This window comes from Bacillus sp. RC252 (genome assembly GCF_044909215.1).
Classification (GTDB): domain Bacteria; phylum Bacillota; class Bacilli; order Bacillales; family Bacillaceae_G; genus Bacillus_A; species Bacillus_A mycoides.
Genome location: NZ_JBIYDV010000024.1, coordinates 1 through 90,758 on the forward strand (window position 1 = coordinate 1; position 90,758 = coordinate 90,758).

Annotated in this window: 78 protein-coding genes, 10 pseudogenes and 1 riboswitch; of the genes and pseudogenes, 23 read left to right on the plus strand and 65 right to left on the minus strand. The window is 34.2% G+C overall.

What is annotated here, in order from left to right:
• Nucleotides 1–121: 121 nt before the first annotated feature.
• Together lepB and ABH960_RS25320 are read right to left on the minus strand one after the other, a co-directional pair.
• Nucleotides 122–673, minus strand: coding sequence for a signal peptidase I (gene lepB, locus ABH960_RS25315; protein WP_002084707.1), 552 nt, complete (start codon nucleotides 671–673; stop codon nucleotides 122–124).
• Nucleotides 674–696: 23 nt separating this feature from the next.
• A complete protein-coding gene (locus ABH960_RS25320) occupies nucleotides 697–1,374 on the minus strand; it encodes a copper homeostasis protein CutC (RefSeq protein ID WP_404449138.1) in 678 nt (225 codons plus the stop codon).
• A gap of 404 nt (nucleotides 1,375–1,778) precedes the next feature.
• Between ABH960_RS25320 and ABH960_RS25325 the strand changes: the two genes are divergently transcribed.
• Nucleotides 1,779–2,036, plus strand: coding sequence for a hypothetical protein (locus tag ABH960_RS25325; RefSeq protein ID WP_404449140.1), 258 nt, complete (start codon nucleotides 1,779–1,781; stop codon nucleotides 2,034–2,036).
• A gap of 139 nt (nucleotides 2,037–2,175) precedes the next feature.
• Here the strand turns inward: ABH960_RS25325 and ABH960_RS25330 are convergent, their stop codons facing one another.
• On the minus strand, nucleotides 2,176–2,883 hold the full coding sequence (locus tag ABH960_RS25330; RefSeq protein ID WP_404449142.1) for an ArsR/SmtB family transcription factor: 708 nt from the start codon (nucleotides 2,881–2,883) through the stop codon (nucleotides 2,176–2,178).
• A gap of 69 nt (nucleotides 2,884–2,952) precedes the next feature.
• Here ABH960_RS25330 and ABH960_RS25335 point away from each other — a divergent pair, with 69 nt between their 5' ends.
• Nucleotides 2,953–3,423, plus strand: coding sequence for a DinB family protein (locus tag ABH960_RS25335; RefSeq protein WP_404449144.1), 471 nt, complete (start codon nucleotides 2,953–2,955; stop codon nucleotides 3,421–3,423).
• A gap of 198 nt (nucleotides 3,424–3,621) precedes the next feature.
• Here the strand turns inward: ABH960_RS25335 and ABH960_RS25340 are convergent, their stop codons facing one another.
• The 12 genes from ABH960_RS25340 to ABH960_RS25395 all read right to left on the minus strand — a co-directional run bounded on the left by ABH960_RS25340 (nucleotide 3,622) and on the right by ABH960_RS25395 (nucleotide 14,223).
• On the minus strand, nucleotides 3,622–4,770 hold the full coding sequence (locus ABH960_RS25340; RefSeq protein ID WP_404449147.1) for an acyl-CoA dehydrogenase family protein: 1,149 nt from the start codon (nucleotides 4,768–4,770) through the stop codon (nucleotides 3,622–3,624).
• A gap of 154 nt (nucleotides 4,771–4,924) precedes the next feature.
• Nucleotides 4,925–5,557, minus strand: coding sequence for a YdcF family protein (locus tag ABH960_RS25345; protein ID WP_404449149.1), 633 nt, complete (start codon nucleotides 5,555–5,557; stop codon nucleotides 4,925–4,927).
• A 322-nt stretch (nucleotides 5,558–5,879) separates the two neighbouring features.
• Nucleotides 5,880–6,467, minus strand: coding sequence for a GNAT family N-acetyltransferase (locus tag ABH960_RS25350; RefSeq protein ID WP_404449151.1), 588 nt, complete (start codon nucleotides 6,465–6,467; stop codon nucleotides 5,880–5,882).
• A 159-nt stretch (nucleotides 6,468–6,626) separates the two neighbouring features.
• Nucleotides 6,627–7,007 (minus strand): VOC family protein, encoded by a 381-nt coding sequence (locus tag ABH960_RS25355; RefSeq protein ID WP_002013657.1) that lies wholly within the window; start codon nucleotides 7,005–7,007, stop codon nucleotides 6,627–6,629.
• Between the two features lie 90 nt (nucleotides 7,008–7,097).
• A complete protein-coding gene (locus ABH960_RS25360; protein WP_404449153.1) occupies nucleotides 7,098–7,613 on the minus strand; it encodes an SRPBCC family protein in 516 nt (171 codons plus the stop codon).
• Between the two features lie 29 nt (nucleotides 7,614–7,642).
• Nucleotides 7,643–7,987 carry an ArsR/SmtB family transcription factor gene (locus tag ABH960_RS25365; protein WP_404449155.1) on the minus strand — a complete coding sequence of 115 codons (345 nt, stop codon included), beginning with the start codon at nucleotides 7,985–7,987 and terminating at the stop codon, nucleotides 7,643–7,645.
• Nucleotides 7,988–8,852: 865 nt separating this feature from the next.
• Nucleotides 8,853–10,181, minus strand: a complete 1,329-nt coding sequence (locus ABH960_RS25370) for a YjiH family protein (protein WP_404449157.1) — start codon at nucleotides 10,179–10,181, stop codon at nucleotides 8,853–8,855.
• 124 nt (nucleotides 10,182–10,305) lie between these two features.
• The gene (locus ABH960_RS25375; RefSeq protein ID WP_404449159.1) at nucleotides 10,306–11,184 is read right to left on the minus strand and encodes an aminoglycoside phosphotransferase family protein; all 879 of its coding nucleotides are present in this window, start codon (nucleotides 11,182–11,184) and stop codon (nucleotides 10,306–10,308) included.
• Complete coding sequence (locus ABH960_RS25380; protein WP_404449161.1) at nucleotides 11,185–11,700, minus strand: GNAT family N-acetyltransferase; 516 nt, start codon at nucleotides 11,698–11,700, stop codon at nucleotides 11,185–11,187.
• Between the two features lie 23 nt (nucleotides 11,701–11,723).
• Entirely contained in the window at nucleotides 11,724–12,191 is a 468-nt protein-coding gene (locus ABH960_RS25385) for a DUF2691 family protein (RefSeq protein WP_404449163.1), read from the minus strand.
• 215 nt (nucleotides 12,192–12,406) lie between these two features.
• A complete protein-coding gene (locus tag ABH960_RS25390; RefSeq protein ID WP_002084692.1) occupies nucleotides 12,407–12,841 on the minus strand; it encodes a ferritin-like domain-containing protein in 435 nt (144 codons plus the stop codon).
• Between the two features lie 194 nt (nucleotides 12,842–13,035).
• A complete protein-coding gene (locus ABH960_RS25395; protein ID WP_404449165.1) occupies nucleotides 13,036–14,223 on the minus strand; it encodes a YhgE/Pip domain-containing protein in 1,188 nt (395 codons plus the stop codon).
• A gap of 170 nt (nucleotides 14,224–14,393) precedes the next feature.
• On the opposite strand from ABH960_RS25395, the gene ABH960_RS25400 reads away from it, so the two are divergent.
• Nucleotides 14,394–15,011, plus strand: coding sequence for a TetR/AcrR family transcriptional regulator (locus ABH960_RS25400; RefSeq protein WP_002084688.1), 618 nt, complete (start codon nucleotides 14,394–14,396; stop codon nucleotides 15,009–15,011).
• 55 nt (nucleotides 15,012–15,066) lie between these two features.
• Here ABH960_RS25400 and ppsA read toward each other — a convergent pair whose 3' ends face one another.
• The 5 genes and pseudogenes from ppsA to ABH960_RS25425 all read right to left on the minus strand — a co-directional run bounded on the left by ppsA (nucleotide 15,067) and on the right by ABH960_RS25425 (nucleotide 20,804).
• The gene (gene ppsA, locus ABH960_RS25405; protein ID WP_404449167.1) at nucleotides 15,067–17,673 is read right to left on the minus strand and encodes a phosphoenolpyruvate synthase; all 2,607 of its coding nucleotides are present in this window, start codon (nucleotides 17,671–17,673) and stop codon (nucleotides 15,067–15,069) included.
• Between the two features lie 132 nt (nucleotides 17,674–17,805).
• Nucleotides 17,806–18,087 carry a YolD-like family protein gene (locus tag ABH960_RS25410; protein WP_404449169.1) on the minus strand — a complete coding sequence of 94 codons (282 nt, stop codon included), beginning with the start codon at nucleotides 18,085–18,087 and terminating at the stop codon, nucleotides 17,806–17,808.
• 108 nt (nucleotides 18,088–18,195) lie between these two features.
• Nucleotides 18,196–18,756: a GNAT family N-acetyltransferase gene (locus tag ABH960_RS25415; protein WP_404449171.1), complete on the minus strand. Its 561-nt coding sequence runs from the start codon at nucleotides 18,754–18,756 to the stop codon at nucleotides 18,196–18,198.
• Nucleotides 18,757–18,947: 191 nt separating this feature from the next.
• Nucleotides 18,948–19,232: pseudogene (locus tag ABH960_RS25420) on the minus strand (DUF6262 family protein); the annotation flags it as partial.
• 537 nt (nucleotides 19,233–19,769) lie between these two features.
• Entirely contained in the window at nucleotides 19,770–20,804 is a 1,035-nt protein-coding gene (locus ABH960_RS25425) for an exosporium glycoprotein BclB-related protein (protein ID WP_483862334.1), read from the minus strand.
• A gap of 449 nt (nucleotides 20,805–21,253) precedes the next feature.
• Between ABH960_RS25425 and ABH960_RS25430 the strand changes: the two genes are divergently transcribed.
• Together ABH960_RS25430 and ABH960_RS25435 are read left to right on the plus strand one after the other, a co-directional pair.
• Nucleotides 21,254–22,027, plus strand: a complete 774-nt coding sequence (locus ABH960_RS25430; protein ID WP_404449175.1) for a sulfite exporter TauE/SafE family protein — start codon at nucleotides 21,254–21,256, stop codon at nucleotides 22,025–22,027.
• A gap of 41 nt (nucleotides 22,028–22,068) precedes the next feature.
• The gene (locus ABH960_RS25435; RefSeq protein WP_404449177.1) at nucleotides 22,069–22,866 is read left to right on the plus strand and encodes a sulfotransferase family 2 domain-containing protein; all 798 of its coding nucleotides are present in this window, start codon (nucleotides 22,069–22,071) and stop codon (nucleotides 22,864–22,866) included.
• Between the two features lie 160 nt (nucleotides 22,867–23,026).
• Here ABH960_RS25435 and ABH960_RS25440 read toward each other — a convergent pair.
• Nucleotides 23,027–23,505, minus strand: a pseudogene (locus tag ABH960_RS25440) (Y-family DNA polymerase); the annotation flags it as partial.
• 178 nt (nucleotides 23,506–23,683) lie between these two features.
• Between ABH960_RS25440 and ABH960_RS25445 the strand changes: the two are divergent.
• Nucleotides 23,684–24,058, plus strand: a complete 375-nt coding sequence (locus tag ABH960_RS25445) for a YxeA family protein (RefSeq protein WP_404449179.1) — start codon at nucleotides 23,684–23,686, stop codon at nucleotides 24,056–24,058.
• Between the two features lie 126 nt (nucleotides 24,059–24,184).
• Here the strand turns inward: ABH960_RS25445 and ABH960_RS25450 are convergent, their stop codons facing one another.
• The 6 genes from ABH960_RS25450 to menA form a co-directional block, all read right to left on the minus strand.
• The gene (locus ABH960_RS25450; protein ID WP_404449181.1) at nucleotides 24,185–24,895 is read right to left on the minus strand and encodes an alpha/beta hydrolase; all 711 of its coding nucleotides are present in this window, start codon (nucleotides 24,893–24,895) and stop codon (nucleotides 24,185–24,187) included.
• Nucleotides 24,896–25,170: 275 nt separating this feature from the next.
• Nucleotides 25,171–26,013, minus strand: a complete 843-nt coding sequence (locus ABH960_RS25455; protein ID WP_002013627.1) for a polysaccharide deacetylase family protein — start codon at nucleotides 26,011–26,013, stop codon at nucleotides 25,171–25,173.
• Between the two features lie 183 nt (nucleotides 26,014–26,196).
• Nucleotides 26,197–27,981, minus strand: coding sequence for a sensor histidine kinase (locus ABH960_RS25460; RefSeq protein ID WP_404449183.1), 1,785 nt, complete (start codon nucleotides 27,979–27,981; stop codon nucleotides 26,197–26,199).
• Complete coding sequence (locus ABH960_RS25465) at nucleotides 27,978–28,667, minus strand: response regulator transcription factor (RefSeq protein WP_404449185.1); 690 nt, start codon at nucleotides 28,665–28,667, stop codon at nucleotides 27,978–27,980. Before ABH960_RS25465 ends, ABH960_RS25460 begins: the two co-directional genes overlap by 4 nt.
• 313 nt (nucleotides 28,668–28,980) lie before the next feature.
• The gene (locus tag ABH960_RS25470) at nucleotides 28,981–29,307 is read right to left on the minus strand and encodes a hypothetical protein (protein ID WP_404449187.1); all 327 of its coding nucleotides are present in this window, start codon (nucleotides 29,305–29,307) and stop codon (nucleotides 28,981–28,983) included.
• A 287-nt stretch (nucleotides 29,308–29,594) separates the two neighbouring features.
• Nucleotides 29,595–30,506 carry a 1,4-dihydroxy-2-naphthoate polyprenyltransferase gene (gene menA, locus ABH960_RS25475; protein ID WP_404449189.1) on the minus strand — a complete coding sequence of 304 codons (912 nt, stop codon included), beginning with the start codon at nucleotides 30,504–30,506 and terminating at the stop codon, nucleotides 29,595–29,597.
• Between the two features lie 520 nt (nucleotides 30,507–31,026).
• Here menA and ABH960_RS25480 point away from each other — a divergent pair.
• Nucleotides 31,027–31,611, plus strand: coding sequence for a hypothetical protein (locus ABH960_RS25480; RefSeq protein WP_404449191.1), 585 nt, complete (start codon nucleotides 31,027–31,029; stop codon nucleotides 31,609–31,611).
• 110 nt (nucleotides 31,612–31,721) lie between these two features.
• On the opposite strand, the pseudogene ABH960_RS25490 reads toward ABH960_RS25480, so the two are convergent.
• The 4 genes and pseudogenes from ABH960_RS25490 to ABH960_RS25505 all read right to left on the minus strand — a co-directional run.
• Nucleotides 31,722–31,856: pseudogene (locus ABH960_RS25490) on the minus strand (IS3-like element ISBt2 family transposase); the annotation flags it as partial.
• A 129-nt stretch (nucleotides 31,857–31,985) separates the two neighbouring features.
• Nucleotides 31,986–32,585: a DJ-1/PfpI family protein gene (locus ABH960_RS25495; protein WP_000701587.1), complete on the minus strand. Its 600-nt coding sequence runs from the start codon at nucleotides 32,583–32,585 to the stop codon at nucleotides 31,986–31,988.
• Between the two features lie 63 nt (nucleotides 32,586–32,648).
• Entirely contained in the window at nucleotides 32,649–33,623 is a 975-nt protein-coding gene (locus ABH960_RS25500; protein WP_404449193.1) for a phosphotransferase enzyme family protein, read from the minus strand.
• A gap of 205 nt (nucleotides 33,624–33,828) precedes the next feature.
• Nucleotides 33,829–34,593, minus strand: coding sequence for an SDR family oxidoreductase (locus ABH960_RS25505; RefSeq protein WP_404449195.1), 765 nt, complete (start codon nucleotides 34,591–34,593; stop codon nucleotides 33,829–33,831).
• Nucleotides 34,594–34,759: 166 nt separating this feature from the next.
• Between ABH960_RS25505 and ABH960_RS25510 the strand changes: the two genes are divergently transcribed.
• The gene (locus tag ABH960_RS25510; RefSeq protein ID WP_404449198.1) at nucleotides 34,760–35,200 is read left to right on the plus strand and encodes an Lrp/AsnC family transcriptional regulator; all 441 of its coding nucleotides are present in this window, start codon (nucleotides 34,760–34,762) and stop codon (nucleotides 35,198–35,200) included.
• A gap of 134 nt (nucleotides 35,201–35,334) precedes the next feature.
• Entirely contained in the window at nucleotides 35,335–35,868 is a 534-nt protein-coding gene (locus tag ABH960_RS25515) for a DUF2199 domain-containing protein (protein WP_404449200.1), read from the plus strand.
• 105 nt (nucleotides 35,869–35,973) lie between these two features.
• Here the strand turns inward: ABH960_RS25515 and ABH960_RS25520 are convergent, their stop codons facing one another.
• Together ABH960_RS25520 and ABH960_RS25525 are read right to left on the minus strand one after the other, a co-directional pair.
• Complete coding sequence (locus tag ABH960_RS25520) at nucleotides 35,974–37,179, minus strand: M20 family metallopeptidase (protein ID WP_404449202.1); 1,206 nt, start codon at nucleotides 37,177–37,179, stop codon at nucleotides 35,974–35,976.
• Nucleotides 37,180–37,267: 88 nt separating this feature from the next.
• Nucleotides 37,268–37,369: riboswitch (SAM riboswitch) on the minus strand.
• Nucleotides 37,370–37,444: 75 nt separating this feature from the next.
• The gene (locus ABH960_RS25525; RefSeq protein ID WP_404449204.1) at nucleotides 37,445–39,754 is read right to left on the minus strand and encodes an AAA domain-containing protein; all 2,310 of its coding nucleotides are present in this window, start codon (nucleotides 39,752–39,754) and stop codon (nucleotides 37,445–37,447) included.
• Nucleotides 39,755–39,869: 115 nt separating this feature from the next.
• On the opposite strand from ABH960_RS25525, the gene ABH960_RS25530 reads away from it, so the two are divergent.
• Complete coding sequence (locus ABH960_RS25530; protein WP_404449206.1) at nucleotides 39,870–40,262, plus strand: VOC family protein; 393 nt, start codon at nucleotides 39,870–39,872, stop codon at nucleotides 40,260–40,262.
• A 145-nt stretch (nucleotides 40,263–40,407) separates the two neighbouring features.
• On the plus strand, nucleotides 40,408–40,731 hold the full coding sequence (locus ABH960_RS25535; RefSeq protein ID WP_404449208.1) for a hypothetical protein: 324 nt from the start codon (nucleotides 40,408–40,410) through the stop codon (nucleotides 40,729–40,731).
• Nucleotides 40,732–40,783: 52 nt separating this feature from the next.
• Here the strand turns inward: ABH960_RS25535 and ABH960_RS25540 are convergent, their stop codons facing one another.
• From ABH960_RS25540 to ABH960_RS25560, 5 genes are all read right to left on the minus strand, one after another.
• Nucleotides 40,784–41,116: a DUF1904 family protein gene (locus tag ABH960_RS25540; protein ID WP_002142404.1), complete on the minus strand. Its 333-nt coding sequence runs from the start codon at nucleotides 41,114–41,116 to the stop codon at nucleotides 40,784–40,786.
• 286 nt (nucleotides 41,117–41,402) lie between these two features.
• Complete coding sequence (locus tag ABH960_RS25545; protein ID WP_149190667.1) at nucleotides 41,403–41,708, minus strand: monooxygenase; 306 nt, start codon at nucleotides 41,706–41,708, stop codon at nucleotides 41,403–41,405.
• 181 nt (nucleotides 41,709–41,889) lie between these two features.
• A complete protein-coding gene (locus tag ABH960_RS25550; protein WP_404449210.1) occupies nucleotides 41,890–42,639 on the minus strand; it encodes a class I SAM-dependent methyltransferase in 750 nt (249 codons plus the stop codon).
• 286 nt (nucleotides 42,640–42,925) lie between these two features.
• On the minus strand, nucleotides 42,926–46,126 hold the full coding sequence (gene cypD, locus ABH960_RS25555; RefSeq protein ID WP_404449212.1) for a bifunctional P-450/NADPH--P450 reductase: 3,201 nt from the start codon (nucleotides 46,124–46,126) through the stop codon (nucleotides 42,926–42,928).
• Nucleotides 46,127–46,633: 507 nt separating this feature from the next.
• Complete coding sequence (locus ABH960_RS25560; protein ID WP_404449214.1) at nucleotides 46,634–48,112, minus strand: DHA2 family efflux MFS transporter permease subunit; 1,479 nt, start codon at nucleotides 48,110–48,112, stop codon at nucleotides 46,634–46,636.
• A gap of 528 nt (nucleotides 48,113–48,640) precedes the next feature.
• Here ABH960_RS25560 and ABH960_RS25565 point away from each other — a divergent pair.
• The gene (locus tag ABH960_RS25565) at nucleotides 48,641–49,237 is read left to right on the plus strand and encodes a hypothetical protein (RefSeq protein WP_404449216.1); all 597 of its coding nucleotides are present in this window, start codon (nucleotides 48,641–48,643) and stop codon (nucleotides 49,235–49,237) included.
• A 191-nt stretch (nucleotides 49,238–49,428) separates the two neighbouring features.
• On the opposite strand, the gene ABH960_RS25570 is transcribed toward ABH960_RS25565, so the two are convergent.
• Together ABH960_RS25570 and ABH960_RS25575 are read right to left on the minus strand one after the other, a co-directional pair.
• Nucleotides 49,429–49,782: a DUF1259 domain-containing protein gene (locus tag ABH960_RS25570; RefSeq protein ID WP_404449248.1), complete on the minus strand. Its 354-nt coding sequence runs from the start codon at nucleotides 49,780–49,782 to the stop codon at nucleotides 49,429–49,431.
• Nucleotides 49,783–50,156: 374 nt separating this feature from the next.
• Nucleotides 50,157–50,318, minus strand: a complete 162-nt coding sequence (locus ABH960_RS25575; protein WP_002190108.1) for a hypothetical protein — start codon at nucleotides 50,316–50,318, stop codon at nucleotides 50,157–50,159.
• A gap of 334 nt (nucleotides 50,319–50,652) precedes the next feature.
• On the opposite strand from ABH960_RS25575, the gene ABH960_RS25580 reads away from it, so the two are divergent.
• A complete protein-coding gene (locus ABH960_RS25580; RefSeq protein WP_061674497.1) occupies nucleotides 50,653–51,324 on the plus strand; it encodes a hypothetical protein in 672 nt (223 codons plus the stop codon).
• A 147-nt stretch (nucleotides 51,325–51,471) separates the two neighbouring features.
• Here the strand turns inward: ABH960_RS25580 and ABH960_RS25585 are convergent, their stop codons facing one another.
• Together ABH960_RS25585 and ABH960_RS25590 are read right to left on the minus strand one after the other, a co-directional pair.
• Nucleotides 51,472–51,795: a PepSY domain-containing protein gene (locus ABH960_RS25585; RefSeq protein ID WP_002161193.1), complete on the minus strand. Its 324-nt coding sequence runs from the start codon at nucleotides 51,793–51,795 to the stop codon at nucleotides 51,472–51,474.
• 20 nt (nucleotides 51,796–51,815) lie between these two features.
• Nucleotides 51,816–52,286 carry a hypothetical protein gene (locus ABH960_RS25590; protein WP_002128054.1) on the minus strand — a complete coding sequence of 157 codons (471 nt, stop codon included), beginning with the start codon at nucleotides 52,284–52,286 and terminating at the stop codon, nucleotides 51,816–51,818.
• Between the two features lie 176 nt (nucleotides 52,287–52,462).
• Between ABH960_RS25590 and ABH960_RS25595 the strand changes: the two genes are divergently transcribed.
• Both ABH960_RS25595 and ABH960_RS25600 read left to right on the plus strand, forming a co-directional pair.
• Nucleotides 52,463–53,137 carry a response regulator transcription factor gene (locus tag ABH960_RS25595; RefSeq protein ID WP_219303061.1) on the plus strand — a complete coding sequence of 225 codons (675 nt, stop codon included), beginning with the start codon at nucleotides 52,463–52,465 and terminating at the stop codon, nucleotides 53,135–53,137.
• The gene (locus ABH960_RS25600; RefSeq protein WP_404449219.1) at nucleotides 53,134–54,507 is read left to right on the plus strand and encodes a sensor histidine kinase; all 1,374 of its coding nucleotides are present in this window, start codon (nucleotides 53,134–53,136) and stop codon (nucleotides 54,505–54,507) included. Before ABH960_RS25595 ends, ABH960_RS25600 begins: the two co-directional genes overlap by 4 nt.
• Before the next feature lie 345 nt (nucleotides 54,508–54,852).
• On the opposite strand, the gene ABH960_RS25605 is transcribed toward ABH960_RS25600, so the two are convergent.
• From ABH960_RS25605 to ABH960_RS25615, 3 genes and pseudogenes are all read right to left on the minus strand, one after another.
• Nucleotides 54,853–55,068, minus strand: coding sequence for a hypothetical protein (locus tag ABH960_RS25605; protein WP_193665134.1), 216 nt, complete (start codon nucleotides 55,066–55,068; stop codon nucleotides 54,853–54,855).
• A gap of 349 nt (nucleotides 55,069–55,417) precedes the next feature.
• Nucleotides 55,418–56,863, minus strand: a complete 1,446-nt coding sequence (locus tag ABH960_RS25610; RefSeq protein ID WP_404449222.1) for a L,D-transpeptidase family protein — start codon at nucleotides 56,861–56,863, stop codon at nucleotides 55,418–55,420.
• 606 nt (nucleotides 56,864–57,469) lie between these two features.
• Nucleotides 57,470–59,001 (minus strand): annotated as a pseudogene (locus ABH960_RS25615) (alpha/beta hydrolase).
• 406 nt (nucleotides 59,002–59,407) lie between these two features.
• Here ABH960_RS25615 and ABH960_RS25620 point away from each other — a divergent pair.
• The 3 genes and pseudogenes from ABH960_RS25620 to ABH960_RS25630 all read left to right on the plus strand — a co-directional run.
• Nucleotides 59,408–59,749, plus strand: a complete 342-nt coding sequence (locus ABH960_RS25620) for a DMT family transporter (protein WP_002090534.1) — start codon at nucleotides 59,408–59,410, stop codon at nucleotides 59,747–59,749.
• Complete coding sequence (locus tag ABH960_RS25625) at nucleotides 59,749–60,063, plus strand: DMT family transporter (protein ID WP_002090532.1); 315 nt, start codon at nucleotides 59,749–59,751, stop codon at nucleotides 60,061–60,063. The genes ABH960_RS25620 and ABH960_RS25625 overlap by 1 nt, the downstream gene beginning before the upstream one ends.
• Before the next feature lie 521 nt (nucleotides 60,064–60,584).
• Nucleotides 60,585–61,033, plus strand: a pseudogene (locus ABH960_RS25630) (transposase); the annotation flags it as partial.
• A 112-nt stretch (nucleotides 61,034–61,145) separates the two neighbouring features.
• On the opposite strand, the gene ABH960_RS25635 reads toward ABH960_RS25630, so the two are convergent.
• Together ABH960_RS25635 and ABH960_RS25640 are read right to left on the minus strand one after the other, a co-directional pair.
• The gene (locus ABH960_RS25635) at nucleotides 61,146–61,415 is read right to left on the minus strand and encodes a GlsB/YeaQ/YmgE family stress response membrane protein (protein ID WP_002090528.1); all 270 of its coding nucleotides are present in this window, start codon (nucleotides 61,413–61,415) and stop codon (nucleotides 61,146–61,148) included.
• A gap of 68 nt (nucleotides 61,416–61,483) precedes the next feature.
• A pseudogene (locus ABH960_RS25640) lies at nucleotides 61,484–61,684 on the minus strand (general stress protein); the annotation flags it as partial.
• A gap of 111 nt (nucleotides 61,685–61,795) precedes the next feature.
• Between ABH960_RS25640 and ABH960_RS25645 the strand changes: the two are divergent.
• Nucleotides 61,796–61,947 (plus strand): annotated as a pseudogene (locus ABH960_RS25645) (acyl dehydratase).
• A 118-nt stretch (nucleotides 61,948–62,065) separates the two neighbouring features.
• Here the strand turns inward: ABH960_RS25645 and ABH960_RS25650 are convergent.
• Together ABH960_RS25650 and ABH960_RS25655 are read right to left on the minus strand one after the other, a co-directional pair.
• The gene (locus tag ABH960_RS25650; RefSeq protein ID WP_404449225.1) at nucleotides 62,066–62,359 is read right to left on the minus strand and encodes a hypothetical protein; all 294 of its coding nucleotides are present in this window, start codon (nucleotides 62,357–62,359) and stop codon (nucleotides 62,066–62,068) included.
• A gap of 150 nt (nucleotides 62,360–62,509) precedes the next feature.
• Nucleotides 62,510–62,933 (minus strand): annotated as a pseudogene (locus tag ABH960_RS25655) (serine hydrolase); the annotation flags it as partial.
• 757 nt (nucleotides 62,934–63,690) lie between these two features.
• On the opposite strand from ABH960_RS25655, the gene ABH960_RS25660 reads away from it, so the two are divergent.
• From ABH960_RS25660 to ABH960_RS25670, 3 genes are read left to right on the plus strand one after another with little or no spacing between them, the layout of a single operon-like run.
• Nucleotides 63,691–65,220, plus strand: coding sequence for a spore germination protein (locus tag ABH960_RS25660; RefSeq protein WP_404449227.1), 1,530 nt, complete (start codon nucleotides 63,691–63,693; stop codon nucleotides 65,218–65,220).
• Nucleotides 65,221–65,230: 10 nt separating this feature from the next.
• Entirely contained in the window at nucleotides 65,231–66,331 is a 1,101-nt protein-coding gene (locus ABH960_RS25665) for a GerAB/ArcD/ProY family transporter (protein ID WP_404449229.1), read from the plus strand.
• The gene (locus ABH960_RS25670) at nucleotides 66,328–67,431 is read left to right on the plus strand and encodes a Ger(x)C family spore germination protein (RefSeq protein ID WP_404449231.1); all 1,104 of its coding nucleotides are present in this window, start codon (nucleotides 66,328–66,330) and stop codon (nucleotides 67,429–67,431) included. Before ABH960_RS25665 ends, ABH960_RS25670 begins: the two co-directional genes overlap by 4 nt.
• 376 nt (nucleotides 67,432–67,807) lie before the next feature.
• On the opposite strand, the gene ABH960_RS25675 is transcribed toward ABH960_RS25670, so the two are convergent.
• From ABH960_RS25675 to ABH960_RS25750, 16 genes and pseudogenes are all read right to left on the minus strand, one after another.
• Complete coding sequence (locus tag ABH960_RS25675; RefSeq protein WP_404449233.1) at nucleotides 67,808–69,127, minus strand: aromatic amino acid transport family protein; 1,320 nt, start codon at nucleotides 69,125–69,127, stop codon at nucleotides 67,808–67,810.
• 293 nt (nucleotides 69,128–69,420) lie between these two features.
• On the minus strand, nucleotides 69,421–70,311 hold the full coding sequence (gene sdaAA / locus ABH960_RS25680; protein ID WP_002128063.1) for an L-serine ammonia-lyase, iron-sulfur-dependent, subunit alpha: 891 nt from the start codon (nucleotides 70,309–70,311) through the stop codon (nucleotides 69,421–69,423).
• Nucleotides 70,312–70,333: 22 nt separating this feature from the next.
• A complete protein-coding gene (gene sdaAB / locus ABH960_RS25685; RefSeq protein ID WP_404449235.1) occupies nucleotides 70,334–71,032 on the minus strand; it encodes an L-serine ammonia-lyase, iron-sulfur-dependent subunit beta in 699 nt (232 codons plus the stop codon).
• Nucleotides 71,033–72,155: 1,123 nt separating this feature from the next.
• Complete coding sequence (locus ABH960_RS25690) at nucleotides 72,156–72,653, minus strand: DM13 domain-containing protein (RefSeq protein WP_002017161.1); 498 nt, start codon at nucleotides 72,651–72,653, stop codon at nucleotides 72,156–72,158.
• Between the two features lie 98 nt (nucleotides 72,654–72,751).
• Complete coding sequence (locus tag ABH960_RS25695) at nucleotides 72,752–73,810, minus strand: sensor histidine kinase (protein WP_002128066.1); 1,059 nt, start codon at nucleotides 73,808–73,810, stop codon at nucleotides 72,752–72,754.
• Nucleotides 73,807–74,520, minus strand: a complete 714-nt coding sequence (locus ABH960_RS25700; RefSeq protein ID WP_002017159.1) for a response regulator transcription factor — start codon at nucleotides 74,518–74,520, stop codon at nucleotides 73,807–73,809. The genes ABH960_RS25695 and ABH960_RS25700 overlap by 4 nt, the downstream gene beginning before the upstream one ends.
• A gap of 374 nt (nucleotides 74,521–74,894) precedes the next feature.
• Complete coding sequence (locus ABH960_RS25705; RefSeq protein ID WP_404449238.1) at nucleotides 74,895–77,111, minus strand: binary toxin-like calcium binding domain-containing protein; 2,217 nt, start codon at nucleotides 77,109–77,111, stop codon at nucleotides 74,895–74,897.
• Nucleotides 77,112–77,385: 274 nt separating this feature from the next.
• Entirely contained in the window at nucleotides 77,386–79,791 is a 2,406-nt protein-coding gene (locus ABH960_RS25710; protein WP_404449240.1) for a PAS domain S-box protein, read from the minus strand.
• A gap of 269 nt (nucleotides 79,792–80,060) precedes the next feature.
• On the minus strand, nucleotides 80,061–80,183 hold the full coding sequence (locus ABH960_RS25715) for a hypothetical protein (protein WP_404449242.1): 123 nt from the start codon (nucleotides 80,181–80,183) through the stop codon (nucleotides 80,061–80,063).
• Between the two features lie 278 nt (nucleotides 80,184–80,461).
• Nucleotides 80,462–81,859: a hemolysin BL regulatory component HblB gene (hblB, locus tag ABH960_RS25720; protein WP_060749924.1), complete on the minus strand. Its 1,398-nt coding sequence runs from the start codon at nucleotides 81,857–81,859 to the stop codon at nucleotides 80,462–80,464.
• 325 nt (nucleotides 81,860–82,184) lie between these two features.
• Nucleotides 82,185–83,312, minus strand: coding sequence for a hemolysin BL binding component B (gene hblA / locus ABH960_RS25725; protein ID WP_000591974.1), 1,128 nt, complete (start codon nucleotides 83,310–83,312; stop codon nucleotides 82,185–82,187).
• Between the two features lie 36 nt (nucleotides 83,313–83,348).
• Nucleotides 83,349–84,569: a hemolytic enterotoxin HBL lytic component L1 gene (gene hblD / locus ABH960_RS25730; RefSeq protein ID WP_002128070.1), complete on the minus strand. Its 1,221-nt coding sequence runs from the start codon at nucleotides 84,567–84,569 to the stop codon at nucleotides 83,349–83,351.
• A gap of 61 nt (nucleotides 84,570–84,630) precedes the next feature.
• Nucleotides 84,631–85,950 carry a hemolysin BL lytic component L2 gene (gene hblC, locus ABH960_RS25735; protein ID WP_002185457.1) on the minus strand — a complete coding sequence of 440 codons (1,320 nt, stop codon included), beginning with the start codon at nucleotides 85,948–85,950 and terminating at the stop codon, nucleotides 84,631–84,633.
• A gap of 1,348 nt (nucleotides 85,951–87,298) precedes the next feature.
• Nucleotides 87,299–88,528 (minus strand): helix-turn-helix domain-containing protein, encoded by a 1,230-nt coding sequence (locus ABH960_RS25740; RefSeq protein WP_404449245.1) that lies wholly within the window; start codon nucleotides 88,526–88,528, stop codon nucleotides 87,299–87,301.
• A gap of 1,226 nt (nucleotides 88,529–89,754) precedes the next feature.
• Nucleotides 89,755–89,973 (minus strand): alpha/beta-type small acid-soluble spore protein, encoded by a 219-nt coding sequence (locus ABH960_RS25745; protein ID WP_002165449.1) that lies wholly within the window; start codon nucleotides 89,971–89,973, stop codon nucleotides 89,755–89,757.
• A gap of 346 nt (nucleotides 89,974–90,319) precedes the next feature.
• A pseudogene (locus ABH960_RS25750) lies at nucleotides 90,320–90,538 on the minus strand (tyrosine-type recombinase/integrase); the annotation flags it as partial.
• A gap of 82 nt (nucleotides 90,539–90,620) precedes the next feature.
• On the opposite strand from ABH960_RS25750, the pseudogene ABH960_RS25755 reads away from it, so the two are divergent.
• Nucleotides 90,621–90,758: pseudogene (locus tag ABH960_RS25755) on the plus strand (IS6 family transposase); the annotation flags it as partial.

Genomic DNA, 90,758 nt, shown 5'->3' on the forward strand with positions numbered 1-90,758 from the left:
TTGAACTTTCTCCGATCCCAATTTTCTCTCATTATACAAGAAATACCCTATAGAATAGACTTTTTTTCAGTGTCTATTCTATAGGGTACATTTTATATTTCTCCCATACTTTTGCTTTACTTTATAACGCTCTCACTTGTTTCAATGGCCAGAAAACAGCTTGTCCTTTTCCGACAATTTCATCTTCTGAAATAAATCCAAACATACGACCGTCTTTAGAAACTTCACGATTATCTCCTAAAACAAACACTTGGCCTTCTGGCACTTTCGTTTTCCCTGTGATTTGTTCTAACGTAAAATCAGGAGTTAATACACGACCAGACGCCTTTTCTTTAAATTCTTTTAAATACGGTTCTTCCATCGCTTTTCCGTTTACATATAAAACATCATCTTTATACTCAACTGTATCACCTGGTAAACCAATTACTCGTTTTACTAAATCGTACCCTTCTTTTCCGTGGAAGACGATAACGTCAAAACGATCTAACCCGCTTATACTATAACCAATCTTATTCACGAGAACTCGCTCATTATTTTCTAAAGTTGGCATCATCGATTCACCTTGTACTAATGACGGCGTAAATAGCACCCCACGAACGATAAAGGCAATCGCAAGTGTAATACCTATCGTCTTAATCCATGAGATCAATTCTTTCTTCGTATTTGTCTTCATCGTCTCTCCTCTTTCTTACATACTTACTTTATTATTTCAACTAACTCTTGTACTAAATTTAGGTCAATTTCAGAAAAACATGACTTACCTTCTCTAACCGCTGTACCTACATGCGCCTGCGTAATTCCAGTTTCATCTAGCAATTGTTTTACATTCTTTTTCGTTACTCCGCTTCCGACAACAAGCTGTATATTCCCTTCACTTTCCTTTTGCATTGCTGCAAGAACCGGAATATTATCTACTACATTTCCTTGTCCGCCTGAAGTTAAAACGTGAGTAACTTTATTGAATTTCTTCAAAACTTTCATCGCTTCTACTGGATTTTCTGTATCATCTATCGCACGGTGATACGTTACATTTATTCCATCTACAACAGATAATAAATCTACTAATTTCTCTTCATTAACTTCATTTTTTTCATTTAACACACCGAATACAACACCAGCAGCTCCAAGATTTTGAGCAACTACAATATCTTCTTTCATCATTTCAATTTCTTCTTCCGTATATGTAAAAGACTTCGCATGGGGACGAATCATAACATGAACTGGTATTTGCACTGCTTCTACTGCTTTTTTTATAAAAGCATAGCTCGGTGTTAAACCACCTTCTGTATATGATGAAATGAGTTCAATTCGATTTCCACCAGCCTTTTCAATTCGCTTCACATCTTCTAAACAAGTTGCAATAACCTCTAGCATGAGATAACCTCTTTTCGTACTTTTTTCTTATTATACAGTAGGTGAAATAAGAAACATAGCATTCCACTATAAAACTACAAAAAGAAGAATGAAAAGAAAGATTTATTGAATTGATAATAAATATCATATATGTTATGTTTTTCTTAAAATTATACATCCTTATATTCTTATAAAAGGAAAGAAATGTATGCTTCTTACAAAAAAAACGGTTCGTTATCTCTAGTTCATTTATTGTAATTGCATCTCTTTGCGCGATTACTTTATTAACAAAACCAAATACAAAACTAGATTCCTCAACTTCAAGTATAGAAACAGAAACGATTACCCTTTCATCAAGCAATAAAGAAGAAACTCAAACCTTTCGTTCATCTTCATTTAACAATACACATACATTCCGCGGGGACATGGGTACCGGATTTGACTTTAGTGGTCTCGATGACCTAAAAGTCACAGTTGAAAATACCGGTACAATTGCATTTACATATTCAATTAAATCAAAAGATGAAGAAAAACTAGTAAGACATACAATAAAACCAAATGAAGGTAAAACATTTACTTTGCGTTCATTAGTTACCTCTCCTGAGCCAGGGTACTATTATTTATCCGCTTATAATGAAGATGGATCTGAGAGTAGTATGAGGCTTGAGGTGCAACCGGAATAATGAAAAAAGTAATATAATGGAGAGTATATCGCTAAAAGTGAAGATGGATGTTTAAACATATTTCAGTCTAATACTTACTTACATCGAATCTAAACTCACCCAATGAAAAAGTCCGTCATTTTGACGGACTTTTATAATTTCAAGCGTTTCTTTCCTCAGTTTTCATATCAATGCCTAATTGATCTTTCAATAACTTTACACCTTTTTTTGTAAGATGAACGGCTCGATTCTTATCCGTTTTTGTAATCCATTCCTGTTCAAAAAACAGTTTTGCTATTGCAGATCCTAACCAACCAGAAATATGGTAGCGTCGTTCACTCCAATCAAGACAAGGTTTTGCAAATACCCTCCTTTTTATATCGGCCTTATCAATATTTATTCCAAAATTCAGAAACAACTCCTTACCTTGTTCCGTTACAATATATTCTCCGTCCTCTAAAATTATAAATTCCCTATCTAGTAATTTTTCAGTTATCTCTACACCGAGTTTGCCTGCAAGATGATCATAACAAGTTCGAGCATAGCGAACTTGTTTTAGTTGATCCGATTGTTTTAAAGAGCGAACTTCAACTGTTGGTGCGATTGTCCCTAACTTTTCAATAACTTCTGCTACCTCTTGATTAGCAAGTCGATAGTAACGATGTCTACCATGTTGTTCAACTGTAAGTAGATTCCCCTCTACTAATTTAGAAAGATGAGAACTAATCGTTGGATGTGACACTTTTGCCATATAAGCCAATTCGCTAGCAGGTAGTGCCTGATTATTCATTAGACAATCTAAGATGATTGCTCTTGTAGGTTCAGCAATTAGTTTAGCTATATATGAGATATTCGGATATACATTCATATTTCGATGATACCCTAACTGTTAAATTGATACAATTATTTTAAGTTTAATAGTAAAGGAGAATTTATTATGAATGCAATTGATCTTAGTATATTAAATTTGAAAGAAACGAGAAGGCGCTCAGAAAAATTATGGAATTCTCTTCCCGATAATTTTCTTAATTGGAAGCCTGATAATGAAGCTATGTCTTTTGGTGAGATGATTCGTCATGTATGGAGCTCAACTTTTTACTATCATATGATTTTAAAAAACAACGGCTCAATAAATGACATACATATCCCATATGATGACGAGCCAATTACTTGTGTAAAAAAAGAAATTGAATTGGCACAATCATACTTTACTGACTTCATAGAATATGTTCAATCAATAAGCATAACAGAGCTAGACTCAAGACTTATTGATCGAAGCGATGTTGGCTATCAAAGATATTTAGGCGACATGCTATTACGAATTGCCTATCATGATGCGGTCCATGCAGGTCAATTTTTACAATATTTACGAATGATAAACTTGGAAAGACCTTTAATTTGGGATTAAAAGTTGCCAAACTAACATTGCAATAAATATTCTTTCAGCCAATAACAATCCAAAATCATGATAACCATTTATATTAAAAATCTACATCTCAATTTGGTACGTCGTACACATAAAAAGCACGTGTTCGATTACTAATCAAACACGTGCTTTCAAAACAACTATATTGTCCATAAACAATAAAATGTAAGTTTAAAAAAACTACGACCGCAACGCCGCATCCGCTAACATAGACAGCGTTACATCATCCATCGGCGGATTGTGTAGCCCCGCTCTTACGTTTAAATAATAGCGATGAAGCGGATTTTTTTCTGATAAACTTTTCGCTCCTACGATGCGCATTGCTTTATCTACAATAGATATCGCCGCATTTGTTACCGCGTATTTCACTGCCGCAAGTTCTGCTTGCAATGATAATTTATCTTCTGCCTCATCGTATTTTTTCGCAATTTGATATAAAAAGACACGAGCTTGCATAAGCTCAAGTTCTAATTCTCCAACTAACCTTCTAACATTCGGTAATAAACTTATAGAATGATTTAAACTGTTTGGCTTGTATGATACCGCAAACTGAACTGCATAATTTCTTGCTGATTGTGCAATTCCTAAATAACATGCTGGTATATGTAGCAACCAGCCAATACCCTTAGCTTTAACTTTTGAACCCTTTATATCAGTGAAAAAGCGATCTGGTATCTCTACATTTTGTAAAACGAGATCATGGCTCGCAGTTCCTCGCATTGCGATGCTATCCCACGTTTCTTCAATTGTCACGCCTTGCGTATTCTTTGGAATGACAAACTCTCCGATATCTTCCTGACCTTCAATACTTGCTGAAATGATAAAATAATCAAGTACTGGTGCCATTGTCGTAAACGTTTTTCTTCCATTTATAATCCACTTCTCACCTTTTTTGACAGCTAACGTCTCTGGTTTCCCGCCGCGCGTAGGACTACCTGTATTCGGCTCTGTCGCTGCTCGATTAAAAAGCGCACCATTACGTACTTCTTCACAAAACCAAGTGAACATTTCCTCATTCCAAGAACGATTTTCAGCTAATTCCTTTACAATGCCAAGGTGCCATCCAATCGATAACGCGGTAGCACCGCAGCCTTCTGCTATTTTCTCTTGAAATAAAACGAAGTCATATAAAGAAATCGCATTGCCTCCCAATTCTTTTGGCAACGTTAATTTCGTATATCCGATATCTTTCAAATTATTAATATTTTCATACGGAAATGATCCTAATTCACTTAGTTGATGCTCCCTTTCCATGAACTTCGGAATCAATTTATTTATTTTCTCAATAACTAAAGATTGTTCTTCTGTTTCAACAAATGAGAGTGCCATACATAATCTCCTTTATGTTCGATTCATAAACCGTTCATTTTGTCATTATGATTATATGAAGCTACCTCTCTATTGTTTCACTATTCCGATAAAAATACAATGCTTTTGAACAATAAGAAAAGTTCCTATAAAAAAGATAGGTTCTTTTCTTATATTAATCCCCTTTCAATACCTTTAATGGCAAAGAGGTTACATATCCAATATACGAGCATAATTCTTTAAAAAAGAAAGGGATTTCTGTATCTAACGTTTTATACGCTGACGTTGGAGTTGGTGATGCATACGCTTCAATTTTAATATGTTTTGCAATTCTCATCGCACGTTTCATATGAAGTGGATCACTTACAATCGTATATGTGCGTATTCCGTTCTCTATTCCAACTTGCTTTGCATTCTTTAAATTATCCTCTGTGAAAAGGGATTTTGTTTCAATTAAAATATCCTCTTCTTTTACACCATTTTTCATTGCATACACTCTAGCAGTACGAGCTTCTTCAAGCTCTGCCTCAAACTTTGTACCACCTGTGAAAATAATCTTTTTAATATTACCGTTCTTATATAAGGAAATTGCATGATTAATTCTCTCTTTAAATACAGGAGATGGTTTTCCGTTCCATGAAGCTGCTCCCAGCACGATACCAGCATCTGTCTTCACACCATCATCTGTTTTAAAGCGATAACTCCAAATATCGTAAGCTGCATAACTTACATATAAAATAATAGAACAAATCATAAGCAAGAATACTTGCAAGATTCTTCTTTTCTTACTTTTCTTATTTTCTTTCATTTATAACTGCCTCCGTACATCATCCATACTTCTATATAAAAACGTATATATCAAATCATTTTGTTTGAATTTGTTTAAAAGAAGGAATTTTTCTTGTCATATATATTCATTAAAGGGTTTTCATTTAAAATTGAGGATTATCAATTCATTTTTCGTTTGCGGTTTTCATTACATTTATGTAATTTATAAGTTTATTACCATACAACTACATTGTAACGAATTTTTTATCATAATGGAATGATGAAACAAAAGAAGTAACTGTTTTGTAAGAAAAAAGGTATATTTTTCATCTTGACGATCAATACACCTTTCTTAATATGAATTATCGTTTTTCTTTATATGACTCTAATTTTTCTAATAACCTTTCCTTTACAGCTGGCCATTCATTTGCAATTATACTGTATACAACTGCATCTCTAACATGTCCACTCGGCAATTTTCTTTCGTTTCTAAGTACACCCTCTTTTACTGCGCCAAGGCTTTCAATTGCTCTTTGTGCTTTTTCATTTCGTGCATCCGTCTTAATTTGTACTCTCCGCATATGCAATTTTTCAAAAGCATATTGTAATAACATATACTTACATTCCGTATTCATACTCGTACGCTGTACACTCGGGTCGTACCATGTTTGCCCTAATTCCACAGTCTTATCTTCCACTGAAATGTTATATAAGCGTGTACTTCCTACTATTTCATTCGTCTTTTGATCCACAACAACAAATGGTAAATCCTTCCCTGCCCCATAAGCTTTTATCGCCTTTTGAACATATTGCTGCATATCTTGAACAGTATCCATTTTAGAGATTAAATACGCCCAAATATCTCGATTTCCTTCCACGATTGAAAACATTTTTTCGACATCATTGCTATCCATTAACCGTAACTTTGCTCTTTCGTGAATAATTTCCATTTGTAAGCCCCCTTTGTTGTAACTATATCACACTCTATTACCGTTATATTGTTATATAAGAACATAAAATCATTTTTATGTTAAGGAATAAAATATATCTTTAAAATAAAAAATGCGATGCCTTTATTCAAGCATCGCACTCATAAATTGAATTGAAATTTACTTCTTTTCCATTACTGCAAAATAATTATTTTCGCTATCTGCAAAATTAAATATTCTACCTGAAGGCATATTTACAATTTCTCCGACTGTAACGTTTTTGTTTACTAAATCACTATATAAACGATCGAATTCTTTTGAGAAGAACATTAAAGAAGGTGTGCCAAGATTTAACTCCGGCTGCATTTTAGCAATTAGCTCCTTATTATGGAGAATAATACTTGTTTCAGCTTCTTTAGTTGGAGCAATTTCAATCCATCGCATTCCTTGACCGTTATCTTCCTCTGAAATGACACTAAACCCTACTTTCTCTGTCCAAAACTCCTTCACTTCATCTTGGTTATTTACATACAACATGATTTGACCAACATTATTAATCATTTATTTTAACGCTCCTTTATAAACAATTTTTATTAAACTCCATACACTTATACCTAATTATCACCGAAAATAAAGTTGCGGTGCAAAAATCTATTTCAGCGACTCCAATCGCTCGTTCAAACGATCCCAAGTTTCGGTGATACCTTGTAGCATGCCCATGTCCATAACGGTCTTAAGGGCTTCTTCGGAAACATATTCAGCACGGTTTATTAGCTTTGTCTTTCCACCTAAATCGATGAATTCCAATGTCATCTCGGTTGACGGCATAGAATCATTTACATTGCCTTCAGCATCCGAAAAGTAATCGGTGTAGACAATTTTCTCTGGCTCAATAATCTCTTTATAAACTCCTTTGCCCCATGATTCCATACCAAAAAATTGCCCCAGGTTCTGATCGACACACTTCATACAGTAGTGCCAAACGCCTCCCGGACGGAAGTCGACAGTGCATGCTGGAATTTCCCAGCCCCTTGGTCCCCACCAGTGTTTCAAATGCTCTGCTTCTTTAAACATACTGAATACAAGATCACGCGGTGCATCGAAAACACGATCCAGTACTAATACTCGATCGTTCTCTACTCTTGATACCATTGTATTGTTTGACATGTTAATTCCTCCTTAAATATGAACTGATTTTATAACTTTTCCTTTTTTTGCAATTCCTTCAAATACTCATCTAAATTATCGAATCTCTCTTCCATCACACGCTTAAATGACTGCACCCAACAATCAAGTGCTTGGAAAGGCTCAGGTCGGAGCTTGTAAATCCGGCGATTAGCTTCAGCCTGCACTTCCACAATCCCTGTATCGCTTAACACTTTTAAATGTTTCGAAGTTTGTGGTTGCCTTAATCCCAAATGTTCGACGATTTCCCCAACGGTTAAGGGACCGTCACGCAAGAGTTCAACGATATTCATACGATTCGGTTCAGATAAAGCGCTCAACGTCGTCATATTCACGCCCGGAATTTTCCCCGACATATCACTCACCTCGTTAAGTGATGGTCTCCGGTTATAACACATCAATATCATCACTAATATTATTTTCCTGTTGAATCGATTATAACCAAATAGAAATATTCCCGTCAAGGAATATTCGAAAACTAAAGTAATACCACATCGTTACTTAATAATAAGAATGGATTAAAAACATTTCACAAACCTATGTTTTACGATAAAGTGATGCTTTAGTCAGCGGGTTGTGGAACGATTTTCGCGAAGACTTTGTTTTTATCTGGTCCAAGAAAGCTTTAACACTTTTAATACTATTTAACGCTATAGTATTTTTTGTCACCTTTTTATTTGATTGTTTAGGCGTTTTATTGGCAAAAAATATGGGTATACGTGCTAGTTTGTTTGGAATCTTTATAAGTATCGTTGGGGTAGACGCTTTAGTCGGAGCTATAACCATTGGAAAATAGGGAAATACAATAAACAAAATGAATATCTTAAACGGTTCGGCTTTATATCGAGCAATTTATTTTTATGGTTAATCATTTGGGTTTTTATTGGTATATTTATCGCTTCTATCTCTGTATGCTATAGTTACTTACTTCAAATCTAAACCCCTGCAAGATTAATGGAAAAAGTAATTAGTACCGCAAATGCAATGGTCCACGGCGCTATGGTTATTTCACCTACATTAGGTTCACTTTTAGCCCTATGGATAAAGTTTTTCTACTCGCAGGAGTTTTAATCACAAGTATTGGTATGATTATATACTTAGCTCATACGTTATTTATGAAAAAATCATCTAGAGTTACTATAGAACATAATTAAAGTTATGCCATTTTCTGATTTGAATAATCGGAAAATGGCATAACTTCAGAAACTTAACGCTACATGTTTAAAGCAACAAATAAGCAATCGGTGTAATAATCAGCAACGTTAAAATCGTTCTTTGCACATATAAAATAATAAGTTCAGATACTTTTAACGGAATATCTGTCGATAATATACAAGGGATTGATGCGGAGAAAAACAAAATGGATGAAACGGACACAACCGCAATAACAAACTTTGTCACAAGTGGTGCACTTACAACTAAAAGAGAAGGTAAAAACATTTCTGCAATACCAACTGATGCTGCTTTTGCAGCTAGTTCCGCTTCTGGAAGCTGCAGTAACCATGTAAATGGATAGAAAATATAACTAATCCAATCAAATATTGGCGTAAACTTTGCTAAGACGATTCCGATTAGCCCTACTGACATAATTGATGGTAAAATTCCCATTGTCATTATAAATCCGTCTTTTAAATTCACTGCGATATTTTTCATAATACTTGGCGCGGATTTCGATACTTCTAATGCATCTTCCCAAGCTCGCTCTAACATTTTCTCTTTATAAACGGGCTCTGGGAATCCTTCTTTCGTAATATATGTATCTGGTTTTCTACTAAGAGGCGGGATTCTTACGGTGATAGCGGTCACGATGAATGTTACAACAAGAGTAGTCCAAAAGTAAACATTCCATAAATGCATAATGTCTAATGTTTTTGCGATGATGATCATAAATGTAGCGGATACTGTAGAAAAACCTGTAGCTATAATTGCTGCTTCTTTCGTCGTATACTTTCCTTCTTTGTACACTCGATTCGTAATAAGAAGTGCAAGCGAATAACTCCCCACAAAGGAAGCCACCGCATCGATTGCTGAGCGCCCAGGTGTTTTCCATAACGGTCTCATAATCGGACGACAAAACGTGCCGATAAACTCAAGCAATCCGTACCCGACTAATAGCGCTAAAAAAGCCGAGCCGATTGGAACGAGTAAACTTACTGATATAACTAACTTCTCATACAAAAACGGTCCAACATCTGGCGTAAAGAACCAAGCTGGTCCTACTTTCAAACAATATAATATACCAAAAACAACACCTACTACTTTTAAAATAGAAAAACAAATATCTACGATAGATGCATTCCATTTCTTCGTATAAAATGGATAAATCGCACCAATTACCATAACAAGCAGTGCATAATAAGGTACTACCGAAGGAACCGTAGCTCTTATCCACGATACGATATGATCAATCATAATAGACGAAGCACCGTTTATCGTAACTGGTACGAAAAACATAAACACACCTACTAAACTTACGAGTATAAACCGAAGTATAATCCCCCTCTCTCGCCCTGTCTTAATTACATTACTTTTTAATTCAATTTCATTCAAAATTCGACACCTCCTATTATCTAAATATTCTGTATAATAATGTCAGATCCCTTCTTTTAATTCTGAATATTTAATCATGCAAAAAGCCTATTTTGAAATATACAATCAAAATAAGCTTTTTCTATTACCTCTTATAATCATCCACAATTACTTGAATTACACGATAAGATTCTTCTGCTACTTTCTCATTACTATCCCTATTCGCATCATATGTAATTAACGCCTTCCAAAGTGCCCATCCTCTCGCTCTATTCCACGTTTCTTCATCTATATGCAATACTTCTTTAAATACTTTTCTACTACTTTTATCAAAAAACGTCCATGCCATCGCTGCATCACAAGAAGGATCTCCTATTCCTAAAATACCAAAATCAATTACGGCACAAAGCTTTCCCTCTTTAACCAGTAAGTTCCCTGGAGCTACATCTCCATGAACCCAAACTGGTTTGCTATCCCATGTTGACCTAAGTGCTAAATCCCAAAGATACTTTAATAATGTCTCATCAAAAACATCCTTATTATTTTCAATAGCTACTCTTGCCTCTTTATCGTATACAGATATAAGCCCGCCTCGGTAAAAATTATGTTCTCCAGCTATTGGCCCGTTACTCGCATCAATTGATTGTAACTCTATTAAAAATGAGCCTAAGTCCGCCGCAAATTCATTTAAGTCACGGACATTTTGTTTCGTTACGGTCTCCCCCTCGATCCACTTATTAATAGACCAAGGCCATAGATATTCTTCAGATGGATTCCCTTTCGCAACTGGTGCAGAAATTGGTAAAGAAAGTTCCTTACTTAATATTGGAAACCACTTATTTTCTTTCTCTACTTGTGGTGCATATGCCGCATCACTTGGCAATCTTACACTCATCTTATCCCCTAAGTGAAACGTCCTATTATCATGCCCACTAAACTTTACAGGTTTCACTTCTAAATGGGCCCATTCGGGAAACTGTTGTTGTATTAACTTTTCAACTAAACTTACGTTAATTTGATTCATTCACTCTCCTCTTTTCTTTTGAAACTTACTAAGTCCATTCGTACTGCCAACATAGTCAAAACCACTTCTCTTATAAAAATCATTCAATATACGATTATGCCGGACGCAATCTAACTTCAAATACTCTTTGTCATGTTGCACATTCTCTTCTACCCACCGTATAATCCATTCTCCTATTCCATCCCCCTTATACTTCCGTTTCACCGCAAATCTATGAATATATAATGAATTAGAAACTTCCTCTTTTCCAAAAATATGTTCATCCCATTCATTTTGTTTAGGAGAAGCTGTAACCGTACCAACTATTTCATCTTCTTTCATAACAACATATGTATATTTCTCTCTTATACATTCTAGTATTTCAGCCGTAGCTTCCTCTCCTAAAAGATACTGCCACTGATCCACTTCTTTATATTGTAGCCATTGTGCTACTTCTTTTAATAAAATGATAATACTATCACTTTGATCTTCAGTAGCAATTCGAATTGTATATTCTTTGCTTATATTTCTCTCCATATTGCCGTTCCCCTTTCAAATTGCTACCATACTGACATACGAGTCCTTCCATCATTTTCATCTGTAATATATTCTACATAAAATCCTTGATTCAGTGCGTTTTCATATATCATTTCAATCTCTTCTTGGTTTTTTGCATAAATTTGTATGTAATCACCATCCGCTACTAATACGACTACTTCACACTTACTCTTCTTAAATTCTTCATATGTTTCAATTTCTCCTAGTACTTTCCCTTTTGGATATGCTTTTAAGTCTACAAATAAAAGATAATATATGTTATCTTTTATTAGCTTTTTTAATTCTGATCCTTCCATGTTCTCGTTATCTTCTGAAAATAATTCTGGACCTAATTCATTCCCTATTATTATATAAGCTTCCTCCCTTCCCATGACTTGCCAATCAAATGCAGTAATATCAATTGGCTTTAACACTTTCCAAAGTAAATTATCATATCCATCTAGAATATCTACTGTAATCCCTCTTTTCATATGTCTGCTCCTAGCTTATTTATTTTTGTTTCATACATTATATATCAAATTTAATTACTATATTTTGTCGATACCTATGCACATCATAAAAAACCGCTCCACTACTAGTGAAACGGTTTCCTTCTGCTTACATTTACATATCTTATTCAATTATTGCACTGCGTTTTAAAATAATTTCTAATATGTTCAGCACATCAGCCATTCATTTTTAACACTCACTTCGTTTTCACAAAATAATATAAAAACCACACCGCATGATTTTGTTCATCTGCAGCTATTCTGCGCAATAACTCTTTCATAGATGCATCTGCTGCTTCATCTGAAATTTCCAAGTAAAAATCTACGGTCTTTTGCTCATCTTGTATAGCGAACTCTAATCCCTGTAAGTACGTATTAGGGCAATTTTCCGTAATCTGTGGTTTCGGCTGTCTGCCAGTTAAATTCGTATAGATTTGTACAAAATGATGAAAATGTCTTATTTCATCATTACGGATTTCAAGAATTTGTTTTTGTTCTACTTGATTTGGAGCCATGTTAGCTAATTTTGCATAGCAGCTTATAGCGCTATACTCTCCGTTTATAGCTTTTTCAATATCACTAATTAGCTTATCATTCTGTCTATACCAATCATCATAATTCGAATTATACATCGTATCCCCTCCGTTATTTCACATAACATTTTATGCATTTCGAAATAGTAGGAGCACGTATACATAAAGGGACAGCAAATACTAGTTCTTCACTCACCTTTAAAACATCGAAAAAGCCTATCTATCATTGAATTATTTCCCTATCGATTTCATCACAAAAAACCGTTTCACTACGAGTGAAACGGTTTTTATTTTTAAGCATTTAATTCCGTTTTATGCCCCTTTACCGCACTACGTTTTAAAGCACTTCCTAGTATGATAAACATACTTACTACTCCAATCCAAACGAGCACTGTAGTAGGAGTATTCCAAGTTAACCCTTTCCCAAAGAAGAATATTTCCCTGAGACCTTCTATCATAAATCGCATCGGTAACCAGGAGTAAATCCAGTCTTGATAAAATGGAGACATCATTTCAGGCGCTAGCGCCAATAGCGGTGCCCCAAAGAAAAGTAACAGTGCAAATAACCCGATTCCTTTTAAACCAACTAATGAAAGCACCGCAGAAATCATTAAGAAGAAACAAAAAGAAGTAATGGATAAGAACAGAGCCGTATCCGTGAAATTCGGGATATTTAATCCTACCATTCCATCAGCTATCCATGTAAGACCAAATCCAATTACAAGTGTAGCAATTGCTCCTGTTACTATTTGTTTTAGTTTTAGTTTCAATACGAAGTTCTCTTTTCTTGTATCCACTTGCGTTTTACTTATCGCAATAAAGATAATTGCTGCGCTCGCTAAACTTGCAATCCATAACGGCTGGAATAAAGACATTGGCGAGTTACCGTTCGCACTATTTTTGCCGATTTCATTCACATTTGTCACTTTCTTCGTAATAGGTGTTACTACATTTGAAACTTGGTCTGCTGTTAATGTAGCTCCTTTTGCTTTCAATCCTTCTAATAGTTGTGTACGAACAGTATTGTTCATATTATCAACGATCGCATTTAACATTTGCCCCGCCATAGTTGATGCTGCTGTATTCATTCCTTGATTGATGAATATTTCTACCTCTGGCGAAGATGGCTGTGGTGTTCGTAATGATGCTTGTTTTGTGCTAAAGTCTTTCGGAATAACCAATGCTGCATAATATTCTTGATTATTTAAGCCTTTTTGAACTGCTTCTTTATTTTGCACTTCTACCCACTTTACCGCAGGTTCTTCCTCTGATTTTGATGTCTTTTTCATATTATCAACAATCGTTTGCCCCATATTCATCTTCGGTTGATTCGGAATTTCTACTCCTTGATCCTCATTTACAATTGCAATTGGTAAGTTTTTCGGCTTAGGTTGAACGGTTGGAAATAATGTTAATGAAAAAATAAAAACAACAAGTAGTGCAATAACTGGAGATAACAATAAAAGTTTGTTTTTAAACATTTTCTTTTCTCCTCCTTTAATTTGATTTATAATAACCAACAACGTGTTGTTTATTTATATTTGAATTATATGTTCGACTTGAACCTTATACAATAATCAAAAATCGTGAATGTGTCGGTTATAAGACACATCCTTGAAATGTGTTGGCTAAAATTAAGGAGGGACATACTTTGCGCGATAGTAATTTAGATTTACGTGTTATTCGTACGAAAACTGCCATACGAAATGCATTAGTGGAATTAATTGAGGAAAAAGGTTTTGACGCCATTACAGTGAAAGATATTACTACGAAAGCAAACATAAATCGTGGTACATTTTATACACATTACCAAGATAAATTTGATTTAATGACAAAATGCCAAGAAGAAATTATGTATGAATTTTCTAGCATTGCTAAACAGAGATTACCGGAAGTTATTGCTGATCTTGGATCAAGCCCTTCCCCAACAATGCCGTTTATACTTATCGCTTCTATTCTTGAATTTCTAAATGAAAATAGTGATTTTATGAAAGCTGTACTAAGCCCAAAAGGAGATTTATCTTTCCAAACGAAACTGAAAGACTTTATGTGGAAAACACTATTTGAAGATACGAATGGTCCTCTCATTAATAAGGAGAATTTACTTGTCCCAAGCCAATACTTAGCTTCTTATATGGCATCTGCTCATATAGGTGTCATTCAACAATGGTTAAATAATGGACAAAAAGAAACACCTGAAGAAATTGCTCGTATTTTATCAACAATCGCAGTTCATGGACCTTTTTATGCGGCTGGTTTAAAGAAATAAGTCCGCTATATAATAAAAGATCATCCACTATAATAGCGGATGATCTTTTATTTCATTACAACACTTCAATATATCCTTCTGTTCCATGTACCCGGATTCGTTGTCCGTCTTTTATTAATTTCGTAGCATTCTCTACTCCGACGACTGCTGGTAATCCATATTCACGTGCGATAACTGCTCCATGCGTCATGAGTCCACCAACTTCAGTGACTAACCCTTTTATAGACACAAACAATGGTGTCCAGCCAGGGTCAGTAAAAGCAGTAACTAATATATCTCCATCTTCTAAATTCGCATCTTCCATGTTTAAAATAACGCGCGCTCTCCCCTCAATCACTCCAGAAGAAACAGGCAGACCTACTATCGCTTCGGCCGGGAGATTTTCTCGTTTGTACTTACCTGTAATGATTTCTCCATCAGACGTGATAACACGAGGAGGCGTTAGTTTTTCATATAATTTGTACTCATTTTTCCGTTTATTAATAACCTCGTAATCCAGTTTATTCGTAAGGACAACTTCGTGAAGTTCTTCAAAAGTTAGATAGTATATATCTTCTACTTCATCAATAACGCTATTTTGCACGAGTTGCTCGGCTTCTTTCAATATTGCCTGCTTATATATGAAATAGCGATTAATCATACCGTATTTTGGATATTCACGATAACCGATAAAATTTCGGATGTTACGAATCATTCGCTTCGTCTCTTCTACTTTTTGTTTACCATCCGGCAAATGCTGCAATCGATCTACTAACTCCTCTTCTTTTTTCAAAGCTTCTTGCAACCCTTCTTCAAACTTCCGTTTACTAGCGCCAGCTTCAAAGTCTCTTATATTATTTAAAATCATTGGGATAATGATTGTTGACTTTTCACTCCAGCGCGTTTTTGTAATATCGATTTCTCCGCTACATCTCATTCCGTATTTATTTAGAAAAGTTTGAATGGCATCTCGAGCTTTTTCTCCGCCTTTAAATTGAACTAATTCATCTAAAAAGTTATCATTTTCTACATGTTGTAAATACGCAATAACTTCTGGATATGGCCGAATCACATCTGCAACATCGAGTAATGCTAGCCCCATTTCCGACGTAATATTATTTTGTACAGATTGTGAAAGTGTGTCTGCTGCATTTTTTTCACCTAGCCATTGCTCCATCTTTTCATTGATCCATGTTGAAGCATCCATACCTGCCATAATGACGGCTATACTTTGTGGGTTGAATAATACTGTTCTTAATTGCTGGATGTCTTCCAAAATAAAATCAAATACATCCACCCCTGATTTTGTTTGCATATTTCGTTTTAACTCTTCAAGTGATGCTTGACTAGTCTTTATTAAATTCGTAACGATTGCCGGATCGTTTTCGATTTGTGGTTGTGAGCTTGCAGGTGGTCCACTTTTACCAACACTCTTTTCTTTTTCATCATCTGGTAACAATTTAATAAAATCATCTCGCTCGACTACAGTTGTTAATGCATCTCGTATGAGCGGATCAGATTTTCCTAAAGTGTTTATTAAGAAATCTCTGCTAGCAGGTGAAGCTAATCTTTGTGTAGCATCAACAAATAGCCTGCCTCCCGCTTTACGCATAGGAGCACTAGTCGTTAACAGGAAAAAAGATAATCCTAGTGGTTTCATCGCATCGGTCATCATTTGCTGATGACCAACCGATATATACACATGATTTCCCTGATCATTTGCTTCTGGAATTGGATACAAAGTCGTAATCGGCCTGCTTTGGACAATATAAAATGCATCATCCACTAAACACCATTCAATATCTTGCGGACAACCAAAATAAGCTTCAATCTGCCTTCCGATGCGTGCTAGTTGTATTATTTGTTGTTCCGTAAGTGTTTGAATCTTTTGCTGAGCCGGCTCAATCTGCCCTGTCTCTGTTCCGCCCTCTTTTAAAGCATAGATAGCTAATTTTTTAGTTGCAATCATCTTTCCGGTGATTTCGCCTTCTTTTACTTTATAATTATCAGCACATACTAAGCCAGAGACTAAAGCCTCACCAAGCCCAAAACTGGCATCAATTGATAGCACCTTTCGGTTAGAAGTAATTGGATCAGCAGTAAATAAAATGCCTGAAGCCTGCGGGAAAACCATTCTTTGAACGACAACACATATAGAAACTTGATTATGTTCAAAATCATTTTGCATCCGGTAAATGACTGCTCGCTCTGTAAATAAAGACGCCCAGCACTTTCTTACATGCTGCAAAATCGCTTCTTTTCCGATTATATTTAAATACGTATCTTGTTGACCAGCAAACGAGGCATATGGTAAATCTTCAGCAGTAGCACTAGAACGCACGGCATACGCATGTTCATTTCCAAAACGTGAGAGATAATAAGCCGCAGCTTCCACTACATCAGAAGGGATTTCTACTGCCATAATGACATCTCTAATCTTCTTACTGATTTCACCAATTTGAGCCCGCTCTTCCATTTTTAACTTTGTTAGCTGCTGCAACAAAGTTTGAAGCTCTTCATTTTGCTCGATAGCCTTTTCATAGCCTACCGTTGTAACACAAAAACCTTCTGGCACTTGTATCCCTTGAATGTTGGATAACTCTCCTAAATTCAATCCTTTTCCACCGACAAGCGAAAGCTGCGTTTTTTCTATTTCCTGAAAATCGAGAACGAAAGAACTCATGTAACATCTCTCCTTACTATGCGTGTGTTCTTGATTGTAGCAGTAGTAGATACGAATAAACAGTCTATTTCGAACGTGATTTACATGATATAATTAAGTTAGGAAGAGATAATTATTTTTATTTCTCCCCCTCTAATTCACTTCAATTACATCAACAAACTTAAAAATTTGTTTATTATGAAATGCATCAGTACATATAATCGTCTCATTTATTGGATTAATATTAACTACTGTTATGTAATTTTTATATAGATAGCCATCTTTATAATATGTAAGTAAAACCCCTTCTTCACCTAAAAATGAACATAGCAGCTTATTTTCAATCATTTCCTTTGCATCTTGCGTTAAGATTGGACGCGGGACTTTCATTTGTTCACTTATAATTTCTTTAATAACTGCGAACTGCTCTGGCATACTGGCCGTTCGTTATCAAAACCTAAATTGTAAAAAGTCATAAAAAATAAAGGGCGCTACATATTAGTCATGACTAATATGTAGCGCCCTTTTACTTCATGTTCAATTTCAAACGAATAAAGCCATTAATATTAAATCTTGATAGCCATCATCCAATTTTACACCCTTTGCTTTTCTACCCTCTTCAAAAAATCCTAGATTCTTATATAACTGGATTGCACCTAAATTATCTTCCATTACCTCAAGGCAAACTTTTTCAATCTTACTGTTATTTTTAGCCCAATTGATTAACGTTTCTAGAAGATCTCTTCCAATACCATAATTTCGATATTCAGGTAGTATGGTCATCGCAAAAGCCCCTTGATGACTAATTTTTTCTTTGTTTCCGTTCTTAAAATCTATTGTACCGACTAACTTACCATCAACTTCAGCAATAAACTGTACATAATTTGGATTTTTATGATAAGCTTTTAACGTTTTTTGAATAGCATCAACACTCATCTTTTTTACATCCTCAACCGTACTTAACATGTATGGAGCGTTTGTTAAAGCCTTTGAAGCAGAATTTAGCATTCTTTCTGCATCCTGTTCTTTAGCTTCTCTAATTATTACTATTTTTCCATCCTTAGATTTATAAGTAAAAACATTAGTTGATAACATATTACACACACCCTTTCGGAATATAATTAATCGGATTTTTTAACTATTCCACAATTCTTAAGTAAGGGAAAGTCGTGTCACCTTTTTCTGCAATTGCTCTCCTTTAACTTAATAACAATTATTTCAAATATTTTTAATTTTAACAAGATTTTATTCCGTTATATGACCCGTTTGTTGAACAAGTAGGAAACGGATTGCCCTCAGATTTTTTTATAGACTTCTGCATAAGCAAATTTTAACTGCTCACGTAGTTCTTTATTTTCCTCATCTAATTTCTTAATTTTACGTTTTAATGAAGCAATAATGGCGTCCTTATTGTTTTCATCCGTTTCCCGTTTAATTTGCTTTTGGGTAGAAACTTGGGCTTGTTGCTGACGTAAGGATTCAATCCGTTCACGCATTCCGGTATTCTTGTAGAACGTTGCTTTAGCAACACCTGCCTCACTTGCTACGCTATTAAAATTGATGTTCTGATTAGCTCGCACGGGTTACTCGCAAACAAATGGATACTTGCGGTCATATCCATGAAAAACTCATCTATTCCGTTGTCAATATTATTTCTCACTTAAATACACTATTTGAATTTTTAAGTATAACTTCATTTTAAAAGGTCAGGTGTTTAAAGAGCAGTAATAGCATTCGAAATTTACGTACACTTTGCAAAAAATGTCACGTTCTATGTGCAGATCACTTAAACTCTTTAAAGAGCGGAGTAATAACAACTGATTGACGTCGATATTTTTAGGAAGTAGACTAACTATTAACGATATTCTTTTTACTTACTAAAAAAGAATGATTCAAAATTCAATTTATGTTATGTACTTATAAAAAAGATTTGATATACGATATGGGTATATAAACCCATGCAGTATTAAAATAAAAATACACCTTCAATAAATGAAGGTGTATTTTTTCATTTCTATCGCTTTTAAATGAGTTATTACATTGGTTAATTTGATTTATAAATATTAAAACCTCATTTGAGACTTGTATAAAGATCAAAATAGTAACCTAAAATGCATTTAATTAATGCCTAATCCTGCACTTGCATAACCCGTAATAGTATTAACAAGTGAAATACCAGAAGCTGTGGCAGAAAAAACTAATAAAAGCCTTGTTGCTGGGGTTACCGGAATATTCAATCCTGTTATTATCCCAGATGATATAGTTCCTAGAGATAATGCACCCGTTAAAGGGGGGGCTAAAGTAACTATTGCCCCTGGAATCGGGCTAAAAGTATTATCTGGGGTAGTTGACTGATACAATTGCGCAGTTAATGTCACTGTCGTACCAACCAAGCTTAATGCGACAGTAATACTAAAATATGCTGCTAACGAAGTAATGGTACCACTACGCGGCATTGAAAATGCAAAATTTATAATGGGTCCTAATGCCGTACCAGTCAAATCAATATTCCCACCAACAAGCGATATACCTGTTGCTGAATTCCCAAATCCAACTAAACTTGTTGTCCCTATCAGTCCACCCACAATTGTAGTCAGAATTACCGGACCACCAGAAGCAAATGGTATAATCGCTCCGCTTCCTGTTGAACCGGTACTTCCCGTTGCTCCCGTTCCTCCTGTTGAACCCGTACTTCCCGTTGCTCCGGTTGCTCCCGTTCCTCCCGTTGGTCCTGTACTTCCGGTTGTTCCCGTTCCTCCTGTTGAACCCGTACTTCCCGTTGCTCCCGTATCTCCTGTCGGTCCTGTACTTCCCGTTGCTCCCGTGACTCCTGTCGGACCCGTACTTCCCGTTGCTCCCGTGTCTCCTGTCGGACCCGTACTTCCCGTTGCTCCCGTGTCTCCTGTCGGACCCGTACTTCCCGTTGCTCCCGTGTCTCCTGTCGGACCCGTACTTCCCGTTGCTCCCGTGTCTCCTGTCGGCCCTGTACTTCCGGCTGCTCCCGTATCTCCTGTTGCTCCCGTACTTCCCGTTGCTCCCGTGTCTCCTGTCGGTCCTGTAGGAAATGTTATTGATGGAATTGGTGGAAAAGTAGGCCCTATTAAATCAGGATCTATTGCATGAGCTTGAAGCAATTCATATATTTTTTGCATTTCATTTTTATCAGCCACATCATCAACTCCTATAATACGACTGTATTATATTGATATGCGAGATTATATTACACTTCATTTATCTATCTATATAACCTAACATCAAGATAAACAAATTTACAAAAGAACGTATCCTTATAACTATTTTCACACGTATGTCGGCTGTACCGCTATTAAATTTCAATGTGACTAGAAATTTAAGACACACCTATGAGTTATTTTTAATACACTAACAGTTCATCTACAAAATTAAGGCACCCTTACCTTGGTATTTAAATACAATGGCATGAGTAGTTACCATTTTTCATTTAGTTACTCTTTTTTTGATATGTATGGATATAAGAAAAATAGAATTTTTTCACCAAATATCCCTTATAAATCTCCATATATAACGGCTATTTAACAATGGTAACGAATAGTAAGAGCCATCGGTATGGAAGGGGAATATAATGAGTATTTCTATTATAATGATGGGTTTCATCATAGGAGTGTTAGTTGGGGTAACAGGGATAGGAGGCGCAGCATTACTGACTCCATTTCTTCTAACATTAGGTATAAGTCCTTCTGTAGCTGTTGGAACTGATCTAGTATATAACTCTATTACTAAAATGTTTGGAATATCCCAACACTGGAAACAGAAGACCATCAATTTTAGACTAGTAAAATATCTAGCTATTGGGAGTATACCTAGTGCAATTATCGCAGTAGTAACGATTCATTTCTTACCGATCTTTCACTATAGTCGAGAAGGAATTATAAAGTATATATTAGGATATGTTCTAATCCTTGCGGCAATTTCTATTTTAATAAAGGCATTTTTCTATAATGAATCTACACAAAATTATTTTCAAAGACAGACTATGGTACAAAAAAAGAGCCTAACAATTCTTATTGGTGCAATACTCGGTTTTATCGTGGGACTTACTTCTGTGGGGTCAGGCTCTTTATTCGCTATTGCAATGATATATTTATATCAACTGAGACCATCCGAGTTAGTAGGCACAGATATTACACATGCTTTTTTATTAGTGACGGTTGCAAGCATACTAAATATGAATTTAGGCAACGTAGATTATCTCTTGTTAATTCATTTACTCATTGGTTCTATCCCAGGTGTCATACTTGGTAGTAAATTCTCCACTAAGATTCCCGTTAAACCCCTTCAAATATTTCTAGCTATCATTATTAGTGTTAGTGGACTAAAGTTAGTTATCGCTTATTAAAAAAAATTTATGCTTTTGCTATATAAGAATGGAGGTTCAAAATGGATCATACAGAACTATATAATTTTATATACAAGCAAGGGCGTGTCCCTCATTTCCATAAAGATTTTCCCCTAATCTTATTTTGGAGCCAAAAAAGCGGTTGTACTTCGCTAGCCCACTGGTTTTTTTATCAAATTAATTTATTTAAAGAAGCGATAAAATACAACCCGTTCATTCACAACTATGAGTATGAAGTATATAAAAACTCTACACATTATTTAGCACAATTAGCTAGTGGATTACAAACTAAAGAGAAGAATACTTACAAACTAGTAAGAAATCCTTCTAGAAGAGCAGTAAGTTCTTTTGTTGCTCTGATTCCGCCACCAAATTTTGAGAATCCCGCATGGAAACCCATTCGACAATTTCTGTATGGTGATGAAACCTGCAATAAACCCATTTCCTTTAAACTATTTTTGTATTATTTAAAAGCACACATGACCAAATTAGATCAAGTAGATCCTCACTTTACACAACAATATATACAAGGAGAAGAGGAATTCGTTACGAACTATATTTATCTAGAAAATTTCAACACAGGAATTTCGAAACTAGAAGAAGTATATAAATTAAAAAAATCACCATTAGATCTGTTATCAAAGGCTTGGCATTATCAAGAGAGTAAGATGATTTACAAAGGAGTTTATGCAGACGGTGATATCACAACCCCTCTTTTCCCACGATTACCTACTTATGATAGTTTTTATGATGCAGAAACAATTCAGTTGGTTCAAGAGATGTTTGCAAAAGATTTTAATATGTATCATTATGATTTAAATTCTTTTCTCTCAAAATAAAAGTGTTCAAAGCCACTGGCTCTATTAAGTGTGTTATCTCAAAACTGATACGACAACATCACATATTTATAAATTTTCATACACTTTTCCTAATTCTTTTTTTAGTTGTGTTTTTAAGTGCTCATTTTCACTTTCTAATAGCTTGTTCTTATGTTTTAAAAGCTACTTTACTCAATACTAAGTTTGGCCCAATACCAATCGTACTTTCGATCCGTGTACGTTCATATATTTCTCTCTTAAACTTTAATGCGAACTCGCAAACAAATGAATACTCGCAGTCATATCCATGAAAAATTCATCGATACTATATTGATGAAAATCTTCCGGCGCAAAATACTGTAAAGCTAAGCCCATTATGTAATTTGAACATTTCACATACGTATGCATAATTGAATTCACAATAATAATATCTTGCCGCTTCGGTATTTCATACAAACGAGCCATCTTCTTAATTCCTAACGCTTTTAATGGCGGTGTTGCTGCCAATACGATCGATCCACTCCGATTCACATCTCCTACGACAGCCAATTTTGTATAACGTGGATCAAGTCCTTTTTTAATACATGATACGCTCGCATAAAAGCTACGAAGATCTACACATAAAATAATCCGATTTGGTAAAAGAGAATGATTATCCAAGGTTATAACTCCCAAACAAAGAGCGTTGGTTCTTATCAAAGATATTCCCATGAAAATTCTGGTTAAAATAGCCAGACTTTAAAAACATATTTAAGAAAAACTTAAGGAGTTTCCCTCTATATTCATAAGAAGTTTTTTCTATACTGAAAAATGTAAATACATAAGAGGAGAAACAATCATGAAGAAATTTTTACTTTGCATAATAGGAATAAGCCTTCCTATATACTTACTACCTTTCATATTACGCGGGGATTTGGACAGATTTAATCCGATTGCTGAAGAAAAAAATGTATACGCCATTGCGAAGGGATATGGCGTTCCAGATTATCATCATAAAGGAAGAGCTATGTACTCCCTAAAAGGTGTTGATGAAGCAAGGAATGAGAACAAATATACAGTAGGAACTAATACTCCTAATGATTTCATAAGAAAAACTTACTTAAAAATTCATGTAAAAGGAAAGTATGTCTATTCTTACGACGTTATTTCTGAAAAGGACATTCCGGAGAAAATAAGGGTGCAATTGGAGATAGAAGATAAAGTGAAACTTTAATCAGTGGGAGTCTTACTGCCTGGCAAATAGCGGGATAAATAAAAGAGCCTACTCGTATGAGCTAGCTCTTGATTACCTCTCCTTTGAGGAAGGAGCATTATTTCGGTAAATTTATTAAATTAGTTATCATTGTTTTAATAACCATTGTTCAATTACTTTAGCCGTTTCATCTCGTTGTGCTTTTGACGTAATTAAGCTCGCATTATCACCTTTTTGCTCACCATACATGCCAAAATGAGCATGGTTTCCGCCTTTTATCATGTGCATAGTTGTATTTTTTGACATTAACTTTTTATTGTTCTCTATTTTTTCTACAGTTGCTAAAGCATCTACTTCCCCATAAATTGATAACATCGGAATCGATTTGGTAGAAAAATCATCTGCAGGATACGAACCTAAGAAAATGATCCCGTCTACCTTGTCTTCATGTTGAAAAGCATACTTAGAAATCATAGCTCCCCCCATTGAATGCCCCGCAACATACCATTTTTGAACTTCAGGATACTGTTCAATTACACTGTCTACCTCATTTATTCCAAGTATCGCTAAATTTAATGGTAACTTAGGCATTACTACAACATGCCCCTCTTTTGCAAGAGCTTTTCCTAAGTAACTATAAGCCTCAGCTTCTACTTTAGCTCCTTGATAAAAAATAACCCCTATTTTAGCATCTTTCTCTCCAAATACTATATTACCTTCATCTTTTTTATCATCTACTAACGACAAAGCCTCTTTCGTTGGTTTATAAGTAAACTGAGACCAAGTCAAAAACGTAATACTTCCTATAAGTAAAATACCTAGTAAAGAGTAAAGAACAATTTTCATCCACTTCTTCACATATATGCCCTCCCTAAGATGTGTATATTTTATACTTTAAATGATTATTTATATAATTGTCGAATAATCTTAACTAATAAATTTAGAAAAAATAATACGAGCCCTCAAATGCCGTTTTAAAATGAGTTCAATATATTCATCCTAAAACACAGGCTTCATACACAAAGTAAAATTTCATAAAGAAAAAGCCGATTTCTTTATCGTATAGGAAATCGACTTTTGGCTTAATTATTGATTTAGTAATAAAAACACCTTTTAAAATAACTATGTTTATACTATAAACGTTGATCTTTCTGGAAATTTAGACGAAAATGATCCTCATCATTATATACCCCAAATTCATACCCTTGCTCTTTATAAAATTTAATAATTTCAGGAAGTGCTTGTAATGTTTGCGCCTTTTCATGCATTAAAACAACTTCTACTTCTTCTGTTGTCTGTTTCTTTACATTTTCGATAATCTGAGTTGGATTATCTTTTAATTTCCAATCATTTGAGTCTATTGTCCAATCCCAAACTTTTATTGCTGCTTCTACAATTTGATTACGAATTTCCTCACCCTTTAATCCTGGTGCAGATCCATATGGCGGACGGACTAGTTTAGGAGTTGTGCCCGTAATATTATGGATAAGATCTAACGTTTCTTTCATCTCTGGTACAAATTGTCCCTTTTTGTATAGCTTATCACTATTATGTGTCATACTATGTGCACCAATATAATGTCCTTCTTTTACTGCTCGTTTTACATTTTCCTGAAAACCTGTATTTTGTAAATTACTACCTTGCATAAAAAATGTCGAAGCAACATTTTGCTCTTTTAGTACATCTAAAAATTTTCCAGTCAATTCGCTAGGACCGTCATCAAATGTTAAATAGACAACTTTTCCTACCGGTTTTCCATCAGGTCTTTTTTGTTTTGCTGGTGATGTTTCCTTTTTCTTTTCTTGTTGTTGCGTATTAACTTGTTTCATACTTTCATTAGCTACTCCCTTCGCTGGGATAGAGTGCCATTTTCCAATTAAAAAGAAAGTGAAAAAGGTCGTTGCTAAAACAACTCCTAGAGATATTATTACCTTAGTTAATCGACTTGTTTTTTTCTTACTTTGTGATTCTTTCATTATTTTTCGATCCTTTCCCTATTAATTTTCATATTCATTATTTATAAGGCTGAGCCTTTACTCGACTGAATCATTCGTTTCAACCGGTGTTTACAATAAATAGATTAATAGAGATGGATAAAGATAAAATGCAGATAATGTCGATTTTGTTTAAAAATGATAAAAACGTGTAGAACGAAAATTCTACACGTTTTTATTTAAGTAGAAGAAAAATAACACTCCATCTTCTGTATTCGAAACACCATATTCCGCACCATGCAGCTCTAATATATTTTTTGAAATAGCAAGGCCCAATCCTGTTCCACCTTTGGAGCGTTGACGAGACGTATCTCCTCGATAAAAACGATCCCATATTTTCTCTAAATGTTCTAGTTCAATATGTGCTCCTTTATTTTCTACACATACTTTTACACGTTCATTCTCTTCTATTGTAGAAATAATAATATTCTCCTGTTCTGGTGTGTAACGAATCGCATTCGTAATAAAGTTAGTCACCACCTGCTCTATTCGATGTGGATTTGCAACTACCTCAATTTGAGAAAGTTGTTTATGGACATGTAATTGCTTAGCTGTTATATCCGAGGTTAATTGCTCACATATATAATCAATCATCTCATCAATATGGAAAACATCCATTTCCATCTTATACGTACCAGACTCGAATTTTGCTAACTCCAGCATATCAATAATAAGCATATCCATTTTATCTACTTCTTTTGACATTGCTTTAAAGTAATAATCCTTTTTATTACTAGCAACACCATCCTCCAAAATTGAAATACAGCTCTTCATAATACTTAAAGGTGTTTTTAACTCATGTGAAACACCCGCGATAAATTCTTTACGTGTATTTTCTAATTGCTTTTCTTTCTCTATATCTTGCTGCAATTGATTAATATATGAATGCATAGCCTTAGAAAGTGTATTAATATTTTGTGATAAAGCACCTATTTCATCCTTTGTAGTAATAGGTATCGTCTCTGAGAAATCTAAACCAGCGATTTTTTTTGTAGTATCATTTATTTGTAATAGTGGTTTGGCGATTTTATTTGAATAATAGAACGATATCAAAACGATTAAAATCAAAACAAAGATAATTAAATATACATAATAATCCTTTATCATTTGCACAGCTTCATCAACTGGCTGTAATGATGTCATAGCAAATATATAATTCACCTTACCATCTGCATCTATTGTTGGTTTGATTAATAGTTTATATTTAATATCATTTTCTTCATAATCCACTATTTCTGTAGAAGTAATATTATTTGGTTGTTGATTTAATATTAAATCAACCTGAAATTGTTTTATTCTATCTATTAACACACGATTTCCATAAATAGAGTTAGTTCCTACAGTACCCTCCGGTAACTGCACATTCTTAATGCTCCCTGCTAAATATACTTGTGAACTTTCTTTTGAAGATGCGACTTTTGGGCCATATAACTTCTCTGACAACTGCTTGTTCTCCAAACCAACATTCTTCTCTTTTATTGTTAACATCGCAGGGACTACTGCATCACCTTCCTGCACTCCATCGATAATAATATGATTCCCCTGTTCTAAACTATCTTTTATCCTTTGTATATCTTCTAAATTAACAAAACTATACAACGGTATCTGAATTAAACGTTCAGAAAAGGTGTTATTTCCGTTAGGATCTAACTGAATTTCTAAAGAAAAATCACTTGCATATTTTATATTCCCTACACTATCTAACGTTGTAATCCATGTCGCATTATCTTGATAGAAATTTTGTTCCAACTCTTGAATCCTTTTCGCGTCATCTCCAGCTTTTATATATGCCTTTTCAAAGGATTGAATATTCGTTTTAATATCATTAACTTTTCGATTCGAATAATATTGCTTGAAAAATATGGTTTGTCCAATAAAAATAGTCACTAAAATAAGTGTACATAATGCCGTTGTTAATATAAATAACTTTAATACAATTCCTTTTTTCATACCTGTCCCTCAAATTTATAACCAGCTCGCACAACGGTTACAATACAAGTCGCTTTTTTCCCTAATTTATGACGCAAATTACGGATATGACTATTAACAGTACGATCATCCCCAGCGAATTCATAACCCAAAATTTTAGTGATTAGTTGTTCTCTCGAAATTACAATCCCTTGATTTTGCATGAAATACGTTAATATTTCAAATTCTGTATGCGTCAGATTTATTTCTTCCTCATCTATATTTACTGTACGAGAAGGGAAATGTACATGGATACCACTACTAGTTAATGTGTCTTCCATAGATACATTAACAACAGTAGAAGTATATCGGCTTTCAATTAATCGTTTTGCTCTTGCCAATAAAATAGGGGGACTATATGGTTTTGTAACATAATCATCTGCTCCCAGTTCAAATCCGAGTAAGGTATCATCTTCATCCACCCGAGCCGTTAGCATAATAATAGGTACATTAGATTTCTTACGAATTCGCCGGCAGACCGCCCAACCATCTAATTCCGGTAACATAATGTCTAAAATAATTAAATGTACCTCATGTTCTTCAAATATAGATAATGCTTCTTTCCCATCAATCGCCTCTAAGACATTATATCCTTCGTTTAGTAGGTAATCCTTCATTATTTCACGTAAAATATCTTCATCTTCTACAATTAATATTGTTCTTTGCATCTTTTATCTTCTCCATGATTATTTTTATTGTTAGGAAGAAATAGTTCATTTTATATTTTAACCAATTAAAAACCTTTCACTATTTCCATCACTACTACATGCAACATAGCTATATCAAGATAATAGCATGCTAATATAAAGATAAAATGCAGAGATAACTGTAATTCTTCAGCAAATAATGAAACTCATCTTGAATCGAAAAATCCATACAAAAACGCCATCCTTTTTGTATATTTCTACAAACAGGATAGCGATTTTTTCATATTAAAGGTAGAATTATAAGGTAATATCAATTATATGTAATACTTGATATTTAATTGATATTAGAACTTATTACTTTATATTTATCTTCTTTTGCAACATCTATAATTGCATCAATTTTTTGTTGTTCATTATTCAGCTCATGTCCTTCGATCCAAACTTTATATCCTATTTCTCCCACTACTCCAACTTTAGTTATAACAACATCTAACTGTTTTTCTTTTTGAAAATATTCAATAGCAGTTGCCTTTGCTTTTTCTTGAGTTATTGGAAATTCTTTGTCACTTAATGGATCTTTCGTTGTTAATGTAATGTAAGAGATAAAACCAATAATAATTAAAGTTATGGTAGAAAATCCAACTAAAAAAAATTTTTTCATTCTTCTTCATCCTTGTCTATCCTTTTTTTAAGATTAACATAGCATTTATCGTTTCCCAATAAAAAAATATTGTATTTTATTATTTTTTTATTGAAAACCTCTATAGCTTAGAAAAATATAAAAATCATTCCTCTAATCATCCTGATCTTTATCTCCACTAATCTATTACATAATGTAGAGTTATAAAAGGGTTTGATCATTATTAAAGAAATACAAAAATAAAAACCCCAATCTCTCCATATTAAAATCGAGAAATTGGGGTTAAGTTATTTAACAATATTTTTTATCTAAAACAGATAACTAATTAATAATCCTGCTGATAATAAGAAGCCGAAAATCGTATTTGTCATCGCTGTTGATTTCATTGCGATGCGCATATATCCAGGATCCTTTGCTCCTTTTTGGAAACTTTGAATAGCAGAGATTGGCTTTCTTAAACCTAGGCACATAACTAATGCCCAAGGGCTTATATAACCCATTAATACAATCACCACGATCCATAAATAAGCAATGAAAAAGGCTACAGCTAGTGTTACTATTGCTTTTTCTCTCCCAAGGAGGATTACTAACGTCTTTCTTCCACCTTTAATATCTTCTTCGATATCTCGGATGTTATTCGACATGTTGATTGCACCGACTAAAATTCCAATTGGAATGGAAATCAATACACTTTCAATCGTTATCGTATTCGTTTGAATAAAGAAAGCAATGAGTACAAAACATGTCCCCATTAACAATCCAGAAACTAATTCTCCAAATGGAGTGTACGCAATTGGTAATGGACCACCTGTATATAAGTAGCCAACCGCCATCCCAATTAAACCAATAACGACTAACCACCAGCTGCTATTCATACAAATATAAACTCCAATAATTGCTGCTACTACATACAATAAAAGCGCAACTGTTAACACATTTTTCGGTTTCAATCCGTGACGGACAATTCCACCACCGATACCAACAGAATCAGCGGTATCTAATCCACGTTTGAAATCATAGTACTCATTAAATAAGTTCGTTGCTATTTGCAATGCTAAACATGCAACCATCATCGCAATAAATAAAAGCCAATGAATTTCTGCAACATAAAGTGATGCCACTGTCCCTAAAATTACAGGAGAAAACGTCGCCGTTAATGTATGCGGCCTCGTCATCTTCCATATTAATTTAGCGGAACTAATTTCTTTTTCATTCCCCATAACTTTGTTCAATCTCCCTACATTTTAAGTATAAAATCACTAGAAGTATCTTTCTTTCTATTTCTTGATTCACATCCATTAATTATATCAAATAAATGATACCCCTCCTAACAAATCTAATAATAGTAAAGTGAAAAATTAAAAGTTGAATTACTATTAAGCTAACAAAACTAAATTTCTTTAAATATGGTACCGTCACCTGCCCATCAACTTAAGAAAACAGATCCACCTTAAACGAAAAAACGAGCTTTTTTATTGCAAGTTAGGGCAAAACCTCATTCTGGAGGTAGCTCTATTTTCTTAGCTTGATAGCGATGTGATGTAAAATTAAGATTGTTCAAGTCGGAGCAAGGCACTCTATGATTGATTTCATTTTATAAGAAATCCACTGCAGAAAAAGAAAAATTTTATTTAGGAACTAATACCTCACATCCAAAAACAAGTGATACATGTACTAATTCTTATTTAATTTCATTTTTTATTAAGGCAGATTAAAAATGAATTAAAGGTGTGTGAAAAAATGGAGGAATTAAATCAAGTTTTAAACACTTCTGAAAAAATTCAGATAGATAATGAAAGTACATCAGATGTAGAACAATTATTAGACTGTTCTACTCCTTGTCAAAACGTCATAAATACTTCTGGGACAATTAGATTAACGGCGGGTACGAGTAATCCTTCATCAATTATTTTTCCAGAGCCATTACATGTTGGTGATACTTTCCCTGTAATTACAGATCCATTTTATTTAAAACTTAATGTTGCTCAATGTGATGCTCAATCATCTGTAACTACTCCTTGTGGTGTTATAGAATGTAATGTTTCTGTATCTCAAATTACTGCAGTTGGAAATTTACCATTCTATTTTGGATTTCCAGCTCAATTTTTTCCATGTACAGATCCAAGAACAGGATTTAGTGCATATTTAAATGATGTTGTACAAATAAACAATGTTCTTTGCTATAACTGTGATGGATCTTTACCTCTATTATGTGTAAATGGACTTTCACAAGTAAATGGTACAGCAACTTTAGTAAGCATTCGTCGAGATAGTTCTTATATATATTTTGATTTTAATGTGGAGATTGTCTTACCTGGTTGCTAAAAAATAAAAAGCACTTATCTTTTTTTGAAGTGACCCCCAAAATCGGAACACATATCAAAATACCTAAACCACCTGTTCCCTATATTCTTTAGGGGATAGGTGGTTTGATTTTTCTTGAATTCGCACACAATTGTAGTATTTTTAATTCCAAGTGTCTCTATAATGGTACGATTTGAATACCCATTCTTTTTCATTTGAATCACTTTCCACTTTATTTCTTCAGAGTAATGAACTCTTGTCTTCAAACGAAAAACACCTCCTGAATTCGCATACTTAATATGCAAATTCAGAAGGTGTTTTTTCATGTACCACTATTCGGATTCACTTCACTACAGCAAGCACCCTATTATTACGCCAATAAAAAAGAATTCAAATCACTTCCAAACAACACCTCGCCTCTCGTATTCCATTCTATATTCAACAGCAGCTGCAATTTTTGGACTTGCAAACCTTTCCGTGATCCAAAGACCTAAATCAATTCCTGAAGTAACTCCTCTTGCAGTAATAATATCGCCTTGATCCACAATTCTGTAATGAAGAAGTTCTGCTCCATATTGACTAATTTCATTTTGCGCCAAATGATGCATTGTTGCCTTTTTATCATTCAATATACCGGATACAGCTAGTAACATACCTCCTGTACAAACTCCAGCAACAATTGTTCCTTCATCGTGCATCTCTCTAATCATTTTGGTCAAATTACCAAGCTCTGCTTGCTTTCGTGCCCCATGTTCAGCTTTATGATTCCAGCCACCACCAGGTACAATTAACAAATCTGGACGATTATCCATTCGTAAAAAATCATGTAATTTAACCGTAACTCCAAACGAAGTAGTAACCTCTTGTTTTGGTTCACTAGAAACTAATTCAACCGTAAACGGAGCCCCTTCTTCTATCGCTCTTTTCAATACCTCAAAAGGTGCAAAGGAGACAAGCTCTCCAAAACCGTCAAACACTACAATTTGTATTTTCATTTTTAGAACACCTCATATGCTTTGTTTTATAAATCCCAAAAGAGAAGAAATGTTATCTACAAATTAAAACAATGAAGACAACCTTTCTCCCCTTACTCTATAAACTTTCAAATGTTCCTCTAATTCTCTCCCGTCACCTAATAGACTCATCGTCTTTTTAACGAAGTTCCAATTTAAACTACCGGATAACCATAGCAACGAAGAAAGTCTTTTATAATCATTTGAAGTTAAAATGTTATTAGCTTTATACCCTTCTAAAAATGCTCTAGCAACTTCCGGACATACTTTATGCGACTGTATTCCTTTCGTTCGAGAGTACCATTTTATTAAAAAGGCTAATCCTTCAATACGGTCAACATAACTAATAGATTCAAAATCTACAATTCCCTTTACCTGTTGACTTGAGCCCCATAAAACATTCAAAGGATTTAAGTCTGTTTGTACAATAAACTCTAATTCACTCGTATATGCGCAGTCTATATGATATTTAGCAAAATCTATATACTCCCGCAATTCCTTACATGCGCTTGTCTTGCTTTCTAACATATTAATAAACTCAACATACCCATCCAAATGAGATTTCTTCTGAAAAATCGCGCTTTGAAATGTACTAGAAATATCATGAACCTTTCTTGCTTCCTTTCCAAATGCTTCTGCGATAGCTTCTGTACAAAGTGTAATATGTTCTCCTTCAATCCAATTAGACAATATAAATCGGTATTGTTCATCATTCCATGCGACTAATGTAAATGACTCCCCTGACCTATTTTTATTAATTTGCATAAAAAGGATCCCATGCTCGCGTAAATAATACGTAAAACGTACTTGCTCTATCAATTGTTCGTTTGATAACGCCCCAAAAGCCGGATTGATTGTTCGCTTGCTATTGATAAACCGTGCGGAATATCGCTTTCCATTCACCATAATTTTATAGTGTAAATCTGTATTCCAGCTATTTTTATGTAACTCTTCTTCCACTGCTAGTGAGTGAATTTCTTTAAAATAATTTATTAATACATCTTTTATTATGTATTTCATCCTTTTTTCCTTTCATGTGAAAAAATTTTCAATACAACTCAACTTCCTCTCATCATATCCATGCCACCATTAAAAAAGGCCATAGCCTTTCCCAAAATGAAAAACTACGGTTCTTTTTACAACTCAATAGTTAAAATATTTTCGAAAGGTGGAGTCTCTATAGCTTTTAAATAATCTCAAATTAATAATTATAGAGTGATTCCGCCTATAAACAAAACCCACCAGAAACATCTAAAATCTGCCCTGTTACCCAGCGACTATCCGAAGAAGCAAGGAACGCTACTGCATCTGCAATATCTTCAACTTGTCCTATTCGTCCAAAAACAGATGAATTCGTAGCAAAATTTCGTATTTCCGGATTATCTAGCAATTTCGCATTTATATCTGTCTTCGTATATCCAGGCATAATTGTATTCACTGTTATACCTCTTTCTCCAAGATGTTTAGCTAGAGGAAGTGTCATCGTATTTAATGCACCTTTACTTAAGCCGTATGCAATGGACCCTGCAAAACCAAGTCTTACTTCAGCTGATGAAATGTTAATAACTCGCCCCTCCGCTCGTAATAACGGTAATGTTTGCTGAATTAAGAAGAACGGCGCCTTAATATTTACGGCCATATTTTCATCAAAAATTTCTTCTGTCGTATTTTCAATCGTTCCTTGTATACCTATGCCTGCATTATTTACTAAAATATCAATCTCTGATGTACAAACTGTCTCTTGCAGTTCTTCCTTTAATTTCTCTACTAGTCTTTTGACACCATCAATTGAATTGAGTTCAGATTCAATTAAGAACGCTTTTCCTCCATTAGATTCAATTTCTCTAACTGTTTCATCTGCAGCTGCTTTATTTCGGCCGTAGTGAACTGCAACTAATGCACCATCTTTCGCCAATCTCATCGCAATCGCACGACCAATGCCCCGACTCGCTCCTGTTACTAACGCTACTTTCCCATCAAGATTCTTCATTTTTTCCACCCTTCCTACATTTTCGTTTAATAAATCCTATACTTATATTTTTATGCAAATACTAATAATTTTAAATATAGATTTATAGGTAATTTAGTTCCTTCACTTATGATATTATAGTTATAATTTACGATTTACTTTAGAAAATAAAAAGGAGGGCTATCCAATGCAAAACGCAGTAAAACTAGATGAAATTGACCATAAAATTATGAACTTGTTGCATGAAAATGCGAGAATTTCTGTTTCAGAAATAGGACGTATTATATCCATGACGCAGCCCGCTGTAAAAGAACGCATTAACAAGCTTGAAGATCAAGGGGTTATAGCCGCTTACCGAACGAAGTTTGAGCCTTCCAAAATTAATAAAGACATTCAAGCATTCATTATGTTCAAAACGAGTCAATGCTCTGATTTTATCCAATTTTGTAATGCCGCTCCTGAAGTAACAGATTTATATCGAATTAGCGGGGAATTTAATTATATGATGAAAGTCATGAGCGATTCGATGGATTCTCTCGCTGCATTTTTAGACTCTTTAATGCAATTTGGATTATCGTCTCCTTTAATTGTTTTAAAGAGTGAATTTGAAGAAAAATTGTCGTTCTGATAAGAGGGTACGTATTATCCTCCGCTAACATTAAAAGTTGCTTCTTTGTGAGAGAAATCAACAAAATAAATGATATAATCTATTTAAAATCAAATGATCAAACACAATTGATATAGATGGTTAGGAGAAAATTAATGAACGAAAAAATAGGCTATGTTTGTAAATTTTGCGGAGTATTTCACGATGAACTCCCTATATGTTATGGGAATGAGGCTCCCGATTATTTTTACTATATCCCTGAAGAAGAGCTAGAGAGTCGAGTTGAAATGGATGAAGATCTATGTGTAATTGATGATGAATATTTCTTTATGAAAGGTTGTATTGAAATTCCAATTTTAGATGGTGAGGGACCTTTTATATGGGATGTATGGGTATCTTTAAGTGAAACAAACTTCCAAAAGACGCTTGATTACTGGGAAACGAAAGGAAGAGAAAACGAATTAGAGCCAATGTTTGGTTGGTTATCTACCCAACTTCCTTGTTATCCAGATACAGTAAGTTTAAAAACAATGGTTCATACTAGAGAAATCGGTTACAAACCTTATATTGAACTCGAACTAACAGACCATCCATTATCTATTGAACAAAAAGATGGTATTAAACTAGATCGCATCCAAGAAATTGCTGAAGAAATTTGTTATCAAAATAACGAAGAAATAAATGATTAGTAAATAAAAAAGAACATTGAAAAATCAATGTTCTTTTTTATTGCATTTTCACTTATTAATCAGATTTCTCTTCGAAAAGAGAACTCTCAACTGTATTTTAACCACCTACCCCTGATTCCTCTGCTCCTCCCTAAACTCCTCCTTCACCTTCTCTAACAACCCTTCTTCCGTAATTAATCGATACGCTGTATTCGCTAGTGCTTTTGCCGATGTAATTAATGCTTTGTCTCCAAGTTCTGAACGGGCTGCTTCTCTAAATTCATTTGTATGCGCAATTAAGTCATCTGGACCGATTTTAATGTACGGGTGGATTGTCGGTACGACTTGGCTTACATTTCCTGCATCTGTTGAGCCAATTCCTACTCTTCCTTTACGGTTTACGTCTTCACCTAATAGTTCTAGTTCATCGGCTACGACGTCATTAAATGTTTTTGTCACGAGCAATTCATCAATTTCATTTTGGAATTGATGAATTTTTACTTTCGTACCTGTTGCTAACGCTGCCCCTTGTGCAATATTTCTTACTTTTTCTGTTACTTCCGCACATCTTTTTCTCGTTGCAGCACGGATGAAGAAGCGTGCCGCAGCATAATCCGGAATAATGTTAGGTGCTTTGCCACCTTCTGTAATGATTCCATGAATTTTCACATCTGATGGGAGTTGTTGGCGAAGTGCATTAATACTGTTATACAGCTGGATAATCGCATCTAATGCGTTAATTCCTTCTTCTGGTGAGGCTGCTGCATGAGCTGTTTTTCCGTAAAAATGAAAATCAAGTGGATCGACCGCTAGTGATGGACTCGTTGGAGCTGTTTTTCCGCTCGGATGAATCATAAGCGCCGCATCAATGTTTTTAAATAAGCCAGCTTTCACATAACTCGATTTTGCGCTACCATTTGGCCCGCCTTCTTCTGCTGGTGTTCCGAACACGACAACTTCTCCGCCGATTTCCTCAAGCGTTTCTGATAACGCGATCGCTGCTGCAACGCTAATTGTTCCGATTAAATTGTGACCACACGCATGACCGAGTCCTGGTAAAGCGTCATACTCAGCTAAAAATGCGATAACTGGTCCTTGTTTCCCGGAACTTTTTCGCGCGATAAACCCTGTTTCATGACCAGCTATATTGTGCTGCAACTGAAATCCTGCGCTTCCTAACAACAAACTTAACGTTCTTGATGCGTAAAATTCTTGGTTACCAATCTCCGGATTCGCATGAATATTATGACTTGTTTCTATGTACTTTTCCTTATTTCTTTCTATACTCTCTTCAATTGTTTTTCTTTGTGACGTTACTCCTGTCGCTCCCATTTTTCTTCCTCCTTTTATTTTCACGTAAAAAAGCCTCTTTCTAAAAGATAGAAAGAGGCTTCTGTATATACAGTCAAAATGAGCTTCTTTCTTATCTTTCAAGTTACCTTGCTGGAATTGGCACAGTATTCATAAAGAATCCGCTGCCGAGGTGTCATAGGGCCAGTCCCTCAACCTCTCGTGATAAGAATTTTCATAAAATTATATTAAATTACATTCATTCTAAGTTCATTCTGATTAAAAGTCAAGGAATTCCTATCCGAATTTACCGAATATCTAAAAATCCTTTTAACACACCAATTGTTTCTGGTGCTTGCAGTCTTGCACATACGTACGGAAATTCCATACTACCTTCAAACATCATTTGAGATGTAAGTGGTGCTCCCGCCCAAAAGATTTCATCATCGATTACGATAAACGGGAATGCTTTATTTTGTCTTTGTAATTTTACATTTTTCAATGGAACTGGTCCATCACTATACACTGTTATTTGCGCATTTGTACGCATTAACGCTTGCCATACTCGCTTATCCACTTGTTTTGTACTTGGAAGTGAAATAATAATTTTTCGTTTTGCGGCTAAAATATCTTTCAATAACCCTTTCGGCTCTTCAAGATTCATTTCCATAAACCAGCGTAAACGTTTCGAGATTTTTCGCTCCCACAATTGTCTTGATGTCGTGCGATCATACACATCTCCGTGACGTTCTATATGAGCTGTTAATTGCGATAACGCTTGTTTTCTCGAAAGATTTTTACGCATGTAGTGGCAATCTGATAATTGAATGAACTTCCCTCTCGCTCTCGTTACTGCTACATTGACGAGGCGATGGTTTTTATGATCAAAGAATAACACGCCAGGGCGTTCTTGCGGATAACTATCTACCGTATCAAAGATCATCATATCTCTTTCAGACCCTTGAAACTTATGAACTGTCGCCGCTAAAACTGGTATGTTTTGATATTTCGTTCTCTGCAACATTTCTCTAATGCACGTTGATAAAAAGCGGGACTGTGCCCTGTAAGGCGTAACTACCCCGATAGATTGAACACCATCTAACAATCCAATTAACATCATTTGCATCGCTACTAAACCAGACATAATATTAAAACGAGAACCGGAAGCAGCGTCTTTTAAAGAAAAGGCTCCCATTAAGCTCGTATCAAATAAAACACTCGCCTCATTTGCGAACGGTTGCAGTTTCGCAAGTTCTTTACGCTCTGAAACAGATGGATGATCGTACACTCTATTTTTATAAATAAATGAATTCGTAAACTTCGATATATCCGTATGCATACGTCTTTGCTCCTGCAGCATAAAAAGGTTCGGATGTGCTTCTGATTTATTTACAGAATCAACAATCCCTGCATGATAAAACATATCTTCACCGAGCCATTTTCGAACGAGTTCATGGTTCGCCATCGCAATCGGAGGTAACTGTAAAAAGTCACCACAAACGACAATACGTTTCCCAAGTGAAGCAGCTAATGCGATTTGCGGAACATAAGCCATACTTACTTCATCTACGACAACTAAATCAAATGTACGCTCATAAATAAGGGAATCAATTGCACATTTCGATAAAGTCGCACCGATTACTTTCGCATTTTCAATGTATTCTTTTTCTACTTCTTTAATTTTCGCTTTTTGCTTTCGAAGATTACTTTCAATCTCTTGTATACGCTTCTTATCAGCAGAAGTCGCTTTATATGATAAAATCTTTTCACGAAGATCTTGTCGTGTCTCTTCTAAATAGAGTCTTTCTTCTCCCCAAGATCCATTCGTCGTTTCAACTAACTTCGATGCAAGTAACGTTTCATGATTTCGTATATGCTCATGTTGACTATAACCGTAACGAACAATTTCGCCAGGTGTCCATTTCTTTTTCTTTTCAATTTGCTTCGTTACTTCACTCATTAATACGTCAACTGCCGCATTACTATGAGCTAACACAAGTACCGATTTTCCTTTTTGATAATGAGCCGAAATAATACGTGATAAATTGTACGACTTCCCTGTTCCAGGCGGTCCCCACACATACGTTGTCGGATTGTAAAATGAACGATACGCCAATTCATTTTTCGTATTTTTCATCTTTTCAATATGTTTCGGACTGCTCGTCCCATCAACAAGACGCTTTATACGATTACGTTTTAGCTTATCTTTATGAGCTTCTTTCAATCTCTCTTGCAGTTGTTCTAACAGTTGCCACGGTTCACTGTATAAAACCGCTTCTCGTATTTCACCTTGTATATAATCGTTTAATTTCAGTTCTATTTCTAATCCATGTACAGATAATACTTCTCCTGTCGCTTCCTCACCATCGAACTCAATTCGAATTGGTGAACCTTCAGGTAAGCTTACTTCCGAAATAAGCTGAAATACGTATACTGTACTTTCATAATCTGTATATAAAAAACGACCGTTCATGATAGAAATTTTACTACCACCTATCGTTTTCCAATGTTTAATTTCATACGCTAATGCATAATGCCACTCTTTCATCGTTGCCGATAATGAAGGAGTTTGAGTAGGTGTATTCATCGTATAATCTCCTTCCTTCTCCCCAAACATACTTTCTCACTATACCATATAACACGCTAAAATTTGTAAGGTTTTTATCTTGCTTATTTTCTTAATTTTCAATAATATATTGTATATAATTTTCAGAAAGAAGGAAGGAATCTACATGCCAGTTAGAAGAATCGAACACGTTGGACTTATGGTTACAAACTTAGAAACATCTATCTCATTTTATGAAGAAGTAGTCGGCTTACAACTCATTAAACGTATGGGACATCCAAATCCAGACTTAAAACTCGCTTTTTTAGGTGTGGAAGAATCGAAAGAAACGATACTTGAACTAATTGAAGGTTACAACTCTTCCCTTCCAGCAGAAGGAAAAGTACATCACATTTGCTTTAAAGTGGATTCATTAGAGGATGAAATCGAAAGACTACAGAAACACAAAATAACCTTCCTACTAGGAGAAGAAATTGAAAAATTACCAGATGGAACACGTTACATATTCTTCGCTGGTCCTGACGGAGAGTGGATTGAGTTTTTTGAGACGGAGAGATAAAGTAAACCTTTATTTTGCGGGATAGAAAAAGAGCCGGAATTCCGGCCCTTGTTTTTACAAGTGCATATCCAGTAACAATAAAACATACCTCCAACCTGAGAATTCACCAAGATTAAAAACACAATCCTTTTGTTAGGAGTAGAGAATGATTAATACAATCTATATTATTATTTTTTGGATACTTATTCTATTTCCAATCCTGTATGTAATTAAGATACAGCGCTGGAATATAAAAGTGGCTGCCGTATTTGTTGGAAGGATCCTATTAAGTATTATCTTTTTCATAAATGGAATGGTGTTAGGAATGCAGCGAAATTGGTCAGAGCCTCCCTATGAAACAGAATGGGATTTCTTTATAAAATCTTTATTAAACGGGAAAACTGATGCACTTATACACTTGGTACTTCTAATTATTATCATTACTTTGGATCTAGTCATCACATTTTATTATATTAATAAAAAGAAATAGGGTGTTCTCTCCTATTTCTTTTCTTAATGTTATAAAAATCTTTCAAATAGCTCTAACTTGCACAATGCTTCCCGTTAATATAATACGCTGATTCTGTGAAAACCGTAAATACAACCTCTACTTCTGGAAGTCCAAAATCCATTACATATGTAGTAATGGCCTTGGCAAATCGATCACGAATTTCCTGTCCACGCTCGAACCATTTCACTTCAATAAGAGGAAACGCTTCTATTTCTTCTCCATTGAATACAAACGTAGAACTTGGTAGTTCCAAGGTGAAATTATCCGTACCACACTCACAGATATCTGCGAGCTCTTCTACTAATGGCTTGCTTATGCTTTTTAATTGTTCAATAGTAATTCCACGAAACACAACATGCGGCATGTGAATCCCTCCGTTAGATAGCTTTATATTTGCTCACATCATAACACAATTTATTTTGCTGCACTAACATCTATTGGTACATTTCAATGACATTCTTAAGAATGATCATATGTTATTGAAGCAATACATGTATTGTAACCTGAAAAATAATAAAGGGGTATTGTCACATCGATATCAAACTATCAAAAAGAGATGACCCTAAATTAAAAAACACGCTATTCTTTCTGTAGCATCAATTCAAAAAAGAAGGGATTCCCCCCTTCTTTTTTGAATTCCGTGTCCCTCATTATTTACTATAACCGCGATTCAGTTTAGTTAACTTTTCATTGATGTGAAAAATTCTTACTCTAATATCTTTAACACCAGATGCTTGAAGTCTATTTTTGTGCATTTCCGCGTATTTTTCAGCATCTTGTTTTTCTTCAAATACATAGATGCCTCCAGCTTCTTTCGTTTCTTGATTCTCCGTCCATATTTTCGAATGGAATCCTTCTTCTTCATTAATACTTTTTGCTAAATCCAAAAATGCTTTTTCCATTTCTTCACCAAAAGGACCTTCAAACGGAAAATCAACTTGTAGTAAATATGCCATTTTCACTCACTCCTATGTTCAATATTTTCACAACCTCTTTTATAAAATAATTAAAAAATGATAGCAACTTGAACGCATACAGTTTAACGGCTTTAGGTTATGTTTAAAAAAAACAGCCATTCCTTAGTGAAACGGCTATTTTCGTAATTCAATAAAAGCTCCCAGATTGCGGTAGATATTTTTAAATATTATTTTGTTTTTTTGACTTGATTATAATAAAAGATGGACTTCGCGATTCGTTTATTAAATCTGGCATTTTCTCTATCCCTGCCAAAGTTGATTGCGGCTCGATTATTTTATCCAGCGAAAGCCCGTGTTCAATTAAAGTATTTATTAATGTGGCAACAGTTCTATGATAAATAACCACACTATCGTCAACAAACCAGTTGTGTACTCTCATTCCTTCTTCTTGATAATTATCTAATGCCCAGTGTGATTTATTACCATCCTCAGTTTTTATCCAATGGTTGCTTCCTTTGCGAGCTGTTGCTATTGGGTGTTCGGTTGAAAAGATAAATTCACCACCGCTTTTTAATAATTCATTAATCTTTTGAATCATTGCCGAGTAATCTTCAATATAATGTATAGAGAGGGAACTTATAATCAGGTCGAACTTTTGATTGGCTAGTCCCATATCCTCCATAGGAAGACACATAAATTCTATGTTATCATCCTGATTTAACTTTTTAGCACGTTCAATCATATTTTTGGATATGTCTACACCTATTACGTTTTTTGCACCATTTTCTATACAATACTTTGAAAAATGACCATCACCGCAACCCAAGTCTAGTACCGATTTTCCTTTCAAACACAGAATTAATGATTTGATTGCTGGCTGTTCTATGAAGTCATTAGCATTTATTCCACTTTCACGCAACGCTGTGTAGTTTTTGAAGAAATTCGGATTATCGTAAACATTTTGTCTCACTTACATCACTCCTCTGATAAGGTTTTCATAGATTAAGCTGACTTCTGTTTCCAAATTACCATACTAACCATAAAAATTTTGTCATCCTTTTATTCATGTTGTGTATATAAAGCATAAAGATTGTTGGATTTTGAATCAACATATACGTCCCTTTTATTTAAAAATAAAAAAAACCCATATTCAATGAAAAATACAGGGTTTTTATAAAGCAGTTTATTTCGTTTACAGTTATACTTAGTCGAAAGAAGTTCGTGAATTAAATATTACTTATCTAATTAAGACGAATTTAGATTCCGGCCCAAACATCTTTTCCATATCGCCCTTCTTCTTGCACACGATCCAGCCAATTCCTTGCTTCTTGTTCACTGACTTCATGAATTTCTTGATATGCTTGACAAAGGGTGTCTTCTACGTCAGGAGCCATTTTACTTCCATCACCACATATATAAAGATGCGCTCCATTATCTAATAACGAAATTAAATTGATTCTATCTTGTTTTATTAAATGCTGTACATATGTTTTAGGATATCCTTCTAGGCGAGAAAAAGCTGTGTGTAAAGAGATTAATCCATCTCTTTCATCATTTTCTAGTTCTGTACGATAGAGATAATCCTTTTCAGGATGACGACAACCAAAATATAGATGTGCTTGTCCTAAGTTAATACCTTTTTGCTTTTGAACACGACGCGCTTGCAAGAATCCACGGAATGGTGCAATTCCAGTACCTGGTCCAACCATGATAATTGGTGTTTCTGGATTTTCAGGTAATTGAAAGTTTGATTGTGGCGTTCGAATGAAACAGATAATCTCATCTTTATTATGACGCTGAGCTAAATAATTAGAAGCGACTCCTTCATATGTCCCTACCCCACTCCATGCAGGTGCATTAACAACACCAACCGTAATGCTCAGACGATCCTGTGCAACGAGTGGAGAGCTTGAAATAGAATAGTAACGCGGTTTGAGCGCAGGAAGAAGTTCTAAAAAGCGTTCAAATCGGAGTTCACAAGCCTCATACTTTTCAAGAAGATCCAACATTGACATACGTTTCTTTAATATTTGTTCATGATAAACTCCCTCTTCCAATAATGATTCCAATTCCTTTTTATGAGGAGGGCATGCTGTGAATGTCACCATTTCTCGTATTTGTGCTCGAGTGGCTGCTTCTTGAACTTCTACACTATAACTAAGAAGGTCAAATAAACTAACAGGACTGTCTAAAGGTATGTGATTTACACTTCGTCCACTTGCACTCAGTATGACTTGATCCTTCCCATTTAATCCAAAGCGTTTTAAAATTCGGTTGACATTTTTCTCACTATTAATTGGCAGCACCCCAAGGTGGTCACCTTCTTGATACGTAGCGCCTTCTGGCAAGGATATCTCAATATGTCGCGTGCTTCTTTCACTGCTAGATGATTGAAGTTCACGATTTTCTAGTATAGATGCATAAACTGCTTCATATGTTCGCGCAAGAGGAGATCCTCCAAGACGACTAACAAATTGTAAACTTAATGTACTGCGTTCTTTCTCAATGTTTTTGTTAAGTTCCAATCCAAATGCCTTCATCGCATCAGACCACATACTTTGTTTCCATTGCTCGAGCTGTTCCTCGAAATCACCACTTGCATCTGCTTCTCCACGTGTCGAAAATCTTGTTGCTCCTTTTTGAGCCATTTGCTCATCAATGTATCTTGGAATTCGCTGATAAGTACTAGCCCAATTATGATCTCCACAACCAAAAACTGCGTATTGAACACCTTTTAGCTCATCCGATTTTAATTCCTCCAACCATTGCACAAACTGCCCTGCATTACTTGGTGGTTTTCCATTATAAGAAGAAGTTACAATAAGAACCGCCCCTTCTTTTGGCAGACTTCCAATTCCATCGTTAAGTGCTACCACTTCTGTTTGAACACCTTCTAAACTAGCTGTATCTGCTAGTTCTCTTGCAATACCTTCTGCTACCCCTGTATCCGATCCATACAGAACAAGAAGACTCCTTCTATTATCGGCTCCAATAATAGAAGGAGTCTTCTGAACTTGCTGTTCGATTTCATCGTTTTTCAGTTTCTCCTCTATAGGCGCAAGAACAGTAGTATGGCTAATAGTTTGATTTCGGGGTAGAATCCTAATTTTAAAATCACCAGGCTTTAGCGTTAATGTTTGTTTTACGTCCAGCTGATAGTCTTGATAATCGATGAATTCAAAATGTTGAAGAAGCATTCCCATTACGAGTGTGGCTTCATGAAGTGCAAACTGCATACCGATACATGCTCGTTGACCATTTCCAAATGGCTTATAAGCATGATGAGGAACCTTATCCAGCTCTTCAAATCGTTCAGGTTGGAATTCTTCCACATTGTCTCCCCACGCGTCTTTATCCCTATGTAGCTGTGGAATAAGAACAGAAATACGATCTTCTCCTTTCTTAATTGGATATTTCCCACCAATCACTGTATCCTCTTTTGCATAGAGACTGAATGCTGGAGCAGTAGGCCATAGACGTAGCGATTCATTTAAAATCATCCGGATATACTTTAATTTCATAACTTGTTGGTATGTTGGAGTGGGATCTGTTAAAACCCGATCTACTTCTTCATAGGCTTTTTTCAATTTATCTGGATTCTTTAATAAAAAATAGATTGCAAAAGATAATAATCCACTTGTTGTTTCATGCCCAGCTATTAAAAAAGTGATAATTTGGAAACGAATATTTTCATCATCTAATTTTTCACCAGTTTCCGGATCCTGCACATTTAACATACGGGAAAGTAAATCATTTTCTTCCTGATTTCCACTACTTTTACGTTCAGCAATAATATTATCTACTAAAGAAAACATAGATTGAATATCATGCTGAAATTGACGTTTCGTTCTCCACATGAGTTTATCTTCTATATCCAGCCGCTGTAATTGGTGCATCGCCTCATCTAGAGCACGGCTCATGCTAGTAATAAAAGGATGAGGGGTCTCACGATAATAGCTATTAAATCGATAATTAAAACCACATAGACCAATTGTATCCAATGTAAGGCGAGTCATATCCTCCGGAACATCTACGTTTTCATTCGGATTAAGCCGTGCCCATTTTTGAACGAGTTGTACAGCAATATCGACCATCATAGCATGATAACCTTTCATTGCTCGTTGGCTGAATGTAGGCATCAAAATATTATGAGCTTTTTTCCAGTTAGGCTCGTGAGTCTCGCTTGTAAATAATCCGTCTCCAGCAAAGGCGCGAACTTTCGCTAAAGCACCCTCTATACTTTTATCAAATCTTGTTTCGTCACAGACTTCTGCTACCAGTTCATGTCCAGAAACGACAATAATGGTATCACTTAAAGTTTGAATTCGAAAAATGGGACCATACTCTTCCGCTATCTTGATAAAGGATAGGGTCGGTTTATCTTTATCGATTAATGGGAGATTCCCCAGCAATCCATATGTTTTCGGTTGAGGAATGGCAGATACTTTTTTATCCATTAAAAACACCCTTTCAAAAAAGCATGAAATAAAATATCCCATTCAATAAAAAGAAGATAGCAATGAATCGCCTGGGATAAAGATATGTAATTGATTACCTTATTTTATCTTTTCCCGAACTATTCACGATTATGATATTGCTTATAAGGTTGGTAATCTAAGTTGTTTGTTGATATTAGATTTATAACTTGCAGAGAAAATACTAAATTAAAATGAAGCGTATTATTATAATGTTTATCACAAATTGAGAGCTAAAGATTGTAGTATTGGGAAAACCAGTAGTTCCTAATGTCAATTCAAACAAATACGATAAGCAAGTATACTGTGTTACTAATGAAAAAGGATCTGATATGAATATCAGATCCTTTTTACTATATATAATTATTTCACTGGTCCTTTTCCAAATTTAAATACCAGCACCTTAGCAGCAGAAATTTGCATTTCTTCATAGTCTAACTAAACAGTAAAAAAACTTGTAGGAATCATGATCTAGAGTCTTATTTTTCCCTACCGATTTAACCTCTCGACAGCTTCCGCGCTTGTATCTACACGTTTAACGAAAAAAACTAATAGTAGTGCAACAACATTCATGCCAAGCGCTACATAGAATGAATATTGAATTCCGGATAATAAAGCCTTCTGAGTTAACATTGCCTTCGTAGCCTCTGTGAAGGTTGTAGGATCTACATCAACCATTAGACTTTCAGCTTTTGTTTTTGTTACAGAATTCATAATCGTAACAAGAATAGCAGTACCAATCGAACCGGACACTTGTTGAGCTGTATTATTAACAGCTGTACCGTGCGGATTTAAGCGAGTTGGTAATTGATTAAGTCCGTTTGTCATAAGTGGCATCATCACCATCGCCATCCCAAACATCCGCAATGTGTAAATAAGAATAATATGTGTGTGACTAGATTCGATTTGCAGGTTTGCCAGCATATAAGTTGAAACAGCTGTAATGGAAAGTCCTACTATACCAAGAATCCGAGGGCCATATTTATCAAATAGTTTACCTGTAATGGGTGACATAACCCCCATTATTACCGCACCTGGGAGCATCATCAGCCCAGAGCTCAGTGGAGAAATACCACGGACGTTTTGTACATAAGCTGGTGTTAAAATCATACCCGAAAACATGGCCACTGCGTTAACAATTGCAATTACAGACGCAAGTGCAAACATTGGGTACTTGTAAACACGTAAATCCAATAACGGTTCATTCATTTTTAATTGGCGGACAATGAAAGCAATTAGGGCAATAGCGCCTATGATTAAGGTTGTTAAAACAATTTTATTCGTCCAACCGTCGGAGCTTGCAGAACTGAATCCATATAACAAACCGCCAAAACCGACAGAAGATAATAGTAATGAGAGATAATCAAGTTTTGCATTTTTATTTTGTCTCATGACGTTCTCAGATTTCCAAATCCCTAACAGTAAACTAATGATTGCTAACGGTAAAATCATTTCAAAAAGCAAACGCCAGTCATAATACTCTACAATATAACCTGATAGTGTCGGTCCAATTGCTGGAGCTGTAATCATAACTAATCCAAAAATCCCCATTGCGGTTCCCCTTTTTTCTCTTGGAAAGCTTACTAGCATAATATTCATTAACAAAGGCCCCATGACTGAAGAACCTGCTGCTTGAACCATCCGGCCAGTAAGTAATAAACTAAAGTTCGGTGCTAAAGCCGCTAAGGCCGTACCAAAAATAAAAATCACCATAGATGTAATAAATAAGCTCCTATTGGAGAAGCGGGTTATTAAAAATGCTGATGCCGGAATTAATATACCACTTACAAGCATGTACCCTGTAGAAAGCCACTGGATCGTTGAATAATCTTTAATGTCTAAATCTTTCATTATTGATGGCAAAGCTACATTTAAAAGCGAGTTATTTAGAAATGAAACAAATGCCCCAATAAAAAGGATTACAAGCATTAAATATGGTGGTTTTCTTTTATGTAATGTTTCACTCATATATTTATTTGCCCCTTCATTATAAATTCCATTGATTAGTTTAAATCGTTTGTATATCTGCATAAGAATATATTGTCCTTGCAGTATTTTGCCAAACTCTTCGAATGGATATTCTCTTTTTAGCAATTCTATTTGCTCGACATAACATTTTAAAATCTTTTTTATTGATTAAACCTTTATAAACATTTAAATAAGATTTTGAATGAATATTTAAACACGTTTGTTAACCGAAATTAAATTAGGCTGAAATAAACAAAAGGAGCAACTGAAAATACCCTTCTAAAATAAAGTGAAACTTTACTCAGTGGGACTTTTACAGGCAGTCCCCCCCCCTCAAACTTCTTTGCTTTCGCTGAATTTTGAGGGGGCGGTGTCTTACTGCCCACAAATAGCGGGATAAATCAACAAGACCACACACCCATTCTTTTAAATACGGGCTTGTAAATCTAGTTATGTAACCATCCATAAAAAGGAATATTACATAGGCTAAGTCTAACATTACATTTTTAAAGTGAGGGGAATAAGCTTATGCACCAATATTGGTATTTGAATTCAAATGGAAACGGGGAGCAATATAATAACCAAATTTCAATGTCATCATTACATTCACAACCTCAAATAACTAAAGCTCAGGGAATGGATGGTCTGAAGGTTCCTGAGAATTTGAGTTGTCGAGTCTATCCATTTGGTTGGGATTCACCAGCCAATTATACGGGTTTCACTCCCGAGCCCCCTCCCTTCCCTTTAGGTCAGCCAATCCATTATGCAGAGATGATGCCCCAAGGACATCCTGCTAATTGGGCTCCATTACCAGGCCATGCAGGTTTTAATTTTCAAAAACCTCCCATCCCCTGGCCCCAACCATTCAATCATACAGGGATGTTCGCACAGGGTCATATTGCCGCTTTACTATCACCGCCAGCCAAAGCTTTTAATTTTAATACCAATAATAACTGGGGTGTTTTTGGAAATTCTCCAGGATGGGGAGGACAGATAAATCCCATGGGATGGGGGAATAACGGGCAGCCAGGAATGCTTGGAAACTTACTGACAGCAGGAAAAGGCACCATGAATGGAATCGGAATGCTTAGTAGTCTAATCGGTATGGGAAAATTCTTCTTTTAGTTAATTAGAACGGGAGGATAGGTCCATAGCTCAAACATGCCCCCTCAATGTATTTATTGTATAGGTTCCAGTACTCCCTCCAAGTTCGTTTGCTAGTCAAGCGAACTTAATTAATAAAATACAAGGGAAAACCTTCATCTTATGTATGAAAGGATCTTTCAATTAAAGATCCTTTTATATTGCTCATTTAACTAAATAAATTGGTTGCATAACGCTCTTCTAACTTTCCTTGCGAAACTTAGCGGATCATCAACGTCTTCGATATTAACGTAAATTAAATTCGGCTCATCACATAACCACTCATTGTGTATAGACGAAACGATTATTCCTTGTTTAATAATTGTAGCAACAAATTCAGTAACTTCTTTTTGTAAGAGCGCTATCCGCCCTAGACATAATGCCCGTCCAGTTTTATTATCTCTTGATTCGAATGAGAAGGAAGTTGTTACTCTAAAACGTTTTCCTAAGATAGTTGCTTGTATTTCATCCCGATTTATTGTTGCCACGCATTTTCCACCGGCGAATCCTTCTTGGCCACCGATAATTCTTGCAAACTGTTAACAAATTAATTCATCATTAAACGCCATACCTTGAATCATCCCCCTTTTACTGTTAGGTTATGAATGAATACATACGTCTGAAACGGTAATGAATCTATTCTATTACAAAAAAGATGATAGCAATCTAACGAAATCTATTAGCTTGATTACTTGAATTAACTCGGCTATTATATGTTAAAACATTTTTAAAGAGCATAAAAAAGACACCCTAAGGTGCCAGCCTCCAACTTGAGAATCGTATCTATGTATGGAGAAATTTAGAAAAGACAAATACTAAAGATAAGGTTCTAACTATAATTTATAGAGCTCTTATGCCATTAATTAATTACATTGTTCATCATAAGAAGAATCCCGTTATATTACTTTCTGACCAGTCTCGTTAAAGCCATCCCAATAAATCCAGCGCCCATTCCTATTAGCCATCCAGCATGAGTATCGCCTAATATAGATCCCACTCCTCCGCCAAGAAACATGCAGCCAACAAATACTAATCCTCCAATTCCCCAATTCGTCCGTTCCATAATCCAATCACACCCTTTCAATAAAACATATGCTTTTAGCTATCTAAACTTTCTTGCATAGGATGGTTAATTTTTTTGCTTAGGTTTAGCACTTTCAGGGATATCTGCTTTCAAATCGGATGCTTAGTACTCTATTTTATAATCAAAAACATTGTTTATGGTGTTAACACCACATGTCTATAAATCTAATAGAAAAGGTTTCCTCAAAACGAAAAATTAGAGGCTTTTATAGCAATGAAGTTCATTTTTCTTTATTTAGCTAGCCGGTAGTTTAGTTTAATAAGTCCAAATGATAAGATAGAAGAAATAATGATGAATATAGGGGCGATTCAAAATGGATAACTGGAGAAATAACACAATTTGGTTTGAACAAATACCAGATGATCTTCAGGCTTGCTTAAACTTAAAAGAAGATAAATTTAATGAGATGCAGCTTGAAAATATTGAGTATTTAACTTTTTGGTATCATAAAAAAAATAAGCTTGGCAACTTTTTGGGTATGCCAGAAAATCTCCTCTATTTAGAATTAAACTGGTCCAATATACACGATTTCCTTGGGGTAGAAAAAATGAATAAATTAAAGCGTTTAGAATTACATTATTGTACTAAATTACAAAATGATTTTGGTTTGTCTGGATTAGCCGATACGCTAGAATATTTACATATTAATCAATCAAAGAAATTTGTACCAAATGAAGAATTATTCTCTCTGAAGAATCTTCGGGTTCTGTGCCTTAATTCTTGCGGTAATCTTGAGAATTTGAATTTTTTAAATCATTTCCCTAATCTAATTGACTTTAGATTTGTTGATACTAATGTGTTAGATGGTGACTTATCACCAATTTTAGAACATCCAACAATCCGAAGTGTAGGCTTTCTGAATAAGAGACATTACAATATTAAAGATGATAAGATGGATGCTTTTTTAAAGGATAAAAATGGTGGAGGAGAATTTAAAACCGTTATCAATTATGGCGAATATGAGACTTTTAGATATATTTATTAACTCAATTGTTCTTAAACTAACGGAGTGCTAATGTTAAATAAGTAGCATTTTTTACTTCCGCTAACGAGAATTATTTAAATAAGCTGTCCATATGGGCAGCTTATTGGATTTTTTCAAATACGCGATATTTTATTTGTCGATAATTTTTTAATCTTCATTATTGATTTCTATTGTACCTGTTCTAGCACTAACCTTTAAAATATTTAATAGATTCTCAGGTGTCTTGATTTCCACTTCATATTCAAATTTAGATTGAGCTAAGTTGTCATCTTCTAATTCGAATTCTTTTTTCACATTAATAATTTCTCCATTTGTATGAGCTAAAGAAATTTCACGAACTTGTTTCTCTGTATAGTTTTCATTCTTTTTCGCATAATTGTAGCCCATACCATAATATCCACCAACAATAGCAATACCACTTACTAAAATAGCAATTACACTTATAATTATTTTCTTTTTATGTTTTAACATTTCCATCCACTCCTTAATAATTAATCATTTATTCCAAATCTTGCTTCAAGTACATTTTCTGCTTGCTCTAATTGATCTTCAAGTATATCTTGTTCTCTTTCTTGTATTTGATATTGTTCAACAGTTATCGTTCCAGCGTGAAAATCTGCTTCTAGCTGATCATCAGATAGATCTATCTTGTCATCTAATTGGTCAATTTCTTTTTTTGCTGCTAAGTACGTATTTAAGTTATCTTCTTTTGCTCCAACTGGTTTCGTATTATTTGCCTTTTCTACAATAGATGTGACTTCGTTTTTGAAATCTTGTGTTTGCTTAGTATCATTCATAGCAGGCCCTGTTTTGTGTGGTTCTTGTTGTAGTTGCGTACCTTCTTTTTGTGATGTATCGTTTTCTACTTTCAGTTGTTGTATTTCTGTATCGTTATCAGCTTGAGTAGAACAAGCTGTTAAGAATAAACAAGACATTGCTCCAATCATCATCCATTTTCCCATTATGTTCTCCTCCCTTTACATGTGCACCTTATCCATGTCCTTATATTACTGAACAAACATTAAAGGAAGATTAATGCGCAAAAAAATAAAATGATATAATTAAATAGTTTCTAATCTTTCTTTAATGTTTCGGAATTATAGTGATACATATAAATAAGAAGAAAAGGAGAATGTTAATGCGAGTTCTTATTGTCGAAGATGAAAAAGACTTACAAAATATATTGGTAAAACGATTAAATGCAGAATATTATAGTGTCGATGGATGTGGGAATGGAGAAGATGCTTTGGATTATATAAGCATGGCTACCTACGATTTGATTGTGCTTGACATTATGATTCCCGGAATAGATGGTTTACAAGTATTACAAAGATTACGTGCGGACAATAATACAACTCCTGTCTTGCTTCTTACAGCTAAAGATACAATTGATGATCGCGTAACAGGACTCGACTTAGGTGCGGACGATTATTTAGTAAAGCCCTTTGCTTTTGATGAGCTGTTAGCAAGAATTCGAGTGTTGATGCGAAGAAAAACAGGAAATACATCTAATGTGTTTGAAATCGCTGACCTAGTGGTGGATTGCAATATGCATAAAGTAACAAGAGGAGATCAAGTTATCAATCTTTCCAGTAAAGAATTTGCTATTTTAGAATATATGATTCGTAATAAAGACGTTGTGTTGACACGAGATAAAATTGAGCAACATGTGTGGAATTACGACTATGAAGGTGGCTCGAATATTATTGATGTTTACGTCCGCTATCTTCGCAAAAAAATTGATAGCCAGTTTGAAACGAAGTTAATTCATACAGTACGAGGAACTGGTTACGTATTGCGAGTAGAATCATGAAAAGACTATCAATAAAAATGAGAGTGACCCTATGGTATACGGGGCTAGTTGTAATTATTATGGCACTCGTGTTAGCTTTTATTTTAACTTCGTCAGATAAAGTTTTGCTTTTTAATATGAAAAATCAATTGAAGAGTACAGTAAAAGAAAGCATTGAAGATATCGAATATAAGCATGGACAGTTAAAGATTGACGATGAATTTGAGGCCTTAGAAGATGGAGTAAATATCATCATTTATAGTAAACAAGGTGAGCTGATGGCAGGACATAATCCAACAACCTTTAATAAAAAGGTATCGCTTAAATCCGATGAAATACAAACCATTAAAGACGGTAATAAGGAATGGATAGTATATGATTTTCTCCATAATGTAGGCGGCGATGAGCAAGTCTGGGTTCGTGGCATAATGACCATGAATCAATTATCATCGACCATGAATACGCTTATTGTGGTAACACTCATCTCATTTCCATTACTTATTCTCATTGCGGCAGTGGGAGGATATTTTATTACGCAAAGAGCGTTTCGACCTGTGCAACAAATGAGTGATTCAGCCAGTGAAATTGGTGATGGTAAAGACCTTTCGAAGAGAATTAATTTACAAGGTTCATCGAAAGACGAAATGTATCATTTAGCACAAACCTTTGACAAAATGTTTGAGCGATTGGAGACATCATTCGAAAGTGAAAAACAATTTACATCTGACGCATCTCATGAATTAAGAACACCAACATCTGTTATTATTTCGCAATGCGAATACGCTTTATCGCAGAGGAATAATTCGAAAGAAATGGAAGAATCGTTAGAAGTAATTTTAAGGCAATCGCGTAAAATGTCCGCGTTAATCTCGCAACTCTTATTATTAGCACGAGTTGACCAAGAAAAGCATAATACTTTTCAATTTGAATGTATCAATATGAGTGAATTAACGGAAATCGTTGTAGAAGAGCTTTCATTAATGGTTCAAGAAGCTTCGATTAATATAACAACACATATAGAGGAAGACCTGTTTATTAAAGCAGATCAAACATTGATGATGCGTTTATTAATGAATTTACTAACGAATGCGATTGCTTATAGCAAAGCGAACGGCACTGTGAATATGCAACTGTTCCGGGATGAAACCAACATAATAGGTAAAGTCTCCGATAATGGCATAGGCATCAGCGAGCAGCATATTGTGAAAATATGGGACCGCTTCTATCGAGTTGACGCAGCACGAACATCTTCAAACAATGGAAACACAGGTTTAGGATTGTCGATGGTAAAATGGATTATAGAACTACACGGAGGAGAAATTACCGTTGAAAGTGAATTAGGAGAAGGCAGTACTTTTACATTTAAACTACCAATTGAAAACCGAGCATAATGTATGCTCGGTTTTAGCTTTAGAATACAGATTGATTAAAAAGCTCTCTTCAGTCCTTATTTAAAAGTAAATACAAAAACTCCATTTTGAAAAAAAGCGATCAAAATGGAGTTACTCTTTTTAGCTATATATGAGATTTTATAAAACCATCTACTTAAATCTATTTTCCAAGTATACCATTCAACAATCTGAAATATTCTAATCAACATAGATCATGACTTTAATCAGCTCCCAACAAACTTCTGTACCCACCTAAATTTTGAGCTGGGAGTTTTACTTTCCACAAATAGTAAGAGGCTAAATATATAGTAAAACCCCAGAAATCCAAAGGTCTCTGGGGCTTCATTATATATTTAGCTCTTTTTGCTTTTTGTTTTGTTTATGTCTATGCAGCAATTTTCGACTTATGAGAGAAATCAGTAATAAGATCAGTATTAGTATGAAAAGTTGCATAAATGATAAATCAAAATATTTAGCACCTGTAACTATTAAAAGTGTAGAAATCGTACCTTTTACAATGAAAAAAATAATAATCCATAATCCGCCTTTTTTCCAGTTCATTTTTATTTTACCCTTTCCTACGTTTTAATTCTTAAATGGGACACCTTAATAGAAATCTATTATATTAATAAAAAAGTAAACTTTTTCACAAAAATCATGTCCAATTACATGTGACGACTTCATAATAAATGAAAATGATATTCAGTGTCAATTTTATTGACTATTTGAATATCTATTTATCATCTCAATCTCTTTCTACTTCGTTTCTTATAGGCAATGAACTCTTGTTTTCAAACAAAAACACCTCCATTGAATTTGCACACTAAATATGCGAATTCAAGAGGTGTTTTTTCATGTACCATCAGATAAGATTTCCTGCTTTATTTATTTCTTGATACGTAGCTATTTTCTAGTACACAATAACTGGATCATTAGTGTTCAAACTATCATATACAGTTTTTGCAACATTAGGAAGAAGGTTTACACACCCGCCTGATCCCCCTGTTAAATAAGCATTATTTGCCCAGTCTTTTCGCCAGCCTGCATCATGGAATCCTTGGCCACTATTTGTGAATGGAACCCAGTAATCTACTTTAACTGCATAATCAGCTTTACCTACTGCGCTGCCTTTCAGCGTGTATGGTGTTCGTTTATATAGAACGTACCACACACCTGGTGATGTATCTTCACTCGTGCTATGTTTACCAGTTACTACATTTGTTGTGACGACTAATTTCCCATCTTTATAAATCCAAATTTGTTGATCTGCAATTGAAACTTCCGCATACGTGTCTCCGATGCCATTATTCGATGTTGTTTCATAGCCGATACCTTCCTTCTCCCAACCATTTCCATGGATATTAGAAGCAGATAGCGATTTTTCACCCTTTTCAAAAGCTTGTTGAACTTGTTTTGTTTCTTTTTCAACATCTAGTGCCCAGCCGTAGCCTTGTCCTTTTACTGATATGACCGAACCGGAATGGGTTTTAAAGCTGAAATTTTTATTTAATGTTGATTTAGCATTATTAATTTCAGCAATCTTATTCTTAATGTCGCTCGCATCGATTGTAACTTTCATATCCTTTGACATAGAGGCATTTTGAATTAAATCTTTCGCTTTTAAAGGATACACTTCATTCTGCACTTTATATTCAACTGACTGCCCAAGAAGATTCTGTAGTGCTTTCTCCTCTTTTTTAACAATCGGATCGTCTTCTTTAATAGGCTGTATGTATGTAGACTTCAGATGAATTTCACTTTTATACTTCTGCTTGTCGTAATCTTTCAGTAGACTAGTAACGTCATACTGTTTTCCATCAACGCTCTTCGAAATAACAACTTTTCCTTGTTCCAGCTTCGCCATAGCATCTTGAGGCGCTTGTAGTTTTTCATTCATAGAGATGAGCTTTTCTTCTACAAGTTTTTTCATCGTTTCACTACGATACTGATCCTCCTTTTCCGGTAGCACTGAATATTTTTTTTCCTTTGAGGAAGTGAAAAATGTCCACTGGCTTTTTAATAGTTTCTTAACTTGAGGCAAATCTTTTTCCGTAAGTTCCGTTTTTGTATCTTTTTCATCTAAAATTTGTTGTTGATCAACATAGACTTTGTTTTCTAGTCCAGATGTTTTTAATTTCTGTATTGCCTGATCAGCGTTCAGACCACCGACTTTTGTGTCATTAATCGTAACATTTGAATTGAAGTGAGTTGCCTGATAATAACTCATTCCTCCAATGAGAAGTACAATTACACCAACACCCGCTGCAATAAGCTTCCAATTTGTAAAACGTTTGCTTGATCTTACTCGTTTTCTCTCAACCTCTTCAACTGATTCATTTATTGGATTATTGTTCATCAATCTTTCCCCCGTATACATTAACGTCAATCGATTTTAAACTAAAACCATTGACTAGTGTACCTTATTTTTCCTAAAATTTCATTATTTTTAAAAAGATTTTATCGCATTTAATTAATTAAATTCGGATTTTTCAATAGTACGATACATTGAATAACCCTTTACAAGTAATAAAGTGAAACTTTAATTAACTGTTACACCAAGGGATTTAGCTAAATCTCTTGTGAAAGCTTTTTCTCTTTACGTAAAATACGAAGTATGTTCTCCATTTTTATGAACATCACCCCTAATTTTGTCAAAAACTTTTACATTATTAGTTTATATAATTCTGTTATTAATGTTAATTTTTTTTTACATTTCAAAAAAAATAAACGATAATCCTTCTACATCTTAGATAGAAAGAATACCGTTTTTTCGTTTAGAGTATTTGTATATACTTCCAAATATTAAGACGCTAGCATGGATGATGCCCCCAGGTATGAGAATCTAAAGTATTTGAATAAGAAACTTTACTCCGTTCGTTATAGTTATTTACATCATAATATAATTATATATATTTCTATCTTAAGGACTGAAAATAGCTATTTAAAAATATAGTTGCAAATTTTATTTCGATCTTCCTTGCACCCAAGCAGCAATATCATTTATAACATACTCAGGGATATTAGCAGGACTATAATATTCATCCGGTTTACTTAACTCCCCATCTCCTTCTGTAAAGAAGTGATTTAACTTTGGATATAGTCGATAATCAACGTTATCTCGCTCTTTTAATTGTTCTTTCCAAAGAGGAATTTCGATTTTTGATTGAACTTGATAGTCTCTTTCTCCTTGAATAATAAGAAGCGGTGTCTTTTGTTCTTTTGACATTTCTGCTGCTTTAATTTTACGAATAGAATCCCAAAATACTGCTGATCCTAAATAAAAATCTTTTGGAGGATTCTGACTAGAGAAATTGGGATCATTTAATAATTCAAATTGCGATTTGTAAAATTTATATTCATCCAGTTTCATTGCTCCAATGGAAAAAAGATACTCAAATTGATCTAAAACAACATCTTGGATCGTACGGGCTGGTCCGCCCATCACGATTGCCCCAGCAATATTTTGATTTTGGTCTTTTTCAATCATTTTCGGAAGCATCATTCCACCTTGACTATGACCAAGAATATAAATTTGATTCTTATCTATCATAGGTTTATTTTGAAGAAAATGAGTCACAAGAAGAGCATCATCTGTTGTCTCTTTATCAACTGTATAAAAAGGACTGGACTGTGTTTTCAATCCATGTTCATAAGTTCGTTTATTATAGCGAAGGACAGCAATTCCTTTCGAGGCAAGACCCTCAGCTAAATCGCGAAATGGTTTTAAAGTAAACGCTGTTTCATCCTGATCGCTTGCCCCAGATCCTTGAACAAGAATAACCGCTGGGAAAGGACCCTTTCCCTTCGGAACAGACAATGTTCCTGGTAATGGAAACGCACCACTTCCAACTACTACTTCTTTATCAATGAATGATTCAGGCTTACTATATGATGGACGCTCTGCAACAGGACTAAACGACATACTGAGTTGAAAATCATCTATTTTTCCAGATGGATCTAGTTTAATTAGTAAAGGTACAGTAAATTGTTCAAAAGCTAATTTAATCTCTACATTTGTATGAACGGAATTTGTCTCTTTTTGTGATACCTCTCCAATTCCCACAAAAGTACCTGCTTGTAATTGCACAGGGAGTCCCTTCCAATAGCTCTTCAGCCATTCTTCGGATATTATTTTCTGTAATGATCGAGAAGTTAAATCAATTGCAGATTTATAATCTTCTGTATCCAGATAACGGATAAATGAAAGGGTAGTAGCTATAACAGGGTTTTCATCTTCAGTATTGCCTATTTTTTTATATTTGTGTTTGTTTCCTTTAATGTCGAAATAAATTGGTGATAGAATGGATTTTTATATGTACCAGGATATAAGCTTGATTTCAATACATCCATATTCCGTCCCTCATACAAGCTTGAAGAACTCGCGAAATTTTTAGGTGAAATTACTTCCTCCGCATATGAAACTGAAGGAATAGTTATTGCACAAATGGCACCGACAAGTAATAACTTATTCCCTATTGTTTTTTTCGTGCTCATATTTATTGATTCTCCCTTCAAAATTAAGATTTTTTAATACAGAATGCCATGTACTATAAGGAAAATTAATATTATCAAAGAGATTAATAGTCTACTTTATGATCCCCCCAGATTAAAAAGCTATTATAAACAAACTTCAATAAAAAATGGCTGCACCCTCTTTTTTTGAGTGGATTTTTGAGTGACATGGAAGGACCAAGCTGACTCACATGTTCGTCCTGGTTGAAGGGAGTTCATTAACATCTCCATTGTGTATGTATATTTAGTTTTGGTCTTGTCCGAGAGAAAACTCACAGCTTTCCTGTGTCATGGAAGGATAAAATCCTGGAAGAAACTGTTTAACAGTTTTCTCTTAGGCTTTTTTTGTTTTTTTTTTGGTAAGAATAAAATTGGAGGTGTCTTTTAGATGAGTAAAGATTGGATTAAAGTATTTATTGCTGCTTTCTTTGAAATTTTTTGGGTTATTGGTTTAAAAAATGCTGATGACTTTTGGACTTGGACGGGGACTATCATTGCTATATTTTTCAGCTTTTATTTAATGATCATGGCAGGAAGAAAACTTCCCGTGGGAACTGTTTATGCTGTTTTTGTTGGGTTAGGTACAGCTGGAACTGTCTTTTCTGAAATCCTGTTCTTTGGTGAACCATTTAAAGTGGGAAAAGTACTCTTGATTTTATTTTTATTAGCTGGAGTAATTGGCTTGAAATTAGTTACAGATGACAAAGTTCAGAAAGGTGATGAATCCTAATGGCGTGGATTTCTTTAATCTTAGCAGGTCTTTTTGAAATGTTTGGTGTTGCTATGATAAATAAATTGCATAAAGATCGAAATTGGAAATCATTAGCTTTGTTAATTCTCGGATTTGGATTAAGTTTTATATTTCTTGCTTACGCAATGGAAACACTACCTATGGGAACAGCTTATGCAATTTGGACTGGAATTGGTGCGTCTGGAGGTGCAATTTTAGGCATGGTTTTTTATGGCGAATCAAAAGACTGGAGAAGACTTATCTTTATAGGTATGGTTTTAGGTGCTGCAATAGGTTTAAAACTCGTTTCATAAATGATTTTTTAGATTGTACTATGAAGAAGATAATCTGTTTTTATTAAGCAAATTATCTTCTTCATTTTTTATTGTTATTCAACAAAATGGCCCAATTGTTGAATAGAATGACTTGCATTTTTTTAACAACTTTATAAATCTAATAAAGTCGGTTTTTTTGAATGTATACTTTTGTTGGTGTTTTCTTAGAAATATGGATAAATAGAAGAAATTCAGTGTTTGCAATGAAATGAAAGTAAGCTTTTGTAAAAGTTTACTTTCATTTCATTTTATTATTACTGGCTAAGTAGTTTAGAGTTTCTTGTCCTATTTTCAAAAGGTTGAGACTTTCATGTCCCGTTATTGAGACAAGAAAGTGCCTACAAAATTTATGATAATGGCTATTTATCAACGATTGTTCATGAGATTTTAGTTTAGACTTTTATGTCTTTCTACATTAGTGTAAAAGGACATGAAAATGGATACTTTTTAGACAAGAAAGTAGAACCTTCATGAATACCTTTTGTTACTTATGTAGAATTACCCCTACAGATATTGTCCCAATGGGACAGGTACATGACTGGTATTCTTTGCTTTGGCAAATCAAAATCTTATTTAAAACGTGGAAGTCATTCTTTCAAATTCATCATTGTAAAAAGATAAAACCAGAACGATTGGAGTGCCATTTATATGGTCAGTTGATTGCCATTCTACTCTGTTCTTCTATCATGTTTCAAATGCGCCAATTGCTCCTCATGAAGAAAAAACGAGAGCTTAGTGAGTATAAAGCCATATATATGATTAAAGACTATTTTCTTCTTCTATTCCAAACTATACAAAAAAACACCCAAGAGGTATCAAAGGTGTTACTTCGCCTGTTCAATCTCCTACAGCAAAACGGGCGGAAATCTCATCGATATGAGAAAAAAAGGTCTTTGATATATTAGGTGTCGTTTACAATTGTACCCTGTCTGATAATCAAGCCGCTTAATTCAAAAAAGTGAAACCCGTTAGGGTTTATTTCGTATGCAAATCTTTCAATCACCTACACTTGCCCTTTAGAAAAAAGAAACAATCTCGCCTAAAATTGACTTTGCATAAGCTTAGCTTGATAGCGATGTGGCGGTACCCCTTACTGATCGTAAAAGTAGTGTCATACAAAGAATAAATACAATTGCACCTAATAAAGCTGGTAAGATGAAAATATCACCCCATTCTGGTCCCCAATTACCAAATAACTTTGAACCTACCCATGAACCAATTAATCCAGCAATAATATTCCCTAAAATGCCTGCTGGGAAGTCTTTTCCTGTAATCATCCCTGCTAATGCACCGATTAGTCCGCCTACAATACATGTAATAATTAGCCCCATGTTTTACTCCTCCTTTGTTCATTCAATGTGTATAGGTGGACATTTCCTCCCTTGGTGAAGGAAGAAAAAGTTGATAATCCTTGTTCCTTTACTCCAATCGTATTTGTGTTTGTATCATCCGCAATCTTTTCTGTTCGATATTTTTCATGTGTTAAGACATAAATGTCATTTTGGTGAATCCCTTGCAATTCAAGCTCCTTTACTTTCATAACTACTTCCTGTTCATTTTGATATCCATGAACCACCGGTTTTCTTTCATTCTTATGCATGGTATCATTCCTCCTTTAGATTTTTTATTTAGTTGTTATGTAATATGTAATACACCTATATCGGAGATGTTAAATCTGAATTATTGAAAAATTTTATATAATAGATTATTAATATTTTTGAATATCAAAACGATGTCACGAGAACTTTTCTTTGATAAAAGCGTTACAATAACGATTTGTTTGGAAGGCAAGGTCATTGTCTTATAGAAAACTTCTATTTAGAAAAAGTTAAAAAAGGAGTACAAGATACTTCTTTGACTTAAATAAATCAAAGGAAAATAAAAAAACACTCCTTTTCAAAGAGTGCTTTTAAAAAATATATCATCTAATAAGAAACTAAATGTACAAACTTTGTATAAAAAATGATTTTATAGCATCTTTTTAATACCCATGTCCGCCTTGCCAACCACCGTGTCCGCCTTGCCAACCACCGTGTCCGCCTTGCCAACCACTATGTCCACCTTGCCAACCACCGTGTCCGCCTTGCCAACCACCGTGTCCACCTTGCCAACCACCGTGTCCACCCGGCCAACCACCGTGTCCACCTTGCCAACCACCGTGTCCACCTTGCCAACCACCGTGTCCACCTTGCCAACCACCGTGTCCACCTTGCCAACCACCGTGTCCACCTTGCCCTTGCCACCAGCCTTCATAGCCTTGTCTCTGTGAGTTCATTCCTTCGCATCCCTTCTTATTAAAAATTCAAATACTGCAACTGGGTATTCTCTAAATATAATTATGTATCCCAAAAATAAATGTATCCGCAAACATCTCGATTATTGGTAAAGTAATTATCTAATAAAAAAAGCATTTATCATTGCAAATCTAAGCTCTATTGTTTTTTACTTTTCCTAAAACAATTTTTGCTATTTCGTTAGCATATTTTTTAGAGTCAAATCCATCATAGTTACTTAGTATTGCTACAGACGAATATTCCTTTTGAAACCGCATAAAGTGAAAACGGTAACTTGCCCAACTTCCTGAATGTTCCCAGGGGCTTCCATAGATCTTATGTTCCTTGTTCATTCTTCGAATATCCACTAGTAATTGATATAGTAGCTTGGTAGAAATCTACAATTGTTGTGGCTCTCATATGTAAAGGTTCAAAAATACGTTCCTTTGCAAACTGACGTAGAGACTTGCCACTTATCTTCTCTACCACTTGTGATAATAAAAAACATCCTGTATTGCTATACTCAAATTTTGTTCCAACCGAGAACAAAATTTGATGACTTTTTAGATCTTCTAGGGGTACCGCTACATCGCTATCAAGCTAAGGTCGAGTTAGGAAATTTCAGGAAAACCCCTTTTTTTAGGGGATTTATGTAAACTATTTAAAAATTGGACAGCCGCTTTATTTATAATGTATTAAACGTTTAGACCCGTAAATTCACAAGTTCGTCAATCCGTTAGGACATTCTCACCATAGATATTTTGTAGCATCCCGGCCTATCCATTACCATATGACTTCTCACTTAGGTTTTGTTCAACCGACTTTACCTAGCTTAATACAATTTATGACTACTATCACGCCTTGCATGTAGGAGTATCAGATAAGTAGTTTCAGCTCAACTTGACAGCTTTCATTCCTACTTTCAGTCAATCAGTTGTTGTTATCAAATTGATAACCCTCCTGTTTCGTGTTTGCACACTTATGAGGAAACGTGTCGCACAAATAGCGTTTTTGTTCAAAAACTATTCCCATTTAAACCGGACAGCATATGTAATTGTATGGAAATTCCCCACTCATAGAAATCCACCTTTTTTATCTAAGAGCACGCTTATTTGTGTGCTTTTTTGTATTTGTTATGAAATAACTATTTTGTTTAATTTTCTTATATACAAGTTTGTTAGCATCGATTGTTTCAATGTTTTCGATTGAACCAATCTTTGAATTGGCTTACTGCGTTAGCAAAAAATTGCTACTGCTGTAAATAGTGGAATAAATCCCTATAAACTATGCACAATAAACATATTGAAAAGTCTTTTCGAGGGGAGTCCATGTTGTGTTTCCTATTTTTAAATTTTTAAAACAAGGACGTTATTCTATAAATGATCAAGGCAATAGAACTTCAAATATACAGAAAGAAAATGTAGAAAATCATAACATCAACGGTAACTTATTTCAAAACATAAATAATCTTCAAATACTTTTTCAGCAAGCTCCTGATCTGGTAATTCGTCAATTTCAACTAGTAAATACATCAGAAGCTGCTTTGATATACTTATCGGGATTAACAGATAAACAATCTATTCATAATAATATACTACCCCCTTTGATGCATAACCCATTTGATGTTAGTAATGGTCTACCTGTCACAATAGGAGAAATTCAAACAATCAATACTTGGAATCAAATCGAAAATGCTATTTTTCAAGGAGATAGTATATTATTAATTCACGGTCAAAACACAGGGTATCAATTAAATACAAAAGGATGGCCACAAAGAGATATAACTGAACCGAAAAATGAAATATCTTTAAAAGGGACTCATCAAGGATTTGTAGAAACATCTAGTCAGAATATAGCTTTAATCCGAAGATATATTCCTAATAAAGAATTAGTATTAAAAGAGGTTTTAATTGGAAGTAGAGGGAAAACCAAAGTATCTATTTTATATTTAAGAGATGTAGCTTCTCAAGATGTACTTAAGGAATTGGAAACTAGAATTCAAAATATTAAGGTGGAATCGATTATTAATACTGGTGAAATAATTGAATTTATTGAAGATAATCCATATTCACCCTTTCCACAGTTTATCTTGACCGAAAGGCCAGATTCAACTGTATCTCACATCCTTCAGGGAAGATTCGCTATTGTTGTGGATCGAAGTCCCAGTGTTTTAATTGCCCCTATAAATTTTATTTCCTTCTTTCAAGGGGTAGATGACTACAATACCCGTTGGTTAGTATCCTCCTCTGTTCGATTATTACGTTTTATGAGTTTTTTTATTGCCTTATTGCTACCAGCAACTTACGTGGCGTTTATTTCATTTAATTTTGAAGTTATCCCTGTACAGCTCTACTTATCAATCGCAGAATCAAGGGAACGTGTTCCGTTTCTTCCGGTGATAGAAGCTTTACTTATGGAGATTACCTTAGAAATGATGAGAGAGGCTGCTCTTCGTTTACCCACTCCCATTAGCCAGACCGTAGGGATTGTTGGAGGGATTGTGATTGGACAAGCTGCTGTTCAAGCGGGGATTGTGAGTAATATCATGATTATTATTGTTGCTGTCACAACTATAGCTTCTTCTATTATTCCTAATTTTGAAATGGGTTTGGCAATAAGATTATTGCGTTTTCCTATGATGTTATTAGCTGCTTTATTTGGAATTGTAGGAATTATTATTGGCTGGATGACTATAATTGCACATCTTATAAGTTTAGAGTCTTTAGGTACTCCTTATGGTAGTCCTTTGTCACCTTTTCGAATATCAGGTATGAAGGATACGTTCGTCCGCTTTCCTTTATGGTCAATGAAGAAAAAATCTAAAAATATTACGAAGAATCACAAAGAAACTAATCCTGATTAAGGGTGAAAATATGAAGAAATATGCATTTAATGATATCACTGTCATGCAATATATTTTTATAATTAATGCCTCACAAATAGGAACTGGAATTTTATCCCTTCCCAGGGTACTTGCAGAAAAAGCTGGAACGGATAGCTGGATAGCACTATTTATTGGTTGGTTTTGCTCCATGACCGCCAGTATTTTTCTCATTCAAACAGCCAAACACTATCCAAATGATACCTTATATGAAATTCTTATTCGATTATTTGGGAAAATCATTGGTACCATATTAATTATTCTTTACATGATATATTTTGCTTTTTACGCATGGGCAGTTTTAATTAACGGCATGCTTTATATTAAGGGCTGGCTTCTTCCCAAAACACCAGATTATATTATTTTGTTTCTGTTCTCTATTCCAACCTTTTTAGTTGCACGTAATGGTGTTCGTATAATAGGTCGATACTGTGAATTATGTTTTTATATGACAATGTGGATTCCAATTTTTTTCTTGATACCCTTAAAAGAGAGTAATTGGTTACACTTTCTTCCAATACTTAAAGCAGGTTGGAAACCTATTTTTTCGGCTGTTCCATCTACTATCTTTTCCTTTATAGGATTTGAAATTGCATTTTTTCTTTATCCATTTTTGCAAAAAAAACAATATGCAACGCAAGGCATTATTATAGCAAACACCTTAACATTTGTATTTTATTTATTCACTGTAGTTGTTTGCTTTTTATACTTCAGTCCAGATGCAATTTTAGAATTTAATCAACCCGTACTAAATCTGCTTAAAGTTATTGAATTTCGTTTTTTAGAACGGTTTGATATGATTTTATTGGCTATTTACTTAATTGTCGTTTCTACTGCATGGATTCCTTGTGTATACGCTGCTGCATTTTGTTCTAGTCAACTAATAGGGAAACAAGATCATACTTTTCATGTAGCTATTTTTTTATTGGCAGTAATTATAGTAACGTTTTGGATCCATCCCTCATGGAATGAATCTGAACTATTTCAAAACCTTACATCGAAAGCTGGACTTGTATTAGCTTTCTTATTCCCTGTATTTTTATGGATATATAACTTAATCCACAAAAAATACTTTCGGAGGGAAGCACATTGAAGCAGAAAATATTATGCAGTGTTTTAATTCCGCTACTATTGCTCACTGGGTGTTTAGACCAAATGAATGTAGAAGATGTTACACTCACGCTTATACTTGGTTTAGATTTGGACGATAATGATAATTTGAAAGTATACTTATCCAGTCCTGTTTTCAATAAAGAAGCCAAGATTAAAGAGGAACAATATGGTGTGAAATCTGTTACAATACGAGACTCTCGTGAAAAATTTGATACGATGGTTATGGCATTGACATCGGGAAGTAAGACACAACTTATTTTGATTGGTAAGCGACTTTTAAAAGAAAAGAAGTGGGCGGATTATTTAGATCCTTTTTATCGAGATCCCAAAAACACGGTTACTACAAGAATTGTTGCTGTGGATGGACCTGTTTCAGACATAATTTATTATGCTCCCAAAAATAAACCACGTCTCCCTATATATTTGACAAAATTAATTGAGACTGGACATAGAAGAAATATTACTGTAAAAACGACTCTTCAAGATTTTCATAACCAAACAAAAGAAAAAGGAATGACAGCGAGTGTAAGCGCACTTAAAAAGAATAACAATATTAAGTTGACAGGTTCAGCATTACTTGATGAACAAAATAGATATAAGTTAACTATTACACCAAAAGAAACTTTATTATTAAGCATTTTACAGAATAACATAAAGGGAGAATATCCATTTACTATTGCCGTACCGCTACAATCTGAAAGCAAAGAAAAAAATTGGCTAAGCTTTAGTGCTCAAGGTACTAAAGTAAAAACAAGTGTACAATACAAAAATCATTTTATTTTTAATACAAATGTACATATGAGAATTTTAATTTCAGAACGACTGTTTCCTTTTAATGTTAGAAAGAATGGGGAAAAATTAGAAAAAAGCATTGAAAAGCAGTTGGAACTTGATTTAGAACGTTTAACAACGAAAATACAAAAAGCAGAAATTGATCCTATAGGATTTGGGCTGTATGCACGAGCGTATACATATAAGGATTGGAAAAGAGTCCAAAAGCAATGGGGAAAAGCATTATCGAAAGCTGAAGTTAAAGTTAATGTACATGTTAAAATTGCCGGGATGGGTACAATCAAGTAACAAGAACTCAAAATAATAATGTTTTAGGCACTTCTTGAGTAGCACCACATCACCATCAAGCTAAGAAAAGCAAATACCCCAAAATACAAAAAACGCACTAAATACCAATAAATAACTGTTGTAGTGATATGATTTTTCGTTTTTTGATCATGGGACAGCAGTCTAATATGCTTGAATTATAATCATTGCAAGCAGCTAAAAAAGTCATTGCTGGAATAGAAGTTAAGCATATAATCAAAAAAGGACAAACTCTCCAAGATGAGGAGTTTGTCCAAAACCATAATCTATTTGATTTAACAATGTAAAATTCAATTCCGCTAGGAATCTTTCTTTTTTCATATCCTACGATTTTTGCATGATAACCAACAATAGTGAATTAGAATAATGACTTAATACTTGCTAGTACAGTAAGGATACCTATAATAATGACAAATACATTGCTCATCTTCCCTCTATATTTAGCTAGTACAGGCACTTTACGAATTGCATACATTGGTAATAGACATAAGATAGCAGCAACTAACGGTCCGCTAAGGGCATCAATGATTCCAAGAATACTTGGATTTGCATAAGCAACATACCAGCATGTTAATACAACAAAAGTAAGGATCATTGTCTTAACTGTTTTTTCTCCTATATCTTTCCCGCGTGTTTTACCGGACTTAATAATCATGTCACGCATTACTTCATATGCTCCTATATAATGGCCAAGGAAAGACTTTGTAATAGCCACAAAAGCAATGATAGGAGCTGCAATCGTGATTACAGGCGAATTAAGCTCATTAGCAAGATATGATAGGATTGACAAGTTCTGTTCTTTTGCCACCTTAAGATCATCTGGAGTCAAACTTAAAGTACTGCTCCAAACAAAGAACATAACAACAGCGAATGTCATGATATAACAAACTTTTTGTATTTGAGCACACTTGGCATCAGTAGCATCTATTCCATACGTAGCTCTCTGTTTCATAACGAATGACGAAATCATAGGAGAATGATTAAACGAGAATACGATGATTGGTAGTATCATCCATATTGTTCCAAAATATCCTGTTCCAGTTGAAGCAGTAGAAACACTTGAAAAACTTAGCATTGACGTATTCCACTGTGGAATTAAAGATATTGCGATAAAAAGTAGAGAAACAATGAAAGGATATACTAGCATGCTCATTATCTTTACAGTAATATCTTGACCAAAATTTAGTATAGCGATAAGACCGAGTACTAATACAAGCGATAAAATGGCCCTTGGAGGCTCCTGCATGTGCAATTGATGCACGATAAAACTATTTGCAGTATTTGTAAGTGCAACCGAATACATCAGCACGATCGTATAAATTGAGACGAAATATACTATGTTAAAAATGATACTTGCCTTATTTCCGAAATACTCTCTTATAGTACCCGTAATCCCCTCATCAGCAGAATTAGAAGCGTATATCATTTTAGCAAGCGCCCTATGTGAGTAATACATAACTGGATATGCAAGTATGGTAATTAAAAGTAATGATAATAAACCACCTGAACCTGCATTAATAGGTAAGAAGAGTACTCCTGCTCCAATTGCTGTTCCAAAAAGACTCAATGCCCAGGTAGTATCCTGTTTATGCCACTTTTTAGGGTCTGGATATTTCTCATTTTTCACTGCATTATTTTCAGCTTGAAATTCTATTTTTTTTGCAGTATTCCCATTCATATAATAATTCCTCCTAGTTTCCTATTCTTACTTCTCTATTTAAGGCATCGGAATATAGACCGTTCTTGAAAAATGAATTGCTTATAAAATGCGCCACATCGTATATCCTTCTTCTAAGTTAATCAAAATCAAAAAATTAGCGAAGCATCAACCTGACGGGGTTGTTACCACTTACAAAATATCCCAATTATATAGTAGTATATTTTATTAGTAATTCCCCCAATATACAGACATCCTTAGGCGAGCAATAGAGAATAGATTGTTAACTATTTCACAATATACCCGATGATTGTTCATTGATTTGATTGTTTCTCTCCAAATATTTTATTTTTAATGGCAATCCCTGTAGGTGTTGCTGCAATTCCACCTAAACCTGTCTCTCTTAATTCGCGAGGCATCTGTCTTCCAACTCTATACATCGCTTCAATAACTTCGTCAGCATTGATGATATTGTTTACGCCGGCTAATGCGATGTCCGCTGCTGCTAAAGCATTTGCCGTTCCAATGGCGTTTCTCTTTACACAAGGAATTTCTACCAAACCAGCGACCGGATCACAAACTAAACCGAGTAAATTTTGTAATGCAATCGAAAAAGCTACAGAAGATTGCTGTGGCGTTCCACCTGCAGCTTCTACCGCAGCTGCAGCCGCCATCGCTGAGGCACTGCCTACTTCAGCTTGACATCCTCCGTACGCTCCTGAAATACAAGCGTTGTTTGCGACTATCGTTCCAAATAACGCTGAAGTAAATAGAAAATGAATCATATCTTCATGACTTAACTGCAACGTATCTTTAATACTAAATAGGACTCCCGGAATCGTCCCACTCGCACCTGCTGTTGGAGTTGCACAAATAGCCCCTAATGCAGCATTTACTTCATTAACACCGATAGCACTTTGGATCCCTAACACCATCAAATCTCCAGAAAGGGTTTTCCTATTTTCTCGATAGTTTTTAATTTTAACAGCATCACCTCCGGTTAAACCAGTTGGAGAAAATACACCGTCGCCCTCGATACTTTTATTTATAGCATTTTGCATAGTCGCTAAATTTCGTTCCATTTTACTCCAAACTTCTTCATAAGTAGATTTAGTTTGTTCAATTTCCTGTTCAATTGCTAATTCATAAATTGTCTTTTGGCTTTTATTAGCTGCATCCACAATTTCTTTTATGGCCATATACATATTTTTTCACTCCTTAATGTAACTAAAGAATAATGAGCTTAGCTATATTGCTTAAATTTCCTAATTCCTCCTGGACATTACCAGGCAATAGCGTATCCAAAGCGAATGCATATAAATATTTCCTGTTTTCTTCTAAACTATGAAAGTTGTTTATTTCCACATCATATTGTTTAAAGATCCTGCGTAAGACAAATTCAAAGTCAGCTCTTTCAGAAATCGCAATAATAACTGGCAATGGCCCCTGCAGGTCTAAGCTAAATCCGTCAATTTCAACATGTTTGATTTCAATTAATCCACCGCCAACCGAAATCCCCATCGTTCTAACACTTCGATTTTCATCCTCTAAATATACATCTGCCGTATTTGGATGGCCAGCAGGACTATCACCTGCTTCTTCAATAAAGGTAATTTCAATTCCTTTAGATTCTGCTATTTCAATAGCATCTGGCACTTTGCTGTCATCGGCAGCAAATCCTAATATCCCAGCAATAATTGCAAAATCAGTTCCGTGACCTTTATGGGTTTCAGCAAATGATCCATAATACCTTACCAAGACTTTTTTTGGAAGACCTTGAAATAATTTATTGGCTACTGTTCCAATAGCCAAAGCACCTGCAGTATGTGAACTTGAAGGACCTATCATTATGGGCCCAATCACATCAAAACAACTTTTGTATTTAACAACCTTTTTTTCTTTAATAGATGCTACATTCATGTTCATATAAGCACCCCCATAATTTATTATTTTTAATTGCAGTTGAATCTAAGTTATTAAAATGACTGATTCAAAACGAAATCTCATTGAAGGCGCTTTCATTATCGTGTCAAATACACTTTTCCTTTTGATCACATACCTTTCTTAGAGTAATCATGTCAGTATGTCCAAATTTAAAAGGTTACTTACAATGTCATTAGGATTTTTGCAAAAAAACTAGGTTTGATACTTTCTCTAGAGGTAATAAATTCTTTCTCGACGCCCTCATTATAGCTTGTATATTTATGAGTACAATATTTTTTTATTTTTAGAAAGATTGAATAAACAGAATCTTGAATGGGTAATAGATTACACTTAGCATGTAGCAATTGTGTCCTTTGTTTGAAGCTGTATTAGTTAGTAGAAAAGCAAAAATAACACAGAGTTCCTTTCATTAACACATTGATTATATTGGAAAATCATTATAATGATACTTATATTATCCTTTGTTGAAACATTTAATTTTGGACATGAAAGCTGTTGCACTAAATGATTAATATAGATAGCAAGTAATAAATTAATGAACTATAAAATCATTTTTGAATATTAATCATTAACTTTGAATTAATATTCATTTTCCAGAAAAAATGAACTTCTTTTTATAATCTTAACTTAAAGTAATACTTTGGTAATATCCAACAATTTACACCATCCCCTTTACAGTTATGGAAACCCTAATTAGATTTAAAAAGAGAGAAGAGCTCATCGATGCTCCTCTCTCTTTTTTATTTACTTAAGATTACTATTCAAATTGCTTATTGCATCTTTAAGCTGACTTTTAAATTATAAACTTTAATTTCCATACTTCTTTACAAGCCGATCAATGAAAAAAGTATATGTTCCTTCAAAATTAAGTTATAAAAGAGTTATGTTTTCCTGTAACATATTATTCATCCTTCTATTCACAGACAGTACGCTTCCACACTAAATAAAATCTCTCCGTAAACGTCCAATAGCTCTAAAATATACAAAAATTGAGAAATATGAAAAAGACACTCTTATGAGTGCCCTTCTTAGCAACTAAGTCCGCTGCAACTATTATCATTACCCCGATGAATTTTGCCTGTAAGAGGAAATTTTAAGTTCATATTTAATTATTAAAATAAACCGCACCAAAGTTTTCATTAAATCTTTTACACCAAACAGAAACCGAACCATATTCACTTACATCTATCCCTTCAGGAATTTCGTAGTTTTGGTCTCCTTTATTTCCCTTTAATTTTCCTAATTCAATATACTGATAGTTTTTCACGTCTTCATTATTTTTCAAACGATTTGTAGGAACTAATACAACTCGTACATCTGGCCCATTAGATGTTGCAAAATCAGAAAGTCGTAAAACACGTTTTCCATCCGCTAATTGGTAAATTTTTGCCGTTCCAGTTGTTTCATGGACACCGTTTTGAAACTGACCTTCCCTTATTACTCGATCACTTTGTTGCCTTACTTCAGTTGATTGTATCTCTGCTTGTGGCAATGATTCATTTACGTGCTTATCAATAAATAATTTCTCTGGTCGGAACAATGACCATAAAATCCCCAATACAATTATCAAACCACCTATAAGCCATACATATTTTCTTTTCATAAAGTAAAAAACCTCCTGTAACATACTGTGTAGTAGTATGTTAACAAGAAGGTCTTTCATTTTTCTAACGTAAATGTTACAAAAGTCTTTCAGCCGTCTTATTTTTTTACTGATGTGATGGGAAGAGTGAACCAAAATTCACTTCCCTGCTTACCATCTGCGCGATTCCTTACACCAATTTCCCCTTTGTGCATTTCAATCAATGATTTTGCAATAGCTAATCCAAGTCCGGAACCTCCAGATTGTGAACTTCTTGATCGATCTGTTCTAAAAAAACGTTCAAATACGCGTAATTGATCATTTGGAGAAATTCCCATTCCTTCATCCCGCAAAGTGAATTGGACCTGTTGAGTTGGTTTATTTTCCACTACAGTCAATTCAATTGTTCCAGAGATAGGAGAATATCGAATTGCATTATGTAATAAATTACCTATGACCCTTTCTATTTTACAAGGCATAATCAAAAGTCGAGGTAATGTATCAGGGACATCCAATTGCACATGGATTTGTTTGTCTCCTAATAAGACAGAATGTGACTCTAATACATCTAATAGAACTTTATCTAAATGTGTGAAACTTGGGTGAAAATCTACTTGCTCAAACTCTAACTTTGAAAGATCAAATAAGTCGTTAATTAATCCATTTAATCTTTCTATTTCTTTTAAAACCGTTGCTAAGTATTGCTTTTTCATTTCAGGATCTTCAATCAGGTTATCTTGTAATGCTTCTATCATCATTTGCATGCTAGTCATAGGTGTTCGTAAGTCGTGTGAGATATTGGTAATTAGCTCCTTACGAGAGTTTTCCTGTTCCTCTAACTTAGTAAACCCTTCTTCTAATTTTTTTGCCATCTGTTGAAAGGCTGTTGCCAATTCTTTAAACTCACGTGGTTCTTGCCCAATTATATACATCGTTTCAAAGTGTCTATCACTAAATTGTTTCGTCAATTTTATTAAATTTTGTATAGATCTCATGATAGGACGTGTCATTAACCAATAAATAAACGTTGAAATAATGAATGCCACAAATGCAATTACTGTTAATAACCGCGTTTGTTCCGGTTCAAGTAACATTTTCGTATCACTATACCATATAGCAATTACCATAATACTAGTACTTAATAGATTCATGAGTAACAATTGAATACGTAATCTCATGTTTCATTTCCTCCATTTGGCTCAAAGCGATATCCTATACCCCAAACCGTATGAATCCAACGATTCTTTATCGTATGCTTCTCGAGCTTTTCACGTAAACGACTCACTAACACGGTAACTGTGTTTGATGCTCCTTCATGTCCAAAATCCCAAATTAATTCAAGAAGCTGCGAGCGAGAAAATACTTGTTTTGGATGCTTTGCCATGAGATAAAGTACCTCAAACTCTTTCACCGTTAACTCCACTTCCTTATTACAAACAAGTACATATCTTGTCTTTGGATATATTTTTAAATCTGGAAACTCTATCACTTCCAATAAGGATTCTTTCGCTTGTATTTGTACATGGCTTCCTCTTCTTAGTATAATTTGAACCCTTAATACTAATTCACGAGGGGAAAATGGCTTTGTTAAATAATCATCTGCCCCCATTGTTAAGCCTAAAATTCGATCCCTTTCCTCTCCCTTAGCAGTTAACATAATAATAGGAACATTTGATTGTTGACGAATTTCCTCGCATAATTCCCATCCATCTTTTTTTGGCATCATCAAATCTAATATAATTAAATCTGGTTGATGTGTAAGAAATAAATCCCAACCTTCTTTACCATTTACAGCGGTATAAACTTCATATTCTTCTCTTTCTAAATACCGTTTGCATACTTCTCGAATATTTTCTTCATCTTCTACGATTAAAATTCTTTTCTTCATATACTATCCTCACTTCTTTTTCACCAATAACAAAAAATTTATTTTTTCTATTATCCAATAAAAATATCTTTATAGGTAACGATATAAAAACTAATCACATAAATAAATCAGAATTCCACATTTCACCCTCGAAACGAATGAAAATTCGGAAAATAAATCATGTAATACAGATAGTAATCTTAACATTTGATTACTTATATGACTAGATAAGTATTTAAAATAGTAGTTTCTAAATCATATATAAATTAAAAGGAATGAGTCCGATTCAACATCGAACTCATTCCTTACTAGTAACCTAAATTTTTGTATCTAACTTTTCAGATGCAATTCATTTCCGGTTCTCTTTTCAAACTTAGCAACAGAACTGTTACCTATTACTGAACTCTTGATAGATTCCATGCTATAGTATCAGTCCCATTCTCTCCATTACCATATTTCATATAATCGATTAAATATCCTACCTTTAACTTATTACCATTAGATAGTATGTTCCATTGCTTATGGTGTCCAGTGAAATTCTTTGGATATGCATGATTAAATTTAAAAGTACTTGCGTTCTGTTTTTGATCTAAATGGATATAACTATCTTGAAGTTTTAAATATGCATAATCTGAATAAATAGGATTTTGAAATTTAATTAATACCTCTTCATCCTTTTTAATTGGTTTTCCAGGTTTAGGTTGACCTACTCTTTCAATAATTACATTCACTTTTTCATCGCTAGATTTTTCAGCCCAAAGATACTCCCATTTATTCCCTGCATGATGACTTCCCAAATAAGCTGTATTTCCATATGAAGCCACGGTATAAGGAACTCCTTCTGTAACAAATTCACCTGAATTATCTACTACATAATCTTCAAATTCTTTATTAGCTTTAATTTCAGTATCAATCTTTTGTGTAGGCGTTAGATTGTGTGCGTCATTGATTTCAAATGTAACTTTTCTGTGCGCAGCAATTTCAGATTTAATAGGGTGTATATTTTCTCTAGACTCATATGTAAATCCATTTTCACGTTTAACCAGTGTTACTGTTTGTGACGGAGCATTCCATTTCTTACTATAAGTAGTAGGAATATCTTTACTCACTCCAAATAAACCAGGTAAAATTGTTGCCCTAATCTTTTGCGTCACAGAATCATAACTACCTTCTACTAATGTTGGTTGCTGTAGTTTTGCAAAAGCTCCGTGTACAGAGTCTTTATGTAAATAACCGCGATCTCCCTGTCCCGCTTTTAAATCGTTCAATGCATCAGTTCCATTATTAGCTGAAACCACTGATACGTTATTAGTACTTTTAGCCTTGTTTACAATATGATTTACTTTTTTCGTATCTATATTTACCTGTTGAAAAACTTCGTTATAGGATAAAACTGGCTTATCAGCAAGAGATTTGTCTTTAGGAGTATATACCCTAAACTTTGGTATATTTCCTATATCTGTTTCTAATTGTTCAGTAGTTGCATTTACTCTAGACTCATATCTCCCTGAATCCCCCAAATGCATAATTTCTTCACCTTTTTCAATAGATAAATCCATTGTACTTGTAGGTAAAACTTCAATCGAAAGAAGTTCCCCTTGTTCAACAGCTTTCAATTCATCCAAAGATAAGACAATATTCGCATCTGCTTGTCCTTCTAAACTGTCAATTACTACTTCTGTTTTATTCCGTCCACCTTTTTCTGTACTTAAATAGTTTGCTTTATAACGATCTTGTGTTGCCTTTACAGTATTAATAATTTTGTTTCCTAAACGAATATTAAAATGAGGCGATACATTTTCAGCGGATGCTGTGCCTACATTCTTATATTCCAGATGTACTCGTACTTTTGCTGCGTTCGCTGTATCCACAGTTGTTGCGGTAGACCAATCAAAATTATTTGTATAACTCTCCGTTTCAGTAGTTGTTTTTGAATATCCGTATCCCACGTTTGCTGAAACACTTCCGGAAGGAACAGGACCGGCTGCTGAGCCTTCTACACCACCTGAACCACTTAAACCTACATTAAATGAATGTTGTGTAGATACACTTTTTTCCCATCCTCTACTAACTGATCCGCCATTATTATCCGTAATGGTTGCAATAGGAATTACTTCAATTCGTTTGACACCAATTTGCAAATTCGGCATGTTGGCAACTATCGGATTGAAATTAGTATCAGAATCGTTGTTATAATTCTCAACCTCATACATATCAGTAAAAGGATCGCCATCCGTATTTGCATTCATAGGATTCGATATAAATTTTGGTTTCCCTTTATCCTTCTCGGGATCCCATGCTTTCGCTTCATTTTTTCCAGTTTGTGAATTGAATTCAATTTTATATCCATTAATCTCTAAGTCGTTGGAAATACCATCTTTATCCCAATCGTTGTTTGCCATTTCAATGTTTTGTGTAATGAGTGAACCTATTTCCCCATCAGTTCCGAGCGTGAAATTCTTATCTTCTTTTTTTACATTTGCATTCTCTTTGAATATTTCAACTGTACCTCCTGGATTCGGTTGTTTTACATCTGCTAAAGCAGGAGATGCTAAAGTCAGTGCCATCGATACACTACCTAATACACTAATTGCTGGCTTCAATTGTTTCATTGTTATTTTTCCTCCTTGGTTTCTAGGTCCATTAGAACACCTACTAGTAAGATTAATTTCATCATATATAACAAATCTTTCTTTTCTCTCTCATAACTGTTAAAAAAGTCTCTCGTAAATATTACAAAACACTTACAGAGTTTTTAAAAGCCATAAAATCTATATATGAAACATCAAAAAGCCGTAATATGAAGAATCGATTACAATATATACAAAAAGCAGCTAGCCAAAGCTAACTGCTCACTAACTTATAAAATTTCAGTAAAAGAATGTATTAATTTTGAAGTGTGCAAATTGGGAGAGTGACTTCAACTATAGTCCCCTTATTCACATCACTCTCAATAAATACCTTCCCCTGGTGTGTTTCAATAATTTTATAACAGACCATTAATCCTAAGCCGATTCCCTCTTCCTTAATACTGTAAAAAGGTTCTCCTAAATATGGTATACGTTCTTTTGGAATCCCACATCCTTGATCGATAAAGCGAATCCTTATTTGATTATTATCAAGTTTATCAAATTGAATCAAAATTTCTCCTCCTGTTGGCATGGATTCAATTGCATTTTTTATAATATTAACAAATACTTGTTTTAATTGATTTCCTTCACATGGAATCAGTGGAATACCAGGTGTAAAATCAATTCTAATTTTTATATTATTCATCATTGCTTGAGGTTGCAGTAGCATTAAAACTTGATCCATTAGCACACTAATATCATTAGGTTGTATCTTTACCACCTGTGGTTTGGCTACCGCCATAAATTCATTAGTAATACTTTCTATACGCTCAATCTCTGATGATACTATATTTATATAACCCCGATTATTCTCAGTTTCCGTTGATTTTAGTAATTGCATAAACCCTTTCATTGCGGTTAATGGATTATTAATTTCATGAGCCATTGCAGTCGCTAATTGTCCTACGACAGCAAGTTTTTCAGATTTCCGTAGTAATTCTTCTGTTTTTAGCCGTTCAGTGATATCACGAGAAATACTTAGGAAAACTTTTTTACCATTTAAGTTAAAAACACGGACACTAAACTCAGTTGTTATTATTTTTCCTGTTGGAAAAACATATTCATCTTGCAAAGTGAAGGAAGTTTGTCCCTCTCTAATTCTTTTTAACAACCTTACAATCATTTTAGAATCTTGTGGTACTACATTTGGAAATGGTAACGAGAGCAGCTCTTCTCTACTATATCCAAATCTTTTACAACCAACAGGGTTTACCTCAATGAATCGACTTGGAACATGATTTTCATTCAGCTCTACTACATATACTGCATCAGTTGCTTGTTCGATTAGTGCACGGTACTTCATTTCACTATCTTTTAATTGTTGGTGTAATCGATGTCGTTCTCTTTCTGCTTGTTTTCTTTCAGAGATGTCTCTACATATTGCAGATAAAGCTATCACTTTTCCTCTTACGTCTAGTATAGGAGAAACTGTCAGACTGACATCAAGAAGACTTCCATCCTTACGTCGTCTAACAGTTTCTAATCTGGTAACTACGGATTCCCTTGTTAGAATTTTCTGAATATTTTTAAGTGATTCTTCCATTAAGAAATCTGGTACACAGGGTAATCTCTTACCTATGATTTCTTGTAATGACCATCCAAATATCTTTTCATAAGCTTTATTTGCTTGTAAAATATGCCCTTCTCGATCAGAAATGGTAATAGCATCTACATTATGCTTTATAAATGATTCTAGTAATTCTTTGGTAGCTCTTAATTCTGATTCTACCTTTTTCCTTTCGGTTATATCGACTATAGAACCAACAACTTCCATAACTTGTCCATTTCGTTTAATCGGCCTAAGTGCAATAAGAATAATCGTTTTATCATCTGGCCAGGGTAATTCGAATATAATTTCTTTCCCTTCCCATGCCTGAAGATAATACTTCATCAATTGTGGAACTAAATGTGGTGGAACAATAGAAGCATCAATAGTCCGTAAGCTTTTCCCTACCACCTGTTCAGAATAAAATCCTTTTTGATAATAAAACTGTCCATCACATAAAGTGTGTATAAAGTGCTTACCCACTTTTTTAAATTTAAAAATCCCTCCTTGAAGCTCATGTACGGTATCTGTGAGTTCTTGCTTGGATTTTTTTAATTCCCGATTCATTTTAGATAAGTCCTGTGTTAAATAATATAATCTCTGGTAGGCTTCCATAAGAAATAGCCCAATTAAAAGCCCTAAAGCTATATATAATAAGCCTCCAGTGTAAAGTAACTTAGTATTAAAGAATACACCAACTAACCACTTTATTCCGACAAAAACAGAAAAATATAAAGATGCACTTTTAAAAGGATGAAGGTTTTTAAAATATGTTTTAAAAGTAACAAATAGGATACCCAAACCTAAATAAGCAATCACAGGAGGTTCCCAGTAACCTCCAATGTAAAAGATACGCATTATAATAATGCTAATTAACGTAATCCAACCAGCAATGCGACCAAAGTAAATAAAAGATAGAATAAGAGGAACAACTCGAAGATCGTAGGAAAATCCCATGTATGGAAAAGAAAAGAGCATCAAAGTAACTGCAATAATCCCTCCATAGAATTTTTCGAAATATCGTCTGGAATGAATCAAAAACACTTGAATAAATATCGCTGCGCTAACTAATAAAGAAAAAATAGAAAGATTGATGAAATAGTCTTTAATAATCATGTAATGTCCCTCCTTGCATTAAAGATATATTCGACAAAAAAACAGAAAATCCTACAAATAGTACAAACAGTTCAGGTGCAAAAAATATAATTCCCTACATGACAGTACATGTAAATAGTATCATATTGATTCAAATCGAAAACCAGGGAATCTTCCATTTGAACCTTCAAATACCCCAAAAATAAGGTGTTTATTTAAATGTTATGTACAAAAAAACGTAGGAATATTTAATTCCTACGTTTTTTATAAATTAATCAATTCCTTCACTATTACAATTCTTCAAATTCCTCAATTTCGGCTTTTCGCTTTAAAAATATTGCAATATCTTTATTCTCTCTTTTTATTGTATTTGCAATCTTTTGGTTAAGCCCTACACATAAAGCAACCAGCACCTTGATTCAATGTTCACTTTTTTACTGTACAAATTCTTTTGCTTTAGCTAGGTGTTCTAGGAAATAAGGAGCCTTATGCCGTTCAATTTTTCACTTAACTTGGTGTCTAGTTTAGTGTACCATCCCCATGCCCATCAACTTAAGAAAATAGATTCACCCCAAAACGAAAAAATGAGCTTTTCTGTTAAAAGTTAGCACAAAATTTCGTTCTGGGGGTATTTGTTTTTCTTAGCTTGATAGCGATGTGTACCATCCCCAATTAATGCATTTTTTGGGGTTCAGTTCATTATATTTTCTACTTTGTCTTTATACACAACATATTCTTTCCCATCCACTACTGCTACCACCGCAAATTCATCATTTGGATTGAATGAAAGCCAGTCAGCCCACATGCTTGTATTAGCACCTCCACTCCACATATGATGAACAGTGTTTTTAGTTAAATTCATAACTTTATAAGACGCATTTGGTGCATTTGTTCCAGTCTTTATTTCAAAAGTGTATGCGTTATGGATTTTTTTATAAAAGTAAAAAACGTTTGATGGACGAAGTAGATTCATAAAATCCTGTTCTTTCTTCTCTGCAATTTTTATGCCTTCTAGTAATGTGACAACATCTGTTCTTAATGTTTTCCAACTATCTTTAGCTGAATTCAAGTTAGGCTTTAAAAATTTATATCTATTTTGATCAGCTTTTTCATCAGCTTTATCAATATGCCCCAGTACGCCCGAATATTGAGAGTCTAAATCATCCCATTGTGTGGACATATAAGTAAGAGCAGTAATAGCACTATCAATCGTACTATGCATATCACTAATATTATGAAATGCAACTCCGACTACACGATTTAATGTAATTTTATAATCAACAGTTTTACGTAATTCTGCTAAAGCAGGCTCTAATCGACCTAAATTATCTCTAGCAGTACCTATCATTATGCCACCAGAAATAAGTGTGGGGATAAAAGGTATTTTCACCATTATTAATCCATCAGATTCTAATTTCTTATAATAGTTTACTTGTCCTAAAACTTCATCTAAACGCTTTTGATCAGTCTCCACATCAGCTCCTTGGTTTTTTAAAATCGATTGCAAGGTCTCTTTATGGCTTCCAAATACTCTAACATCTTCTCCAATAGCGTTTTTAAATTTAGTTAATTCTTCTATTAATGCTTTTGCAGACTTTTGGTTTCGTTGAATTCCCCCCCTTAAATCAGTAATCCCCTTTTTTAAAGTATCCCCATTTCCATTGTTGATCGCCTCTACTAATGTTTCATAATAATTTTCAAACTTTGTATCGTATTCAATAATGCCGGTCAATGTATCTAAAAGCTGTTTTTTTACTTTTGTATTCCATGTAACAGCATGTGCTCTTGCATTCTTTTGATCCTGTACAATTTTACTAGGTAAATCTGCATACCCATTAATAGAAATTCCTTCAAAACTCACATCCGGATTATTAATTAGTAAATAAGAATATTCATTCATAGCTTTTGCAAATAACCCAGCATCTTGTACAGTTTTTTTCATCTTTTCTTCATTTGCTGAAAGAGACATATCTCCAGTGTTCGTTTGTTCAGTTTCAATTGCAAAGGTTGCTACTGGTGTGACTGCATAGGTAGTTGTCATAATTAAAAATGCTGATACAGCCAGTATTTTATAAGGTTTTTTTTTCATCTTTTCTTATTCCTCCTGTATAGAGTATGATTTCAAGTCCTATTCTTATTAAAAGACGATGTAGTTGCATAGATTCGATATTATTAAGCGAATCTATATAAACTGTCCCCTATTAATCGATTCTGTTACAAATTTTTAAAAACAAGTAAACTACATGGCTATCTTTTTATTTGGATAAAACTTATATATAAGTGAAAGGCGAAGTCTTTAATGAGACTCCGCCTTTTTAATATATAAGGATTTATTAATTATCGCTTTACTGTTTAACAGTGTAATCATAGACTCTCTATGTTATGGTTCACTTTGCAACAGAATTAATATTTCCCTATTTTTGTGGAGTAACAGTTTCCACTTTTAATTCCTTTATCCCTTCTTTTAATGTAACAGCATCTGTTCTTAATGTTTTCCAACTGTCTTTCGCTGCATTTAAATTAGGTTTTAAGAATTTAAATTTATTTTGATCCGCTTTTTGAGCTGCATTCTCAATATGCCCTAGAACGCCCGAATATTGAGAATCTAAATCATGCCACTGCGTGGACATATAAGTAAGAGCGTTAATAGCATCATCAAGTGCCTTGTGCATTTCATTAATATTACTATAAGCAACTCCAACTACGCGATTTAATGTTACTTTATAATCCACGGTCTGACGTAATTCTGCTAATAAAGGCTCTAACTTACCTAAATTATCTCTTGCTACTCCCACTATAATACCGCCAATTATCGGTAGACCCAAAATAGCACCCTTCATTACATTAAACCCATCAGATTCTAATTGTTTATAATAGTTTACTGATCCTAATACTTCTTCTAGACGCTTTTGATCGGCTTCAACATCTGCACCTTGGTTTTTTAAAATCGACTGCAAGAGATCTTTATTGCTTCCAAATGCTCTAACATCTTGTCCAATAGAGTCTCTTAATTTAGTTAATTCTTCTATTAGTTGTTGTGCAACCTTTTGATTTTGTTGAATTTCACCTCGTAAATCTGTAATCCCTTCTTTTAAAGTTTCTCCATCCCCTGTATTAATCGCCTCTACCATTGTTTCATAATAATTGTCAAATGTTGTGTCGTATTCAACAATGCCCGTCAATGTATCTAAAAGCTGTTTCTTTACTTTCGTATCCCATGTAACAGCATGTGCTCTTGCATTCTTTTGATCTTGTACAATTCTACCAGGTAAATCCACATATCCATTAATAGTAATTCCTTCAAAGTTCACATCTGGATTTTTAATTAACATATAAGAATAGGCATTCATAGATTTTGCAAATAACCCGGCTTTTTGCAAGGTCTCTTTCATTCTCGCTTCATTTGCAGAAAGAGCCGTATCTCCATTGTTCGTTTGTTCAATTTCACTTGCAAAAGTTGTTACTGGTGAAACCACATTAGCGGTTGTAATAGTTAATAACGTCGATACAGCGAGTAATTTGTAAGGGATTTTTTTTATCATTTCATTTTCCTCCAATTTAGGTTTTAATTTTCAGTTCTATTCCTGTTTAAAAGCAATATCTTTTGAAATAAATTCTGCATCTTTATGAATATCATTCCAACTTTCTTTAGCAGCTTTTAAATCATCCGGTATTAAAGAGAATTTGTGGTCTTGCATAGAATCGATATTATCCAGTAAATCTGTATAATTTGCGCCCATTGTATTCCATTGCTTTTGAATATTTGTTAGAGATAATATCGCTTGATCTACAGTCTGATATAGATATGCCAATGTTTCTTTCGCGTTAGTAAGCGAAAGAACTGCTTGATTAGCACGATCTGCTTTCATACTTAATTCTCCGATTTTGTTAGAAATTTCGTTATAGGAGTCCATATGCTTAGATGCCGTGACACCCGCCGCAGTTCCTAGACCGATACCAGCTGCTCCAAGAGCTGAAAGTCCACCAACAACAGCTGGTGTTGCTGTACCACCAGTTACAACAATTACAACTGCTCCTCCAATAGCTGCAATAACTAAAATAGCTGCTCCCAATCCACCACCAATTGACCATGCTAATACATCATCAAAATGTTTTTTCTGAGTAGAACGAAGTTGCTCAATTTCAGCTTGAAGTTGCGGAATCGTTGCCTGTTGACCTGCTAATATTGCAGTTAATCCACCTTTCCCATCTGGACCACCAACATTATTTTTAAAATCTGTAGAATTTTGATATAGTTTCCCTTTGAAGTCTTGTAGCATCTTAATTACATCTGTAACCTCTTTTGAATTTGTATTAATTGTAGTAATTAAATCACTTATGCCCTCTTTTAGACCTGCCTTATCTTTCTTTTGTACAGTATCTACTAAAGTGTCGTAATAATTTTGAAATTGTTCATCGTAATTTACAATATTACGAGCTGTTTTTTGAATCTGTGGCTTCGCTTTATCTAACCAATAATTCGCATTGATTCGTGACAGTTCTTGATTAAGGTGAATATTTTTGAGCAACTCCCCTCCTTCTGATCCTAAATCGATATTAGATAAATTTACATTCGGTTGCTTAATCATTGTTTTTGCGTACAAATCCATTACAAGAATATGAGACCCTGTTTCAGCCAATGCTTTCTTCAGTCCCTCGGGACCTAAAGCATAATTGCCTACTTTTTGTTCTTGAGCGGTCGTTTCTTGTGCAAATGCATGAATAGTGTTACCAGTAGTAGCAGTTATAACCGTTGCCAGAGTGGCTAAAGTTAGCACTTTGAATGGGAATTTTTTCATAACTATTCTCCTTCTTTCGCTAGATTCTTATAATCTTTATAGTTTTTTCAAAAACGTAATATCAAAATTTATATACCTGTTCTTCAAGGTAACTTATTACATTTTTTAATTGTCTTAATGTATCTTTTTGAGACTGCTCGTTTGTTGCATCAACATTAGTAGATAATTTTGTAATGTTATTTTTTATTAGATCCAAATCTTCTTTATAACGCTTTAGTAGGTCAAGTTCTACATCTACTTGATTTGCAAACGTATGCACATCATTTTGTGTAAGAAGAAGCATTGATTTTTGTAAATCTGCTATTGATAGTTTCGTTGTTAAATCATATATTTTTTGATTTTGTTTCTCTAAATCATCTAAATATGCTCGCTGTTCTGCTGTTAGTTTATTTACTTCAGCGAAGACACCAAGTGTTTTCTTAATCTTTTCAGTATCAATGGCTTTCATCAGGTCATATTCTTGCGTTTTTGTGGCTGCAGCTGCAGCTATTTCACCTTGTTTGCTTCGCTCAATTGCTTCACGAGCTGCTTTTTTGGCTGATTCAATTTCTAGAGCAGTTTTACCTTGCTCTTTCGCTTCTTGCGCTGCTTTTTTCTCTGCTTCTAGAATAGAGTTGTTAATTTCTTTTCCTTTGTTATACGCTGCCATCCCTGCTTGAGCAGCCGGTTCAATAATTTCTTTTGAAAGACTATAAACTTCTTTGAATATAGCAAATCCCTGCTCATTTAAAGCTCCTGGTATTAATGCAATTTGTTGTAAATCATTTTGAATTGCTTTCTTGGTATTTAATAATTCATTTTTTAACTGATCTATTTTCCCTGTTCCATCTGTACTTAGTATGCCTTGTGCTGTTGCCACATCAGTATCGAAATCTTTCAATTTTTTATCAAGCTGTAATTTAAGTTCTGTTAATTCATTAATTTGTCGTTGCGCATTTTCTTGATTCGTCATAGCCATTTCTTGAAGAACTTCAAGTCTATCCAAAAACCCTTCACTATCTTCTTTATTGTCTACATACGATTTTAATGTCGGATAATAGCTATTAAATTTCGTTACAAATCCTTTACTTTTTGAATTTAATAGAATTAACTGTGGATAGAGTTCTGATGACCATTCCTTCATATCTTGTTTGATTAGGAATTGATTGGTATTTAAAGCTGGGACTTCCTCTAGCTGTACATTAGGACTCATTAAAGATTGATCAATATACGTTTGGATTAATTTAGATTGCGCACCTAATTTTCGTAATGATGAAGAAATATCCATGCTTTCCTGTTGAGTTTCTGCTTGAACGATTGGTGTTGCGAGAGTATTGATAGGAATAGTTGCTCCAGTTACAATGGATGTTATTAAAAATCCTGTCATTATTTTATTTTTCATTCCGTACACTCCTTTACCATTGTTTTTTATAACTCGATTCATATAACTTGTACGCCCTAGCGCTAGGCTCTCTCCTTGCACACGCATGAGGAAGGGGAAGTCTTTCGGATAGGGTGTTATCGTTATTATTTACTTCTAATAGGATCTAAAGATTTTACTTCCCTCTCATTTAGATACTCTATTTTTCAAATAGGAAACGATAAAAATTCATCAGCTATATTTGAATTAGCTGCCCAATGAGTAGTAAAATATTATTTCTCCCCTAGAGCTGCTAACTTACAGAGCCGTGAAGATAGATAAACTATTGCTTCTAGAGTTAATCCTGTCATGACCTTTTTTTAATATCAATTTCATAATATGGTTTTTAGTTTTGTCAGCAATAGCCTTACAAGACTAAAAAAGATGAAATTACACTGTACATTGCTTATACTTTTATTGCGGAATAAATTCACTTTTGTTATGCAGTAACTTAAAACACTTTTATTACAAACTCGATCCTTTTGAGACTCTAGACCTCCTAATAAATTAACTGATTATTAAGAAAATTAAACTTAACATGATGTTACTTGCAACTTCACTATACTCCTATTAGCGTAATCTTCTCCTTTCTGTCTGGTCATACCAGTTATGTTGTTCATTAAAACATTAAATTTTCGATGCGTAAATAGCAAAATTTTGTCGATTGCGCCCGATAATTTAACTGTCAAGTAAAAAATCGAGTCGAAAATATTATACCAATATAATTAATTAGGAGTTTTATCTCTGTAATTGTAATGATTACAAATTAAAGTGTATACGGTTAATTAATAACTATTTTAGCTTAACCGTGCAGTTTTATTTTTTAAAAAATACTTATAGAATAATTTAATAGGTTTTTTTATACTTTATTTCCTTTATTTGGTTATGTATAATTGCATATAATATAGATATATCAAGTGATATATGTTATTTTGTTAAATTTTATGTAATAGCCCCTAATATCACCATTAATAAATACTTAACATGAAGATATTAATCTATAAACTTATCCATCGTTATTACTATAGGTTTTAAAATTTAAAAAAGCCGCAAAGCTTTCTCGAAAAGAACCTTTGCAGCCTTCTGTTTTTTTGTCTCCTTAGAAAAATAATGGATAGTGTACTCTTTAAAATTAACAACATGTTATAAATCTTACCCTTGTCCTTTGGCTTCACTAAATGGTTCATGGACTCTTCAAGATCTATTTGAATACATATTCCTTTTCTAGATCAATCACATACCCTTTCTAGAGTAAAAGAAACAGTATGCTCAAGTTTTAGAGTTACTTGCGCGTATATTAAAGTTTTTTCACAAGAAACTGATACTAAGCTTATATTACGGTATATTTTTCACGATACTGTCTAGGTGTCATGTTAGTTGATTTTTTGAAAACCCTTGTAAAATAACTTTGGTCGTTAAAATTAAGCCAAGCACAAATATCTGATAGTGGATATGTAGTGAGTGTTAATAATTTTTTTGCTTCTTCCACTCGTTCCCTTTGAATAAATTCACTTAAAGGAATTCCCACTTCTTTTTTAAATAATTTAGATAAATAAGTAGGCGTAATATCCAAATGATTAGCGAGTTCATTGAGAGATATTCCATCGTAAACATTTTTGCTAATATGGTTCATACATGTAATAACCGCATTTGAAAATTTTTGCGCATTGAATTCTTTCACTCGATCTGCAAAAGTACGTAAAGCATCTCCTGACAATCGCCTTACAGAGTCCACGTTCTCTAGTTGTTCCATGGTTTGGATATACAAAATACTAAGAGCAAAAGCAATGTCTGGTGGGAGATTACCTTCTATCGCATATCGAGTAGCTAAAGTAATCGCAATAATCCCATGGTTTTTTTGGTTTCTGAGTGGATCCGCTGTTAAAATTAATTCAGTATCTTCCTGCGATACTGCATACATATATTGCAACAACTTCTTTTTATTTCCCTCTTTGATTGCTGAAAAATAATTATGTACTAATGCCATGTTGTGAGTTTTTGGTTTATTTTGTTGACGTTTTAAAATATATAGATCAGGTTTCACAATTTTATAGGGAACTTCCTCTAACACTTTATTTTTTTCTACAACAATATCAACATCTAACTTTTCATTGAAAATCATGTAATGCAATAAAATTCCCATATCAATTAAAGAAGTTTTTTTAACCTCAGTTAGGGATTGAAAATAGGTTAGTCTTTCTTGAATATTATTATTTGAGTTAAATTCTTTTCGAAGTTTAAATGTCACATCATCTGATTCCTTTGAATGTATAGTGGGGCCAATTATTATAGTCCCTTTTATATAATCATGATTCGCTATATGAATTAGGATGAAATTTTCAAGATAACTGTTACATCTGAAAAGGGGCCAATTATCGGGATCATTTTCTTGATAAATGTCACTAAGGTGTTCTTCTTTAGAAGAATAAAAAGGACTACAAATATCATCAGAAATAGACTGATATAAAATTTTTTTGTCTGTAGATAAAATATGAACAGGTACATTAAAGGCTTTATGTGCGAGATCACACAAGTGTTGTATATCGATAGAATTATTCATTACCTTCTCCTCTTAATTAGATTAACTGATAAATTTTACATCTTTACGGTATAAATTCATAAATTATTTTCCGTCAGGTATAACTTACGAAAAAATATTACTATAAAATATCAAAATAGTACAATTCACGACAAAATATTACTATATCTTTTTTATGAAAATCATATATTATTTAATTGTAATTAGCATCTAAATATCAGAGTAGATAGGATAAGTAAATGAAATGAGCGAAGGTCTTTTCTTAATTCTACAAGATCTAATCATTGAACTTGAGAAAACAGTGAAGAACCTACAAAATACAGTGGTTTTCCATGCGAGGAACAAGCTGAAAAAAGATTCAAAATACAGCGAAAGTAACAGGAGATACTGTACCACTGCAAGAACCAACAGTCAAAATTCCAATTCAATTACTTGTACAAATTGAATTTTTAAAAATGGATACTGCTAATTTAAATGTAAAACTGAAAAATTACTGTGCTTCAAATTTTAGATAAAGATAACAAAAAGTCGGGAAATTAACAACAGAGGAAAATGATAAGGCTATTTATGAACCACTATGCTTTGAAAAGTACAAGCTGGGGGAATTTCAAGCATCAAACAGATACATGTTACTTAAAGATTTAATTGAGAGAACGGTCTTTTCATCAGTACAAAAATCGAATGGAATATTAGAAATACCGGCAATATATGGACAACTATTTTTATCTAATTGGTACTATATTACTGGTCGCAACATTAGTTTTACTTTCCACAAAAGAGGAAGAAATATATATATATTGTAAAAGTACTAAGAATAGCAGACGAGATAGAATATATGAATAATCTATTTATTGGTTATTCATCTTTGTATTATTAGTCTTTATACTACCTAGTTTTATTATCGTATCACATAAACTTATTATTAAATTTCCAAATACAATAGTTGTTAGTTAACAAAAACAACATCCATAATTAAGATGCACAGTAAATTGACCTCAAAGCAATAATTTTTAAGTATTATGGAATTAAAATTACGGATAATAACAAAACGATTTTAAACACCCCTACACTGCTCATGTCTAATTTATTTCCCATCGATACATATGTCATCAATAAGGTTGGAAAAGGTTATTAAAAAAGAATCTGAGAGGTTGTTTTTTAACTACAAAATTATTTTTTGGATTTTTTGTGAATAAAAGGAAAAAGAATCCATTTGCACATGAATTCTTCTTATTTACTGCTTTAACTTAGTGTAATCTGTATTGACCTGTTAACTGTTCTTCAGCCATTCGAACTAAGCGTTTTGTAATTTCTCCACCAACCGAACCATTTGCACGTGATGATGTATCAGGTCCTAGTGTGACTCCGAATTCACGAGCAATTTCATACTTCATTTGCTCAATAGCACTTGCAGCAGCAGAAATAAGAATTTCATTTGTATTACTTTCGTGTCTTTGAATATTCATAATTGCACCTCCACTATATTTGTATATAACATGTGCTTAATTATGATATTTATACGTAAGTAAACTATTTTCTTCTAGTATTTTTTAGGAAAACTCTTTTTCTTTCTCTCTTTCCCATATTCCACTAACTGAATTTGAAACACATCTGAATCCTGAATTCCTAACACATTCATTTCTTCTCTAAATGAACGCCAGGACTCTACCTTTATTGATTTTTCTTGGCCATTTCTTAATGTATAGATTCTTGAGTAACTCTAACTTCGATAATCAACCCTCCTCACACGTTAAATAATGTACATTTAATTATGTAAAAAAGACATAATTAAATATTTTTTTTATGAAAGTTTCACACCAGCATATCTGCAAATGAAGTACCCACATTATTCTTCCGTTTCATATGCTTCTCTAAATAGATTTTTGTTGTTTGGATATTTTCATGCCCAAGCGTTTGCATTAAATGATATAAATCCGCATTTCCTTGTTCAACTGCCATGATTGCAAAAGCATGACGGAATGTATGTGCCGTTACAGGATTTTCACGATACTTTAGAAAATCGGTTCTGGTGCAAAAACTTCAAAATATCTAAAAAAAGTCTTTCAGACTTGGACATACTGATACTATTACTCTAAAAAAGGATGTGATTGGTATGGAAAAGCAAAATCTATTCAAGTGGAAACATTATCAACCGGATGTTATTTTATTAACCGTGAGATGGTACCTACGGTACAACCTCAGTTTTCGTGATTTAGTCGAAATGATGGAAGAACGCGGGCTATCCCTGGCT

What these genes read in the sequence shown, in the direction of transcription:
- lepB (WP_002084707.1), bottom strand. Translation starts at nt 673, where the DNA reads ATGAAGACAAATACGAAGAAAGAATTGATCTCATGGATTAAGACGATA.
- ABH960_RS25320 (WP_404449138.1), bottom strand. Translation starts at nt 1,374, where the DNA reads ATGCTAGAGGTTATTGCAACTTGTTTAGAAGATGTGAAGCGAATTGAA.
- ABH960_RS25325 (WP_404449140.1), top strand. Translation starts at nt 1,779, where the DNA reads ATGGGTACCGGATTTGACTTTAGTGGTCTCGATGACCTAAAAGTCACA.
- ABH960_RS25330 (WP_404449142.1), bottom strand. Translation starts at nt 2,883, where the DNA reads ATGAATGTATATCCGAATATCTCATATATAGCTAAACTAATTGCTGAA.
- ABH960_RS25335 (WP_404449144.1), top strand. Translation starts at nt 2,953, where the DNA reads ATGAATGCAATTGATCTTAGTATATTAAATTTGAAAGAAACGAGAAGG.
- ABH960_RS25340 (WP_404449147.1), bottom strand. Translation starts at nt 4,770, where the DNA reads ATGGCACTCTCATTTGTTGAAACAGAAGAACAATCTTTAGTTATTGAG.
- ABH960_RS25345 (WP_404449149.1), bottom strand. Translation starts at nt 5,557, where the DNA reads ATGAAAGAAAATAAGAAAAGTAAGAAAAGAAGAATCTTGCAAGTATTC.
- ABH960_RS25350 (WP_404449151.1), bottom strand. Translation starts at nt 6,467, where the DNA reads ATGGAAATTATTCACGAAAGAGCAAAGTTACGGTTAATGGATAGCAAT.
- ABH960_RS25355 (WP_002013657.1), bottom strand. Translation starts at nt 7,007, where the DNA reads ATGATTAATAATGTTGGTCAAATCATGTTGTATGTAAATAACCAAGAT.
- ABH960_RS25360 (WP_404449153.1), bottom strand. Translation starts at nt 7,613, where the DNA reads ATGTCAAACAATACAATGGTATCAAGAGTAGAGAACGATCGAGTATTA.
- ABH960_RS25365 (WP_404449155.1), bottom strand. Translation starts at nt 7,987, where the DNA reads ATGTCGGGGAAAATTCCGGGCGTGAATATGACGACGTTGAGCGCTTTA.
- ABH960_RS25375 (WP_404449159.1), bottom strand. Translation starts at nt 11,184, where the DNA reads ATGAATCAAATTAACGTAAGTTTAGTTGAAAAGTTAATACAACAACAG.
- ABH960_RS25380 (WP_404449161.1), bottom strand. Translation starts at nt 11,700, where the DNA reads ATGGAGAGAAATATAAGCAAAGAATATACAATTCGAATTGCTACTGAA.
- ABH960_RS25385 (WP_404449163.1), bottom strand. Translation starts at nt 12,191, where the DNA reads ATGAAAAGAGGGATTACAGTAGATATTCTAGATGGATATGATAATTTA.
- ABH960_RS25390 (WP_002084692.1), bottom strand. Translation starts at nt 12,841, where the DNA reads ATGTATAATTCGAATTATGATGATTGGTATAGACAGAATGATAAGCTA.
- ABH960_RS25395 (WP_404449165.1), bottom strand. Translation starts at nt 14,223, where the DNA reads ATGTTTAAAAACAAACTTTTATTGTTATCTCCAGTTATTGCACTACTT.
- ppsA (WP_404449167.1), bottom strand. Translation starts at nt 17,673, where the DNA reads ATGAGTTCTTTCGTTCTCGATTTTCAGGAAATAGAAAAAACGCAGCTT.
- ABH960_RS25410 (WP_404449169.1), bottom strand. Translation starts at nt 18,087, where the DNA reads ATGCCAGAGCAGTTCGCAGTTATTAAAGAAATTATAAGTGAACAAATG.
- ABH960_RS25425 (WP_483862334.1), bottom strand. Translation starts at nt 20,804, where the DNA reads ATGCAAAAAATATATGAATTGCTTCAAGCTCATGCAATAGATCCTGAT.
- ABH960_RS25430 (WP_404449175.1), top strand. Translation starts at nt 21,254, where the DNA reads ATGAGTATTTCTATTATAATGATGGGTTTCATCATAGGAGTGTTAGTT.
- ABH960_RS25435 (WP_404449177.1), top strand. Translation starts at nt 22,069, where the DNA reads ATGGATCATACAGAACTATATAATTTTATATACAAGCAAGGGCGTGTC.
- ABH960_RS25445 (WP_404449179.1), top strand. Translation starts at nt 23,684, where the DNA reads ATGAAGAAATTTTTACTTTGCATAATAGGAATAAGCCTTCCTATATAC.
- ABH960_RS25455 (WP_002013627.1), bottom strand. Translation starts at nt 26,013, where the DNA reads ATGAAAGAATCACAAAGTAAGAAAAAAACAAGTCGATTAACTAAGGTA.
- ABH960_RS25460 (WP_404449183.1), bottom strand. Translation starts at nt 27,981, where the DNA reads ATGAAAAAAGGAATTGTATTAAAGTTATTTATATTAACAACGGCATTA.
- ABH960_RS25465 (WP_404449185.1), bottom strand. Translation starts at nt 28,667, where the DNA reads ATGCAAAGAACAATATTAATTGTAGAAGATGAAGATATTTTACGTGAA.
- ABH960_RS25470 (WP_404449187.1), bottom strand. Translation starts at nt 29,307, where the DNA reads ATGAAAAAATTTTTTTTAGTTGGATTTTCTACCATAACTTTAATTATT.
- menA (WP_404449189.1), bottom strand. Translation starts at nt 30,506, where the DNA reads ATGGGGAATGAAAAAGAAATTAGTTCCGCTAAATTAATATGGAAGATG.
- ABH960_RS25480 (WP_404449191.1), top strand. Translation starts at nt 31,027, where the DNA reads ATGGAGGAATTAAATCAAGTTTTAAACACTTCTGAAAAAATTCAGATA.
- ABH960_RS25495 (WP_000701587.1), bottom strand. Translation starts at nt 32,585, where the DNA reads ATGAAAATACAAATTGTAGTGTTTGACGGTTTTGGAGAGCTTGTCTCC.
- ABH960_RS25500 (WP_404449193.1), bottom strand. Translation starts at nt 33,623, where the DNA reads ATGAAATACATAATAAAAGATGTATTAATAAATTATTTTAAAGAAATT.
- ABH960_RS25505 (WP_404449195.1), bottom strand. Translation starts at nt 34,593, where the DNA reads ATGAAGAATCTTGATGGGAAAGTAGCGTTAGTAACAGGAGCGAGTCGG.
- ABH960_RS25510 (WP_404449198.1), top strand. Translation starts at nt 34,760, where the DNA reads ATGCAAAACGCAGTAAAACTAGATGAAATTGACCATAAAATTATGAAC.
- ABH960_RS25515 (WP_404449200.1), top strand. Translation starts at nt 35,335, where the DNA reads ATGAACGAAAAAATAGGCTATGTTTGTAAATTTTGCGGAGTATTTCAC.
- ABH960_RS25520 (WP_404449202.1), bottom strand. Translation starts at nt 37,179, where the DNA reads ATGGGAGCGACAGGAGTAACGTCACAAAGAAAAACAATTGAAGAGAGT.
- ABH960_RS25525 (WP_404449204.1), bottom strand. Translation starts at nt 39,754, where the DNA reads ATGTTTGGGGAGAAGGAAGGAGATTATACGATGAATACACCTACTCAA.
- ABH960_RS25530 (WP_404449206.1), top strand. Translation starts at nt 39,870, where the DNA reads ATGCCAGTTAGAAGAATCGAACACGTTGGACTTATGGTTACAAACTTA.
- ABH960_RS25535 (WP_404449208.1), top strand. Translation starts at nt 40,408, where the DNA reads ATGATTAATACAATCTATATTATTATTTTTTGGATACTTATTCTATTT.
- ABH960_RS25540 (WP_002142404.1), bottom strand. Translation starts at nt 41,116, where the DNA reads ATGCCGCATGTTGTGTTTCGTGGAATTACTATTGAACAATTAAAAAGC.
- ABH960_RS25545 (WP_149190667.1), bottom strand. Translation starts at nt 41,708, where the DNA reads ATGGCATATTTACTACAAGTTGATTTTCCGTTTGAAGGTCCTTTTGGT.
- cypD (WP_404449212.1), bottom strand. Translation starts at nt 46,126, where the DNA reads ATGGATAAAAAAGTATCTGCCATTCCTCAACCGAAAACATATGGATTG.
- ABH960_RS25560 (WP_404449214.1), bottom strand. Translation starts at nt 48,112, where the DNA reads ATGAGTGAAACATTACATAAAAGAAAACCACCATATTTAATGCTTGTA.
- ABH960_RS25565 (WP_404449216.1), top strand. Translation starts at nt 48,641, where the DNA reads ATGCACCAATATTGGTATTTGAATTCAAATGGAAACGGGGAGCAATAT.
- ABH960_RS25575 (WP_002190108.1), bottom strand. Translation starts at nt 50,318, where the DNA reads ATGGAACGGACGAATTGGGGAATTGGAGGATTAGTATTTGTTGGCTGC.
- ABH960_RS25580 (WP_061674497.1), top strand. Translation starts at nt 50,653, where the DNA reads ATGGATAACTGGAGAAATAACACAATTTGGTTTGAACAAATACCAGAT.
- ABH960_RS25585 (WP_002161193.1), bottom strand. Translation starts at nt 51,795, where the DNA reads ATGTTAAAACATAAAAAGAAAATAATTATAAGTGTAATTGCTATTTTA.
- ABH960_RS25590 (WP_002128054.1), bottom strand. Translation starts at nt 52,286, where the DNA reads ATGGGAAAATGGATGATGATTGGAGCAATGTCTTGTTTATTCTTAACA.
- ABH960_RS25595 (WP_219303061.1), top strand. Translation starts at nt 52,463, where the DNA reads ATGCGAGTTCTTATTGTCGAAGATGAAAAAGACTTACAAAATATATTG.
- ABH960_RS25600 (WP_404449219.1), top strand. Translation starts at nt 53,134, where the DNA reads ATGAAAAGACTATCAATAAAAATGAGAGTGACCCTATGGTATACGGGG.
- ABH960_RS25605 (WP_193665134.1), bottom strand. Translation starts at nt 55,068, where the DNA reads ATGAACTGGAAAAAAGGCGGATTATGGATTATTATTTTTTTCATTGTA.
- ABH960_RS25610 (WP_404449222.1), bottom strand. Translation starts at nt 56,863, where the DNA reads ATGAACAATAATCCAATAAATGAATCAGTTGAAGAGGTTGAGAGAAAA.
- ABH960_RS25620 (WP_002090534.1), top strand. Translation starts at nt 59,408, where the DNA reads ATGAGTAAAGATTGGATTAAAGTATTTATTGCTGCTTTCTTTGAAATT.
- ABH960_RS25625 (WP_002090532.1), top strand. Translation starts at nt 59,749, where the DNA reads ATGGCGTGGATTTCTTTAATCTTAGCAGGTCTTTTTGAAATGTTTGGT.
- ABH960_RS25635 (WP_002090528.1), bottom strand. Translation starts at nt 61,415, where the DNA reads ATGGGGCTAATTATTACATGTATTGTAGGCGGACTAATCGGTGCATTA.
- ABH960_RS25650 (WP_404449225.1), bottom strand. Translation starts at nt 62,359, where the DNA reads ATGAACTCACAGAGACAAGGCTATGAAGGCTGGTGGCAAGGGCAAGGT.
- ABH960_RS25665 (WP_404449229.1), top strand. Translation starts at nt 65,231, where the DNA reads ATGAAGAAATATGCATTTAATGATATCACTGTCATGCAATATATTTTT.
- ABH960_RS25675 (WP_404449233.1), bottom strand. Translation starts at nt 69,127, where the DNA reads ATGAATGGGAATACTGCAAAAAAAATAGAATTTCAAGCTGAAAATAAT.
- sdaAA (WP_002128063.1), bottom strand. Translation starts at nt 70,311, where the DNA reads ATGTATATGGCCATAAAAGAAATTGTGGATGCAGCTAATAAAAGCCAA.
- sdaAB (WP_404449235.1), bottom strand. Translation starts at nt 71,032, where the DNA reads ATGAACATGAATGTAGCATCTATTAAAGAAAAAAAGGTTGTTAAATAC.
- ABH960_RS25690 (WP_002017161.1), bottom strand. Translation starts at nt 72,653, where the DNA reads ATGAAAAGAAAATATGTATGGCTTATAGGTGGTTTGATAATTGTATTG.
- ABH960_RS25695 (WP_002128066.1), bottom strand. Translation starts at nt 73,810, where the DNA reads ATGAGATTACGTATTCAATTGTTACTCATGAATCTATTAAGTACTAGT.
- ABH960_RS25700 (WP_002017159.1), bottom strand. Translation starts at nt 74,520, where the DNA reads ATGAAGAAAAGAATTTTAATCGTAGAAGATGAAGAAAATATTCGAGAA.
- ABH960_RS25705 (WP_404449238.1), bottom strand. Translation starts at nt 77,111, where the DNA reads ATGAAACAATTGAAGCCAGCAATTAGTGTATTAGGTAGTGTATCGATG.
- ABH960_RS25710 (WP_404449240.1), bottom strand. Translation starts at nt 79,791, where the DNA reads ATGATTATTAAAGACTATTTCATCAATCTTTCTATTTTTTCTTTATTA.
- hblB (WP_060749924.1), bottom strand. Translation starts at nt 81,859, where the DNA reads ATGAAAAAAAAACCTTATAAAATACTGGCTGTATCAGCATTTTTAATT.
- hblA (WP_000591974.1), bottom strand. Translation starts at nt 83,312, where the DNA reads ATGATAAAAAAAATCCCTTACAAATTACTCGCTGTATCGACGTTATTA.
- hblD (WP_002128070.1), bottom strand. Translation starts at nt 84,569, where the DNA reads ATGAAAAAATTCCCATTCAAAGTGCTAACTTTAGCCACTCTGGCAACG.
- hblC (WP_002185457.1), bottom strand. Translation starts at nt 85,950, where the DNA reads ATGAAAAATAAAATAATGACAGGATTTTTAATAACATCCATTGTAACT.
- ABH960_RS25740 (WP_404449245.1), bottom strand. Translation starts at nt 88,528, where the DNA reads ATGAATAATTCTATCGATATACAACACTTGTGTGATCTCGCACATAAA.
- ABH960_RS25745 (WP_002165449.1), bottom strand. Translation starts at nt 89,973, where the DNA reads ATGAATATTCAAAGACACGAAAGTAATACAAATGAAATTCTTATTTCT.